Annotated in this window: 81 protein-coding genes, 1 tRNA gene, 3 pseudogenes and 1 other annotated feature (1 of these 86 cut by a window edge); of the genes and pseudogenes, 56 read left to right on the plus strand and 29 right to left on the minus strand. The window is 60.2% G+C overall.

Translation table 11 applies throughout. The features are described 5' to 3' along the window. On the minus strand, window positions 1–165 hold the 5' end (the start) of the coding sequence (locus MUU54_RS10295; protein WP_247243929.1) for a 23S rRNA (adenine(2030)-N(6))-methyltransferase RlmJ. 711 nt of this gene lie to the left of the window's left edge; 165 of the gene's 876 nt are visible here — the first part of the coding sequence; it begins with the start codon at window positions 163–165; its stop codon lies beyond the left edge, outside the window. 83 nt (window positions 166–248) lie between these two features. Between MUU54_RS10295 and MUU54_RS10300 the strand changes: the two genes are divergently transcribed. Both MUU54_RS10300 and MUU54_RS10305 read left to right on the plus strand, forming a co-directional pair. After that, entirely contained in the window at window positions 249–2,387 is a 2,139-nt protein-coding gene (locus MUU54_RS10300) for a molybdopterin-containing oxidoreductase family protein (protein ID WP_247243930.1), read from the plus strand. Next, complete coding sequence (locus MUU54_RS10305) at window positions 2,384–2,980, plus strand: NUDIX domain-containing protein (RefSeq protein WP_247243931.1); 597 nt, start codon at window positions 2,384–2,386, stop codon at window positions 2,978–2,980. The genes MUU54_RS10300 and MUU54_RS10305 overlap by 4 nt, the downstream gene beginning before the upstream one ends. A gap of 301 nt (window positions 2,981–3,281) precedes the next feature. Here MUU54_RS10305 and purN read toward each other — a convergent pair whose 3' ends face one another. Both purN and purM read right to left on the minus strand, forming a co-directional pair. Continuing rightward, a complete protein-coding gene (purN, locus tag MUU54_RS10310; protein WP_247243932.1) occupies window positions 3,282–3,947 on the minus strand; it encodes a phosphoribosylglycinamide formyltransferase in 666 nt (221 codons plus the stop codon). Window positions 3,948–3,958: 11 nt separating this feature from the next. Continuing rightward, on the minus strand, window positions 3,959–5,032 hold the full coding sequence (purM, locus tag MUU54_RS10315; RefSeq protein ID WP_247243933.1) for a phosphoribosylformylglycinamidine cyclo-ligase: 1,074 nt from the start codon (window positions 5,030–5,032) through the stop codon (window positions 3,959–3,961). Window positions 5,033–5,206: 174 nt separating this feature from the next. Here purM and MUU54_RS10320 point away from each other — a divergent pair, with 174 nt between their 5' ends. From MUU54_RS10320 to ppx, 4 genes are read left to right on the plus strand one after another with little or no spacing between them, the layout of a single operon-like run. Continuing rightward, window positions 5,207–6,346 carry an AI-2E family transporter gene (locus MUU54_RS10320; protein WP_247243934.1) on the plus strand — a complete coding sequence of 380 codons (1,140 nt, stop codon included), beginning with the start codon at window positions 5,207–5,209 and terminating at the stop codon, window positions 6,344–6,346. Then, window positions 6,343–7,050, plus strand: a complete 708-nt coding sequence (gene hdaA / locus MUU54_RS10325; protein ID WP_247243935.1) for a DnaA regulatory inactivator HdaA — start codon at window positions 6,343–6,345, stop codon at window positions 7,048–7,050. The genes MUU54_RS10320 and hdaA overlap by 4 nt, the downstream gene beginning before the upstream one ends. Before the next feature lie 59 nt (window positions 7,051–7,109). Further along, window positions 7,110–9,296, plus strand: coding sequence for an RNA degradosome polyphosphate kinase (locus MUU54_RS10330; protein WP_247243936.1), 2,187 nt, complete (start codon window positions 7,110–7,112; stop codon window positions 9,294–9,296). A 16-nt stretch (window positions 9,297–9,312) separates the two neighbouring features. After that, the gene (ppx, locus tag MUU54_RS10335; RefSeq protein ID WP_247243937.1) at window positions 9,313–10,833 is read left to right on the plus strand and encodes an exopolyphosphatase; all 1,521 of its coding nucleotides are present in this window, start codon (window positions 9,313–9,315) and stop codon (window positions 10,831–10,833) included. Between the two features lie 54 nt (window positions 10,834–10,887). On the opposite strand, the gene MUU54_RS10340 is transcribed toward ppx, so the two are convergent. The 3 genes and pseudogenes from MUU54_RS10340 to MUU54_RS10350 all read right to left on the minus strand — a co-directional run. After that, window positions 10,888–12,243, minus strand: a complete 1,356-nt coding sequence (locus MUU54_RS10340) for an esterase-like activity of phytase family protein (protein ID WP_247243938.1) — start codon at window positions 12,241–12,243, stop codon at window positions 10,888–10,890. A gap of 99 nt (window positions 12,244–12,342) precedes the next feature. Further along, window positions 12,343–12,729, minus strand: a complete 387-nt coding sequence (locus tag MUU54_RS10345; protein WP_247244018.1) for a helix-turn-helix transcriptional regulator — start codon at window positions 12,727–12,729, stop codon at window positions 12,343–12,345. A 51-nt stretch (window positions 12,730–12,780) separates the two neighbouring features. Further along, window positions 12,781–13,205, minus strand: a pseudogene (locus MUU54_RS10350) (AraC family ligand binding domain-containing protein); the annotation flags it as partial. A gap of 34 nt (window positions 13,206–13,239) precedes the next feature. Here MUU54_RS10350 and MUU54_RS10355 point away from each other — a divergent pair. Next, window positions 13,240–13,588: pseudogene (locus MUU54_RS10355) on the plus strand (DUF2000 family protein). A 61-nt stretch (window positions 13,589–13,649) separates the two neighbouring features. On the opposite strand, the gene rnd reads toward MUU54_RS10355, so the two are convergent. From rnd to MUU54_RS10375, 4 genes are all read right to left on the minus strand, one after another. Further along, window positions 13,650–14,798: a ribonuclease D gene (gene rnd / locus MUU54_RS10360; protein WP_247243939.1), complete on the minus strand. Its 1,149-nt coding sequence runs from the start codon at window positions 14,796–14,798 to the stop codon at window positions 13,650–13,652. A 77-nt stretch (window positions 14,799–14,875) separates the two neighbouring features. Beyond that, complete coding sequence (locus MUU54_RS10365; RefSeq protein ID WP_247243940.1) at window positions 14,876–16,114, minus strand: MFS transporter; 1,239 nt, start codon at window positions 16,112–16,114, stop codon at window positions 14,876–14,878. Between the two features lie 110 nt (window positions 16,115–16,224). Then, window positions 16,225–16,758, minus strand: coding sequence for an SH3 domain-containing protein (locus MUU54_RS10370; RefSeq protein WP_247243941.1), 534 nt, complete (start codon window positions 16,756–16,758; stop codon window positions 16,225–16,227). A gap of 394 nt (window positions 16,759–17,152) precedes the next feature. Further along, window positions 17,153–17,350 (minus strand): hypothetical protein, encoded by a 198-nt coding sequence (locus MUU54_RS10375; protein WP_247243942.1) that lies wholly within the window; start codon window positions 17,348–17,350, stop codon window positions 17,153–17,155. Window positions 17,351–17,635: 285 nt separating this feature from the next. Here MUU54_RS10375 and aspS point away from each other — a divergent pair, with 285 nt between their 5' ends. From aspS to MUU54_RS10390, 3 genes are all read left to right on the plus strand, one after another. Further along, window positions 17,636–19,426 (plus strand): aspartate--tRNA ligase, encoded by a 1,791-nt coding sequence (gene aspS, locus MUU54_RS10380; RefSeq protein WP_247243943.1) that lies wholly within the window; start codon window positions 17,636–17,638, stop codon window positions 19,424–19,426. A 125-nt stretch (window positions 19,427–19,551) separates the two neighbouring features. Then, window positions 19,552–19,878 carry a DUF1236 domain-containing protein gene (locus tag MUU54_RS10385; protein ID WP_247243944.1) on the plus strand — a complete coding sequence of 109 codons (327 nt, stop codon included), beginning with the start codon at window positions 19,552–19,554 and terminating at the stop codon, window positions 19,876–19,878. A 104-nt stretch (window positions 19,879–19,982) separates the two neighbouring features. Further along, window positions 19,983–20,040, plus strand: a sequence feature (sul1 is cis-regulatory element that is thought to sense ions involved in sulfur or methionine metabolism; They are found in Alphaproteobacteria). 71 nt (window positions 20,041–20,111) lie between these two features. Continuing rightward, a complete protein-coding gene (locus MUU54_RS10390) occupies window positions 20,112–21,596 on the plus strand; it encodes a SulP family inorganic anion transporter (RefSeq protein WP_247243945.1) in 1,485 nt (494 codons plus the stop codon). Window positions 21,597–21,642: 46 nt separating this feature from the next. Here MUU54_RS10390 and MUU54_RS10395 read toward each other — a convergent pair whose 3' ends face one another. The 6 genes from MUU54_RS10395 to MUU54_RS10420 form a co-directional block, all read right to left on the minus strand. Continuing rightward, window positions 21,643–22,854, minus strand: a complete 1,212-nt coding sequence (locus tag MUU54_RS10395) for an MFS transporter (RefSeq protein WP_247243946.1) — start codon at window positions 22,852–22,854, stop codon at window positions 21,643–21,645. A gap of 58 nt (window positions 22,855–22,912) precedes the next feature. Further along, the gene (locus MUU54_RS10400) at window positions 22,913–23,896 is read right to left on the minus strand and encodes an AraC family transcriptional regulator (protein ID WP_247243947.1); all 984 of its coding nucleotides are present in this window, start codon (window positions 23,894–23,896) and stop codon (window positions 22,913–22,915) included. Window positions 23,897–23,994: 98 nt separating this feature from the next. Then, window positions 23,995–24,579 carry a class I SAM-dependent methyltransferase gene (locus MUU54_RS10405; protein ID WP_247243948.1) on the minus strand — a complete coding sequence of 195 codons (585 nt, stop codon included), beginning with the start codon at window positions 24,577–24,579 and terminating at the stop codon, window positions 23,995–23,997. A gap of 87 nt (window positions 24,580–24,666) precedes the next feature. After that, complete coding sequence (locus tag MUU54_RS10410) at window positions 24,667–25,041, minus strand: VOC family protein (RefSeq protein ID WP_247243949.1); 375 nt, start codon at window positions 25,039–25,041, stop codon at window positions 24,667–24,669. 61 nt (window positions 25,042–25,102) lie between these two features. After that, on the minus strand, window positions 25,103–25,366 hold the full coding sequence (locus tag MUU54_RS10415; RefSeq protein ID WP_247243950.1) for a hypothetical protein: 264 nt from the start codon (window positions 25,364–25,366) through the stop codon (window positions 25,103–25,105). Window positions 25,367–25,460: 94 nt separating this feature from the next. Then, entirely contained in the window at window positions 25,461–26,654 is a 1,194-nt protein-coding gene (locus tag MUU54_RS10420; protein WP_247243951.1) for an aq_1923 C-terminal domain, read from the minus strand. Window positions 26,655–26,851: 197 nt separating this feature from the next. On the opposite strand from MUU54_RS10420, the gene parC reads away from it, so the two are divergent. Then, on the plus strand, window positions 26,852–29,110 hold the full coding sequence (gene parC, locus MUU54_RS10425; RefSeq protein ID WP_247243952.1) for a DNA topoisomerase IV subunit A: 2,259 nt from the start codon (window positions 26,852–26,854) through the stop codon (window positions 29,108–29,110). On the opposite strand, the gene MUU54_RS10430 is transcribed toward parC, so the two are convergent. From MUU54_RS10430 to hemB, 6 genes are all read right to left on the minus strand, one after another. Further along, window positions 29,111–29,497, minus strand: a complete 387-nt coding sequence (locus MUU54_RS10430; RefSeq protein WP_247243953.1) for a type II toxin-antitoxin system death-on-curing family toxin — start codon at window positions 29,495–29,497, stop codon at window positions 29,111–29,113. Then, complete coding sequence (locus MUU54_RS10435; RefSeq protein ID WP_247243954.1) at window positions 29,494–29,715, minus strand: AbrB/MazE/SpoVT family DNA-binding domain-containing protein; 222 nt, start codon at window positions 29,713–29,715, stop codon at window positions 29,494–29,496. The genes MUU54_RS10430 and MUU54_RS10435 overlap by 4 nt, the downstream gene beginning before the upstream one ends. Before the next feature lie 54 nt (window positions 29,716–29,769). After that, entirely contained in the window at window positions 29,770–30,639 is an 870-nt protein-coding gene (locus MUU54_RS10440; RefSeq protein WP_247243955.1) for a DMT family transporter, read from the minus strand. 14 nt (window positions 30,640–30,653) lie between these two features. Further along, window positions 30,654–31,415, minus strand: a complete 762-nt coding sequence (locus MUU54_RS10445) for an arginyltransferase (protein WP_247243956.1) — start codon at window positions 31,413–31,415, stop codon at window positions 30,654–30,656. Window positions 31,416–31,543: 128 nt separating this feature from the next. Beyond that, the gene (locus tag MUU54_RS10450) at window positions 31,544–32,002 is read right to left on the minus strand and encodes an RDD family protein (protein ID WP_247243957.1); all 459 of its coding nucleotides are present in this window, start codon (window positions 32,000–32,002) and stop codon (window positions 31,544–31,546) included. A gap of 68 nt (window positions 32,003–32,070) precedes the next feature. Continuing rightward, on the minus strand, window positions 32,071–33,084 hold the full coding sequence (gene hemB / locus MUU54_RS10455) for a porphobilinogen synthase (protein WP_247243958.1): 1,014 nt from the start codon (window positions 33,082–33,084) through the stop codon (window positions 32,071–32,073). A gap of 122 nt (window positions 33,085–33,206) precedes the next feature. Between hemB and MUU54_RS10460 the strand changes: the two genes are divergently transcribed. From MUU54_RS10460 to MUU54_RS10540, 17 genes and pseudogenes are all read left to right on the plus strand, one after another. Then, window positions 33,207–33,644: a DUF6163 family protein gene (locus MUU54_RS10460; RefSeq protein ID WP_247243959.1), complete on the plus strand. Its 438-nt coding sequence runs from the start codon at window positions 33,207–33,209 to the stop codon at window positions 33,642–33,644. 232 nt (window positions 33,645–33,876) lie between these two features. Further along, window positions 33,877–34,389 (plus strand): transcriptional regulator LdtR, encoded by a 513-nt coding sequence (ldtR, locus tag MUU54_RS10465; RefSeq protein ID WP_247243960.1) that lies wholly within the window; start codon window positions 33,877–33,879, stop codon window positions 34,387–34,389. A gap of 327 nt (window positions 34,390–34,716) precedes the next feature. Then, window positions 34,717–36,048, plus strand: coding sequence for a L,D-transpeptidase family protein (locus MUU54_RS10470; protein ID WP_247244019.1), 1,332 nt, complete (start codon window positions 34,717–34,719; stop codon window positions 36,046–36,048). A gap of 169 nt (window positions 36,049–36,217) precedes the next feature. Then, on the plus strand, window positions 36,218–37,507 hold the full coding sequence (gene glyA, locus MUU54_RS10475) for a serine hydroxymethyltransferase (RefSeq protein WP_247243961.1): 1,290 nt from the start codon (window positions 36,218–36,220) through the stop codon (window positions 37,505–37,507). A gap of 9 nt (window positions 37,508–37,516) precedes the next feature. Further along, window positions 37,517–37,996 carry a transcriptional regulator NrdR gene (nrdR, locus tag MUU54_RS10480; protein WP_247243962.1) on the plus strand — a complete coding sequence of 160 codons (480 nt, stop codon included), beginning with the start codon at window positions 37,517–37,519 and terminating at the stop codon, window positions 37,994–37,996. 2 nt (window positions 37,997–37,998) lie between these two features. Next, window positions 37,999–39,090, plus strand: coding sequence for a bifunctional diaminohydroxyphosphoribosylaminopyrimidine deaminase/5-amino-6-(5-phosphoribosylamino)uracil reductase RibD (gene ribD / locus MUU54_RS10485; protein ID WP_247243963.1), 1,092 nt, complete (start codon window positions 37,999–38,001; stop codon window positions 39,088–39,090). Then, the gene (locus MUU54_RS10490) at window positions 39,090–39,713 is read left to right on the plus strand and encodes a riboflavin synthase (protein WP_247243964.1); all 624 of its coding nucleotides are present in this window, start codon (window positions 39,090–39,092) and stop codon (window positions 39,711–39,713) included. Before ribD ends, MUU54_RS10490 begins: the two co-directional genes overlap by 1 nt. Before the next feature lie 54 nt (window positions 39,714–39,767). Further along, window positions 39,768–40,019: a type II toxin-antitoxin system Phd/YefM family antitoxin gene (locus tag MUU54_RS10495; protein ID WP_247243965.1), complete on the plus strand. Its 252-nt coding sequence runs from the start codon at window positions 39,768–39,770 to the stop codon at window positions 40,017–40,019. Then, on the plus strand, window positions 40,020–40,292 hold the full coding sequence (locus MUU54_RS10500; RefSeq protein WP_247243966.1) for a Txe/YoeB family addiction module toxin: 273 nt from the start codon (window positions 40,020–40,022) through the stop codon (window positions 40,290–40,292). It begins immediately after the preceding gene. 138 nt (window positions 40,293–40,430) lie between these two features. Then, window positions 40,431–40,898 carry a group III truncated hemoglobin gene (locus MUU54_RS10505; protein ID WP_247243967.1) on the plus strand — a complete coding sequence of 156 codons (468 nt, stop codon included), beginning with the start codon at window positions 40,431–40,433 and terminating at the stop codon, window positions 40,896–40,898. Window positions 40,899–41,044: 146 nt separating this feature from the next. Beyond that, window positions 41,045–41,197: pseudogene (locus MUU54_RS24580) on the plus strand (EamA family transporter); the annotation flags it as partial. A 25-nt stretch (window positions 41,198–41,222) separates the two neighbouring features. Continuing rightward, the gene (locus MUU54_RS10515) at window positions 41,223–41,798 is read left to right on the plus strand and encodes a DMT family transporter (protein ID WP_247243968.1); all 576 of its coding nucleotides are present in this window, start codon (window positions 41,223–41,225) and stop codon (window positions 41,796–41,798) included. A gap of 32 nt (window positions 41,799–41,830) precedes the next feature. After that, window positions 41,831–42,181, plus strand: a complete 351-nt coding sequence (locus MUU54_RS10520) for a DUF2200 domain-containing protein (RefSeq protein ID WP_247243969.1) — start codon at window positions 41,831–41,833, stop codon at window positions 42,179–42,181. Window positions 42,182–42,368: 187 nt separating this feature from the next. Further along, on the plus strand, window positions 42,369–42,824 hold the full coding sequence (gene ribH / locus MUU54_RS10525) for a 6,7-dimethyl-8-ribityllumazine synthase (RefSeq protein WP_247243970.1): 456 nt from the start codon (window positions 42,369–42,371) through the stop codon (window positions 42,822–42,824). Window positions 42,825–42,828: 4 nt separating this feature from the next. After that, the gene (gene nusB, locus MUU54_RS10530) at window positions 42,829–43,311 is read left to right on the plus strand and encodes a transcription antitermination factor NusB (protein WP_247243971.1); all 483 of its coding nucleotides are present in this window, start codon (window positions 42,829–42,831) and stop codon (window positions 43,309–43,311) included. Between the two features lie 36 nt (window positions 43,312–43,347). Then, complete coding sequence (locus MUU54_RS10535; RefSeq protein WP_247243972.1) at window positions 43,348–44,571, plus strand: MFS transporter; 1,224 nt, start codon at window positions 43,348–43,350, stop codon at window positions 44,569–44,571. An 819-nt stretch (window positions 44,572–45,390) separates the two neighbouring features. Continuing rightward, entirely contained in the window at window positions 45,391–47,529 is a 2,139-nt protein-coding gene (locus tag MUU54_RS10540) for a sodium-translocating pyrophosphatase (protein WP_247243973.1), read from the plus strand. Window positions 47,530–47,597: 68 nt separating this feature from the next. Here the strand turns inward: MUU54_RS10540 and MUU54_RS10545 are convergent, their stop codons facing one another. Further along, window positions 47,598–48,083 (minus strand): outer membrane protein assembly factor BamE, encoded by a 486-nt coding sequence (locus MUU54_RS10545; RefSeq protein WP_247243974.1) that lies wholly within the window; start codon window positions 48,081–48,083, stop codon window positions 47,598–47,600. A 235-nt stretch (window positions 48,084–48,318) separates the two neighbouring features. Here MUU54_RS10545 and MUU54_RS10550 point away from each other — a divergent pair, with 235 nt between their 5' ends. The 8 genes from MUU54_RS10550 (at window position 48,319) to MUU54_RS10585 (ending at window position 53,623) form a co-directional block, all read left to right on the plus strand. Next, window positions 48,319–48,867, plus strand: coding sequence for a ubiquinol-cytochrome C chaperone family protein (locus MUU54_RS10550; protein WP_247243975.1), 549 nt, complete (start codon window positions 48,319–48,321; stop codon window positions 48,865–48,867). Further along, window positions 48,864–49,433, plus strand: coding sequence for a YceD family protein (locus MUU54_RS10555; protein WP_247243976.1), 570 nt, complete (start codon window positions 48,864–48,866; stop codon window positions 49,431–49,433). The genes MUU54_RS10550 and MUU54_RS10555 overlap by 4 nt, the downstream gene beginning before the upstream one ends. An 82-nt stretch (window positions 49,434–49,515) precedes the next feature. Continuing rightward, entirely contained in the window at window positions 49,516–50,562 is a 1,047-nt protein-coding gene (gene plsX, locus MUU54_RS10560; protein ID WP_247243977.1) for a phosphate acyltransferase PlsX, read from the plus strand. A 15-nt stretch (window positions 50,563–50,577) separates the two neighbouring features. Continuing rightward, on the plus strand, window positions 50,578–51,549 hold the full coding sequence (locus tag MUU54_RS10565) for a beta-ketoacyl-ACP synthase III (protein WP_247243978.1): 972 nt from the start codon (window positions 50,578–50,580) through the stop codon (window positions 51,547–51,549). Window positions 51,550–51,683: 134 nt separating this feature from the next. After that, window positions 51,684–52,022, plus strand: a complete 339-nt coding sequence (locus tag MUU54_RS10570) for an integration host factor subunit alpha (protein WP_247243979.1) — start codon at window positions 51,684–51,686, stop codon at window positions 52,020–52,022. Window positions 52,023–52,178: 156 nt separating this feature from the next. Then, window positions 52,179–52,718, plus strand: coding sequence for a MerR family transcriptional regulator (locus tag MUU54_RS10575; protein ID WP_247243980.1), 540 nt, complete (start codon window positions 52,179–52,181; stop codon window positions 52,716–52,718). A gap of 116 nt (window positions 52,719–52,834) precedes the next feature. After that, window positions 52,835–53,248 (plus strand): BA14K family protein, encoded by a 414-nt coding sequence (locus MUU54_RS10580; protein WP_247243981.1) that lies wholly within the window; start codon window positions 52,835–52,837, stop codon window positions 53,246–53,248. 180 nt (window positions 53,249–53,428) lie between these two features. Further along, complete coding sequence (locus MUU54_RS10585; RefSeq protein ID WP_247243982.1) at window positions 53,429–53,623, plus strand: hypothetical protein; 195 nt, start codon at window positions 53,429–53,431, stop codon at window positions 53,621–53,623. Window positions 53,624–53,856: 233 nt separating this feature from the next. On the opposite strand, the gene MUU54_RS10590 is transcribed toward MUU54_RS10585, so the two are convergent. After that, complete coding sequence (locus tag MUU54_RS10590; protein WP_247243983.1) at window positions 53,857–55,530, minus strand: type IV secretory system conjugative DNA transfer family protein; 1,674 nt, start codon at window positions 55,528–55,530, stop codon at window positions 53,857–53,859. Between the two features lie 32 nt (window positions 55,531–55,562). On the opposite strand from MUU54_RS10590, the gene MUU54_RS10595 reads away from it, so the two are divergent. Then, window positions 55,563–55,931 carry a hypothetical protein gene (locus tag MUU54_RS10595; protein WP_247243984.1) on the plus strand — a complete coding sequence of 123 codons (369 nt, stop codon included), beginning with the start codon at window positions 55,563–55,565 and terminating at the stop codon, window positions 55,929–55,931. A gap of 363 nt (window positions 55,932–56,294) precedes the next feature. After that, window positions 56,295–59,678, plus strand: coding sequence for a Ti-type conjugative transfer relaxase TraA (gene traA, locus MUU54_RS10600; RefSeq protein ID WP_247243985.1), 3,384 nt, complete (start codon window positions 56,295–56,297; stop codon window positions 59,676–59,678). Between the two features lie 37 nt (window positions 59,679–59,715). Here traA and MUU54_RS10605 read toward each other — a convergent pair whose 3' ends face one another. Both MUU54_RS10605 and MUU54_RS10610 read right to left on the minus strand, forming a co-directional pair. Next, entirely contained in the window at window positions 59,716–61,035 is a 1,320-nt protein-coding gene (locus tag MUU54_RS10605; RefSeq protein ID WP_247243986.1) for an O-antigen ligase family protein, read from the minus strand. Then, window positions 61,019–61,753: a glycosyltransferase family 25 protein gene (locus MUU54_RS10610; RefSeq protein WP_247243987.1), complete on the minus strand. Its 735-nt coding sequence runs from the start codon at window positions 61,751–61,753 to the stop codon at window positions 61,019–61,021. The genes MUU54_RS10605 and MUU54_RS10610 overlap by 17 nt, the downstream gene beginning before the upstream one ends. 308 nt (window positions 61,754–62,061) lie before the next feature. Between MUU54_RS10610 and MUU54_RS10615 the strand changes: the two genes are divergently transcribed. The 13 genes from MUU54_RS10615 (at window position 62,062) to MUU54_RS10675 (ending at window position 74,950) form a co-directional block, all read left to right on the plus strand. After that, window positions 62,062–62,151 (plus strand) — tRNA-Ser (locus tag MUU54_RS10615). 287 nt (window positions 62,152–62,438) lie between these two features. Then, window positions 62,439–63,686, plus strand: coding sequence for an O-antigen translocase (locus MUU54_RS10620; protein ID WP_247243988.1), 1,248 nt, complete (start codon window positions 62,439–62,441; stop codon window positions 63,684–63,686). 13 nt (window positions 63,687–63,699) lie between these two features. Continuing rightward, entirely contained in the window at window positions 63,700–64,668 is a 969-nt protein-coding gene (locus MUU54_RS10625; protein WP_247243989.1) for a glycosyltransferase, read from the plus strand. A gap of 99 nt (window positions 64,669–64,767) precedes the next feature. After that, the gene (rfbA, locus tag MUU54_RS10630; RefSeq protein ID WP_247243990.1) at window positions 64,768–65,661 is read left to right on the plus strand and encodes a glucose-1-phosphate thymidylyltransferase RfbA; all 894 of its coding nucleotides are present in this window, start codon (window positions 64,768–64,770) and stop codon (window positions 65,659–65,661) included. A 32-nt stretch (window positions 65,662–65,693) separates the two neighbouring features. Next, entirely contained in the window at window positions 65,694–66,374 is a 681-nt protein-coding gene (locus tag MUU54_RS10635; RefSeq protein ID WP_247243991.1) for an acetyltransferase, read from the plus strand. Window positions 66,375–66,405: 31 nt separating this feature from the next. After that, window positions 66,406–67,395 carry a GNAT family N-acetyltransferase gene (locus MUU54_RS10640; RefSeq protein WP_247243992.1) on the plus strand — a complete coding sequence of 330 codons (990 nt, stop codon included), beginning with the start codon at window positions 66,406–66,408 and terminating at the stop codon, window positions 67,393–67,395. Between the two features lie 8 nt (window positions 67,396–67,403). Beyond that, window positions 67,404–67,826 carry a sugar 3,4-ketoisomerase gene (locus MUU54_RS10645; RefSeq protein WP_247243993.1) on the plus strand — a complete coding sequence of 141 codons (423 nt, stop codon included), beginning with the start codon at window positions 67,404–67,406 and terminating at the stop codon, window positions 67,824–67,826. Beyond that, on the plus strand, window positions 67,823–68,932 hold the full coding sequence (locus MUU54_RS10650; protein WP_247243994.1) for a DegT/DnrJ/EryC1/StrS family aminotransferase: 1,110 nt from the start codon (window positions 67,823–67,825) through the stop codon (window positions 68,930–68,932). The genes MUU54_RS10645 and MUU54_RS10650 overlap by 4 nt, the downstream gene beginning before the upstream one ends. 2 nt (window positions 68,933–68,934) lie before the next feature. Then, complete coding sequence (gene rfbB / locus MUU54_RS10655) at window positions 68,935–70,014, plus strand: dTDP-glucose 4,6-dehydratase (protein WP_247243995.1); 1,080 nt, start codon at window positions 68,935–68,937, stop codon at window positions 70,012–70,014. 420 nt (window positions 70,015–70,434) lie between these two features. Continuing rightward, complete coding sequence (locus MUU54_RS10660) at window positions 70,435–71,469, plus strand: polysaccharide biosynthesis protein (protein ID WP_247243996.1); 1,035 nt, start codon at window positions 70,435–70,437, stop codon at window positions 71,467–71,469. A 4-nt stretch (window positions 71,470–71,473) separates the two neighbouring features. Next, entirely contained in the window at window positions 71,474–72,586 is a 1,113-nt protein-coding gene (wbjC, locus tag MUU54_RS10665) for a UDP-2-acetamido-2,6-beta-L-arabino-hexul-4-ose reductase (RefSeq protein ID WP_247243997.1), read from the plus strand. After that, window positions 72,583–73,716 (plus strand): non-hydrolyzing UDP-N-acetylglucosamine 2-epimerase, encoded by a 1,134-nt coding sequence (gene wecB / locus MUU54_RS10670; RefSeq protein WP_247243998.1) that lies wholly within the window; start codon window positions 72,583–72,585, stop codon window positions 73,714–73,716. Before wbjC ends, wecB begins: the two co-directional genes overlap by 4 nt. A 7-nt stretch (window positions 73,717–73,723) precedes the next feature. Further along, entirely contained in the window at window positions 73,724–74,950 is a 1,227-nt protein-coding gene (locus tag MUU54_RS10675) for a glycosyltransferase family 4 protein (protein ID WP_247243999.1), read from the plus strand. A 497-nt stretch (window positions 74,951–75,447) separates the two neighbouring features. On the opposite strand, the gene MUU54_RS10680 is transcribed toward MUU54_RS10675, so the two are convergent. Together MUU54_RS10680 and MUU54_RS10685 are read right to left on the minus strand one after the other, a co-directional pair. After that, entirely contained in the window at window positions 75,448–76,008 is a 561-nt protein-coding gene (locus MUU54_RS10680; protein WP_247244000.1) for a sugar transferase, read from the minus strand. A gap of 1 nt (window position 76,009) precedes the next feature. Continuing rightward, complete coding sequence (locus tag MUU54_RS10685; protein ID WP_247244001.1) at window positions 76,010–77,968, minus strand: polysaccharide biosynthesis protein; 1,959 nt, start codon at window positions 77,966–77,968, stop codon at window positions 76,010–76,012. 229 nt (window positions 77,969–78,197) lie between these two features. Here MUU54_RS10685 and MUU54_RS10690 point away from each other — a divergent pair, with 229 nt between their 5' ends. From MUU54_RS10690 to MUU54_RS10700, 3 genes are all read left to right on the plus strand, one after another. After that, window positions 78,198–79,148 carry an NAD-dependent epimerase/dehydratase family protein gene (locus tag MUU54_RS10690; RefSeq protein ID WP_247244002.1) on the plus strand — a complete coding sequence of 317 codons (951 nt, stop codon included), beginning with the start codon at window positions 78,198–78,200 and terminating at the stop codon, window positions 79,146–79,148. A 187-nt stretch (window positions 79,149–79,335) separates the two neighbouring features. Continuing rightward, window positions 79,336–80,733 (plus strand): EpsG family protein, encoded by a 1,398-nt coding sequence (locus MUU54_RS10695; RefSeq protein WP_247244003.1) that lies wholly within the window; start codon window positions 79,336–79,338, stop codon window positions 80,731–80,733. A 58-nt stretch (window positions 80,734–80,791) separates the two neighbouring features. Beyond that, window positions 80,792–81,706: a glycoside hydrolase family protein gene (locus MUU54_RS10700; protein WP_247244004.1), complete on the plus strand. Its 915-nt coding sequence runs from the start codon at window positions 80,792–80,794 to the stop codon at window positions 81,704–81,706. Between the two features lies 1 nt (window position 81,707). On the opposite strand, the gene MUU54_RS10705 is transcribed toward MUU54_RS10700, so the two are convergent. Then, on the minus strand, window positions 81,708–81,875 hold the full coding sequence (locus MUU54_RS10705) for a hypothetical protein (protein WP_247244005.1): 168 nt from the start codon (window positions 81,873–81,875) through the stop codon (window positions 81,708–81,710). Between the two features lie 657 nt (window positions 81,876–82,532). On the opposite strand from MUU54_RS10705, the gene tnpA reads away from it, so the two are divergent. Further along, window positions 82,533–82,991, plus strand: coding sequence for an IS66-like element accessory protein TnpA (tnpA, locus tag MUU54_RS10710; protein ID WP_247244006.1), 459 nt, complete (start codon window positions 82,533–82,535; stop codon window positions 82,989–82,991). After that, window positions 82,972–83,325 carry an IS66 family insertion sequence element accessory protein TnpB gene (gene tnpB, locus MUU54_RS10715; RefSeq protein ID WP_247244007.1) on the plus strand — a complete coding sequence of 118 codons (354 nt, stop codon included), beginning with the start codon at window positions 82,972–82,974 and terminating at the stop codon, window positions 83,323–83,325. Before tnpA ends, tnpB begins: the two co-directional genes overlap by 20 nt. The last annotated feature ends 94 nt before the right edge of the window (window positions 83,326–83,419 follow it).

An 83,419-nucleotide genomic window follows, 5' to 3' on the forward strand; every position in this document is an offset into this window, starting at 1 on the left:
CTGCGCCTCCTCCAGCGAAAGATCATAAAGGCCAATCCCTGCATGCGTATCGAGCACCCGGAATGCCTTGTCCTTCTTCTGCATGTAGACGACGAGGCGTGCCAGCACCGCATGCTTCAGCACATCAGCAAAATTGCCTGCGTGGTAGATGTGGCGATAGTTCATGCGTGCTTCTGCCCCGGATGAATAAAATTGATGCGCTGCAAATCGCGCTTTTTGCCGCTTTGTCCTTCGCATATAGAAAAGCGATGAACCTTGCGACCCCGATCACGGCGAAAGCCGCTCCGAATGTCACTCGCGTCGGCCACACGGTCTGCCCGCACGACTGTCCATCTGCCTGTGCGCTCGACGTAGACCTCACTGCAGAGGGGCGGATCGGCCGCGTCCGCGGCTCCGCCGACAATACCTACACCGCCGGCGTCATTTGCGCCAAGGTCGCCCGCTATAGCGAGCGGATCTATCATCCGAAGCGCCTGTTGACGCCGAAGCGCAGGCTGGGCGCGAAGGGCGAGGGCGCCTGGCAGGAGATCGCCTGGGAGGACGCGCTCGACGAGATTGCGGAAGCATTCTTGCAGGCCGAGACGAGCCATGGCTCGGAGGCCGTCTGGCCCTATTTCTATGCCGGCACCATGGGTCAGGTGCAGCGCGATTCCATCGAGCGCCTGCGCCACGCGAAGAAATACTCGGGCTTCTTCGGCTCGATCTGCACCAACATGGCCTGGACCGGCTATGTGATGGGCACCGGTGCGCTTCGCGGGCCCGACCCGCGCGAAATGGCGAAATCGGATTGCGTCGTGATCTGGGGCACCAACGCGGTTGCGACCCAAGTCAATGTGATGACCCACGCGGTCAAGGCGCGCAAGGAACGCGGCGCCCCGATCGTCGTCATCGACATCTACGACAATCCGACGATGAAGCAGGCCGATATGGGTCTGATTCTGAAGCCCGGTACGGATGCGGCACTCGCCTGCGCCGTCATGCACATCGCCTTCCGCGACGGCTATGCCGACCGCGACTATATGGCGAAGTTCGCCGATGATCCCACCGGTCTAGAGGCGCATCTGCGGACGAGGACACCGGAATGGGCTTCCGCCATCACCGGCCTTTCGGTCGAGGAAATTGAAGCCTTCGCCCGTCTCGTTGGCACCACGAAGAAGACCTTCTTCCGCCTCGGCTACGGCTTTGCCCGCCAGCGCAACGGCACCGTGTCCATGCACGCGGCGCTGTCGATCGCGACGGTCCTTGGCTCCTGGCAGTACGAAGGCGGCGGTGCCTTCCACAACAACGGCGATATCTTCCGGCTGAACAAGGCGGAGCTGATGGGCACGGCCTATGCCGATCCCGACATCCGCATGCTGGACCAGTCGCAGATCGGCCGCGTTCTCACGGGCGATGTCGAGGCGCTGCGTCACCGTGGCCCGGTCACGGCGCTCCTGATCCAGAACACCAATCCGATGAACGTGGCGCCCGAGCAGCGCCTGGTGAAGCAGGGCTTTGCGCGCGACGACCTTTTCGTCGCCGTCCACGAGCAGTTCATGACGGATACGGCGGAGATGGCCGACATCGTCCTGCCGGCGACGATGTTCCTGGAGCATGACGATCTCTACCGCGCAGGCGGGCAGAACCACATTCTCCTCGGCCCCAAGCTCGTCGAGCCGCCGGAGACGGTGCGCACCAACCTCTTCGTGATCGAAGAGCTCGCCAAGCGCCTCGGCGTCGCGCACTATCCCGGATTCGGCCTTAACGAGCGCGAACACATCGACGCCATGCTCGCCGCCAGCGGCTGGCCCGGCTACGACACGCTTGCTCTGGAACGCTGGATCGATGCGCAGCCGGATTTTGAGACGGGACATTACCTCAAGGGCTTCGGCTACCCCGATGGGAAGTTCCGCTTCAGCCCCGACTGGGAGAGCGGCCCGTCGCCGAACCGCCCGCCGAAGAGCCTCGGCGCTATGGGCCCGGTCGTCCGGCTGCCGAAATATCCCGATTATGTCGAGGTGATCGAGGTGGCCGATGTTAACCATCCCTTCCGGCTTGCGACATCGCCATCGCGCAGCTTCCTCAATTCCACCTTCGCCGAAACGTCAAGTTCGGTGCAGAAGGAAGGCCGGCCGGAGGTGATGATCGAGCCTTCCGATGCGGCAGCCTTGGGCGTCCTTGACGGTGACATTGTCCGGGTCGGCAATTTTCGCGGCGAAATCCGCCTGCACGCGAAGATCGTGCCGGGCGCCAAACCTGGCGTTCTGATTGCCGAAGGCCTGTGGCCGAACAGGGCGCATCTGGACGGGGAGGGGATCAACGTCCTGACTGGCGCCGATGCCGTCGCGCCCTATGGTGGCGCCGCCTTCCATGACAACCGCGTCTGGCTGCGCAAGGATCAGGAATGACGAAACTGGAAGATGCACGAATCGAGATCGTCGAGGACAAGACGCTCTCGGACAACTGGTATCACCTGCGCAAGGTGACCTTCGACTACACCAGTTCCAAGGGTGAAACGAACCGGCTGTCGCGAGAGGTTTACGACCGCGGCAACGGCGCTACGATTCTTCTCTTTGACCCGCAGCGGCAGGTCGTCGTCCTCGTAAAGCAATTCCGCATGCCAGCGCATGTTAACGGCCATTCCGGCTGGATGATCGAGATGCCGGCCGGCCTCCTCGACGGCGACCACCCGGAGGAAGCAATCCGCCGCGAGGCAGTGGAGGAGACCGGCTACGAGGTACGCGATGTACGCTTCCTCTTCGAATGCTTCATGTCCCCGGGTGCAGTGACCGAGCGCATCCATTTCTTCTATGCGCCGATCGACGTCAGCCACAAGATCGAGGATGGCGGCGGGCTTGATGAGGAGCACGAGGACATCGAGGTCCTGGAGATCCCGCTCGACGAGGCGCTGACGATGATCGGCACCGGAGAGATCTGCGATGGCAAGACGATCATGCTCCTGCACTGGGCCGCGCTCAATAGAGACAAGCTGGCGGCCTAGCGCTTCGGCGGGCGAGCTATGTCCGCAGCGGTAGGCCCTTGGGTTTGGCCGCCTCTGCCAATCTTCGCTCAAGCGTTGCAAGCGGCACCTTGGGCCCCCATGCCAGCGCCAGATAGGCCGCGTCGTAAGCCGTCAGGCGGTGGCGTTCGATGAGCGGCAGGACGTCTTCCCCAACCTCTACCTTCGCCAGAAGCTCAGGTTAGAGTTGCATCTTCAATCTTTCGGTGATCGTCATGGATGTCGCGCTCAGGCAAACCTCGAAAGCAGGATAAGCCTTGGAGCATGAAGCTCAAAGAAGCGTCTAGAGCCCGCCGGAGAGCAGCATCTGCGCAGCCGTCCCATCGAAGGTGCCCGGTGTCGTAACAGCCCGTCCGCCCTCCATCCGCACCCCTCCTTCGGCCACCAGTTTCAGTGCGAGTGGATAGAGCTTGTGCTCCACGGTCAGGATCCGCGCAGCCAGAGCCTCCGCCGTATCTTCAGCCAGTACGGGAACAGCCGCCTGCGCGATGATCGGACCCTCATCCATGCCTTCGGTCACGAAATGCACGGTGCAGCCGGCAATCTTCATGCCCGCATCGATCGCTCGCTGGTGGGTGTGGAGACCCGGAAACAGCGGTAGCAGGGAAGGATGAATGTTGATGATGCGGGTCTCATGCGCGCGAATGAAGTCGCCTGAGAGTAGGCGCATATAGCCCGCCAGACAGATGATGTCCGGTTTTATCTCCGCGAGCGCCGTAAGGATCGCCGCCTCGTGCTCAGCCTTGTCCGCATAACCCTTCCGCTCGAAGACGCGGGTCGGAATGCCCATGGCCTCGGCTTTTGCCAGCCCGCCGGCGGACGCCTTGTCGGAGATCACGCAAGAAATCTCGGCCGGGTAGTCGGCTGCTTGGCAAGCCTTCGCCAGCGTCAGCATGTTGGAGCCGCCGCCGGAAATGAAGACGACAACGCGCTTGCGCGGCCTTTGCATGCCGGCTCGGCTCATAGGGCAAGCGTGCCTTTATAAATCGTGCCGGCGCCGCCGTCTTCACGCGCGACGACCCGACCGAGCGGAACCACGGCTTCGCCCTCGGATGCCAGAACGGCCGTCACTTGATCAACGTCGTCGGCCGCGACCACAGCAATCATGCCGATGCCGCAGTTGAAGGTGCGCAGCATTTCCTTCTCTTCCACGCCGCCGGTTTTCGCCAGCCAGGAGAAGACGGGGGGGACAGGGATGGAATCGAGATCGATCTCGGCACCGAGGTTCTTCGGAAGCACCCGCGGAATGTTCTCCGGAAAGCCGCCGCCGGTGATATGGGCAAGTGCCTTGATAGCACTGGTCTCGCGGATCGCCTTCAGAAGCGGCTTCACATAGATGCGCGTCGGGGTCAGCAGCGCTTCCCCCAGCGTCTTGCCTTCGGCGAACGGTGCGGCGTCCTCCCATCCAAGACGCGAGACAGAGACGATCTTGCGCACCAGCGAAAAGCCGTTGGAATGTACGCCGGAAGACGTCAAGCCGAGGATCGCGTCACCCTCGGCAAGATCGCCGACCGGCAGCAACTGCCCGCGTTCGGCCGCACCCACGGCAAACCCCGCAAGATCGTAGTCGCCGCCGGCATACATGCCCGGCATTTCTGCAGTTTCCCCGCCGATCAAAGCACAGCCTGCCTGGCGGCAACCTTTGGCAATGCCCTGCACGATCGATGCACCCTGGTCGGGGTCGAGCTTGCCCGTGGCGAAATAGTCGAGGAAGAAGAGCGGCTCCGCACCCTGCACGACGAGATCGTTGACGCACATCGCCACAAGATCGATGCCCACCGTGTCATGGCGATCCGCATCGATAGCAATCTTCAGCTTCGTGCCAACGCCGTCATTGGCCGCGACCAGCACCGGATCGGTGAAGCCTGCGGCGCGCAGATCGAACAGGCCGCCAAAGCCGCCGATCTCGCCGTCGGCGCCGGGCCGACGTGTCGAGCGGACGGCTGGCTTGATCTTCTCGACCATCAGGTTTCCAGCATCAATATCGACGCCAGCATCGCTATAGGTGAGGCCGTTCTTGCCCGTCTCGGTCATCGCCTGTCTCCGCTCATGAAGCTTGCTGGGCCATTGCACGGCCTGCCGCTTTATGCAAGCGCCACCAGGGGCTTTGCCACGGCTATCATGGTGTCAGGTCCCGCACTTGACTGCTCCGGCGGCCAAAGCCTATCGGTGAGGGGACACGGGGCCGCGGATTTCGGGGAAGCGGGCATGCCATATCACATCAGCGGTGCAAGGCTTCGCCGGCACATCCTCTTCTGGATGGCCGCTCTTGTCGTCTTCATCGTGTTTCTCTGGGCCTTCCGCTCCATCCTCCTGCCGTTCGTCGCGGGTATGGCGCTTGCCTACTTCCTCGATCCCGTCGCCGACTGGCTCGAGCGGCGCGGGTTGAGCCGCATGATGGCGACTGTCGTCATTCTCGTCTGTTTTGTCCTTGTCTTCGCACTGTCGCTGATGATCGTCATCCCGATCATCGTCGGTCAGCTGAATGACTTCGCACTGGCGCTGCCGGCCTATATCAGTCAGCTGCAGGAACTGATCGCGAGCCCGCAGGCCTTCCTGCCGGACTGGCTGAGTGCACAGATCGAGACGGTGAAGCAGAATTTCTCCGACGTCATGTCGGAAGGGGCGGGCTTCATCGGCGGCCTCATCCGGCAGATCTGGGCCTCGGGCAAGACGCTCCTTGACGTGGTTTCCCTACTCGTGGTCACTCCGGTCGTCGCGTTTTACATCCTGCTCGACTGGGACAAGATGGTCGCCAAGGTCGATAGCTGGATCCCGCGCGACCAGACGGTCGTGGTGCGCAGCCTGGCGCGCGAGATGGACATGGTGATTGCCGGCTTTGTCCGCGGCCAGGGCTCCATCTGCCTCATCCTCGGGATTTTCTACGCCATCGGCCTTTCACTGATAGGCCTGAACTTCGGCCTGCTGATCGGTTTCGTCGCGGGCATGATCAGCTTTATTCCCTATGTCGGCTCCTTCGTCGGGCTGGTACTTTCGGTCGGTGTCGCCGTCGTTCAGTTTTGGCCGGACTACACGTGGATCATCGCCACCGCCGCCGTCTTTTTCGCCGGCCAATTTATCGAGGGCAACATCCTGCAGCCGAAGCTGATGGGTTCGCGCATCGGCCTTCACCCCGTCTGGTTGATGTTCGCGCTCTTTGCCTTCGGCGCGATGTTCGGCTTCGTCGGCCTGCTGATCGCGGTTCCCGCCGCCGCCGTCGTCGGCGTGCTTGTTCGCTTCGCCCTGTCACGTTATCTTGAGAGCGACCTCTATTATGGTCGCGCGGCGGCACTCCCCTGGCAGGAGGCGCGGCCCCCAACGCTGGAGCATTCCCGAGACAGCGAATGAACGACACCACAGAGCGCGATCGACGGCGCCACGAGCAGCTGCCGCTGGCTTTCCCCTATTCCAGCGCCAGCGGGCGCGACGATCTTCTGGTTTCCGCACGGCTTGACGCCGCCGTGAGCGTCATCGATCAATGGCCCCAGTGGCCGGCGCCTGTCGTCATCCTCGCCGGCCCCGTCGGTTCGGGAAAGTCGCATCTTGCGGCAATCTGGCGAGAGCGCAGCCAAGCAACGAGCATTTGCCCGAAGACCGGTTCCAGTGCCGCGGCACTTGCCGCCGAGGGGCCTGTCCTTTTCGAGGATGCCGATCGCCGGGGCTTTGACGAGACCGAACTCTTCCATGTCATCAACAGCGTGCGCGAAAACGGCCACACGCTCCTGATGACCGCCCGCCTTTGGCCGATGTCCTGGCCGGTGACGCTCCCCGATCTGCGGTCGCGCCTGAAGGCCGCCACCGTCGTCGAGATCGGTGAGCCGGACGAGGATCTACTCGGCCAGGTGATCATCAAGCTCTTCGCCGACCGCCAGCTTTACATAGATGACAAGCTGGTCGGCTATATCGTTCAGCGCATGGAGCGTTCTTTGGCTGCGGCGCAGACCATCGTCGAGCGCCTCGACCGGCTGGCGCTTGCACGCGGAACGGGGATTACGCGCAATCTGGCTGCGGAAGTGTTGAACGAAGTCGGCAATGCCGAAGACGGCGGTTGACTGTCATAGTTCCGTCGCCAATCTGTAATACTTGCCGGAGAGCAATTGGGGGCTGATCAATGGATGTGACGAGCGGGACCGGACAGGACAAGGTGGAAGCACCTTCCTTCGACGAACTGATGGCAAGCCCGGACCGGTTCATTAACCGCGAGTTCTCTTGGCTGCAGTTCAACCGCCGCGTTCTGGAAGAGACGCTCAACACGGCCCACCCTCTGTTGGAGCGCGTCCGCTTCCTGTCAATTTCGGCCGCCAACCTCGATGAGTTCTTCATGGTGCGCGTCGCCGGGCTGGAAGGCCAGGTGCGCCAGAGCATTGCCGTGCGAAGCCCCGACGGGAAGACGCCGGCCGAACAGCTTGACAGCATCCTTCAGGAGATCGACAATCTGCAGATGGAGCAGCAGGCCTCGCTGGCCGTGCTGCAGCAATATTTGGCGCAGGAAGATATCCTGATCGTGCGCCCGGCAGCGCTGTCGCAGGAAGATCGCGCCTGGCTCGCCAACGCCTTCGAGGAGGATCTTTTCCCGATCCTCACGCCGCTGTCGATTGACCCGGCGCACCCATTCCCCTTCATCCCGAATCTGGGCTTCTCGATCGCCCTGCAGCTCCACAGCCTGCATGGTCGCGATCCGATGACAGGTCTGCTTCGCCTGCCGCCAACACTCGATCGTTTCATCCGCCTTCCCGACGATGGCCCGACGACCCGCTACATCACACTTGAGGATGTCGTTGGTATGTTCACCAACCGCCTCTTCCCCGGTTACGAGGTGAAGGGTGCCGGCACCTTCCGCCTCATCCGCGACAGCGATATCGAGGTCGAGGAAGAGGCCGAAGATTTGGTCCGCTTCTTTGAAACCGCCCTGAAGCGCCGCCGCCGCGGCAAGGTCATCCGCATCGAGACCGATTCCGAAATGCCGTCGGAACTGCGCCACTTCGTGGTGCAGGAACTGGGCGTGCCGGATAATCGCGTCGCGGTTCTCCCAGGTCTGCTGGCGCTCAATACGCTGTCGGAGATTGCAAAAGCGCCACGCGACGACCTTCGGTTCGAGCCTTATAATGCGCGATTTCCCGAGCGCGTTCGCGATCACGCCGGAGACTGCTTCGGCGCGATCCGCGAAAAGGACATGGTGGTCCACCATCCGTACGAGAGCTTCGACGTGGTGGTCCAGTTCCTCCTTCAGGCGGCGCGTGATCCGGATGTTCTGGCGATAAAGCAGACGCTCTACCGCACTTCCAATGACAGTCCGATCGTCCGCGCCCTGATCGATGCCGCCGAGATGGGCAAATCCGTCACCGCGCTCGTCGAGCTCAAGGCCCGTTTCGACGAGGAGGCCAACATCCGCTGGGCCCGCGACCTCGAGCGCGCCGGCGTACAGGTCGTCTTCGGCTTCATCGAACTCAAGACTCACGCCAAGATGTCGATGGTGGTGCGCCGGGAAGAGGGCAGGCTTCGCACCTATTGCCACCTCGGCACAGGCAACTATCACCCCGTTACGGCAAAAATCTACACCGACCTTTCCTTCTTCACCTGCAACCCGAAGATCGCCCACGACATGGCGAATGTCTTCAACTTCATCACCGGCTATGGCGAGCCCGAAGACAGCATGAAGCTCGCTGTCTCGCCTTACACGCTGCGGCCGCGCATCCTGCGTCACATCGAGGAAGAGATTGTGCACGCCCGCGAGGGGCGTCCGGCCGCGATCTGGATGAAGATGAACTCGCTGGTCGATCCCGAGATCATCGATGCGCTCTACCGGGCAAGCCAGGCCGGCGTGGAGATCGATCTGGTTGTCCGAGGCATCTGCTGCTTGCGGCCACAGGTGAGGGGGCTGTCGGAGAATATCCGCGTCCGGTCCATCGTCGGCCGTTTTCTTGAGCACAGCCGGATCTTCTGCTTTGGCAACGGCTACGGTCTGCCCTCGGAACACGCGCTCGTCTACATCGGCTCTGCCGACATGATGCCACGCAATCTCGACCGGCGCGTCGAGACGCTGGTGCCGCTTTTAAACCCGACTGTGCATGAGCAAGTCCTGTCGCAGATCATGCTCGGCAACTTGATTGACAATCAGCAGAGCTACGAGATATTGCCCGACGGTACGTCCAGGCGCATCGAAGTGCGTCCGGGTGAGGAACCTTTCAACGCGCAGCAGTATTTCATGACCAATCCGAGCCTTTCCGGTCGTGGTGAAGCTCTGAAATCAAGTGCTCCAAAGCTGATTGCTGGCCTGATGGCCGGGCGCAGGAAATAAGCCAGAAAAGGCATGCATGGTTCGATCTGAAGCCCAAGGGCGGTTGCCGGGGATCGCCCCTGTCTCCGTCGTCGACATCGGTTCCAACTCTGTCCGTCTCGTTATCTATGAAGGGCTGTCACGCGCTCCCGCGATGCTTTTCAACGAGAAGGTTCTTTGCGGGCTCGGCAAGGGCTTGGCATCCACCGGCCGAATGGATTCGGCAGCGGTCGAGCGAGCGCTGAGCGCATTGCGGCGCTTCCGGGCGCTTTCCAACCAGGCGCGCGCCACCGATATCTTCGTTCTCGCTACCGCCGCCGCACGCGAAGCCTCCAACGGCTCCCGCTTCATCCGCGATGCCGAGGAGATCATCGGTCGAAAGGTGCAGGTGCTCACCGGCGAGGAAGAAGCGCTTTATTCCGCCTATGGCGTCATCAGCGGCTTCCATGAGCCGGATGGCATCGCCGGAGATCTCGGTGGGGGCTCCCTCGAGCTCATCGATATTAAGGGTGAGAAGATCGGCCGCGGCATCACCCTGCCTCTCGGCGGCCTGCGCCTGTCGGAAACCTCGGGCCAATCGCTGGAGAAAGCGCGCGCGCTGGCGATCGACCACGTCGCAAAGGCCAAGTTCCTAAAGAATGGCGAAGGGCGCACCTTTTATGCCGTGGGTGGCACGTGGCGAAACATAGCCAAGCTGCACATGGAGATGACCGACTATCCGCTGCACATGATGCAGGGATACAAGGTCGGCGCCGACGAGCTTTCGGCATTCCTGGATACGATCATCGAAGGCAAAGAGCCCAAGCATCCCGCCTGGCAGGCTGTGTCCAAGAACCGCCGTGCGCTGCTTCCGTTCGGCGCCGTGGCGATGCAGGAGGTGCTGCGTGCGATGAAGCCGTCGCACATCGCCTTCTCCGCACAAGGCGTGCGCGAAGGCTACCTTTATTCGCTTCTGTCCGACGAGGAGAAGGCGTCCGACCCGCTGCTGGTGGCAGCCGATCAGCTCGCTATCCTGCGCGCTCGCTCGCCCGAACATGCCCGCGAACTCGCGGCCTGGACCGGTCGGATGGTGCCGCTCTTCGGCATCGAGGAGAGCGAGGAAGAAAGCCGCTACCGCCAGGCCGCCTGCCTGTTGGCCGACATCAGCTGGCGCGCCCATCCCGATTACCGCGGCCCCCAGGCGCTCAATCTGATTGCCCACTCGTCGCTGGTCGGCATCACGCATCCTGGTCGCGCTTACCTCGCGCTGGCCAATTACCACCGCTTCGAAGGGCTACAGGACGACGGCGCCTCAAGCAGCTTCGCCTCCATCACGACGCCGCGTTACGTCGATCTGGCAAAGCTTCTCGGCGGCATGCTGCGCGTCCTCTACCTGTTTTCTGCTTCCATGCCGGGCATCGTCAACAGCCTGGCCTTCCGTCCCGCAAGCGATCCCGATCTCGACCTGGAATTCGTCGTGCCGCACGAGCATGCGGATTTCGCCGGTGAGCGCCTCGACGGCCGCCTCCAGCAGCTCGCCAAGCTGACCGGCAAGCGTCTGGGCTTCAGGTTTGAATAGCGCACCTCTCCCCGCGAGCGGGGAGAGGCAAGATCCAGAAGATCGGCGGACGCCTCACTTGGCTGCGAGAAAATCTCCCACTTCCAGCAGCACGAACTCGTTATCGTCGGCCTTGTCCAGCGCACGGCCGGCAGAGAAGGGGAGGTTGTTGTCGTTGCCGACGACGATATGCGTCGTGTCGATGACGTCGACATCCTCGATTGTCACGAACGGCATGTCGTAGAAGCCTTCGCCGCCGCCCTGGCGCGCGACACCCTTCGGATCCTTGATCTGCATGAGGTCGATGTAGCCGATCTTACGCACGGCCTTGTCGACGTTCTCGTCGCTCATCTCGATCTTGTAGATGCGCTTGTGCTTGGCGGGCGTGGCAAAGCAGGCTGGTTCCGGCTTCTTCGGGTCGGCGCAGGCGCGATCTGCCGTACCGGCGCCATTGTCGCGCTCGATTACCAGCGCCGTCGTATCGTCGATCATGTTGAAGTCGCCGATCGCTTCGCCGCCTTCCGACAGCGGATAAAGCCAGGAGCGGCCGGTCCAGGCCTTGGAGGCCGTGTCGAACTCGACGATGCGCAGCGCCGTCATGCCGTCGGCGGTTTCAACCGTCCCGTCATCCTTGTAGAGTGGGCCTTCGAGCAGGCCGTAGAGCTTGGAGCCGTCCGCCGACATCGCCAGACCCTCGTAGCCACCGGAGCGCTTCAGGTTGAAGCTTGGCATCTCGGCCGTCGGGTTGGCCGGCAGGACGAGTGTAGGATTGTCCGGCGACTTCACCTCCGTCTCACCCACCTTGGTGGCTATCACGTCTGTCAGTTTGCCATCCTTGGTGAACTTCAGGAGGTAGGGCCCGAATTCCTCGCCCACCCAAAAACCATCCGCCACTGGCTGGATCGATTCCACGTCAAAATCGGCGCCAGTCAGATAGCGGTTGTCGCTGCCTTCAAGCACGATCGGGAAGGGAGCCTTCTTGTCCGGGTCCGAGAGGAAGACGGTGTTGATCCGCTCGACGGTGCCGCTTTCCCAGTCGAAACGGATGTTGTGCAGCATCAGCGCCGCATCGCTGGAGTTGATCTTGGAACCGAAGCCGTTATCCGACAGGCTCCAGAAGGTGCCGTCCGGCATAGTCTTAATGCCGGAAAAACCCTGTATCGGCTGGCCGTCGAAAGGGAGCGAGAGGCCGGTGGTCCGTACGCCGTCTTTGCCGGGAACGGTCCCCATGCCCTCGGCCCGCTTGCGGTCAGCGGTGGTGAACTTGCCGGAGGTCTTCAAGTGTTCCGGCGCGTCTTCCGGTGCCGCAATGATGATGTTTGCCGGCAGGATGGCGTGGGAAACGAGCGTGGCGGGAAAGGCTTTTTCTTCCGCCAGACCCTGGCTTGCCGAAAGGGCAACGAGTGCGACGGATGCGAGCAGTGTTCTCATCGTGAGAGCCCCAAAAAGGTTGAACACGCTTTCCCTAGGACGCATGCATGACGGGTGCTTGATGGCTGGTTGACGCTTTGATGAAGGTTGCTGTGATCGTCAGGCGACGCGGCTGAGCGCCATCCAGTGCCCGGGCGTCATCCCGTAGGTCTTCTTGAAGTGGCGGGTGAAATGCGCCTGGTCCGAGAAGCCGGAAGCGGCCGCGGACTCCGCAAGGCTCGCGCCACCGGCCATCTCGCGCCGTGCCCGGTCGAGCCGTCGCATCACGAGATAACGGTGCGGGCTCGTGCCCAGCAGGCGGCGGAACTGTCGCGCCAGTTCGTACCGGTTGAGCCCTGCCACATCCTCCAGATCCGCTGAGGACACGTCATCCGTGGCATGCGCATCGAGATAGTCCTTCGAGCGTGCGACAGCCCGCTGTGCCAGCACGCCAACCGGCGTGGTGGAAAGCGCCCCATGCCGCTGCAGCCCGGCGGCGATCCGCATCAGCGCGTCGTCCAGAAGGAGATCCTGCGGCGCCTGCGCCAGATCCTCTAGCAGCTCCGCCAGCGCCTGCCGCAACGACGGATCGCTCACCACGGGGTCGGCCACGAAGGGCAGGGACTTCCCCTCGCGCCCGCACGCGGCACCGATCAGATCCGGCGGCAAATAAAGCATCCGGTAGACGAGCCGGTCCGCCGTCCCGGCGGCGCCGTCATGCACTTCGTCCGATACCGGAAGGCCTGCACGCCCGAAACGGTGATCCCCAGCGCATAGGTATCGTGCCGGTGCGGCGAGAAGCCGTTGCCGTGGAAGCGCGCCGCGATCCGCTCGATGCCGCGCCAGGGCGCTGACAGCTCGATCCGGTCGTCCTGCGGTTTGCACGAACATGCAAGACCACCTGCCGCTCCGGTTGCTAGGCGCTTGCCCTCCTCGATACCGCAAATGGAGTTTTCCCGCATGTTCGACACCAAGATCGCCATCGTTTTACGCAACGACCTTGCCCAGTAGCAGGCGCTGAACGTGACCGCCTTCCTGACAAGCGGCCTCGTCGCCCAATATCCGGAGGTGATCGGCGAAGCTTACCGGGATGCAGCCGGCCATGTCTACAACAGCCTGACGATCCAGCCGATGGTGATCCTGAGTGCGGACCAGGACGTCTTGCGCATCATCTTGCCGCGCGCTCGAGCGCGACATCACCACCTCGCTCTACATCGAGGAAATGTTCGCCACCGGCCACGACGCCGCCAACCGCGAGGTCTTCGCACAGTTCTCGCCGGAAGACGCCAAAGTGGTCGGTATCGCGCTGCGCGCCGACAAGAAGCTCGTTGACAAGATCACCAAGGGGGCGAAGCTCCACGGCTGAAGGTGAGGGCGTTGCAGGCCTGACTAAGGATGGTCGCGCGAGGTCCGCCGCCTAGAGATTTTTAGGAAAGCTCCACCGCCTCGACCTTCTTGTCGACGAAGCGAAGGGCCACGCCGCCGGAGATGAGCTTCAGCGCGGTGTCGCCGAAGAGTTCGCGCCGCCAGCCGGAAAGCGCGGCGACCTCGGCCGTTTCGCCTTCCGCCGCAATCTTTTCCAGGTCGTCTGTGTTGGCGATCACCTTTGCGGCGACGCCCTCCTTGTCGGAGATCAGCCGCAGCAGCACCTTCAGGAGCTCGACGGCGGCACCTGTGCCTTCCGGCGAGCGCACGTGCTTCGGCGCATGCGGCATCTCCGACTTCGGCAGGGCAAGGGCTGCATTGACAGCCTCGATCACTGCGGTGCCGGAGGCCGAGCGCTCCCAGCCCTTGGGGATGGTCCGCAGGCGGGAAAGCGCTTCGGCATCCTTCGGCTGCTGCTGGGCGATCTCGTAGATTCCGTCGTCCTTCAGCACCCGCGAGCGCGGCACGTTTCGGCTGCGCGCTTCCCGCTCGCGCCAGGCGGCGACGTACTTCAGGATGGCGAGCTCGCTCGGCTTGCGCAGCCGCGCCTTCAGCCGCAGCCAGGCATCGTCCGGGTGGATGTCGTAGGTGTTGGCCGATTCTAGGATCGCCATCTCCTCCGTCAGCCAGCCGGCTCGGCCTTCCCGCTCCAGCTGCGCCTTGAGGAACTGGTAAACGTCGCGCAGATGCGTCACGTCGGCCAGCGCATAGTCGAGCTGCTTGTCGGAAAGCGGCCGCCGGCTCCAGTCGGTGAAGCGCGAGGACTTGTCGATCTGGGTGCCCGTTACCCGCTGCACCAGCTGGTCGTAGGAGACACTGTCGCCGAAGCCACAGACCATGGCGGCCACCTGCGTGTCGAAGATCGGGTGCGGCACGAGATTGCCAAGGTGATGGATGATCTCGATGTCCTGGCGCGCCGCATGGAAGACCTTAACCACCTTCGTGTCGGCCATCAACTCAAAGAAGGGCGCAAGATCCAGACCCTTGGCGAGCGGGTCGACCAGCACTTCCATCGTCGGGCTCGCCATCTGGATCAGGCAGAGCTGCGGCCAGAACGTCGTTTCTCTCAGAAACTCTGTATCGATGGTGATGAAGTCGGATTGGGCAAGCGCCCGGCAGGCGTCCTTAAGGGCGGCAGTGGTTTCGATCATCAGTCCGTCGCGTCAATTCGTCAAAAGATCGGCCTTCCTTCTCCTTCCGCTCGCATATGTCAATACAACCGGGCCGATCAGCGCCGATCTTCCTTACCCGAGGGCGCGGCAAGCTTGTTGAAATAGGCGGAAGTGCGAAGCAGTGCACGGAAGCGACGCGGACGCTCTTCCGGCGGCACCGGCGGACGGGTCGCCATCCGCCGCAGCGTGTAGATGGCAAATCCGGCAAAGACGAAGGATGTGTAGACGAAGAAGACGTCCGCCCCGATGAACTGCAGCATCAAGGCCGCGAGCAACGGCCCAACGGTTGCGCCCATGGACCAGTAGAACAGCAGGCCGGCAGACATCAGCGCATGCTCGCCATCCCGCGCGTGATCGTTGCCGTGCGCCGAACAGAGCGAATAGAGCGGCATCGAGAAGGCGCCGAACAGGAAGACGCCGATGATATTGGCCATCTCGCTCGTTCCGGCGCCGAAGGAAAGATAGGCGCCCGTGATGATGGAGCCGATCGTCGTCCAGAGGATCACCTTTCGACGGTCCAGCCGGTCGGAATAGATGCCGAGCGGATATTGCAGCACCACACCGCCGATGATGCCGGCGCTCATGAACGTCGCGATCGAGGTGATGCTCATGCCGATTGCTTCGCCGTAGATCGGCCCGATGTTGCGGAAGGCCGCCATGGCAAGGCCTACGCATGTGACGCCGACGACCGCCAGCGGCGAAATCCGCCACACCGCCAGAAGGTCAAAGCGGATCGCATCGGGCGGGGAGGGGCTGGAGCGGTCGGCAAGCGAGATCGGCACGAGAGACAGCGTCATGGCGATCGCGATCATGCTGAAGATCACGCTCCCCTCGATCCCGGCAACCGGAATGACGTACTGCGCCGCCGTCACCGACCCGAGGTCGACCAGGCGGTAGATCGACAGCGTCCGCGCGCGGTTGGCGTTCGTGACCTTGGCGTTGATCCAGCTTTCGACGGTTGCAAACAGGCTGGCGACCGCGATCCCGATCAGGAAGCGCATCAGGAGCCAGAAGAGCGGGTCGATGATCAGCGACATGGATAGAGAACAGGATGCAGCGATCGCCGCCATGGCGGAGAAGGTCCGGATGTGCCCGATCTGGCGCAGCAGCCTGGTGACATAGATGCAGCCGATGGCGAAGCCGACGCTGTAGCCGGCGCCGATCATGCCGATCAGGGCAGGGGAAAAGCCTTCATGCGATCCCCGAAGGGCAATGAACGTACCTTGCAGTCCGTTGCCGCCGATCAGGATGCCGGCAGTGGCAAGCAGGGGAATGAGCGGACGGATATGGCTCATGCGGAACTTCCGGAGGGCTGCGACTCGCAGACGCTCGCGCAGGACCGCGCAATCATAAGCCAGTAGCGCCGCCGCTGTCTTGCCAAAATCAGCGAAGGGTAGTGGTCACGTTACTGGCCGCTGACGAACCGCCGGTCGACCCATCCTTCCCAGCCCTCGACCCGGACCTTCTGCCAGCCGTCGGTGGCATAGGGCAGAAAGGCGATGTCGCACTGGTTAGGGGGGAGGGTAGTCACCACCTGCGACTGCGGCGAAGGCCAGCGCCGAAGGTTCAGCCGGTCATTCGAAGAGACGCCGGTAACGCAATAAAGCGATGGCGAAACCATGGAAATATACCGGCTGTGAACCCATCCGGTGTCGTGCCGTGCTTCCACCGGGCACCAGTCGCCATGACACGCGCCGGTCACGATCACGCCGCAGTCATTGTGCCGCAGCCTGCTGGCGATGCTCGCTTTGGCGCTCGGCTGTCGCCGCACGTTCAAAACATCGTCTGCCCTGATGTTCACGACGCAATGCTCCTCGCCCGAAACGACCTGGGCGTCGGCGGTACCGGAAGTCGGGAAAGCCGCAGGCGCGAGCGCGCTCAGCGCAATATGGAAGAGAAGGAAGAAGGGTTTAGAAGCTCGCTGCGGTAAGGTAGGCATGGTTGCTCCGATCCGCATCGGCGTGCTTTGCAAGCAGGGGAGCGCCGGCGAGGAAGATCGCAAGAGCGAGTATGAATACTGGGCCCTGAAGCGGCATCGGCAGATCCTCCATCGGTTAACGGGATCTAAAGTAGGTCGCTCAAATTAACCGCATCTGAATAGGGATGGTTAACGGGCTGCAGATCGACTCTTTTCGAACACAATCCATTGCTAATGGATCATCTGTCGGCATTGCTGATGAGCGCTGAAATGAATTCTCCGCTCGCAATCGCCGCCGTCGATTTTCGACTTTTGACCACGGATGTACTGGCGGGGGTAAGAAAACGACGATGAGGAAGGTCGGAGCGATGTCGCCCCGGCCTTTTTTGTTGGCCTAAAGCCGGGTTCCCGCGCGTCACTGCGACTGCTGCTGCACCGGCGATGGTGACGGGTCTGCCGGCTGGGCCGGAAGCGTTTCTTCGGTGTTGGTCCGGTCCGGCGGGGTGGTGGGAGCCGTGTCCGTCCCGCGCGTGATCCAGTAGGCCAGAGCCAACCCGATGATGATGACGACGATCGCGCCAATGATGGGCATCGATTTGCTTTTCTGAGACATTGTCTACCTCGCTGCGAATGACCGACTGAAACGGCCCGTCGCTGGACAGGTTCCCCGGTGCCGTCCATGTCTGGCGGTACGACAACGGAGGGAGGGCGGAGCAACGGAATGCGAGCGGAGCCTTCCGCGCCCGCCGATCGTGCGACATCACCTGGGCACGAAAGCCGGTTGCGCCTTGACAAAACAGGCCCGTCATGCGCTTTTCGCGCCGATTTTCTTGTCAGCTGACCGGCAGTGCTTCGCATGCCGCTTTTCTCAGCTTCGCACCAGTCCGGGATACCGATAATGCACCGTTACCGCAGCCACACCTGTGCCGCCCTCAGGAAGTCCGATGTCGGCTCCACCGTTCGTCTCTCCGGTTGGGTGCATCGCGTGCGCGACCATGGCGGCGTGCTGTTCATCGACCTGCGCGACCACTACGGCATCACCCAGGTTGTGGCCGATCCCGATAGCCCGGCCTTCAAGACGGCTGAAATGGTCCGCGGCGAATGGGTGATCCGCGTCGATGGCCTCGTCAAGGCTCGCACCGAGGACACCGTCAACAAGAACATGCCGACGGGTGAGGTGGAGCTCTACGCTCAGGAGATCGAAGTCCTCTCTGCCGCCAAGGAACTGCCGCTGCCGGTCTTCGGCGAGCCCGACTATCCAGAAGACGTGCGTCTGAAGTACCGCTTCCTCGACCTTCGCCGCGAAACGCTGCACCGGAACATCGTCAAGCGTACCCAGATCATCTCCGCCATGCGCACCGGCATGGGCGAGGCAGGCTTTGCCGAATATTCGACCCCGATTCTGACGGCCTCCTCGCCGGAAGGTGCCCGTGACTTCCTGGTGCCCTCGCGCATTCATCAGGGCAAGTTCTTCGCCCTGCCGCAGGCGCCGCAGCAGTACAAGCAGCTCCTGATGGTGGCAGGCTTCGACCGCTACTTTCAGATCGCGCCGTGCTTCCGCGATGAAGATCCGCGCGCCGACCGTCTGCCCGGCGAGTTCTACCAGCTCGACGTGGAAATGAGCTTCGTCACCCAGGAAGACGTCTGGGAGACGATGGAGCCGATGATGACCCGCGTCTTTGAGCAGTTCGCCGACGGTAAGCCGGTCACCAAGGAATGGCCGCGCATCCCCTACGATGTCGCAATCCGCAAATACGGCTCCGACAAGCCGGACCTGCGCAACCCGATCGTCATGGAGGCCGTCACCGACCATTTCGCCGGCTCCGGCTTCAAGGTCTTCGCCAACATGATCGCCTCCAACCCGAATGTCGAGGTCTGGGCTATCCCGGCCAAGACCGGTGGATCGCGCGCCTTCTGCGACCGCATGAACGCTTGGGCGCAGTCGACCGGCCAGCCCGGCCTCGGCTACATCTTCTGGCGCAAGGAAGGCGAGAAGCTGGAGGGCGCCGGGCCGCTTGCCAAGAACATCGGCGAGGAGCGCACCGAAGCCATCCGAACCCAACTCGGCCTCGATGAGGGTGACGCCTGCTTCTTCGTCGCCGGCGAACCGTCGAAGTTCTACAAGTTCGCAGGCGAAGCCCGCACCAAGGCCGGTGAGGAGCTGAACCTCGTCGACCGCGACCGCTTCGAGCTCTGCTGGATCGTCGACTTCCCATTCTACGAATGGAACGAGGAAGAAAAGAAGGTCGACTTCTCGCACAACCCCTTCTCGATGCCGCAGGGTGGCATGGATGCGCTGAACGGCGAAGATCCGCTAACGATCAAGGCCTTCCAGTACGACGCCGTCTGCAACGGTTTCGAGATCGCGTCCGGCTCCATCCGTAACCAGTCGCCAGAAACCATGGTCAAGGCCTTCGAGATTGCCGGCCTGTCGCGCGCCGACGTCGAAGAGCGCTTCGGTGGCATGTACCGCGCCTTCCAGTACGGTGCGCCTCCCCATGGCGGCTGCGCCTTCGGCGTCGACCGCATCATCATGCTGCTCGTCGGTGCCAAGAACCTGCGCGAAGTAACGCTCTTCCCGATGAACCAGCAGGCCCAGGATCTGCTGATGGGTGCGCCTTCGGAAGCAAGCCCGACGCAGCTGCGCGAGCTGGCGCTTCGGGTTATCCCGCCGCAGAAGAAGGACTGATCCTTCTCGGACTTAATAGACGGCGGCCTTTGGGTCGCCGTCTTCGCTTCGGCCGTTCTCGAGCGACTTCGGAACCTTCTTCTTGCTTCCGGATTGTCTGCCCGCAGATGAACAGGAGAAAGAACATGCGCATCCAGCTGCTCGCCGCATCCGCGGCATTCGTGATGATGTCCGGCGCTGCCTTGGCGCAAAGCACGATTATCGTGCAGGAGCAGCCTCCGGTCGTAACGGGATCCACGCTTGTCGTGCCGGGCGAAGTCCGCACCTATGTCATGGAGCAGACCGTGCCGTCCGTCACCTATCAGGGCGACGTCGTCGTCGGCACTGCACTGCCAAACACCGTCGAAATCCACACCGTCGACGGCTATAACGACTATGCCTATACAGTCGTCAACCAGCGCCGCGTGCTGATCGACCCGCAGACCCGCACCGTCATCCAGGTGCTCGACTAAGCTTTCACAGAAAGCCCGGTTCAGCCAACCGGGCCTTCTTCTTGGGCAACATGACAACCGTCAAGTTGCACTGCAGCACTCCTGCCGCTATAGAGCCTCCATCACAAGGACTCGGGTGAGACTCCCGGGTGGCTCTTCCGGCCGCCGATCCGCCGGACAACGCAAAGCATCATCTTCACCAAGGCCAGATTTTCTCTCCGGTCGATGCTTCACTTTGCGATATTTGCTCCAAGATGAATGGTTTTACCCACTACAAACGCGAATGGTTCTCCAATATCCGCGGCGACGTCCTTTCCGGTATCGTCGTGGCACTTGCCCTCATTCCAGAAGCGATTGGCTTTTCGGTCATCGCCGGCGTTGATCCGAAGGTCGGACTTTTTGCCTCCTTCGCGATTGCCTGCGTCTCCGCTTTCGTCGGCGGTCGTCCCGGCATGATTTCGGCCGCCACGGCAGCGACCGCCGTGCTGATGGTCACGCTGGTGCGTGACCACGGCCTTCAATATCTCTTCGCCGCAACCCTCCTGATGGGGCTCCTGCAGATCCTCGCCGGCTTTGCCAAGCTTGGCCGGGTCATGCGCTTTGTCTCCAAGTCGGTGATGACTGGCTTCGTCAATGCGTTGGCGATCCTGATCTTCATGGCGCAGTTGCCGGAGCTCATCAATGTGCCGGTCGAGACATACTGGATGATTGCTGCCGGACTTGCGATCATCTATCTCCTACCGCAGGTAACGACAGCCATCCCGTCGCCGCTGGTCGCGATCACCGTGCTGACGCTCATCTACCTCTATTCAGGGATGGAAATCCGCACTGTCGGCGATCTCGGCGAGCTGCCCTCGACGCTGCCGGTCTTCGCCTTGCCTGACCTGCCGCTTACCTGGGAAACCCTGCAGATCATCTTCCCCTATTCGATTGCACTCGCCGCCGTGGGCCTCCTGGAGTCGCTGCTGACGGCGAAGATTGTCGACGACATGACCGATACCAACAGCAACAAGAGTCAGGAATGCATCGGCCAGGGCGTCAGCAACATTGCCTCCGGCCTGATCGGCGGTATGGGCGGTTGCGCCATGATCGGCCAGTCTGTGATCAACGTCTCTTCGGGCGGCCGCGGTCGTCTCTCGACCTTTGTCGCCGGGGCTTTCCTGCTGTTCCTGATCCTGGTGCTGGATGATATCGTCCGCATCATTCCGATGGCGGCACTCGTAGCGGTGATGATCATGGTCTCGATTAACACCTTCTCATGGCGCTCGATCACGGATCTGCGCCGCAATCCGCTGCCGTCCTCGATCGTCATGCTGGCGACCGTCGTCACCGTCGTTGCCACCCACGATTTGGCAAAGGGTGTGCTGGTCGGCGTGCTGCTATCCGGCGTCTTCTTCGCCGGCAAGGTCTCGCGCCTCTTCCACGTCCGCTCCGAGGCAAGCGCTGACGGGACGGCTCGCACCTATCACGTCGATGGCGAGATCTTCTTTGCCTCCACCGAAAGCTTCATCAAGGCCTTCGATTTCGGCGAGCCGTTGAAGCGGGTGACGATCGACGTCAGCGAAGCCCATCTCTGGGACATCTCCGCCGTCGGCGCCATCGACGACGTGGTGCTGAAGTTCCGTCGTCACGGAGTGGAGGTCGACCTGCGCGGCCTTAACGAGGCAAGCGCCAGCATGGTCGACCGCTTCGGCCTGCACGACAAGGAGCACGCGCCGAAGGCAGTGGCGGGGCATTAAGCGAAACAGCCGGGGAGGGTAGTGCTCTCCGGCTGCCCCAAACATATCAATCGCGCGGCTGCAACACCGCAAGTAACAGTGTGGAGAGGGCAAGCAGGACGGTCAGGCTGAGCGGCCCCGTCGGCCCGAGCGTATCCACGACATACCCGCCGATCACGGCGCCGATCGTAATCGCCACCTGGAACGACACGACCATCAGGCTGCCTGCCGTTTCCAGCGCGTCGGGAGCCCCCCGCGACAGATTAGTTGGAAGCACGACCGGCGCCATTCCGAAGGCAAAGCCCCAAAGCGTGGCAAAGCCGAAGGCGATGACGACCTGTGCACCCCAGAGAACCAGGGCGAGTGCTGAAATCGCCATCAGTGCAGCCGTCACTCCAAGTGCCACCCGGATATTGGCATCCGCCATACGTCCGCCAGCGACATTGCCGACCACTGCCGCGATGCCAAAGCCGAGGAGCGTCAGGGCGATCAAACCGGTCGACAGATGCGTGACCTGTTCGAGGAACGGACGCACATAGACCGAGCCGGCAAAATGTCCCGTCATCAGCATCAGGATCGCAAGCATTCCCAGCTGTACACGGCGCCTTCGCACCAGCTGCCAGACGCCGCCAAGGCTGTTGCTTGTCGTTGCGCGCAAGGTCGGCAGGAAGAGCGCCTGCAGCAGCATAGCAAGAGCGGCAAGGCCCGCGGTCGCCGCCATGGCGCTGCGCCAACCCAACCAGTCGCTGATCAGCGCGCCCATCGAGGGTGCGGCGATGGTGGCGAGCGAAACACCGAGCGTTACAATCGCCATGCCTCGGCCTGTCGCACTGGCGCCCACCAGTCTCGCCACCACGGCAACCGACAGCGCCCAAAAGGCGCTGAGCGCGATGCCGAGGCCGGCCCGCCCGAGCAGCAGCAGCCAAAACTCGGTGGCAAAGGCCGCAAGCACGTTCGAGGCTATCGCCAGCGCGCTCAAGGAGACGAGGACCGTCTTGCGGTTCAACCGGCCGATCAGGACGTTGCTTAGCAGGGCCGTGACGGCGCCGACCGATGCGGTGGCGGTGACGACCTGTCCGGCCGTTCCCTCGCTGACGCCGAGATCGCGGGCCAATGGCGTCAACAGGCCGGCCGGCAGGAACTCGGCGGATACCAGGGCAAAACTAGTCGCCGCCATCGAAATAACCGCAAGCCAGGTGGTCATGCTCCAGGCGGCCGGTGGCGCGGCATCGAAGTCTAGCGCTGCTTCTTCAAGTTCTGAGGTGGTGGTATCGGTCATCTGAATGCCTCCAGGGTTTGAAGCATTCATAGTTCAACCGGGACGGACTATCAGCATCCTATAGTCCGATGTTCTTGCCTATTCGTCCGGATTTTGTGCGGCGCAGTATGCCGGGCGACACTTGCGTGATGCGCTTGAATGCACGTGAAAATGATGCTTCGGACTCGTATCCGAGGCGGGAGGCGACCTCGGCCACCGAAAGCCCGTTCTGCGCCAGCAGGTCGCGGGCAAGCTGCATGCGCAGGCGGGCAAGATAGCGCGCCGCACCTTCGCCCAAAATGGTGCTGAAGCGCTCGGCAAAGATCGACCGGGACTGGCCGGCAATGCCTGCAAGGGTTTCCAGCGTCCAGTTGCGGCCGGGGTGGCGATGCATGGCAACCAGTGCGCGGCCGATATGAGGGTCGCGGATGGCGGCAAGCCAGCCGGTGGTCGACGCACCGCTACAATTGGCCCAGCAGCGGATGAGCCGGGCAATCAAAAGATCGGCCATACGCGAGAGAACGGTTGCGCCCCCCATCTGCGGCTGTGCAGCCTCCGCCGTCATGGCAGCGAGCAGGGGGGCGATCAGCGGGTCGCTGCTAGCAACATCGCATCCCTTGATGATGGGCGGCATCAGGTCGATCAGGGGGTTCAGGGCGGACGCGCCGAGCACCATGGTGCCGCAGAGCAGCGTGCTGGTTTCGCCCTCGCCAGCCTGCACCACGTCGCAGACATTGCTCCCCAGATCGGTGACCCGGCAGCTCTTGAGCGTTCTGTCCATCACATCGGGTGCGCTTGCCATCCGATGGGCAATCCCCTGCGGCAACAGCACAAGATCCCCCTCGTGCAGTTCCTCCCAGCCTTGCGCTTCTGTATGGATCCAGCACGCTCCCTGGCTGACGAAGTGAAACCGGAGCAGCTTTTCGTCCGCATAAGTCACGCCCCAGGGGTGGCGAAGGTCGCACCGGTCATATTTAACCCCGCTCAAACGAAAATCCTGCAGGATCTCACTGAGCGAATCCAGCGGCATATGCGGTGGCGAGGTGGACGAACGGTCAATCATGCGGCAAGCATATTGATAATTCGTCCTAATGCAAGGCGATGCGCCCGCGTCTGCGGCTCCTGGCCGGCCAAACAGCCCGCAGTTTTGCACCCGCAGGGTCAACGAATCGCGGTCACCGCCAACCAACGGGTTTCCTTCCCGTCATAGGCGCCTCCAAGCCAAGCCTCGGTCTCGATGCTCGCCCACGGCGCGGCCTCGCTCCACAGGTCGAGCAATCTCTGTTCGGAGAGGTAGCTATAGTGGCGGCCGAGTGCATCGGTGCCTTCGCAAGCCCCGGCTTTGAAGTTCGCCCATGCAACGCCACAGTGACGTAGTGCACGATGAACCCTCTGGATGACACGAGGCAGATCAGATCTGGGAACATGTGTTAGCGAAGCGCAGGCGTAGACACCGTCATAGGCTTCTTTGGCGTCGAGTTGGTCGAATAGCATTGTTCTCACCGTTCGGCCCAGCCTTTCAGAGGCTATTGCCGCGAGCGCGGATGAACCATCGGTCGCATCGAGATCAAAGGCCGCCTGGATCATCGCCGCTGCATCGACGCCGGCGCCGGTCCCGAGCTCCAGCACCTTGCCGCCCGGCGGGCAGTGCCTAAGAAAGGAGAACAGTCGAGGGTTGCCAGCCCCCTCATTGGCAGCATAGGCAGCGGCATTCCGATTATAGAAGCCAAGCGTCTCGTTGCTCATGAGGTAATGGCGCTCGCCGAGTGGTTATTCAAAGCTCAAGGCCGGAAACGGCCATCCGCATAAGTGGGAGCGTCACCCGCTTCTTGGTCACCTCGTCGGCTGAGACCGCACGGTCAACTTGTTTCCGTCCGGATCGCGAAGATAGGCGACAAAGGCACCGTTTGGGCGTTCCGACGGCGGGGTTTCGATCGAAGTGCCGCCATACGCGACGCCGGCGTCATGCCAGGCGCGAACGTGGTCGGGGCTTGCGGCGGCAATGCCGATAGTCCCGCCATTGGCCGCGGTCGCTGGGTTACCGTCGATCGGCTTGGTGATCATCAGGCGCCCGCCCTCGTGAATATAGATCAGCCTGCCTCTGGCATCCGTCTCGCCGGGCGTGCCTCCAAGCGCCTTGAACATCGCACCATAGAAGGCTCTCGCCTTCTCCAGGTCGTTGCTGCCAATCATGATGTGAGTGAACATGTGGGTCTCCTGGCTCGCCTCCCATGGGCTGCTCTGGTTGCACCTCATCTAGCCGCATTCCCTAATGCACCGATTCCTCGTCCTCCTCGCCGAAAAACGACCGTATTCCGTCGCGCTCCGTGGTCGCGAGGAACTCCTCCCAGGCATCCTTGTCCGTTTCGAACGTATCCTCCCAAGTCGTCACGTCGTCCTCCTGGGAAATCACCTCGAGCGTCCAACCGTCCTCGCTGCCGGCCGGCCGGTGGATGTCGACAAGCACGGTGATGCCGTCGTCTTCGAACTCGCCCGAGAAATCGGAATGTTCCAGTTTAGGCTCCTTTGCCATTGCGGCATGCTCCTTCGTGCGGACGCTGCCGCCAATGTTTCTGGAAGATCTCCGGCGGCTGACGCCTGAGATGTGGTCTGGCCCTCGCCGCCGGTTACTCGGCCTGGTTCGCCTCGACCGTCACGCCCAGCACGTCCGGCAGCGTGTTGGGAGCGCCCATCGCCGCCCCCATGATCATCGGGAAGGGGACCGGATCGGCAGGCTGAGCGCTGATGGTAAAGCTGCCGGGATTGTCGAGATAGGCGTTGACCGCCTCGCTCACCATCGTCTGCAGCTTCGGCACGTTGTATTGCGCCAGGACGAGCGGCGTCATGCCCTTCAGCATCTGCGCCATTGTCTCGCCGGAAACGCCTTGTTCCTTGCCCGCGTAGTCGAGCGCCCGGTTGGTGATGCCGGCGTCCTCGAAGCGGATCTCGGCATTGTTGAAGGTCAGCCGCTGCATCAGGCCCAGCATCGCAAGCCCGGCGGCGTCCTTGCTCTTCTGATCGCCCTGCTGAGCCTGCGCCTCGCCAAGTTCGTTGACGGCATGCACGAAATCCATCGTGTAGCCGGAGAAGCTGAAGGCCATGGAAAGAGTGCCGACATCAGTGAAAGCGAGCGTATAATCTTCGATGTCCACGACACCCTGTCCGGCCTGCCAGTTGCCGGAAATTCTCATGCTGCCGTCAAGCGAGGTAAGGCCAAGCGCCTGTACGGCATCGCGCGATTTGGCATCCTCGATGGCGGAAAGATCCGCCTTGATCCCCTCCACCTCGACTTCAAACCCGACTGAGGAGTTGTCCTCGGCCACATCTGTCGTCGAGCGCGATGAGGCGAGGGAAAAAACGGTCTTGCCATCGACGGAGACGGTCGTCGGGCCTGCCGAAGCCTCTTCGTAGACAAGCACAGAGTCCAGCGTGTCGCCTGTGACATCCGCCGGAATGCTGACATTGCTCATGGTGATGTCGGAGACGGAGACCGTCGTCTTGTCCTCCGTCGCGTTGATGTCGGGGAAGTTCACGGTCTCGATGAAGTAGCCGCCGTCGCTCTCTTCCTGCACGCCTTCCAGCGTCACGTCGCCAAGCGGCGTGGCTTCCTGCTCCGCCACTGGCTTATAGGTCGCGCCCTTGAGTGTAACGGTTGTGCCGCTGACGTCTACAGACTGGGCATTGACCGGACTGCCGGCCATTCCCATCGCGGCATTGATCTTGGCCAGAAGATCGCCGCCATCGAGCGAGAAGGCCGGCCCCGCCATCAGCAGCAGCCCAGTTCCGGCCATCAGAATCCGCATCTTCGCTGCGTGGGACATCGTCATCCTCCATCTCGGCCTTCCGGCCATTGTTTCGTTCCTGCCAGTTATAGGAGGCGGCGGACAAACGTCCACCACCTAGTTGGATGCCAGGGAGGGGACAGGCGCTTTATGAACGGGGGCCCTGCGACCTTTCATCCACAGGCACTTGGCCTGCGAATCTTGCCGGAATTCAGGCTTTCCGCTAGTCAAGATCCATGGGACAAAATCTGACACCGCCGTCCGACGGCGAAGGCGGCGACCACATCCTTCCGGTCGATCTGAAGGCGGCGCTCGAAGAGCGCTATCTTGCCTATGCGCTGTCGACCATCATGCACCGCGCGCTTCCTGACGTCCGCGACGGGCTAAAGCCCGTCCATCGCCGCATCGTGCATGCGATGAGCGAGATGGGCATCCGGCCGAACTCCGCCTTCAAGAAATGCGCGCGTATCGTTGGCGATGTCATCGGTAAGTTCCACCCGCACGGCGACCAGTCGGTCTATGATGCGCTGGTGCGCCTCGCGCAGGATTTCTCGCAGCGCTACCCGATCGTCGACGGCCAGGGCAATTTCGGCAATATTGATGGCGATAGCGCTGCCGCCTACCGCTACACCGAAGCGCGCATGACCGACGTCGCAGCGCTTCTGCTCGAAGGGATCGAGCAGGACGCCGTCGACTTCCGTCCAACCTACAACGAGGAAGACGAAGAACCGGTCGTCCTGCCGGCGGCCTTCCCGAACCTGCTTGCCAATGGCGCCTCCGGCATTGCGGTCGGTATGGCAACCTCGATCCCGCCGCACAACGCCCATGAGCTTTGCGATGCGGCACTTCATCTGATCAAGCATCCGGACGCGACCGTCGAGAAACTTGTCGAATTCGTGCCTGGTCCGGACATGCCGACCGGCGGCATCATCATCGACAGCCGCGAATCCATCATCGAGTCCTACAAGACCGGCCGTGGTGGCTTTCGCGTGCGGGCAAAGTGGGAGACGGAAGATCTCGGCCGCGGCGGCTACCAGATCGTCGTCACCGAAATTCCCTACCAGGTGCAGAAGTCGCGGCTGATCGAAAAGATCGCCGAGCTCTTGATCGCCCGCAAGCTGCCGCTCCTGGAAGACGTCCGTGACGAATCCGCCGAGGATGTCCGCATCGTGCTCGTGCCGAAGAGCCGCACGGTCGACGCGACGCTCTTGATGGAATCGCTTTTCCGCCTGACGGATCTGGAAAACCGCTTCCCGCTCAACATGAACGTCCTGTCCATGGGCAAGGTGCCCAAGGTCATGGCGATCAACGAGATCCTGCTGGAGTGGCTTGACCACCGCAAGACCGTCCTGATCCGGCGCTCGAAGTTTCGTCTGGCGGCGATCGAGCGGCGGCTGGAAATCCTCGGCGGTCTGCTGATCGCCTACCTCAACCTCGACGAGGTAATCCGCATCATTCGTGAGGAGGACGAGCCGAAGCCGGTAATGGTCGCCAAATGGGATCTGACCGACATTCAGGCGGAAGCCATCCTCAACATGCGCCTGCGCAACCTGCGTAAGCTGGAGGAGTTCGAGATCCGCAAGGAGTTCGACGAGCTTACCCAGGAGAAAGCGGACATCGAAGCGCTGCTCGCCTCCGATGACAAGCTATGGCGGGTGGTTGAAGTCGAGATCCAGGACGTCAAGAAGAAGTTCGCCAAGGCAACCGAACTCGGCCGCCGCCGCACTCAGTTCGCCGAAGCGCCGGAAGCCGACGTCGAGGCGATCCAGCAGGCGATGATCGAGAAGGAGCCGGTCACCGTCGTTATCTCGCAGAAGGGCTGGATCCGTGCGCTGAAGGGCCATATCGCGGACACCGCCTCGCTCACCTTCAAGGAAGGCGACGCGCTAAAGCTCGCCTTCCCGGCGCAGACGACAGACAAGCTGCTGCTCGTCACCACCGGCGGCAAGGTCTATACGCTCGGCGCCGACAAGCTGCCGGGCGGCCGCGGCCATGGCGAGCCGGTCCGCATCATGGTCGACATGGAAAATGACCAGGACATCCTGACCGCCTTCGTGCACGACCCGTCGCGCAAGCTGATCCTCGCCTCAACCGCCGGCAACGGCTTCGTGGTGGCCGAAAGCGAGATGGTCGCTAACACCCGCAAGGGCAAGCAGATCATGAATGTTGGTATGCCGGACGAGGCAAAGCTCGTGGTGCCGGTCTCAGGCGATCACGTTGCGGTGGTCGGCCAAAACCGCAAGCTGCTCGTCTTCCCGCTCGTCCAACTGCCGGAGATGACCCGCGGCAAGGGTGTCCGCCTGCAGCGCTACAAGGATGGCGGCATTTCAGACGTGAAGTGCTTTGCGATCGACCAGGGTCTCACCTGGGAAGACAGCGCCGGCCGCCTGTTCACCAAGACCAATGACGAATTGGTGGAGTGGCTCGGCGACCGCGCCTCCGCCGGCCGCCTGGTACCCAAGGGCTTCCCCCGCAGCGGCAAATTTGCGGGGTGATCAGGGATAGGGGATGGTGTGGTCGCGCAGAAAGCGCGTCGCACCTTCCTCGTCGATCTCGCCTGCAGCGACGGCGAGGACAAAAGCAACTACTTCCGCCTGCGTTGCTTCGATCAGGTAGCCGTTGATGAGCAGGAATGTGAAGGCGGCGAGGTAGGCGGTGCGTTTGCTGCCGTCTGCAAAGGCATGATTGCGCGCAGAGCCATAGAGGTAGGCTGCGGCCAAGCGAAAGAGATCGTCTTCGCCGCTGTTCTTGTGAAGCGGGCGTGCCAATGCCGCCTCAAGCGCATTTTCATCGCGGACGCCGGGCAGACCACCGTGCTCTGCCAACTGCTCGCGGTGGATGATCTCGATTGCTGGCCGTGACAGCCATTTGAAAGTCGTCACTTGGCCAGCTCTCGCAGGGCAACCTTGTATTTCTGCATGCCCATGCGGGCAGCCTTTAGTTGCTCGGTGAGGTCGGCTTGCTCGGGCACAAGTGAGATGCTGCCGCCCTCCTCTCGGATTTCGAGTGTGTCTCCCGCCTTCAGGCCCAGGCGGTCGAGCACATTCTTCGGGATGATGATGCCCTCGGAGTTGCCGATCTTACGAATAGTGGCATTCATGATTTTATCCTCGTGTTATAACGGCGTTATAACACGAGGCCGCTCGGCAGGCAATCAAGCCTTGGCGAGCAACGGCGACCTTCGCCGCATCTGCCATACCGAATGCGCCACCAGCGCCAGCAGGAGGGTTACCCCACCGACAAGCGTCTGCGTCGTCGGCACCTCCGTGAAGATCATCCAGACCCAGATCGGCGCAAGAATCGTCTCGAGTAGGTAGAACATGCCGACTTCCGGGCCGCTGAGATAGCGTGGGCCGGTGGCAAGGCACCAGAAGGCGAGGGGGATCATCACCGCGCCGTCGAAGATGATCCAGCCGGGAGCGGCGACGTGGAAGCCGTCGTTTGCGACAAGGGCGAGGCCGATCACGGCCGGCAGGATCGTCGCCACCAGGGGAACGAAGCCCATGTCGCGCCGCGTCTTGCGGGCAATGGTGATGGCGCCGGCAAGCAGCGCCGAAGTCAGCGCCGCCAGAAGGTCGCCAAGAAGTCCGCCCACCTCCAGCCCACCGGAAATGATCAGCGCGACCCCTGCCACCATGACTGCCATGGTCACGACCGTCGAGACGGACGGCACTTCCTTCAGCACCAGCCACCCCAGCAAGGCCGCAAACATCGGCGTGAACGCGGCGATGAAGACGACATTGGCCGTTGCCGTATTGAACACGGCGCCAAGGAAGGTCATGGTGGAAAGCCCGTAGCAGAAGCCGGCAAGCACACCGGCACGGCCAGGGACCAGCACCGGCGGCCGCTTCCTAACTGCCCTCAGTACTGCCCAAAGCAGTAGCGCCGCCACAAGCGTGAAGATGCTGCGCAGTGCGATGACCGACCAGAGCTCGCCCTGGCCAAGCTTCACCAGCGGCACGTCGAAGGAAAGCGCAAGCCCGCCGATCGCGGTGAGCACGAGGCCCTTCTTGTGATCATTCATGTCGAGGACCGGCTCTAGCTTTCTGCCGCCGGATCGAAGCGTTCCCAGCCGCGCGCGGTCAGGTGCTCCTGGGGCTGGAAGCGCGTCTTGTAGCCCATCTTCGCCGATCCCTTCACCCAATAGCCTAGATAGACATGCGGTAGGCCAAGCGCACGGGTGCGGCTGATATGATCGAGGATCATGAAGGTGCCGAGCGAACGCTTCGTCAGTTCCGTCTCAAAGAAGGAATAGACCATGGAGAGCCCGTCGCTCATCATGTCGGTCAGCGCCACCGCCAGCAGTTCGCCCTTCGGCTTATCGCCGATCCCGTCGCCAGGCTCCCGTCGCCGGTATTCGATAATGCGGGTATTGACGTGGCTGTCCTCCACCATAATCGCATAGTCCAGCGCCGACATGTCCGACATGCCGCCCTGCTGATGGCGGTCATCAAGATAGCGCCGGAAGAGCGAGAATTGCTCCGTCGAGGGCTGCGCCGGATGGATCGTCGAGACGATGTCGCCGTTGGTGGCAAGCACGCGGCGCATCGAGCGCGTCGGTTCGAACGCGTCGGCGAGGATGCGCACCGAGATGCAGGCGCGGCAGGTCTCGCAGGCCGGACGGTAGGCGATATTTTGAGATCGACGGAAGCCACCCTGGGTGAGCAGATCGTTCATCTCTGCCGCCCGCGGACCGACGAGATGCGTGAAGACCTTTCGCTCCAATTGGCCAGGCAGATAGGGGCACGTTGCCGGGGCCGTCAGGTAGAACTGCGGGGAGGGGTTCGTCTGTGTGTTCATCGCGGCGCGACAGGTCCCGTCTTGGCTTCGTGCTGATGCCATAACAGCCATACCATGGCGCAGATTGGCAAAAGGTCAACAGGCCGGATGACGGATCACCGGCCTGTACTTAGTGCTTTTGCAGCCGGCTAGTCGGCGCGCACCACGACCGTGCCGAGCAGCATGTCATGCACCAGGCGCGAGCGTTCGGTAAACAGGCCGATCAGCAGGATCAGCGGCGTCAGGAACGAGTTGATGATCCAAAACAAGACCGTGTGAACCATGGCCGTCAGGAAATCCATCCGCCGCCCGTCGAGCCGCACCATCGTGATCCCCAAGGCCCGCATGCCAGGCGTCGCCTGGTTTGCGCCGCCGAGTGTCATGCCGAAATAAAGTAGCGCCACAATAACGAAGAGCGCCGGGTAGAGAAAGAAGCCCAGCCCCAGCGTGATGATCCCGAGGAAGAAAACGACCACCGCAGCGGGGATACACAACAGCAGCACGATCGCGTAATCGATCACAAAGGCGAACGCCCGCCGCGAAAGCACGCCGCTATAGGCCCGCCAGTCGTCGGGTGCGGAATAGGTCGGGTTTGGATCGATCGCCATGTCAGCCGTCTCCAGTTGGTCCGCTCAGATATGGGAGGTCGCGTCACTTGGTGCAAGCGCGTGTTCAGCTAGCTCCTCGCCAGCTTCCGGGCCACCTCCACCGCAAAATAGCTGAGGATCCCGTCGCAACCGGCGCGCTTGAAGCAGAGCAGCGTCTCCATCATGATCCGATCGCCATCGATCCAGCCGTTCATCGCCGCCGCCTTGATCTGCGTGTATTCGCCCGACACCTGATAGGCGAAGGTCGGCAGGCCGAAGGCTTCCTTGATGCGCCAGCAGATGTCGAGATAGGCAATCCCCGGCTTCACCATCAGCATGTCCGCGCCTTCCTCGACATCGAGTTCCGCGTCGCGCAGCGCTTCTGTGCCGTTGGCAGGGTTGATATAGTAGCTGTTCTTGTTGCCCTTCAGCAAACTGCCGGTGTTGATCGCTTCCCGATAGGGGCCGTAGAAGCCGGAAGAAAACTTCGTCGCATAGGACATGATACCGACGTCCTGGTGCCCCGCGGCATCCAGTCCGCGTCGTATGGCGCCCACCCGGCCGTCCATCATTTCGGAAGGCGCAATGATATCGGCGCCAGCATCCGCCTGCATCACGGCTGCCCTGACCACCTGGTCTACAGTCTCATCATTGACGATCGTACCACTGCGCAGGATGCCGTCATGGCCATGACTGGTGAAGGGGTCGAGCGCCACGTCGGTGATCAGCCCGATCTCTGGCACGGCCTTCTTTGCCGCACGGGTAAACTGGTTGATCAGGTTGTCGCGCGCGAGGATTTCGGAGCCGGTCTCGTCGCGCTTCTCCATCTCAACGTCCGGGAAGGGGGCAATCGCGGGGATGCCGAGATCGGCCGCCTCGCGCACGGCCTCGACTGCCTTGTCGACGCTCATCCGGTTGACGCCCGGCATGGCCGCAATCGGGTCAACGATGCCGGAGCCGGGGACGAGGAAGATCGGCCAGATCAGGTCGTCCGCCGTCAGCCGGTTTTCCTGCACCATGCGTCTGGTCCAGTCGGCCTTGCGGTTGCGCCGCATGCGGCGATGGCCGGTGATCTCGTCGACGAGATGAGTCTTGTCGCTCATGGGGTCCCTCGCTTCCTGTCCTTTAAGATTGGCGCTGCATAGCATTTCAGCCGGTGATTGCGAATGGTCACTTCGCCGCGTCCGGCCTAGCCCCATGTGAGCGCACTGGCTATCATGGCGCAATGGAGCCCGATTCACCGACGTTGCCAAAGCGCACCCTGACCCAGATCCTCTTCGTCCTCTTCCTGCGGCTGGTGGCTGTCGCCTGCCTGTGGTTCGGGCTGCAATACTGGGGCATGCTGGTCGGCTACTCGCTGGAAGGTAGGGGACGCTTCGATCTCCTGTCGGTGCCGTGGCAGGTGGCTGCACCCTCGCTTGCCGTACTTTTCCCCGTCGCCTCGCTCGGCCTTTGGCTTGCCGTTTCCTGGGGACCGGTGCTCTGGGTGATTGCCGTCGCCATCCAGTTTCTCATGTATGCGCTATGGTCGGGTGTCTTCGGCACCAACAGCGTCATCCTCGTTTTTCACGGCCTCGTGGCACTGCTTTATGGGCTTTTCCGACTGGCTTTGTGGCTTGAGGAGCGTCGTAGGGCCGATCAGGTAACCGTTGATTTACCGTAACGGGAAAGCTTTGGCGGCCGCGATTTGAATGAATTTTTTCCGTAAGTGTTTGATTTTGCTTGGCGGAAAAACCCGGCTTGCCGGCCGGCCTCGGATCGGCCGCAATTGCAAAAATGCAGGTAAGCACCTGTTAAACATATGTTTTAAGTCGAATTTTATGGGCATTCGATAGTCTCACTCACAAGGCGGGAAGAAAACAAAAACCGCCAAGCAAAACAGTGAGGCAGACATCATGAACACGAAACTGAAGCCGCAGGCAGCGGTCACAGCAGACCCGCGTGAAGAAACCATCCGCTCACTCTACATGGAGTCTCTCCACCTGGTCGAGCGTCTCCATCGCCGCCTTCTCGACGTCATCAAGGACGAGTTCGACCGTCGGGGTCGTGACGACATCAATGCCGTCCAGGCGCTGCTGCTCTTTAACATCGGCAATTCCGAACTCTCCGCCGGCGAACTGCGCTCGCGCGGTTACTACCTCGGCTCGAACGTCTCCTATAACGTCAAGAAGCTGGTAGATCTGGGCTTCATCAACCATCAGCGCTCCCGCATCGACCGCCGCTCGGTCCGCATTAGCCTGACGGAAGAAGGCCAGGAGATCGCCGAAACCGTCGCAAAGCTCTACGAGCGCCATATCGGCTCGATCGAAAAGGTCGGCGGCATTGGCGAGGGCGAGTTCGCCCAGATGAACAAGCTCCTCCAGCGCCTCGACCGCTTCTGGAACGACTCGATCGCCTACCGTCTCTAATCCACGAGAGGCCAGCAGGCAGCCACATCTCCAGTCGCTACCAAAACCGGATGCGTCCCTGCGCGTCCGGTTTTCGCGTTGCCGAAAAGGCACATCCGGCCCTTCACGTCCTGCTCTCGACGATGTCAACGCCCTGCAGGTCTCTGCCGCCGTTCCGAGACACGAATTGGCCATATTGCCGTGGGATCGCCAGCCATGGTTGCTGGGATGCGGCATTGGATTCGGGACCGAATTCGAAATCCGTCGCCGGCAGTGCGCAGGTGCGCCTTTGTTAACCACATCTCGCTAAGCATCGAGAATGCTGCACGGGAACAGATGGGTAGAATGATGTCGAAGAAAATCGGATCGGAAAATCTCTCTCGCCGCATGCTCTTGCGCTCGGCCGCTTCCGTCGGCGCTGCTGCGCTTGCAACGCCCGCTCTTGCTCAGTCGGCGATCGAGAGCCTGATTGCTGCACCGCGTCGCGGTGCCTGGGATGACCAGTTCGATGCCAAGGGCAGCTCCCGCACGGTGGCATCCGTCGCCACCAACAATCCGGTGCTTGGCCCGCATGCACCCATCAACATTCAGCAGGCGATGATCAACTACCAGATGATCGTCGCAAACGGCGGCTGGCCGCAGGTCAATCCGGCGCAGACGCTGCGGATCGGCGTGGTCGATCCTTCCGTCCAGCAGCTGCGCCAGCGACTGATGATCTCCGGCGATCTACCTCAGTCTGCCGGCATGTCCGCCTCCTTCGATTCCTACGTGGACGGCGCCGTCAAGCGTTTCCAGGCACGTCACGGCCTGCCGGCGGATGGCGTATTGGGCGAGTTCAGCATCAAGGCAATGAACGTTTCGGCCCAGACGCGCCTGCAGCAGTTGGAAACCAATCTTGTTCGCCTGCAGTCGATGTCGGGCGATCTTGGCCGTCGCTATGTGATGGTCAACATCCCGGCCGCCTACATCGAAGCCGTTGAGAACGGCCGCATCGCGCTGCGCAACACTGCAATCGTCGGCAAGATCGACCGGCCGACCCATGCCATCAACTCAAAGATCTACGAGGTCATCCTCAACCCTTACTGGACCGCGCCGCGCTCGATCGTCGAGAAGGACATCGTGCCGCTGATGCGCAAGGACCCGACCTATCTGTCGCGCAACAACATCCGCCTGTTCGACGGCAACGGCAACGAGGTGGCGCCGGAGACGGTGGACTGGAATGCGGAAAAGGCGCCTAACCTGATGTTCCGTCAGGACCCGGGCAAGATCAACGCGATGTCCTCGACGAAGATCAACTTCCACAACCCCCACAACGAGTACATGCACGACACGCCCCAGCAGGGCCTGTTCAACAAGCTGATGCGCTTTGAATCCTCCGGCTGCGTGCGCGTGCAGAACGTACGTGATTTGACCAGCTGGCTCTTGAAGGAGACCCCCGGTTGGGATCGCCAGAACATGGAGCGGGTGATCGCCAGCCGTGTTTCCACGCCGATCAAGCTTGCCGAGGAAGTGCCGGTCTATATCGTCTACATCAGCGCCTGGTCGGCCGAGGATGGGATTGTGCAGTTCCGTGACGACATCTACCAGCTGGACGGCGCCACCGAGCTGGCGCTGCAGACAACGACCGGCATTGAACAGTCCGCTGGCCCGATCAGCGAGCAGGACTTCCTGCCGCAGTAATCCGCGATCGCTCTCCGACCCTCTCAGAAGCCGCGGCGTCCTGCTGCGGCTTTTTCGTCTGCGGCGGCCGGTCAGCGGCCTGCAAATGTCGCTCGCCGTATTGCCGAAAACGGGACCACCCGCTAAGACGCGGGGCATATGCATCCTGATCTCCTGAGGAGCCCCGCCAATGTCGAATACCGACGCCTTCTTCTCCCGCCCGCTTGCCGAATCCGATCCGGAAATCTTCGGCGCGATCGAGAAGGAACTCGGCCGCCAGCGCCACGAGATCGAGCTGATTGCCTCTGAAAACATCGTCTCGCGCGCTGTGCTCGAAGCCCAGGGCTCGATCATGACGAACAAGTATGCCGAAGGCTATCCGGGCAAGCGCTATTACGGCGGCTGCCAGTTCGTGGACATCGCCGAAGAACTCGCGATCGAACGCGCCAAGAAGCTCTTCGGTGTCAACTTCGCAAACGTTCAGCCGAATTCGGGCTCGCAGATGAACCAGGCGGTGTTCCTCGCGCTCCTGCAGCCGGGCGACACCTTCATGGGCCTCGACCTGAACTCGGGTGGCCACCTGACCCATGGTTCGCCAGTCAACATGTCCGGAAAGTGGTTCAACGTCGTCTCCTACGGTGTGCGCGAGGACGACCACCAGCTCGACATGGATGAAGTTGCCCGCAAGGCCGAAGAGCACAAGCCGAAGCTGATCATTGCTGGCGGCACCGCCTATTCGCGCATCTGGGACTGGAAGCGCTTCCGCGAGATCGCCGACTCCGTCGGCGCGTACCTGATGGTCGACATGGCGCATATCGCCGGCCTCGTCGCCGGTGGCGTCCATCCGTCGCCGTTCCCGCATTGCCATGTCGCCACCACCACGACGCACAAGTCGCTCCGCGGCCCGCGCGGCGGCATGATCCTGACAAACGACGAGGATCTGGCGAAGAAGTTCAACTCCGCCGTCTTCCCTGGTCTGCAGGGCGGCCCGCTGATGCATGTCATTGCCGCCAAGGCGGTCGCCTTCGGCGAGGCGCTGAAGCCGGAGTTTAAGGATTACGCGGCCCAGATCGTCAAGAACGCCAAGACGCTTTCCGACACCCTGGTCAAGGGGGGGGTCGACATCGTTTCCGGCGGCACCGACAACCACTTGATGCTGGTCGACCTGCGCAAGAAGAACGCGACCGGCAAGCGCGCGGAAGCAGCTCTCGGCCGCGCCTATGTCACCTGCAACAAGAACGGCATTCCCTTCGATCCGGAAAAGCCCTTCGTCACTTCCGGCATCCGTCTCGGCACCCCGGCCGGCACCACGCGCGGCTTCAAGGAAGACGAGTTCACCGAGATCGGCAACCTGATCGTCGAGGTTCTCGACGGCCTGAAGGCCGCCAATTCCGACGAAGGCAATGCCGCCGTGGAAGCCGCCGTGCGTGACAAGGTCGTCAAGCTTACCGACCGTTTCCCGATGTACCCGTATCTGTAAGGACGAGGCATGCGCTGCCCTTATTGCAGTTCGGAAGACACGCAGGTTAAGGATTCGCGCCCGGCGGAGGACAACACCTCCATCCGCCGGCGGCGCATCTGCCCCGAATGCGGTGGCCGCTTCACGACCTTCGAGCGGGTGCAGCTGCGCGAGCTGATGGTTACCAAGAAGACCGGTCGAAAGGTACCTTTCGACCGCAATAAGCTGGTGCGTTCCTTTCAGATCGCGCTGCGTAAGCGCCCAGTCGACAACGACCGCATCGAGCGCGCCGTCTCCGGCATCGTGCGCCGGTTGGAAAGCTCCGGCGAGGCCGAGATTTCCTCGGAAGCGATCGGCCTGCAGGTGCTTGAGTCCTTAAAGACGCTCGATGACGTCGCCTTTGTCCGCTACGCCTCGGTTTATCGGGACTTCTCCCATGCCGAAGACTTTGAGAAGGTCATCGAGGAAATCAACGCAAAAATCGCCCGCGACACCGGGCTTGAGCCGTAGCCGTGGCCGTCAGCCACGAAGACCTGCGCTACATGGCAGCCGCCATGCGGCTGTCGCGCTGGCATACCGGTCTTACCGCCACCAATCCATCGGTCGCAGCCCTCGTGGTAAGAGATGGCGCGATCGTCGGTCGCGCCGTCACCGCCCCTGGCGGTCGCCCGCATGCCGAGACCCAGGCCCTCACTGAAGCCGGCGAGAGGGCGAGGGGAGCGACCCTTTACGTCACGCTGGAACCCTGTTCCCACCACGGCAAGACGCCCCCTTGCGCCGATGCGATCGTGAAAGCCGGCATTGCCCGCGTGGTTGTTTCCCTGACCGACCCAGACCCGCGCGTCTCCGGTCGCGGCCTTGCGAACCTTCGCGAGGCCGGCGTTGCCGTGGAAAGCGGCGTTATGGAGGAGGAGGGTCGCCGGGTGCTCTCCGCCTATCTCATGCGCCAGACGAGGGGTCGCCCGCAAGTGATCCTGAAGCTTGCCGTTTCCGCCGACGGCATGATCGGCAGGAGAGGCGATGGTCAGGTCTCCATCACCGGCCCCGCCGCCCGCGCGCAGGTGCATGTCCTGCGTGCCGAAACTGACGCTATCCTAATTGGCATCGGCACGGCGCTGGCCGACGATCCAGAACTCACCTGCCGCACGCCGGGGCTGCAAGCCCGCTCGCCGCTTCGCATCGTCCTCGACCGACGCCTGGAGCTGCCGCCGACGTCGAAGCTCGTCCGCACCGCCCGCGAGGTGCCGGTGCTGCTTACCTCGCTCGGCAGCGCGGCAGATGGCAGTGGCCGCCCCGCCCGCCGCGCGGCCCTAACGGATGCCGGCGTAGAGGTCATGGTAACCGAATCGCTTGATATGCTCCTCAATGCGCTCGCCGCCCGCGGCGTCTCCTCGCTTCTGGTCGAAGGCGGCGCGGCGGTGGCGACAAGCTTCCTGGCATCCGGCCTCGTCCATCGCATCCTTCTCTTCGAGGGCGCCGTGACGGTGGGTGCAGACGGCATTGCATCGCCGCTCACCCGTGCCGATATTCCGGCAGGTTTTCGCCTCCTGCGCGAAGCGGCGTTCGGCCCCGACCGGCTCACCGAATATGAAAGGTCCTTCTGATGTTCACCGGCATCGTCACCGATATTGGCATCGTTTCCGCCGTCACGCCGATGGACGAGGGCGTGCGGCTCAGGGTTGCCACCAGCTACGACCCGGCCACCATCGATATCGGCGCCTCCATCGCACATTCCGGCGTTTGCCTGACTGTGACGGCCCTTTCCGACGAAACCTCGAATGCCAGGTGGTTTGAGGTCGAGGCGTGGGAAGAGGCGCTGCGCCTCACCACCATCGCCGCATGGCGCGAAGGCACCCGCATCAATCTGGAGCGCGCTCTTAAGATCGGCGACGAGCTCGGCGGACACATTGTCTCCGGCCATGTGGACGGCAAAGCGGAAATCCTATCTGTCGAGCCGGAAGGCGAGGCGGTGCGAATCCGCTTGCGCGCGCCCGAAAGCCTCGCCCGCTTCGTCGCGCCCAAGGGCTCGGTTGCGCTTGACGGCACCTCTCTCACCGTCAATGCCGTCGACGGCGCCGATTTTGACATCCTTTTGATCCGCCACACACTCGCTGTCACCACCTGGGGCGACCGCAAGCCCGGCGATTTTGTAAACCTCGAGGTTGACACCATGGCCCGCTACGCCGCGCGTCTGGCGGAGTTTCCGGTGAAGGGACAAGTGCCTTGACACGCGGGAGGGTGCTGTACATATTTCTGTACATTGATCCGAGGATAGATCGCCATGCCCACCGTCCGCTTCACGGAGTTCCGGCAGAACTTCGCCACCCATTTCGATGCTGTTCTCGAATCTCGTGCACCACTCCTGGTGACTCGACAGGGGAAGGAGTCGGTCGTGGTCATCGCTGAAAATGAATTTGAAAGTATGCAGGAGACGCTTCATCTCCTCTCGACGCCTGCCAACGCGGATCGTCTGCGGGAGAGCATTGATCAAATACCGCAAGGTCAGGTGATGGAGCGGGATCCGACGCTCTGAATGAAGCTCGTCTGGACGAATCATGCCTGGGACGACTACCTGTTCTGGCAGCGGACCGACATTCGAATGGTCGAGAGGGTCAACGAACTTATACGCGATGCCAAGCGTTCTCCCTTTTCCGGCCTTGGTAAGCCCGAGCCGTTGAAAGGGGACCTTGCTGGCTTCTGGTCGAGGCGCATCTCGGGCGCTCACCGCTTCGTCTATAAGATCGCCGGTCCGGGCCTTGATCAGCGGCTGGAAATCGTTCAGTGCCGGTTCCACTACCGGAAGTAGTCGTTAGCGTAACGCTACTCCGCCGTCAGAATGCGGCCAGTCGAGCCCCAGCCGGGGCGCCTCGTCGCAAGTGCAGCCTCTGCCCTTCGCAATCGGGTTGCGATCTCTTATCTAAGGCACAACCGACAGGACGTGCACATGCATCCCGATCTCACCGCCCGCGCCGCCCATTCCACCGAGATCCGCGCGCGAGCCGCAGCCGAGATGAAGGCGATCGGCATCGATGAGGCCTTCATCGCAAGGCTGGTGGAAACCTTCTACGGCCGCGTTCGCGCACACCCCGAACTCGGACCCGTCTTCGAGACCCGCCTTGCCGGCCGCTGGGATGCGCACATGGAAAAGATGGTCGCCTTCTGGTCCTCCGTCGCCTTCCGCACCGGTGCCTATGGCGGCAAGCCCGTCCAGGCGCATCTTGGCGTCGCCAACATGACGCCCGACCTCTTCCCGCAATGGTTGGCGCTCTTTGCCGAAACACTCGACGCCGTTGCGCCGAGCCCTGCGGCAAAAACCTGGTTCATGACCACCGCCAACCGCATCGCCAGAAGCCTGGCGCTGTCGCTGTTTTACAACCCGGCGCTGGATGATCCGGCAGGGGCTGGGCGATAGCTTCCGCCCGGCCCTAGCACTCGAAGGTCAGGGGCGTTTCGTGCCGCGTCCCTTAATCCGAACCGCCACCCCTCATTGGAACCGCTCGTCGATATGCTTTATTCGCTCGGAGATGACGTTGTCTATCACCACATGCGACAGCAGCATTGGCCCTACAACCGACAATTCTTCCACTTGCTTCGGTCTTTGCGCTGGAATTCACCATGCCGGTCTGGGTGGCCTTGCTCGCCTTCCTGTTCCTCAAGGAAAAGCTGACGACGCCGCGCATCCTCGCCACCATCGGTGGCTTTGTCGGAGTGCTGGTGATCGTCCGTCCCGGTCGGCATGGTCGACCCCGCCGCCGGCCTGGTGCTGATCGCCGCTGCCGGCTACGGCCTTGCGCTGATCCTCGTGAAGCAGCTGACACGGGAGGTCTCGCCAGGCGCAATCGTCGTCTGGATGATCCTCATCCAGCTGCCACTCGGCTTCCTCGTCTCGCTCACCGACTGGCGTCCCGTCAGCTTCACCGATGTCCCCTGGATGCTGTCCGCCGGTATCGGTGCGCTCGCCGCTCATTACTGTCAGGCACAGACGCTGAAGCGCCTCGGCGCATCGGCCGTCATTCCTATCGATTTCATGCGCGTGCCCATGGCTGCCGTGGTGGGCTACTACGCCCATGGAGAGGCCATTGACCCGTGGTCTTCCTTGGCGGCGGCATCATCCTGTTTTCCAATTACCGCGCAGTCATGTCAGAGCGTCGTGCACTGCCAGGGTGAAAAGCAGAGCCTTGCGGCGCTTGGGGCAAAGATTGCACACTCACCATCAAGGCAGGCGACCAATCTGCCCCGTTTCAATCTGCCTGACCCTGTGCAAAATGGTCTCTGCCAGCTGCGGCGTATCCGTCGCCGGCGAGAGATCTGACGATCAAGACTATGATCGTATTCGGGAGCAGGATGAGCGGACACAGGATCTACGGCGTCAGCGTCGCAAGCGTCTATCCCCTTTACGTCGCGAAGGCGGAGCGGAAGGGGCGAACCGGGAGCGAGGTAGATCAGATCATCTGCTGGTTGACCGGCCATGATCGCGAGAGCCTCAAGGCGGAACTGGAGGCGGGGACGTCGTTTGAGGATTTCTTCGCCAGGGCGCCGGCGATGAACCCGGCGCGCAGCCTGGTCAAGGGCGTCGTCTGCGGCGTTCGCGTGGAGGATATTGAAGAACCGACGATGCGCGAAATCCGCTATCTGGACAAACTGGTCGACGAATTGGCCAAGGGCAAGCCGATGGAGAAGATCCTGCGCCGTTAGTGGTTCGTCCTTCCAATTGGATGACTGAGCGCAAGAAGCACCGGTCGGTGATATCACGGAGAAGCGCAGCGCGGTCCGGGAAACAGCCATGCGGGAAAAGTGCTTGCCTTCCCCGCAGCAGCGTGGTTTGTCCCGCGCCATCCCGCATTCAATGCCGACGCAGCCCCTTTGCCCGAAGGAATTCTTGATGTCCGACACGTCCAAGCCCCATCTCCTGATCGTCGAGGCACGCTTTTACGATGACATGGCCGATGCGCTCCTCGACGGGGCAACGGCCGCGCTGACGGAGGCGGGCGCGACATGGGACGTGGTGACGGTGCCGGGTGCACTCGAAATTCCGCCTGCGATTGCCATGGCGCTCGATGCGTCGGAAAATGGCGGCGCCGACTATGACGGTTTCGTCGCGCTTGGCATGGTGATCCGCGGCGAGACTTACCACTTCGACATCGTTGCAAACGAATCCTCGCGCGCCCTGATGGACCTTGCCGTCTCGGAATCGCTTGCGATCGGCAACGGCATCATGACGGTGGAAAACGAGCCGCAGGCCTGGGCGCGTGTGCGTCGCACCGAAAAGGACAAGGGCGGCTTTGCCGCGCGTGCGGCGCTGACGATGATCGCGCTGCGCGAAAAGCTGAATGGTTGATCCGATGACAGATGCAGACAAACCGGCGGTGAAACCCGCCAACCAGCGCGGTGCGGCCCGTCTCGCCGCCGTGCAGGCGCTCTACCAGATGGATGTCGGCGGTGCCGGCGTGCTGGAAGTGGTCGCCGAATACGAAGCCCATCGCCTGGGCCAGGAGCTCGACGGCGACACCTACCTGAAGGCGGACGCCTCCTGGTTCCGCTCGATCGTCTCGGGCGTAGTGCGCGACCAGGTGAAGATCGATCCCGTGGTGCGCGGTGCCCTGCAGAACGACTGGCCGTTGTCGCGACTCGATTCCACGCTCCGCGCCATCTTGCGCGCCGGCACCTTCGAGATCCTCGAGCGCAAGGACGTGCCGATCCCGGTGATCGTCACCGAATATGTCGAGATCGCTCAGGCCTTCTTCGAGGGCGAGGAGCCGAAGATCGTCAACGCGGTACTCGACCGGATCGCCAAGCAGGTCCGCAGCCAGAACGCCGGCAAGTAGCGAGTCAGAAGAGACAGCCAAGGAAGGATGGGGACGATGGAAGGCAGCGTGGAAGGGCTTCAGGGGCAGGTCCAGGCCGCCCGTCGCAACGTGTTCCTCCTGTCGGCCGTCCAAGCGCTTTTGGGCTCCGCCCCGCCGCTCACCTTTGCGCTGGGGGGGCTCGCGACCTACCAGATGCTGGGCGACGACAAGTCGCTTGCCACCGCGCCTTTGACGGGCTTCAACATCGGCGTGGCGCTCGGCGCCGTTGCGGTGGCAATTGCCGCCCGCTTCGTCGGCCGCAGGGCAGGCTTCATGCTGGGTGCGCTGACCGGCGCTACCGGCGCAGCCCTTGCCGCAGGCGCCCTCTTTCGCCAGGATTTCTGGCTTTTTGCGCTTGGCCTGCTCTTGATCGGCATTTCCGGCGGCTTCACCCAAAAGATCCGCTTTGCCGCAGCCGATGCCTCGCCGAGCTTCTATAAGCCGCGTGCGATCTCCTGGATTCTTGCCGCCGGCATCGTCTCCGCCATTCTTGGGCCGCAGCTTGCCATCTGGGCGAAGGACCTCTTCTTCCCCGTCACGTTCGCCGGCGCCTTCGCTGCGCTGATCCCGATCAACCTGGCAGCCATCGCCATCCTTGTGATGCTGAAGCTGCCGGAGGCGGGGGCAAAGGCTGCCGGTGATGCACCGGTCCGGCCGCTTCGTGAGATCGTGCTGACCCAGCGTTTCATGACCGGCATGGTCTGTGGCATCGGCTCCTATGCGCTGATGACCTTCATGATGACGGGCGCGCCGCTTGCCATGGTGATCGGCTGCGGCTTCTCAACAGAGCTTGCGACCCTCGGTATCCAGTGGCACGTGCTGGCCATGTTCGCGCCGAGCTTCTTCACCGGCATGCTGATCACCCGCTTCGGCACTGAAAAGGTCGTCGCTGCCGGTCTAGTGATTCTCATGGGCTGTGCCGTCGTCGCCCATGCCGGCATTGAGCTGTGGAACTTCTGGGGTGCGCTGGTGCTGCTCGGCATCGGCTGGAACTTCGGCTTTATCGGCTCCACCGCCATTGTCGCCTCCAGCTACCGCCCACATGAGGCCGACAAGGTGCAGGGCTTCCACGACATCATCCTCTTCGGCACAGTCGCACTCTCCTCCTTCTCCTCCGGAAAGGTATTTACCGCCTGGGGCTGGGAAGCGATGAACCTCGTTATCTGGCCGGTGACGATCCTCTGCCTCGTCCTCATCCTCCTCCTGATGCGAAAGGGCAGGGCGGCGAAGGCTGCCTGACGGTAGGTGACGAATGTTCGAATATGGAGGTTCTCCGGCTCACCCCCAATCCTATTCATAACGGTAGGCATCGGCGTCTCGACTAAGCCGACCGATCCTTGGAAACAGGGAAATGGTAACCACGGCTCCCTTCGGCGCACAACAGCGCTTTCTGCCCGGAGCATCGCATCCTTGGTTGATGCTCCAGTGCCGCGACCGGTCGATGGGCGGGATCTGCATCTGATATCGGCGAAATGAGCTACTCGGATCGCCACCAAGTAAAGGATTGGCACCTCGATCCAGGACTGTCTTGCAAGCTATCCGGCTCCGATGTCTTCACACGGACATCCTGATACTCGATCGAATGGCGGCGGAATCGCCGCATGCGTCCGGCACTGCTCGGTCTCGACCTTCATGACGATCTTTTTGAGCTCAAAGAATCCACCACGTAGTGCATGACAAAAATGGGCACAAGAATGATGCGAGACAACGTCATCGCAAACCTTGATCCTCTCACGATCATTGTGCCTGCGTTCATCAATGCAGTCATTCAGTTGGAGGACGACGATGCGCGATTACAACGATCACGACGGCAGTGTCAGTTTACCCCGCAAAACTGAACGGTAGCACTCCAAGTCCGTAGCATCCCGCGCTAATTCCTCCATCGAGACCTGGTGGCAGTTGCTACCTGTTTTGCCCAGTTTCTGGCTCTTGACGCCGGCTCCTCCTGGCGGGCAATCTCGCTCGCGCATGGCAGCCCTTGATTTCCTTGGGAGGGGAGGCGGCTGTCGCGCCATGCCGGGGACTGTTCCAGCCGGCGAAAGGGAGAGGAAGAAGCGAATGACCGTAATTCTCGGTGTGATCGTGTGCGGCCTTCTGTCTGTTGCCTATGCCATATGGGCAACGCGAAGCGTTCTGGCCGCTGATCAGGGCAATGCCCGAATGCAGGAAATCGCAGGCTATATCCGGGAAGGGGCGCAGGCCTATCTTTCCCGGCAATACTTAACCATCGCCATCGTCGGCGCGGTGGTGACTGTCTTCACCTGGCTGCTCCTTTCTGGAACGGCCGCCATCGGCTTCGTCATCGGCGCAGTGCTTTCCGGTGCGGCCGGCTTCATCGGCATGCATGTCTCGGTGCGCGCCAATGTCCGCACCGCGCAAGCGGCTTCGCAAAGCCTCTCGGCCGGCCTTGACATCGCGTTCAAGTCCGGTGCCATCACCGGCATGCTGGTCGCTGGCCTCGCCCTTCTCGGCGTCTCGATCTACTTCTGGATCCTCACCGCTGGCCTCGGCCACGAGACCGGATCGCGCGAGGTGATCGATGCGCTGGTGGCGCTTGGCTTCGGCGCCTCGCTCATCTCGATCTTCGCCCGCCTCGGCGGCGGCATCTTCACTAAGGGCGCCGATGTCGGCGGCGATCTCGTCGGCAAGGTGGAGGCCGGCATTCCAGAAGATGACCCACGCAACCCGGCAACGATCGCGGACAACGTCGGCGACAATGTCGGCGACTGCGCCGGCATGGCAGCCGACCTTTTCGAGACCTATGCCGTCTCCGTCGTCGCCACCATGGTGCTCGGCGCGATCTTCTTTGCTGGCGCACCGGTGCTGGACAGCGTGATGATCTATCCGCTCGCCATCTGCGCCGCCTGCATCGTCACCTCGATCATCGGCACCTTCTTCGTCAAGCTCGGCACCAACGGCTCGATCATGGGCGCGCTGTACAAGGGCCTGATCGTCACCGGAGGCCTCTCGATCATTGGCCTTGCCGCCGCAACCGCCGTCACCGTCGGCTGGGGCACGATCGGCACCGTCGCCGGCATGGAGATCACCGGGTTCAACCTCTTCATCTGCGGCATTTTGGGCCTTGTGGTCACGGCCCTGATCGTCGTCATTACCGAATACTACACCGGCACCAACAAGCGGCCGGTCAACTCCATTGCCCAGGCCTCCGTCACCGGCCACGGCACCAATGTCATCCAGGGGCTCGCCATCTCGCTAGAGTCGACCGCACTGCCGGCAATTGTGATCGTTGCCGGCATCATCGCGACCTTCCAGCTCGCCGGCCTCTTCGGCACGGCGATTGCCGTCACCACCATGCTCGGGCTTGCCGGCATGATCGTGGCGCTCGACGCCTTCGGCCCGGTCACTGATAATGCCGGCGGTATTGCGGAAATGTCGGGCCTGCCGTCAGACGTTCGCAAGTCGACCGACGCGCTTGACGCGGTCGGCAACACTACCAAGGCTGTCACCAAGGGCTATGCCATTGGCTCCGCTGGCCTTGGCGCACTTGTACTCTTTGCGGCTTACTCCAACGATCTCGCCTATTTCGCCGCAAATGGAGAGCGCTACCCCTACTTCGCGGGAATCGGCGACATCTCGTTTAGCCTCTCCAACCCTTATGTCGTCGCTGGCCTGATCTTCGGCGGCCTCATCCCCTATCTCTTCGGGGGCATCGCGATGACCTCGGTCGGCCGTGCCGCGGGATCGATCGTCGAGGAGGTGCGCAAGCAGTTCCGCGACAATCCCGGCATCATGCAGGGCACGGTGAAGCCCGATTACGGCCGGGCCGTCGACATCCTGACCAAGGCGGCAATTCGTGAGATGATCGTGCCCTCGCTGCTTCCGGTGCTCGCACCAATCGTGGTCTATTTCGGTGTCCTGTTGATCTCGGGCTCCAAGGCCTCCGCCTTTGCCGCACTCGGCGCTTCGCTGCTCGGCGTCATCGTCAACGGTCTCTTCGTGGCAATCTCCATGACCTCGGGCGGCGGCGCCTGGGACAATGCCAAGAAGAGCTTCGAGGACGGCTTCGTCGACAAGGATGGCACACGCCATGTGAAGGGTTCGGATGCCCACAAGGCTTCCGTCACTGGAGACACGGTCGGCGATCCTTACAAGGATACCGCTGGTCCTGCAGTCAACCCGGCGATCAAGATCACCAACATCGTCGCCCTGCTGCTCTTGGCGGTGCTCGCCGGATAAGAAGCACTTCGCTTAAACAGAAAGGCCCGCGAGCAGAACTCGCGGGCCTTCCTGTAGATATGCCGCCGTTATTGGCCCAGATTCTGGAAGATACTGCGCGCCGCATTTGCGTTGCCCGCACTGCCGGCACCGGAGAGCAGCTGCTGCAGGAAGGTCAGATCACGGCCGCCGGTCGGCGTGGTGCGCGAGATGGTGTCGAACACCTTGCCGTCCTGCAGCGTGTAGTTCGCTTTGCGCTCCACCACACCGTCCTCGTCGAAATAGACCGCAAGCACCGTCTGCTCAACGAGCCGCGGCTTCATGAAGGCGGCGGCGCGCTCGCGCTTCTGGGAGATGTAGTAGAAGACTTCCGAATCGAAGGTGGCAGTGGTCGAGGGGGTGCCCATGGTCAAAAGCACCTGCTCGCGGCTGGAGCCGACCGGGATGAGCGCCAGCGACTCCTCGTCCAGGACGTAGCCGTTGTACATGGTCTGGCCGATATCCAGCGAGTTGCAGCCGGTAAGTGCTGTAGATGCGATGATGGCCGCAACTGCGGCTGTGCTCAAGAACTTCATTTCAGACCTTAACACTGCCTCTTCAGGCTCCCGAAACCTCTAGATTGCGGCCTTCGCCGTTACCCTGCTGTCCACATCATTGTGGCTATTCCGGGGAAGGCATGACGCCTTCCGCCTCCACCGATGACGCGACTGTCGAGCAGCCCCTGCGGTAACGTCGTTGCAATTCGTGCCTGCTTCGGTAAACCAGCTTGCGCCTCCATGCAACACGTGGCGGCTAACTGTGAGAATTCTTATGATCTTCGGTCTGTTCAGGAAGAAAAGGCGCAACCAGCCGATCGTCAACCGCCAATACGCGTCTTTGACATCGGCCGCCCGCAATCCCGTCTTCTATAGTGATCTTGGCGTTCCCGACACCGTCATGGGGCGCTTCGAGATGCTGTCCATCGTCATGATCCTGTTTTTCCGCCGCACTGCCCGTTCCGGCGTCAGCGGCCAGGAGCTTGCCCAGGAGATCGTCGACGCATTCTTCCAGGACATCGACCACTCGATCCGTGAACTCGGCATCGGTGACCAGGGCGTACCGAAGCGGATGAAGAAACTGGCGGGAATGTTCTACGGCCGGCTGGAAAGCTATGCGGCGGCACTCGATGCCAAGGATCGCGACGGCCTCGCTCAGGCGCTCGCCCGCAACATCCTGCCGGATGCGCAACCTTTCACCCCGATGCATGGTTTGGCCGACTGGATGTTATCCGCCGAGACAGCCCTTGCGACGGTTGAGGAGGACGACATCGCGCGCGGTGCCGTGGCCATTCCCGTGTCGGACAAAGGAGGTAGTTTATGAAGCCTGTCCAGACAAAGGCCGAAAAGCCTCCGTTCTCCTACCCCGTCAAGGTGGGCAATATCTCGGCCAATGCGGTCACCGTTCATGTCGAGGCCGACCCTACCGAACTGAAGGGACTGGCCGAGCTCTGGAAGGTGCTGGCCGTTCATTCGTTGAAGTCGGAGATGCAACTATCCCGGTGGAAGAAGGATGGCGTGCGCATTAAGGGGCGCGTGGAGGCTGAGATCGAGCAGGCCTGCGTCGTGACACTCGAGCCGGTCACTTCGAAGATCGACGAGACGTTCGAGCAGGTTTTTGTGCCCGAAGGCTCGAAGCTTGCCCGCATCGTCTTGAGCGACACGGCCGAGATGGTGCTCGATCCGGAAGGGCCGGATGCGCCGGAAACCTTCGAGGGGGACACGATTGATGCCGGTGAAGTCGTCGCCGAAGCGGTTGCGCTCGCCATCGATCCTTATCCGCGCAAGGAGGGCATCGGCCTTGAGGATCACCTTGAGAGCGATCCGTCACAGGAGGCGGCCCGGCCTTCCCCTTTCGCGGCTTTGAAGGACTGGAAAAAGAAAGACTAGGATGGAAATCCCCGGCATTGGGTTGTAAGCACCGCCGGAACCACTATTTTCGCCCCGCGGCGAGCAAAAGGATCAGTGACGCGTGATCACAATCTCTCTCGATGTCATGGGCGGTGATTTCGGTCCTGAAGTCGTCATCCCCGGTGCGGCGAAGGCACTGGAGCGGCATCCGGATGTCAGCTTCGTTCTATTCGGACTGAAGGCCGAGTGTGAGCCTTACCTCAACAAGTTCCCCAAGCTGGGGGAGCGCTCGGTTTTCCACGACTGCGAGCTTGCGGTCTCGATGGACGAGAAGCCGAGTGCTGCCCTGCGCCGCGGCCGCTACGTGTCGACGATGTGGCGGGCGATCGAAGCGGTCAAGGTGGGCGAAGCAGATGTGGCGGTCTCTGCCGGCAATACGGGTGCGCTGATGGCGATGGCCAAGTTCTGTCTGCGCACGATGGCCCATGTCGAGCGGCCGGCAATCGCCGGCATCTGGCCGACACTCAAAGGTGAAAGCATCGTGCTCGATATCGGAGCGACGATCGGTGCCGACGCGCAGCAGTTGATGGATTTCGCGCTGATGGGTGGCGCCATGGCGCGCGCATTGTTTGAAGTCGATCGTCCGACCGTCGGTCTTCTTAATGTTGGCGTCGAAGAGGTGAAGGGGCAGGAAGAGGTCAAGGAAGCCGGGCGGCTGATCCGCGAGGCAAACCTCTCCACCATCGCGTATCACGGCTTTGTCGAGGGGGACGATATCGGCAAGGGAACGGTGGACGTCGTGGTGACCGAAGGCTTTACCGGCAATATTGCGCTGAAGGCCGCCGAAGGCACCGCGCGCCAGATCTCCCAGCTTCTTCGCGAAGCCATGTCGCGCACACTGGTCGCCAAGATCGGCTACCTCTTTGCCAAGGGCGCCTTTGACCGGCTGCGCGAGAAGATGGATCCGCGCAAGGTCAATGGCGGCGTCTTCCTGGGTTTGAACGGGATCGTCATCAAGAGCCATGGCGGCACAGATGCGGAAGGCTTTGCGGCGGCCATCGATGTCGGCTACGACATGGCGCGCAATCGCCTAAACGAGAAGATCGTCGAAGATCTCAATACTTATCACGCCCGACGTCAGCCTCCGGCTGGCCCTGAGGCGGCCTGACAGGATGTAAAAAGCATGATCCGTTCAGTGGTTCGCGGATACGGGGCAGCCCTGCCCAAGCGCGTCGTGCCCAATCGCGAGCTCGAGGGCATTGTCGAGACGTCCGACGAATGGATCGTCCAGCGCACCGGCATCCGCCAACGCTACATTGCAGGCGAAGGAGAGACGACCGCATCGCTAGGTGAGGCGGCTGCCCGCCAGGCGCTTGATCGCGCCGGTCTGACGCCTGACGATATTGACTTCATCCTGGTCGCGACCTCGACGCCGGACAACACCTTCCCGGCAACCGCAGTCAACATCCAGAAACGGCTGGGGATGACGCACGGATTTGCCTTCGATCTACAAGCGGTCTGCTCCGGCTTCGTCTACGCCATGGCGACCGCCGACATGTATATTCGCGGTGGCATGGCCAAACGCGTGCTTGTGATCGGTGCCGAGACCTTCTCGCGCATCCTCGACTGGAAGGACCGCACAACCTGCGTGCTATTCGGTGATGGTGCGGGTGCTCTGGTCCTGGAGGCAGCCGAAGGCGAGGGGACGGTGGCCGACCGCGGTGTGCTTACCGCCCATTTGCGCTCCGACGGCTCGCACAAGGAAAAGCTTTATGTCGACGGCGGACCCTCGACCACCGGCACCGTTGGGCATCTGCGCATGGAAGGCCGTGAGGTCTTCAAGCACGCAGTGGGCATGATCACCGACGTCATCGAAGCGGCATTCGAATCGACCGGCACCACGGCAGACGATCTCGACTGGCTGGTGCCGCACCAGGCCAATCGGCGGATCATTGAAGGCTCGGCGAAGAAGCTTAGTATCCCGAACGAAAAGGTCGTCGTTACGGTGGACCTGCATGGCAATACCTCTGCGGCATCGATTCCGCTTGCGCTTTCGGTTGCGCTCGACGATGGACGTATCAAGCAGGGTGACCTCGTGATGCTCGAGGCCATGGGTGGCGGCTTCACATGGGGTGCGCTGCTGGTGCGCTGGTAGGCCCGCTTCGACCAGGGTTGCATCATTGTAGCACAAGCCGCGAAGCTCCTGTTTTTACAGTAGAGCTTGACCCTGCGGCTTAACCAAAATACTCTCCGTGAGCTTACAGAACGACGAAGAACTGGGCGGGGATCATGGCCGGAAAAACAGTGACACGGGCAGATCTGGCGGAATCGGTCTTCCGCAAGGTGGGTCTTTCGCGAACTGAATCGGCCGAGCTGGTTGAGACCATCATCGACGAGATCTGCAACGCTATCGTGCGCGGCGAAACCGTAAAGCTATCCTCCTTCGCCACCTTCCAGGTCCGCTCCAAGAACGAGCGCATTGGCCGCAACCCGAAGACGGGCGAGGAAGTGCCGATCTCGCCGCGCCGCGTGATGACCTTCAAGGCCTCCAACGTTCTGAAGCAGCGGATCCTGCGTGCCCACAATCAGCGCAAGCTGAAGCAGAAGCCGGCAGCCCCTGCCGCTTAACGATTTTTCTGTTCGCGGTCTTTCGACTATACTTGAACTGCAGCCGGTAGCCCGCTGGAATAAGGGAGCGATTCGTCCCTTGTGATGCGGATGCCGCCGCGGATTGACTGCTGCACCATGAGCTCGCCTGCCGGAGCTCTGCCATTGGAGATCGAGTTGGACAAAGGCCCGGACGCTTTCCGCACCATCAGTGAGGTCGCCGAGGATCTCGATCTTCCTCAGCATGTGCTGCGGTTTTGGGAAACGCGTTTTCCGCAGATCAAGCCGATGAAGCGCGGCGGCGGCCGCCGCTACTATCGCCCCGAAGACGTCGACCTCCTGAAGGGGATCCGCCACCTGCTCTACGATCACGGCTATACGATCAAGGGCGTTCAAAAGCTCCTCAAGACGAACGGCAACAAGTTCGTTGCAGCGATCGCCTCCGGCGATCTGGCGACGATGGATGCCATCGTCGCGGCAAGCAGCGACAAGCCTGCCGAACCGAAGATCGGCGGGACGGCCGAGGAGGATCAGGTCGTCGGCCGGCCGAAGGCAAAGCCGAGTGGCCGCTTCTTCGGCTTTGGCGGCAATTCCGACGAGGACATGGCGGAAGTGTCAATTGGCAAGAGCAGTATCGGTAAGGAGGATCGCGCCCTGTTGCAGGAGGCGCTCTTCGATCTCCTGGAGTGCAAGCGACTGCTCGACCAGGTGCGTTGAGCCTCGGCAAGCTGCTTAACGGGAACGCGTTTTATTTTAGCGCATTCACCTCAGGTTCAGGGGCAATCCCTGACCATCTGTCTTGGAAGAGACAGAAAAAAGAGGTGAGGAAACCCATGAAAAAGCTCGCAGTCGTTCTGATTTCCTTGGCTACTGCCGTCACCGGCGTTGCCCCCGCACATGCTTTCCCGTCCGTGTCGGTGCCGAAGATCGAGGCACAGCAGGTTGAGCAGGTCGGCCATCGTGGCCACCGCTGGCGCGGACACCGTCACTGGCGCGGCCATGATCGCTACTATGGTCACCGTCGCCACTACCGTCGTCACCGCGGAAATGCTGGCGCCATCATTGGCGGTCTGGCGGCCGGTGCCATCATCGGTGGCGCACTCGCCGCACAGCAGCCCCGCTATCATGGCGGAGGCAATGCCCATGTGCGCTGGTGCTATGATCGCTATCGGTCCTACCGCGCCTCCGACAACACGTTCCAGCCCTATCACGGCCCGCGCCGCGCCTGCCGGTCGCCTTACTACTGATGAAAGACAGGAGGTCGGCTTGCCGACCTCCTTCTCTATGTCGAACTCGTAGGGTTGCTGACCTCCTGAGGCTTCAGCCGACATCCCATCGTTGTAAAAAAATCGTATACTCATCCGTGCTAAGAGAGGAACGGGACGCGAGCCGCAACGTTCTTGCCAGTGCAAGACGGAGGGTATGACATGATCTGGATCTCGAAAAAACTCGCCACGGCTCCAGAAGGCGGGCCTGCAACCGGCACCTATGCCGACGGACTTTTCCCGGCGCTGGCTGTACGAGAGCTCACAAATTCTCAAGGCCGGACCTTCCGTCATTCCTACGGCGAGGATTATGCGCTGGCGCGCAAACGTGAACTGCCCCAGGTTGAGCTGCGTTAGCGGCGACTATCAGATCGAGCCAAGGCTGATCGAGGCGCGGTCCAGGCTGCGGGCTTTGCCCGCCGCTCGCTGGAACGCTTGGGATAGCAAGGAAGTCGAAATACCCAGCGTCTCCTTCACGAGGTGAGGCAAGATGGCTCGCTGCGCGTGGTGAGCATCACCATCCTGCAGCCACGGATCGAGAAGAGTAAACGGTTACAGCCGGAAAAGATGATTGCGGCCGGTGCCCCCCATCATGTCGGAGGGTGGTAGAGGCTACGGAATTCCTTGTCGCGGAAGTACGCAAGCTTGCGGGCGAGAATTGGGCGCGTGCCGGCCAGAAACAGCAGTTGGTATTCCTGGGAAAGGTTTCGCACCTCGTCCGGCGTCAAAAGTGGCCTTCCGGTATGCTGCTGACTGAATGAGATCGAGGACCGATCGGCATCGACCGCCCGTCCCATGTTCTGAAACGTCACGGTTTCCTGTCCAAGCAGATCGGAAACCAGTTTCGCGCTCTCATTCTCGTTGACGCCGAAGACCTGCAGAACGCCGGCATTTGATAGGAACGTGCCGGCGCGCTTGCCATAGCTCGCCTGCAGCTGGTGGATGTCCTGAAGGATCGGCCAGAGCTGAACGCCATAGCCCGCCATCAGACCCATGGCACGTTCGACGGGCGCTAAAAAGCCAAGGGCTGCAAATTCATCGAGCAGATAAAGCACCGGCTGATCCGGCTTTTCGGCAGTCCGTGCCATGTCGATCAGGCTTTGGGTCACCAGCAGGCGCAGCCAGCGGGAATAGGTCGATAGACGATCGGGCGGCAGAACCAGAAAGACCGTCGCATGGCTGCGCTTCAAATCACAGAAGGAGAAGTCTGAACGACTCAAAACCTCCGTCATGCGCTGACTGTCGAGGAAATGCGTGTGCCGTTGGGCTGCCGAGAGAACGCCGGCGGCCTCCCGGTCCGCTTTGCCGAGATGGCGGTTGGCGGCACGCGCGATCAGACCATTGGCGTGCTCACTTTGCTGCATGTGGGAAAGCAATTTGTCAAAGCGCTCCGGCGCCAGAGTAAGATACTCCCGCAAGGTCGAGAGCGTCCGGCGCTGTGGTGGCTCGTCGACCACGATCGTCAGCAAAAGCCCGGCAATCAACGCCTTGGCCTCTTCATTCCAATGTGCTTCCCCGACGGCACCTGGATCATCGGCGACCAGGGCATCGGCAAGCGTACTCACGTCCTCGGCAAGATCGAGGCTGTCGAGGTTCAACTGGTCCAGGGGATTGAAGGCAGCCGTGATCATCCCTGTGACGGCAAAGGGATCGAGCACATGCACCGGCCCGAAGCTTTGTCTGGCCCGCGCCGTTATCTTTGCATTCTCTCCCTTTGGATCGATGCAGATCACTGAGCGATCTGCGTCAAGCAGGTTCGGAATAATGGTTCCGACGCCCTTGCCGGTGCGTGTCGGCGCCATGGTCAAAAGGTGGGCGGGACCGTTGTAGCGCAGAAGCCGCTTTGATTGCCGGTCACGGCCGATCAGAAGGCCGGTCTCGCTGCGAGCAAGGGGCGCGATCTCCCGTTTCAAGGCAAAGCGTGCCGTGCCATGGGCGTCACTGTCCATATCACCAAAGTGAAGGATCAAAGGTGTCGTCAACATGCGAAACATCAGCGCCACCAAGAACAGGAAAACCGTGTTGCCGACGAGGAATTTCGCCAACCAGTTGTCGGCAAGGCCTGTGACCGTCAGCATGTAGTCGCTCAGCAGTCCCAAAGAAAATACAACGATCGTAAGCGCCACGACGGCTTTGAACACGGACTTGCCGGCACGAAACGGCGTCAGAACGGCAGATGAGATGGCCCAGACAGGATCGTGAGCTGCCATGCGGAGCATGTTCTTAAACGCTCTCGCGGCGAGGGGGAGTTGCAGGAGGATCATCGTTGATCCTCCTCATGTCCTGCGTTTTCTGATTGTTCCAGCAGATCCGGAAAGAGACCATCGCCGCCATTTTGCGCCAAAAAGGCTGGCAGGTCGCGCCGGAACCAGTCGCGCAAGCGCTCCAGCTGCTTGCGGTCTCCGCTAGTCTCGACGTGATGGAGGATAAAGGCGCCAAGGAGGATTTTGCGCCTGATGTCGCGCGCTTGTTCCCGCTTTCTCAGCCGCGCCTCTTGAGACTGAAGGCGAGCCTCCAGCTGACTGATCCGTTGCGCAATCCTCTTTCTGTCCACCGAAATGCCCTCCGTCTTTGGCTTGTCGATGCACAATGGAGACCGCATTTGTCAGGAACGTCTACTGGCATTTGTGTCAGTACTTTCGTCCTTTCCAGCGTTGGATGGTAGTACGCTCGTGCCCGAGAGGACGACGCGAGGCCAACCCAGCGGTTGCTGCAGGCGTTCCCGCATTCTGTTCAAGCTGTTCAGGAGGTGTGAAAATGGCGATCTACATGTGCCAGATTAAACCGATAGGCAGACGCAGTGGGCAGAACGCTGTTGCCGCCGCTGCCTATCGAAATGCTGTCGGTCTTTGGCTTCTCGATGCACAATGGAGACCGAATTTGTAGCGAAAATTCACTACCATTTCTGTGAGTCCCCTCCAGCGTCGGCTGGGGGTATGCTCTGCTCTAGAGGAAGGAACGAGCATGAACGCAGAGGCTGCTGCCAGCTCTCGTTCGTTTCCGCTGAGCTGTTCAGGAGGACCTGAAGTTGGCGATCTGCATGTGCAACATAACGGCGATCGGCAGAAGCAGCGGGGGTAACGCGGTTGCGGCTGCTGCCTACCGAAGCGCAACCAAGCTCTTCAATGAGCGGGATGGCCTCACCTATGACTTTTCAAGGAAGAAGGGCGTTGAGTTTACCGAGATACTGCTGCCCGAGGGCGTCGAAGCACAATGGGCACTCGATCGGGCGCTTCTATGGAACGCGGCCGAGCGCTACGAGAAACGCAGAAACTCACGCGTTGCAATCGAAGTTTTGGTCGCGCTGCCCCACGAGCTGATGCGTGAGGAATGGGTCTCATTGGCGCATGACTTTTCCCAGTATCTTGCAAACCGCTACCTTGTCGCAGTTGACATGGCTGTCCACCGTCCCGCCCAGGAAACCGACCACCGAAATCTTCACGCGCACCTTTTGATGACGACACGCACGGTAGGCCCGGACGGGCTCGGCGAGAAGATTGCACTGGGCCGCCGGAACAGATGGCTGAAGGATAACGGATGGCCGGACACCCGTGAGGAGCTTCGGCTTCTCAGGCAGACGTGGGCGTATCACACCAATCGCTATCTGGCGCGGGCTGGTCTTGAGGTCCGCATTGATCATCGCTCTTACGCTCAACTCGGGATTGAGATCGAGCCGACCCAGCACATGGGCCGCAGCGCAACCCAGATGACGAGGCAAGGACTGTCCCCATCACGAGTGCGGATCGAACGGAAGTCTGCTGAGCGCAACGCCGATCTGATCCGCAAGCAACCCGAGCAGATCCTACGTCTGGTCACTCAGGAGAAGAGCGTGTTCGATCGCTACGACGTGGCACGAGCGCTGCATCGTTATATCGATGATGCTGAAGCCTTCAAGGATACGTTCGCAGCAGCCATGGCATCGCCGGCTCTGGTGACACTGTGCCCCGAGCGAAACGGGGAGACGGCGCGGTACTCGACGAGGGAAATGATCGGGATCGAGCAAACCATGATCGCCGGTGCTGCCCGCATGGCAGAGGCGGCCAAATATCGGGTGGAGCGACGTCACTTTGAGCAAGCCTTGATCGCTCAGGACGACATCATCAAGCGAGTGTCTGACGCGCCCGCTAAGGAGGGAGAAAGCGCTGATCTTGCGAGCGCAGGCCAGTCAGATGGCCTGCCGCCGGCAAACGGACGAGAGAGAGCGCGTCCCGGGTTGAGCAAAGAGCAGCGCGCGGCAGTCGATCACATCACCGGACCAGAGCAGATTGCGGCTGTGGTCGGCTTCGCCGGAGCCGGCAAGTCCACCATGCTGGCTGCAGCACGTGATGCATGGCAGCGACAGGGGTATCGGGTTCATGGCGCAGCGCTTGCCGGCATGGCGGCGGAGGGTCTTCAGTTGGCCTCCGGAATTGCATCAAGGACGCTCGCCTCATGGGAATATGCCTGGCAGGACGGAAAGCGTCTGCTTGGCAAAGGGGACGTACTCGTCGTCGATGAGGCCGGCATGCTTTCAAGCCGGCAGCTGGCGCGTCTGATCACAAAAGCTGAGGCCCGCGGGGCAAAACTCGTTCTTGTCGGCGACCATGAACAACTCCAGGCAATCGGCGCGGGATCGCCATTCCGTGCGGTCGTTGAGCGGGTAGGGGCAGTCGAGCTTTCGGAGATCCGCCGGCAAACCCAAACCTGGCAGCGCGAAGCCTCTATCGCTCTTGCGACGCGTCGCACGGGGGAGGGGCTTGCAGCCTATGCCGATCGAGGGGGTGTGCGGTTTTCAAGTACGGCAGATGAAGCACGAGCAAATCTCGTTCGCGACTATCTGGCCGATTGCGAAGCGCACCCGACAGCATCCCGTCTTGCGCTCGCCCATCGCCGCGTCGACGTCCATGCCCTAAACAACGCCATTCGCAGATCGCTTCAGGAGCGGGGGTGGCTAGGAGCAAAAGCGCCAGAAAACGGCAACGGAGATGGAAAGGAAGACAGCCACGGAGAGCGGCTCGATCCGAACAACGCTGAAATCCTCTACCAGACCAACAATGGCAAGCGACCCTTCACCCCTGGTGACCGGATCGTCTTTCTCCAGAACGACCGCGACCTTGGCGTGAAGAACGGAATGCTGGGCACTGTGCAGGCTGTCGAGCCGGATGCCTTGACGGTGAAGCTCGACCAGTCAGGACGAAAAGGGGCGCGCCCTGTATCGATCCCAGTGGGAGCCTACCAGGCTTTCGACCACGGCTATGCGACGACCATTCACAAGTCCCAGGGCGCGACCGTCGACCGTTCCTTGGTCCTGGGCTCTCCGACGATGGATCGGCATCTCACTTATGTGGCGATGAGCCGACACCGGATGGACGGCAAGCTTTATGTTGGACAGGATGACTTCAAGGACATGAAGGCGCTTGCCGCCAGCATGAGCCGATCCGGCGCAAAGGAGACGACCCTCGACTACGTCAGCACTTTTGCTGAGCGGCGGGGCCTTGCAGAAAGGCTCGACCGGGATGACCTGGTCAGACATCATCACCTTTGCGCCCGCGGTGAAGGTGCCGGCGAAACGGCGATGGGGACTTCGATATCAACGCACATGCGATCCCCCGCTGATCATGCCATCGTCTCTTCCGCGGAGGCGAGGGGTGGGCAAAGCGGTGCTGGGGCAGCCGAAAAAGTTGAGCCTCTCCTACCGGCGCTCAAGAAATATGATCGTAGCGTCGAGGAGGTAGGCCGCGAGCGGGCGTCGAAAGACCTTCAACGGGAGTTGGAGGCGGTGCTGTCATTTGGGCGCCGCGTCTATGCTGATCCCGCAACGGTTGTGCGAAGCTTTGCCGCTGCAATTTTGAATACGAACGATGGGCAGAAGCTTGCCGAGGCGGTTGCTCGGCGGCCGGAGCAGTTCGGCGAACTGCGGGGCAAGGCTGGGCTTCTGGGGGAAAACGAGGAGCGCAAGGCAGCGCGCCACGATGCGGTTGCGCTCAGCAGACTGTTGGCATCGGCGGCTAAGACGTGGACACGTCGGCTTGACGAGGAGCGTCGATCCGAAGCCTGGAAGCGGGAGAAGTGCGATGTGGTTGTGGTCCCGGGGCTGACAAAGCAGAGCGAAGCGATCTTGAGGGAGTTCGATCAAATACCGCAGGCGGAAAAGCCAAAATTCCTTGAAAAGCTGCAGGCGGGAGCAGACGGCAAGCAGGCACTGAAAGAAGCAGAAGCGATCACCCGCGCGCTTGAGACGAGGTTTGGCAAGACGAATTTGAACAAGGTTGACACGGAGGAGCTTGGTCTCGGTCGCCTTTCTGCGGCGCAACTAGCGCGGATCACCGATGTGGCGCGCGTGGCAGAACGAGCACATGCGGCTGAACTCTCCCGTCAATATACCGCAAAGCGGAGCCGGAAAAGGTCGCTGGGTTTGAGCCTCGGAATGTGATTGTCCCATGCGAAGGTCACACGACCAGCGGCTGCATCTATACGCTTTCGTCGCTTCGGCGTTGCTTGTTGAGCAAAGTGACGGCGAAGACGGTAGCACCGGCGAGGATGAAATAGCTTTCGCCCAGTGCCAGCCGGTTGTTTGAGTTGGTCAGGATGGTGCAGAAGAAGAAGAAGCTGAGCGTGTAGACATAGACCCTTACGCTTTGTGCAACTTCGCCGCGGCGGGTTGCCTCGTTGAAGCGACGAACTCCCGCCACGATAAATAGCCCCAGGAAGATCAGACCCATGAGGCCGTGTCGCACAAGGATTTCAAGATAGCCGTTGTGCAGGAGCGTATGCCCGACATCGGTGTAGGTTGTGCGCCGCCATTCAAGTAGCCACCGGTTGCCCCATCCGAAGAAAGGGCGTTCTCCGATGAGCTCAAGCGCGTTCACCCAGAGCATGAGGCGTTGACGCATCGCTTCAGGCGTGGTGGCCGCTTCGATCGCTGCCCGCATGGCGCCTGTCAGTCCATCTTTACTGAACACGGCGCGCAGGAGTGCAGTTGCGGCGTCCATCGTCGGGCCGGCAACGGCCAGGATGTAAGGAAGAGCGATCGCGATGCTGGCAGCAAAGAAGATCGCGATTGCCACGGAGGCATAGAGGCGCCACCTTCCACTCAGGTGGAAGACTGCCGCGAGCGGCCACAAGGCGACCGTCAAGGCGAGGGCAAGCCACACGCCCTTGGATTGGGCGAAAAGAAGGCCAAGCAGGCTGAAAATCGCGGTCGCGATCCCCAGTATCAGGGACGACCATTTTGCTCGAGTGGCAAGCCTTCCCGTCTCGGCAGCATGAAGAAGCCAGGCCACGCTGGAAATGAAGAGCATGGCACTGCCGACGCCTGCATGGATCGGATTGTGATGGAAGAGGGGAGCTGCGCGCTGGCCTTCCATGGCGGTGCTCGCATCCAATGTGGCAAGGAGAGCAACCAGGGCGCATGCTATCAGAATGGTGGCCGCCTTGAAAAGATATGGCCGGCTGACGATGAGTGCGACTCCGATGAGGGGGAACAGAGCCGGAAAAGCATAAAGCCACTCTGATGCTCCTTTCTCGTCGAAGAGGACGATGCCAGCGATGAACCGCAGGAGTACGTAAGCGGTCCATGCATAGCAAAGCAGTGCAAGCCAGTCGCGAGACGCCCAACTTACGTCCGGAAGGTGACGTACCAGCACGAAGATTGCCAAGCCAATCGTGACATAGCGATAGACATCGCTTTCAACGATCATCGCCGAGGCCATCAACACCCACAGGATCGGGAACATGAAACCTTGTGCTCTCACCGCATGAGCGGAGGCGCGATCAGCTGAGGAAGGCATATCGGATCCTCTGAGCGCTCTCCAGCATGCGGCAACCATGCGTCCTGAGCCGTCTCCACCAGGGAAACTTGGTTTGTCTATACTCCGCTCGACTGGCAATCGTAGATGTGCCGCGGTCCAGCGTCACCAGATCCTCTCGGGTCGTGTAGGTTTGCACGCCAGTTGCCCATCCGCGCTCAAGGGCTACATCCCAGGGATATTCCATTGTCTGCAGGCTCTGGATGAGCTTTGAGGCTCCATCGCGCGTGACCGCATAGCATGCAGCAGAACCCTGGGGCCCGTGCGCTGCGCGTCCGATCTCATCTCCGAGCGAGGACGTGGTGAGTCGCCTGAACCAGACGATCCTGTGATTGCAGAGCTTGATCAGATCTGCCTCGGGCAGAACTGAGAAGGCCGCCTCCACACGAGCAGGAAGCTCTGCCGTCAGCCGAACGTCATCTTCGGCAATCACCCCCAAACGTTCTCCCGATTGGACGAAGGCTGAGAGCGCGGCCAGATGACTTCGATAGCAGCCGTATTCTCCGGGGAGAATCGTGCGGCCATTGTTTCGGCGGAAGGCGGCTGCATCGCAATTTGCTCGGTCAGCGGGAGACACTTGAGATCCGTCCACTCCCGGGACCCGCACGACGGTAAGGTCAAAGTCGCGGGCTTGTTTCGATAGCGCAGTCCAGCGATCTTTAGAGCGGTCCAGGTTGATGGCGAAGATCGCGACTGTCATGATTTGAAGTTGTGCCTACTAGGCTCCCCAAGGGTGCAGCGTATTACATAAAGCCATAGGCCAAGGGCTGCCGCTATCATTATAGATGGATCATCTGCAAGCCATGAGTTCGGCTAGAGCAAAATGGAGCGGGGATAATCAAGCAACCACAGGAATAGGGCGGAGATGGAGCAGGCGTCGGGGCGCGCTAAGGCATGTGGAACAGCCAAGTCAAGGCGTAGGCAGCGCAGCCTTGCGATTACCCCTTGCCACTATCGAATTTCGCCGCTAAAGACGGCCCGCGCTTCAAACGCGCCGACCAGCGAAGCGGAGAGGTGGCTGAGTGGTCGAAAGCACCGCACTCGAAATGCGGCATACGGGCAACCGTATCGTGGGTTCGAATCCCACCCTCTCCGCCACTATCCTTCGGTTCCGTTCTGGACACATAGGTTGCATTTTATTCCTGAGGCACAGTGTATCGCACCTTATTTGAAACAGAAAGATGTCATAGGTTTATGTCCATATCTTATCGGCTATGCCGGTGAAATCGAAGCGCGCTCCAATGCGCAGTGTCGATTGACACGTCTGGCGTCTGCATGTTCTACACGGGCATGATAAAGGCCGAGACTTTCAAGGGCGACGAAGCTGTTTTCCTCGCTCCGTCGCTACGGCTCCTACTCAACAATTGGTGTGGCGCCTGCCAATCATGACACTGCTACGAACTTCGACACTCTCCGGTTTGGAGACAATTCTGCGTCTCTCGACTGGCTTGTTGGTGGTTAAGTACCTGTCCGTAGTAGAGGGGCCAGAGGCCGTCGCGCTCTTCGGGCAGTTCCAGAACTTTGTGGCGGCGGTGGGTATCGCGGGTGGCGCGGCGTTGGTTACCGGCCTAGTCGCGCTCCTTGCGGAGAACGCGGGCTCGGAGGAGCGTTCGGCAACTGTCTGCCGGCATGCCTTTGGGGTCGCAACGGTGTCGAGCGCTACTTTCGCGATCCTCATCCTAATATTTGCACGGGATGTTGCCCAGTTCGTTCTCGGTGACACCGGCTTTGCTTGGCTCATGCAAATTCTGGCGATCATCCTGCTTCCGATCTCTGCCTACCAGTTGTCATCTGCGATATTGAATGGACGGCAGCAAATCGCGGCGTTTGTGTTGAATCGAGCGGCTTACAGCATGATACTGCTCGTGGTCGCAATTGTGCTCGTTGCAATCCAAGGGGTCGGCGGGGGACTGTTAGGGCTCGCAGTTGCTCCCGCCCTTGCTTGTCTCGTAGGCCTCACTCTACTGGCTCGTCAGCCCGGGTTCAGCTTTCGCTGGTGTGTTCCTGTCGTAGACCGAAATGGGATCCGCGAATTTCTCCCATACTGGCTGATGAGCATCATGACTGCGGCGCTGACACCGCTCGTACTAGTAATTGCCCGAACGTACATCGGGAAACACATAGGTTGGGTCGAAGCGGGGTGGTGGGAAGCGGCTTTGCGCGTCTCTGACATCTGCTTGGTGATAGTCACCACCGCGCTTGCAACTTACTACGTCCCGCGCCTCGCCTCTGCACGTGATTTGCAGGATGAGCGTAGGATCATGATGACCCTCATCTCCTTTGCAGTGCTCGTGAGCGGCGGTGCGGCGCTCTTCATCTTTGTCATGCGATATCCGCTCATCGCAACGCTGTTTTCACCCGAATTTTATCCGGCAGCAGAACTATTTGGCGTTCAGCTTATAACCAGCATAATCAAAGTGGCGACTTGGGTAGTTGCGTACCACATGATTGTTCGCAAACGGATGGCATGGATTATCGGGGGCGAGGTGTTGTTTAGTGGGCTTTTTCTTTTCTTGGTTGCCGAAATGACTAATGCGTTCGGAATAATCGGGGCTGTATATGCAGGCTTGGTGAACATTATCTTGTATGTTCTCTACTGTTCACTGTACGTCTGGAGGAATGTTCTTGGTTGACGGAGCTCTAGCATTGGGCGAAGCGATGCCGTTGAAAAAAAGGGACCGCTCCAATCCGCGCGTTAGTGTATTGGTGCCTGCCTTCAATGCCGAAGCTTTTCTGGCGGAGTGCCTGGACTCGATACTGGGGCAGGACGTTGAAGGGCTTCAGATTGTGGTTAGTGATGATGCCTCGACTGACCGAACAGCAGACATCTTGCGATCCTACGAGGCTGGCCATCCTACCATAGTTCACGCTTTGTATCAGCAGAAAAACCTGGGGATCGCGAGGAATTGTAACGAGATCCTGAGGTCGTGCGAAGGACAATATATTGCACTGTTTGCGGGCGATGATGTTATGCTTCCGGGAAAGCTGTCCACCCAGATGGCCTACATGGACGCTCATCCTGACGTGGTTATGACGTATCACGCCTGCGAGCTGTTTCAAAGTGAGACCGGACAGACGATCGCGGTCACTAACACGCATGAGCGGCTTGATACCAATTCCGCAGGCGACATCATCACAAAGCTCGGAGTGGCGGCGCCAATGAGCATTATGCTGCGCAGAAGCGCGTTGCCAGAAAATGGGTTTGACGTATCGTTCCCGCATGCTTGCGACTGGCTCTTGCAGATCAGCGTGGCAGCGAAGGGGAGTGTCGCCAAGCTACCTGGAATTCTGTGCCGTTATCGGAAGTACGGAGTCAATAACGGAAAGGACCTTTCGCAGTACGTCCACGAGTTCGGGGAGGTTTTGAAAAAGGTTCGTAGTGACTTTCATGATCGACCGGACATCGTAGAGGCGTGCGACCGTGGTCTTGCCCGTTTCCTGATAGGTGATGCATTTCGAGCACCTAGTCCGGCACTCGCTCGCGAAAGGATACGCGCGGCGATCAGTCTTTGTCCGAGGCCGGCCTACCATATCGCTTACATCTCCACCTTTGTTCCTGGTTTACTACAACTTGCGTACCGGAATCGAGAGCGCCTGAAGGCGCGGTTGGGATAGCGCTAGGGCGGCTGATGGGCCTGTAGCACCTCGCCCAAATTCTTCGATGATCAACAGGGGTAACATGCGGCGACTAAATGCCTTCTAAGGATGGAGACGATGGCGACAACTAAAGGTATCATTCTTGCTGGGGGGAGTGGGACACGTCTTCGTCCCCTTACCGTTGCAAGCAATAAGCAGCTTCTGCCGGTATTCGACAAGCCACTCGTTTACTACCCGTTTTCGGTGCTGATGCTGGCGGGGATCCGCGAGGTCCTGGTTATTTCTTCTCCTGACTTCATTGACCAGTACCGGCGACTTTTCGGGGACGGTTCGCATTTGGGGATGCAGGTCTGCTACGAAACACAGGACTCCCCGAACGGGCTCGCTGAGTCATTCATAATCGGCGCGGATTTCATTGCTGAGGATCCCGTTGCCCTAGTTCTAGGTGATAACCTCTTATATGGTCAGGGCTTGCCATTAATGTTGCGCGACGCTGGCGCGCGTGATCGTGGAGCCACCGTGTTCGCCTATCGCGTCCCTAATCCAGAAGCGTTCGGAGTGGTTGAGCTTGATCAGGCGGGCAAGCCAGTTTCCATCGTTGAGAAGCCGAAACATGCCCGCTCCAATCTCGCCGTCACCGGTCTCTATTTCTACGATAGCGATGTTGTGCAGATGGCAAGGGGGTTGAAGCCTTCGTCCCGTGGTGAACTGGAAATAACTGACATTAACCAAATGTACCTAGAGCGGGGCAACCTGCATGTCGAGTATCTAGGGCGCGGCATTGCGTGGCTGGACACCGGTACTTTTGATGCCTTGCTCGACGCGGGCAATTTCATTGCCACGCTCGAACGTCGGCAAGGCCTGAAGGTTGCATGTTTGGAAGAAATTGCTTGGAGACAAGGTTGGATTTCTACGGAAACTCTGCTCGCAAATGCCAAGCTTAACGGCAAAAGCGACTATGGAGCCTATGTAGCCTCGCTGCCGTCAGTCGCTGTACCGGGGATGCAGTAGGTGGACAGGCCAATCGGATAAGGAGCTTGACGGTGGAAAAAAATCGTAAACTGGTTATCGTTGGCAGTGGCGAGTTCGGGCGGATAGCCTTTGAATACTTCACGTACGATAGCAACTATGAAGTTGTCGCCTTCAGCGTTGAGCGCGACTTTTTGCAGGACACCGTCATCGAAGGGTGCCCGGTGGTGCCTTTGGACGAACTGGCGCAGCGATTCGATCCAAAGGAGCACGACGTCTACGTCGCAGTTACCTATACTCAACTAAACCGGGTCCGCACACGTCTATTCAAATCCGTCAAGGGGTTGGGATACCGGTGTGCATCATATGTCAGCTCGCGTGCCTTCGTGTGGCGGAATGTCGAGCTTGGTGAGAACGTGTTCATTTTTGAGAACAACGTCGTGCAGCCTTTCTGCAAGATCGAGGACAACGTGGTCCTGTGGAGTGGAAACCACATCGGTCATCGATCTGTAGTTGAGGCAAATTGCTATCTTTCCTCTCATATTGTGGTGTCTGGATACTGCGAAATCGGAAGCAGTTCTTTCGTAGGAGTGAATGCTACATTTGCTGACAATGTGGCCATTGGGCCTGACTGCCTGATCGGGATGGCGTCTACCGTCAACCGCAACCTCGAAGGCGGAAAAGTCTGGACCGGTTCGCCGGTCGAGGCGAGCCGTATTCCGTCGCTGCGCTATTTCAAGGTCAAGGAGGTCTAATCTTGAGGCGGTATAACAAAAGGAATTCAGCGTGATCGTCGCAAGACGCTTTACCCCCGATGATGCGAGCCAATGGAACAGGTTCGTGCAGCAGTCGCGCAACGGCACTTTCCTTTTTGAGCGTGGGTATATGGACTATCACGCAGATCGCTTCATCGATCACTCCTTGATGTTTGAGGATGAAGACGGGGCAGTAGTCGCTCTTCTTCCCGCAAGCCGGAGCGGCGTCTCACTCGTGACACATGGCGGTCTGACTTATGGCGGGTTCGTGACGGATATGCGCATGGGTGCTGCTCGAATGCTGGAAGTCTTTGATGCTCTCTTCAGCCACTGTCGAGACGAGAAAATCGATATGCTGCGTTACAAGGCGATGCCGCGGATCTACCACCGCCAACCTGCTGAAGAGGATCTTTACGCACTGTTCCGGGCCGGTGCCTTGCGAGTGCGGGTGGACGCCTCGGCGACCATCGCCTTACACGCTCCTCTTGCTTGGAGCAAAGGACGGAAACACAGCCTTGGGAAAGCACGGAAGAGTGGTCTTGACGTCTTCGAAAGTGAGGATGTTGTACAGTTTCACAACATCCTTCAGGCGAGACTTGATCAGCGATATGACGCTCGCCCCACGCATTCGGCCGAGGAGTTGACGCTGCTTCGTTCCCGTTTTCCCGGTCAAATTCGTCTGTTTGGCTCATTCAGAGATAACCGGATGCTGGCCGGGGTGATTACCTATGACTGTGGTCAGACTATCCACGCGCAATACATGGCAAGTAGCGAAGAAGGGCGCGATACTGGAGCTCTTGACCTCATAGTTCACGAGCTTACAACAAGCATTTTCTCTGATCGGACGTGGTTTGACTTCGGCATCTCGACGGAGGATCAGGGTCGAAAGCTCAACGAGGGATTGGCCCGCCAAAAGGAGATGTTCGGCGCACGCACGACCGTATATGAGACGTATGAGGTCGACACTACGGTGTCCTCCATCGCTAAAGCTGGATCTAGCGATCTGGCACCGAGCAACTAGGTGCTGAAATGTCTGCTGAACGTCCCAAAGAACGACTGATCCTTCTACCCACAATCAGCGATAGCAGGGGCATACTTGGTTTCGCGCAAGAAGGGGATCATGTTCCTTTCGCTATCAAGCGGATGTATTATATGTACAGCATCCCGACGGGCGCCACCCGCGGTGCGCACGCACATAGAGCTTGCCAACGTCTGCTTATCGCCTTGAACGGCAGCGTCAAAGTAACGATCGATGACGGACATCGGCGCGATCTTATCAAGCTAACTTCGCCGAGCGCAGGCCTACACATACCCGCTGGGCTTTGGATCGATTTGGATGATTTTTCAGAGGGCACGATACTTGCCGCTCTGGCGTCTCATCCGTATGAAGAGAGCGATTACCTTCGTGACTACGAAGCGTTTTTAGCCTACGCAAATGAGAACTTCCAGTGAACATTCCCTTTTACGACTTGGGCGCGGCTCAGCGGACTGCTTTTGCAGATATACAGGTTGCGCTTCAGCGTGTTGCCACTTCAGGCTGGTACATCCTCGGACCAGAGCTTGAAAATTTCGAACGCGAGTTCGCAAATTATTGCGGCTCCGCACATTGCGTCGGCGTATCAAACGGGCTCGATGCACTTCATCTCATCCTCCGCGCATACGGTATTGGTAACGGTGATGAGGTTATAGTGCCGAGCAATACCTATATAGCAACCTGGCTTGCGGTAACACAGGCGGGTGCGACGCCTGTTCCCGTCGAGCCAGATGAAGCAACACATTGCATTGATCCCGCCCGCACCGAGGCTGCGGTGACATCTCGAACGAAAGCAATCATTGCCGTTCATCTGTACGGGCACACCGTAGACATGGCTCCCATTCGCAATTTGGTCGAGCGGTACAGTATAAGGCTAATTGAGGATGCTGCGCAGGCACATGGAGCCCGCTATAGGAACCAGCCTGCTGGTACGTTAGGTGATGCGGCGGCATTCAGCTTCTTTCCCACAAAGAATCTGGGTGCTCTTGGTGACGCTGGGGGCATCACCACGAACGATCCGGCTCTAGCCGAGGAACTGCGTTTGCTCCGTAATTACGGATCCCGCCGCAAGTACTACAATGACAAGCAAGGCTATAACGCTCGGCTTGATGAGATTCAGGCCGCTGTGCTGTCTGCCAAACTGCCGCATCTGGATCGGTGGAACGAGGAGCGGCAGACGTTCGCCGACATCTATCTGGAGCATTTGGCAGGTATTGACAGCCTCATCCTTCCCAAGATCGCACCAGATGTTAAACATGTTTGGCACCAGTTCGTGGTTCGCTCAGCACATCGCGATGACCTCCAGCGAGCATTGGCGGATGCTGGTATCGGCACCATGATCCACTATCCAGTGCCACCGCATCGCTCTCGGGCGTATAGCGGGGCCGATTGGCCTGCTCTTCCGCTAGCGGACAAATTGGCTTCAGAAATCCTGAGTCTGCCAATAGGCAATGACCAGACGCCGGAAACAATACGCGTCGTCGCGGATGCTATTAAAGGCTATTTCGGGCGGAGGGGCAGGTAGCTATGATCGTTTTGGTTACAGGTGGCGCCGGCTTCATCGGTTCCGCCTTGATACGTCACATATTGCGGACCACTGATTGGCGAGTGGTAAATGTTGACTGCCTTACCTACGCAGCGAATCTTGCTGCCTTGGAACGACTTGCAGATGATCCCCGGTATGCACTGGAGGTCGTAGACATCCGTGATGCGGAGGCAGTTCGGGAGCTTTTCGCCCGCCACAGCCCCGACGGCGTCATTCATCTTGCTGCAGAAACTCATGTGGATCGCTCAATCGACTCCCCAGATGATTTCCTTACGACAAATATAATGGGGACATACCAGCTTCTTCGGGCAGGACATGCCCATTGGCGGGCACTGCCTGAGGCTCAAAGACTTGCCTTCCGTTTTCATCATGTCTCAACTGACGAGGTTTTCGGCCAGTTGAGAGACGGCGATCCGTCGTTCAATGAGGAGACGCCATACCAGCCCAACTCACCTTACTCGGCATCAAAAGCGAGCTCCGACCACTTGGTCCGTGCCTGGCATCATACTTACGGCTTGCCCACGCTCGTGACGAACTGCTCCAACAACTATGGCCCCTGGCAGTTTCCTGAGAAGCTAATCCCCCTTACAATCGCCAAGGCTGTGCTTGGTCAATCCATTCCCGTCTACGGCAATGGCTCGAATGTTCGAGACTGGCTTCATGTTGACGACCATGCGCGTGCACTTTGGGCAGCTTTTCGGAATGGAAAGCCGGGCGAGACCTACGCAATCGGAGGCAATTCCGAGCGTCGCAATATCGATGTCGTACGAACCATCTGTCGCATTCTTGACGAGGAGAAAGGCGGAGAGGCTCATGAGAGGCTAATCACTTTTGTGAGTGATCGACCGGGCCACGATTTTAGATACGCGATTAACGGGTCGAAGATTGAGCGAGAAGTTGGGTGGGTGCCGGCTCGTACACTTGAAGAAGGACTGCGTGATACGGTTCGGTGGTATCTGCGCAACCAGGACTGGTGGGCGGAGGTGCTCGCGAGCAGATATGACGGTAGGCGGTTAGGGTTTTCCTCCGGTGAGGCCGAGGCTGCGTCTGGATCGCGATGACTGGTTTCGAAATTTACCATTGTTCCGGTCTCGAAAGGGAGGCCGATCTTGGTGGAGGCGTAGCCAAGCCGTCGTGGTCTGACGTGGCTCAGAGGATCATGGAAACCGCCTTCCAACGCGTGGTGAAGATCCTCACCTCTGACAGACCGTGACGTCGGTTATCTGTCTTGGCAAGGTCCGTCCTTAACGCGAGCCTGTTGAGAGTGACCAATTCGAATCAGTTAGCTATTACGAATGCCTTTCTAGGCGGCAACGCTATACCTTGCCCTAGGGAGATCAGCTGCGTCCTATTCAGGGGCAACTCAGACAGCGAATCTCGGCGTCGAAACAGGACCCATTTTTTGGTTCGGTAACAACCGTGAGAGACTTGCTACCAAGAAGGTGACCGGGCTACTAGGCACTACGAAGAAAGGTTACCCCATGTTCGCAAAAAAAGTACTGCTAATTACCGGTGGGACAGGATCGTTCGGTCGCGCTACGGTGCGCCGTTTCCTTGACACCGACATCGCAGAGATTCGTGTGTTCAGCCGTGACGAGAAAAAGCAGGATGACATGCGCAAGCATTTCGACAACCCTAAGTTGAGCTTTTATCTTGGCGATGTGCGCGATCGCCACAGCGTGGAGCGGGCAATGCGGGGCGCTGATTATTGCTTCCATGCGGCTGCGCTGAAGCAGGTGCCTTCTTGCGAGTTCCACCCGATGGAAGCAGTGCGTACCAACGTTCTGGGTACAGAGAACGTGCTGGAGGCTGCGATCTTGTCGGGTCTGAAGCGTGTCGTATGCCTTTCGACAGACAAAGCTGTCTATCCTATCAACGCGATGGGCATCTCGAAGGCGCTGATGGAGAAGGTAATGGTGGCGGCGTCACGGAACCTCGACGCCACGCAGACTACGATATGCGGCACGCGATACGGCAACGTAATGGCATCGCGCGGCTCGGTGATCCCGCTCTTCATCGATCAACTCAGGGCAGGGCAGCCGATTACGCTGACCGACCCGGCGATGACGCGTTTCATGATGACACTTGAGGATGCCGTCGAGCTCGTGCTGTACGCTTTTGAAAACGGAAACAACGGCGACATCTTTGTGCAGAAAGCGCCAGCAGCGACTGTTGAGGTGTTGGCGCAGGCTGTAAAGCAGGTCTTTGGCAAAGAAGAGCATCCAGTGATAGAAATCGGCACCCGCCATGGTGAAAAGCTCTTCGAGGCTTTGCTGAGCCGCGAGGAACTGGCGACTGCGATAGACGAAGGCGGTTACTTCCGCGTTCCGGCCGATGGACGCGACCTCAACTACTCAAAGTTTGTCGAGCAGGGGGAAAAGCGCCTCAACCGTACTGAGGACTATAACTCGCACAACACGGAGCGGCTGGATGTGGAAGGCATGAAGGCGCTCCTGATGAAGGTCAAATATGTCCGCCGCGCTGCAAGCGGCGAGGACCTTGGTCCGGAGGACTAAGAAGGTGCGGATCGCGATCACTGGCGCTGAAGGCTTCATCGGGCGTAACCTAGACGTCCGGCTGGGCGAGGCGGGCTACACAGACATCGCGCGGATCGTGCGAGGCACGTCACGAGAGGAACTTCCGAGCCGCCTCGCCGATGTAAACATCGTCTTTCACCTGGCGGGTGTGAACCGGCCGGCCGATCCGGCGGAGTTTACGACCGGAAACGCCGATTTCACCGCGGAATTGTGCGACGTGCTGGCCGGCATGGCGAACCCACCCCGGATCGTGGTCTCGTCCTCGACGCAGGCCGCTCTTGACAATCCCTACGGGCAGAGCAAGCGCCGCGCCGAGGAGATCGTCGAGGCCTACGGCGCCAGGACAGGCGCGAGCATCCACATCTTCCGGCTGACCAACGTCTTCGGCAAGTGGTCGCGCCCTAATTACAACTCGGCGGTTGCAACCTTCTGCCACAACATCGCGCATGGCCTATCGATCACCATCGATGACCCGGCGGCACCGCTTCGCCTTGTCTATGTTGACGACGTCATTGAGGCATTCCTTGCGCTCGCGCGCGACGGGGCTGCGCCCGGCGGATTTGTCGAAGCTGCGCCCGTCTACGAGACGACCGTCGGCGCGGTTGCCAACATGATTCGGTCGTTCGCCGCTAGCCGCGACGACCTGACGACGCCACCCGTTGGCACCGGCCTCGCCCGCGCACTGCACGCGACCTATCTGAGCTTCCTGGCACCTGTCGCCTTCACCTACACGGTACCGGTTCACACCGACCCGCGTGGCAGCTTCGTAGAGATGCTAAAGACGCGCGACAGCGGGCAGTTCTCCTATTTCACCGCCCATCCTGGAATCACACGCGGCGAGCACTATCACCACTCGAAGACGGAAAAGTTCCTTGTCATCAAGGGAACGGCGAGCTTCGGCTTTCGCCAGATTGTCACCGGAGACACCTTCGAGCTCGTCACGCGCGGCGGCGACGCGACAATTGTCGAGACGATACCTGGCTGGGCGCACAACGTGACCAATATTGGCGACGACGAATTGATCGTTATGTTGTGGGCGAACGAGATCTTCGATCGCTCCCGACCCGATACCATAGCAGCGAAGGTGAAGCCGTGAAGAAACTCAAGGTTATGACTGTCGTTGGGACGCGGCCCGAAATCATCCGGCTTTCGCGCGTGATGGCAAGGCTGGACGAGCACTGCGAGCACGTGATCGTCCATACCGGCCAGAACTACGACTACGAGCTCAACCAAGTGTTCTTCGACGATCTCGGCGTCAAAAAGCCGGATCATTTTCTCAATGCGGCGTCCGCCGGCCCCTCGGAGACAATCGGCAATATCATCGGCGCTGTAGACAAGGTGCTCGCTAACGAAAAGCCAGAGGCGATGCTGGTGCTAGGTGACACCAATTCATGTCTATCGGTGATCCCGGCGAAGCGCCGTAAGGTACCCGTGTTCCACATGGAGGCAGGAAACCGATGCTTCGATCAGCGCGTGCCCGAGGAGATTAACCGCCGGATCGTTGACCACACGGCTGATATCAATCTGACCTACAGTACGATCGCGCGCGAGTATCTGCTACGCGAGGGGCTGCCGCCAGACTTGGTCATAAAGACCGGCAGCCCGATGTTTGAGGTGCTGCATCACTATGCAGGGCAAATCGACGCCTCAGACGTACTCGTTCGGTTAGGCCTGGAAGAAGGGGATTATTTCGTGGTGAGCGCCCATCGCGAGGAAAACATTGACACCGAGCGAAATTTTGCTCGGCTCGTCGGCGTCCTCAATAGCGTGGCCGAGGATTACGGGCTGCCTGTGATTGTCTCGACTCACCCGCGCACCATGAAGCGCGTAGAGGCTACAGCATCGAAGTTCCACGACCTCGTGCGCCTTATGAAGCCGCTTGGGTTCCACGATTACGTGCGGCTCCAGAAGTCGGCACGTGCGGTGCTTTCAGACAGCGGCACGATCAGCGAAGAGGCGTCGATCCTTAACTTTCCTGCACTCAACCTGCGCGAGGCGCATGAGCGGCCGGAAGGTATGGAAGAGGCGGCCGTCATGATGGTGGGCCTGTCGCAAGACCGCATTCGTCAAGGCCTTTGCATCCTTGAGTCGCAGACCCGCGGTGACGAGCGCAGTCTCCGTCTCGTCGACGATTATTCCATGCCGAATGTCTCTGATAAGGTAGTGCGTATTATTCACAGCTACACCGATTACGTGAACCGCGTCGTTTGGCGCCGCTACGATTGAGACCGGCTTGCGTATCCTCATCCTGACGCAATATTTCTGGCCAGAGAATTTTCGGATCAATGATCTTGCATCCGACCTTATTGCACGCGGCCATCAAGTAACTATTCTTACAGGGCTTCCGAACTACCCGTCGGGCAAACTGTTCGACGAATATCGCGCCAATCCCGATGAGTTCTCGCGTTTCGAGGGGGCGGAGGTGGTACGGATCCCTATGCTACCGCGTGGCTCCGGGAGCCTGAGGCTGATGACCAACTATGCAAGCTTCGTTATCTCAGGACTAACGATTGGCGCCTGGAAACTGCGCGGCCGCAAGTTTGATTTGATCTTTGTCTTCATGATCTCCCCAATCACTGCGGTCCTTCCAGCGATCCTCCAGCGCCGGTTAAAGAGGGCGCCGCTGTTCGTGTGGATCCTCGATCTTTGGCCGGAGACGCTGGAGGCGGTCGGGGTGGTGAAGTCACCGCGTCTGCTGGCGCTCGTTGGCCGGCTGGTTAGCTACATTTATCGCCGGACGGACCACATCCTCGTACAGTCGCGCTCCTTCATCGACAATGTACGCACATATGCCGGTAAGGGTGCGGCCGTAAGCTACTTTCCGGGTTGGGCGGAGCCGATTTTTGAGCAGGGGACGCAGGGAGTTGGCAAGGCGCCAGAGGTCATGCGGTACTCTGACAGCTTCAACGTGGTCTTCGCTGGAAATGTCGGTGAAGCGCAGGATTTTCCCGCGATTCTGGATGCCGCGGAAGCCCTTCACCCGGACGCGAAGATACGAATCCTCATCGTTGGCGATGGACGGATGACTCCATGGGTCGAAGATCAGATCGAACGGCGGAGGCTTTCCGACCGAGTCATCCTCCTAGGCCGATTTCCACTTGAGCGCATGCCGTCTTTTTTCACCGCTGCGGACGCGCTCCTGGTATCGCTCAAGCGCGATAAGATATTCGCGATGACAATCCCGGGAAAGGTGCAGAGCTACCTTGCGGCCGGGGTGCCTCTGCTTGGTATGTTAGACGGTGAGGGCGCGCGCGTAATTGAGGAGGCCGGTGCCGGTTTGGTCAATCCTTCCGGCGACGGTGCCGCGCTTGCTCGCAACATTGAGACTCTAGCCACGATGGCTCCAACTGAGCGCGTAGCCATGGGTGCCAAAGCCAAGGCTTACGGTCAGGCCGAGTTTGATCGCGCGACATTGCTAACAGAGCTCGAGGCGAAGATGTGTGACTTTGCGATGAAGTGAAGTTAATCTCCATTAACCGCTGAACACGTTCTGTAGTCCGGCAGGTGCCGCCGCCTAGCGAGGTTTTGAAGAACCGACCGTTTCGCAGCAAGATCGCGATAACAGCTAACTTAGGTAGCTCGATAGACGCCTGCCTTTGCCCAACCTCCTCGGTGACTTTCATCAGGAGGAAAACCGTCAATCGCTCGACATAGCTGAATGAACGTCGCCACAAGGGGATCTCGCCTGGATGAATGTCATGCCGGCGAGTACATTGCCAATGCGAGCACCGGGTTCATCGTCCAATACTCAGCTTCGCCTCGTCCAACCAGCGCTATCTACGCTCGATACGGGGATAACCTCCATTCCTGCCATGAAACCTCTGTACCAATGCTGGTTCAAATTTCAGAACATCGCCCGATTTGCTGGCTCAGCGAAAACCGCTTACCAGTCGCTCACAACAAGATGCGCATCCGAGCGGGCTCGACAGTCCTGTACAGCAGGCCACAAGAGGCGGCTCAAGACTGGCGTACTCTGTCGCCGCTCCCGGCGCGCTGGAACACCGTCCGATAAATCAGATAAAGATCTCCCAAGAATGACCGATCAGCAAGATACTCGGCATCCTTCTCGGCTAGGCGCACAGCATCTGACATATCAATGTCGTTGACTTGAGCCAGCCCCGTAATTCCCGGCAACAGAGTCAATACACCGCGCTGCCTGCGCTCATCAATTAGTTCCAACTGTGTTGGGAGACATGGTCGCGGACCAACAAAGCTCATCTCACCGCGAACAATATTCCATAGTTGAGGAAGCTCATCCAATTTGCTCCGACGCAATATGGCGCCGAGCTTCGTGATGTGTGCACCGCTCGCGTGATGAGTCGGCACATTCGGCGCGTTCAAGGTCATAGTGCGCAACTTGTAGCAGCGGAACGGCCGCCCATCCAGGCCGACGCGATCCTGCGCAAATATCGCGGCGCCCTCCGACTCCCGCCGAATGAGGATTGCAAGGATTGCAATCACGGGCGTTGCAAAAATGAGACCGATGAATGCGGCCGAGAGATCAAATGCCTTCTTCATGTTAGATTGCACGTACTTCTATGTCGCGAGGTGCCTGCACTTTGAAATCGGGATTCGCAGTGCTGTCCTTATATTCAGGAACAATATGGCGAAGCAGTTCCAGTGCGCGCTTTTCATCTTCGGCAAGCACCGCGGCTTCGATGCCATCCAACGTCCGCATCAGGAAAGCGCTGTCCACCATCCTCGGGTTAGCGACCACGTATCCGTCCTTCGTCGCCGCGTCCTGTACTTCGCTCGGATCGAACAGCTCCTCATAGAGCTTTTCACCAGGGCGCAGCCCGGAAAACACAATGTCAATATCTGTATTGGGTTTGAAGCCGGCTAGCTGGATCATCCGCTCGGCCAGATCAACTATTCTAACGGGATCGCCCATGTCGAGGACCGTAATCTTTCCCCGCTCCGATTGTGCGTTGAGGCCATGAGCCGTGGCGTGCAAGACAAGTCGCACGGCCTCTGGAATCGTCATGAAGTAGCGTACTATGTTCGGATGTGTGACTGTAACCGGCCCTCCCGCCGCGATCTGCTCCTGAAAGCGTGGAACAACCGATCCGTTTGAGCCGAGGACGTTTCCGAACCGGACAGTTTTAAAGCGAGTTGTGTGCGACAAGGACAAGTCCATAGTCTGGCAGTACGCCTCTGCCGCCCGCTTAGTAGCACCCATAACGTTGGTCGGGTTCACCGCCTTGTCAGTTGAGATCATTATGAAGGTAGAAACATTGTGCTCAATCGCGGCGTCCACAACGTTACGCGTTCCGAGCACGTTAGTTTTTATCCCCTCGATCGGGTTTTCCTGGACAAGAGGCACATGCTTTAATGCAGCCGCGTGGAAAACAACGTCAGGCCTGCAAGTTGAGAAAAGCTCGCGCAACCGTGCCTTGTCGCGTACGCTGACCAGCCGCGTGACGATGTCGAGCTCCGGGTAGGTTTCCCTGATCTCCTTGTCAAGCATATAGGTGTTATGTTCCGAGTTGTCGGTTAGCACGAGTTGACGCGGCCGGAACTGCGCTATCTGACGCACAAGTTCCGATCCGATTGAACCTCCGGCGCCGGTCGCCAGCACGCAGCGCCCAGTGATCAAAGTGGCAACGCTGTTTATGTCGGTCCTGACCTCGGCTCGGCCCAGAAGATCACGCAGCTCGATCGGCTTCGGATCCATTAGTGTCGCGCTGGTCAGAGCCGCGGTGTCAGTAAGGTCCGGAATACGCGTCACCTGCAACCCTGCAGCCGTTGCCCGTTGTACGATGTCGCTCAGTCGCTGCCGACTTGGAGAGTTCTCCGCGACCACCAATTCGGTCAAGGGAATGCCGCGTTTTTCGAAGCGCGTTATCACTTCAGTCAAGCCACCAAAGCTACCTACCACCTTAACGCCCTGGACGGACTCCTTGCGCGATGATTCTGCAGAATCGAGTATTCCTGCCACGTAAAATCTTGACTGGCGCGAACGCCGCCATGCTCTGATGAAGCTCTCGGCCGTACCAGTGAGGCCTAGAATGAGCACGTTGCGGGCACCTTCTTCTGGACGGCGGCCGCCGAGCGGATGGAGCCAGTGACCTTCAACCGCCAGCCGGTAGACAATACGGGGCGTCACCAGCCCGACCACGAGCAGAAGGCCACTCAACACGATGACGCTCCGTGGGATGTCCGTGCCGCGCGAGACTAGAAAGGCGCCTACAGTGTAACTGACAACGGTCGCCGCAGCTGTTTTGACGAGGTTGAGGACGTCAGGTAGTGACACGTAGCGCCAGGTTCCGCGATGAACTTCGAATGTGAAAAGAGCAACCGCACACAACACGGTGAACGCAGCTGCTTTCTCCCCCAAGGCCGGCACGAAGTGAAGCGCAGTCGTGTCATAGACTATCGCGTACGCGCCGTAGAAGGCAGCCCATGCCACGGCAAGATCCAGCAGCACACTAACCGATCTCCACGCCACCAGTTTCCAACGTCTGTTAAACTTCAGCATTCTGCATTTATTCCTTAAGCACGGCTCAAAGGGCTGCGGCACGGCAATACAACGTGCGGTGATGTGAGGCAACTCCAGCCCATCAGATTAGGCGATCTCGCGTTCGCCCTCCAACATTTTATCCACCCCGAGACCGTCTCTAGTCAGCATATCTCGTGAGTAAGCTTCTTTCAGTCGGCCGGCAGATCAGCTAGGGTCGCTGCGGCTAACACTCAATGCTGGGTAAAAGATGGCAAGAGTTCTACTGACAGGTTCGACCGGTTTTATCGGGCAAAGGGTCGCTGGCACTCTGCGGTCGGCCGGCTTCTCAATCACTCGAGCGATACGACATTTCGACCGCGATGAAAAAGCGATCGGAGTGGGGGCAATAGGCGCTGAGACTGACTGGCGCCGAGCGCTCGATGGATGCGATGCAGTCGTTCATCTCGCCGCGCGGACACCCGCAGCGGGAGTATCCACCGATGAGTTCACCGCGGTCAATGATCTCGGAACGGCGCGCCTTGCCGAACAGGCGCGCGAAGCAGGTGCGAAGAAGTTTATCCTGATGTCCAGTATCTTCGCGGTGACTGGGAACTCAAATGAGCATGTTGTTAACGATTTCTCGCCAAGATCAACATCTCTTCCCTATGGTCGCTCGAAGCTCGCTGCTGAAGCCCATGTTGAGGCGTTCGCCAGCGACGGAAGGACTGGCGTTTCGCTTCGGCCACCGCTGGTATATGGTGCAACTGCCAAAGGCAATTGGAACCTCTTACAGAAGCTTGCCGCAACGGGGCTACCCTTGCCCTTTGGCCTAGTTAGCAATCGGCGGTCGATGATTTCGGTCGACAACTTAGCGGAAGCCGTTCTTGTCGCCTTGCTGCGGGCTTCTCCGGAGTGTTCCGGAGCTTACGCGGTCGCCGACAAAGAGAGTCTCAGTCTTTCGCAAATTATCCGGTATCTGCGCGAGGGGATGGGCAAGCCGGCGCGCCTTGTACCTGTTCCTACGAGCTTCCTGGCTGGGCCGCTAAATTTGACCAAGCGAGGGGTGATCGCGCAAAGTCTCTTTGGGACTCTGGAGGTAGACGCTACCAGATTTTTCCAGACGTTTGGCTGGTTTCCGACTGAAAGCGCATGTAATGCAGTTGTCCGCTCGGGTAGGGAATTTGCCAACCACCAACGCGCAAGTTCAATTCACACCTGAGTGCTGTTAGGCCATCCCCCTATGGGGGCAGCGTGATCGGCAAACGAGAGAGACTGTTGCATTCCTTTTCGCTTTCGAAGGGTCACGCCTAATTTCACACTGATAACTTCTTTGCGTGAGCCTGCAGATTGTCTTTTCTGTCTAGGTCATATAGGGAGCCGCTACCGAAACAAGATGAGGTGGCAGGATGACGCCATACGGTCTGGTGTTCGTCGCGCTTGCGCTATTGGCTCTCCTGCCAACGCAAACTGCGGACAAAAAATGGGCTGGTGACTTCGCCGCTCTAATCCTGATACTCTTCGCAGGGCTTCGCTTCGAAACCGGTTACGACTGGATACACTACGAGCAGTTCTTCTATGCAACGCCGACCGTCATCCAGGTGATCTTGGGTGGCGCCTCCGTTCCGGACTACTCGGACCCTTTGTATCTGCTGTTGAACATGGCCGTTAAAAGTGTGGGTGGCGGGGTTGGTGTTCTCTTTATAGTGATCGCGTTCGTCTCGATCGGCATTATGCATGTTGCTATTTCGCGCTTCTGCAGAAACATGGCATTGGTTTGGCTAGTCTACTTCGGCGTTGTCTTTTTAACGGCCCAAATGACCACGCTGCGTCAGGCTCTCTCATGCTCCTTCTTGATCGCAGCACTCGTGCTGATGATTGAGTCCCGTAAATGGCTGTCGATCGGGTCCTTCGTTGCGGCTGCTGGTTTCCACGTAACGGCTATTGCTTCGTGGCCGCTCGCTGCCCTTGCAAAGTACCGTCTGAGCGCGATGGTCGCAGGGATCATTGTTGGGGCCGGGATGTTACTTGCTGCCGCCTCTGTCAATATCATCCCGATGCTCGGTGGGCTGGCTGAGTACGCTCCAGATTTTCTGGCTTATCGGATAGCGTTCTATTCTTCGCTTGCCCCGGCCCCCATAACAAAGGGAAGTGCGGCATTGATAGTGCTGCATCTCGCCATTCTCGTAAGCCTATACTTTCTTCCATCGAAGGTGGGACGCGATGATCCTTACATAAAGGCCGCTATTTGGCTCACCGTGGCAGTTCTCGCCTCTCATCTCTTTCTATGGAGCTTCCCCAACATTTGGAACCGCGTGATGATGTTGTCTCTCCCGTGGCAGATCGCGGCGTTTTGGCGGGCTTGGGAGGCGTCCGAAGTTCGGAGGAACTTCAAACTTGCGCCAGCGTTTGGATTGGCAGTCTTCTCATCTGCCGCGCTATTCTATTCTCTAACCAAGCCGCAGGCCGCTCCATTCGTGCCATACCAGGCACTGCCTATTGTAATGATTACTGGCTCTTGCGGTGACGGGCACGAGCGTTTGATGAAGGCTCAGGCAGAGTATAATCAGTATCTGACGCCGCAGACTGACATCCCCGCCGAGATAGTCTCGGCTGAAACCGCTCGAATAAACTCCGTCGTTGATGCAGCAGCACTCGATATCGAAAAAAAAAGAGAAGGAGCCTCGGTTGTCGTTGAGGCCGTTAGGGCAGCAGTGATAACGCCGACTGAAATCTACGATACGAAGGCAGCACAGCAGACGGAAGAGCAGATCTCTGCCGACTGCTTGCCCCCCGGTGCATCATGAAGCGTGCGAAGCGAGCCAGATTTAGTAACGCACACTTCTTTGCAACGAGGGCAACAGGATGCTTCACTGGAATAAGATCGGCCACGTGTTCGCGCAGAACGGGTCATTGCAATGGGCCACTGACTCTGCGCTGACACCCACACCTATCGTAGTTCGCGACGAGGAAATTAGGGTATACGCTGGATTTCGGGACAGCGAAGGCATCAGCCGGATCGGCTACGTCGACGTTGCCGCGGACGATCCTCGAAATGTACTGCGGGTATCACAAACGCCGGTTCTTGATCGGGGCCGCGATGGCTGCTTTGACGATAACGGCGTGATCATGGGTGACGTGGTGAAGACCGGCGATAGGCTGCGGATGTACTACGTCGGCTTTCAACAGGTTAAGCGCGCCAAGTTCCTTGCCTTCTCAGGTGTGGCTGAAAGCATCGACGGAGGGGAGACATTTCAGCGCCTCTCCGAGGCTCCAGTAATGGACCGCGTGGGCGGCGGAACGACCATTCGAGCTATTCACACCGCTATGCAAATCGATGGCGCTTGGCGCGTATGGTACGCTGTCGGTGATCGCTGGGAGATGATCGGCGGTGTTCCCTTCCCGCAGTACAACATCTGGACGACGACCTCACCGGACGGCATCCAATTTACTGAGCCGGGGACTCTTTGTGTTGACAATGAAGGGGCCGAATATCGAATAGGACGCCCGTCTGTTTACCGTCATGGCGACGGCTACATGATGTTCTATACCAAGGGGACGAAGTCAGGCTCCGATTATTTCCCAGGGGTGGCCTTTTCTGCTGATGGCGTCCGTTGGGAGCGCTGTGACCACGAACTAGGTCTGGAACTTTCTCCGGGCGGCTTCGACAGCATGCACCTGTGTTACCCGAGGCTCGTGGAAGCGAATGGGCGCACCCTCTGCTTCTACAACGGAAACAACATGGGCAAGGAAGGTTTCGGCGTGGCCGAGTTACTATAGGCTATCCAGAATGAAATCTATCCGCCTGAATGGCTTTGAGCTCTGGCGTGATGTCGTCGCCGGGACGGATTCCGCTGAGCAGTTCGTCCGCCTTGTCCCTTGCCGCCTCGTCGGTCATCCCTGCTTCTTTCAAAGCCTGAGCAATCCGTTCTGCGAAGGCAGATGCCATTTTTGTGATCCTGTTCATGGAGTTGGCTGAAGGCCCAGCCTACCGACGGGACTGCCGAATGCAACGCCTATCTCGCACTGCCGGCAACCGATGGCCGAAGACTGATGAACCGAACGCCAAGCGCCGCGCTCCTATAGCCGCCGCCCCAACGCTCTCCACAATCTGGACCTCTCAAATCGCCCCGCGCTGCCGGTCCAGTGTCCTGAGGTTCAATTGGGGAACGGTGCCATCGGGTGAGACAGGGAGAGCGCTTCGGCCTGAACGAGAAGTCTAAACTTGTGGACGCGCCTACCGGTTCAGCCTCTCGGTTACGATCAGTCCGGCGTTGAGCGGATGGACGTAGGTGCCGAGGAAGACGCTCGGGCTCTTCCATCCTCCCGCATCCCTCGCCGACTTCAGGTCTAGCCAGCGCGAGGGTATTGTTTGCGAACGCGTGCCTGCCGCAGGTGTGGCTTGATTTGTAGGTGATGCCAGCGCGAAGGCAGACCGCCTTGATCCGCTCGTTGACAGAGTGGCAGCTCGTGTAGAGGAAGGCCCGCTCCTGCGGATCCCGACCTTTCTGCATTCGGTAGAGGGTAAGCGCTAATTTCGGCGCACCTTTTTTGGTGGCGACCCCTGCCGCATGAAGTGTCCACTTAAGATAGGTGGACACCAATTATGAGTGACGAAGAGCAGAAACTGCGTGTGCGGCTTGTTGGGCGTGATGGCCGACGCCGCTACGAGCCAGAATCAAAGGCGCGGCTTGTTGCGGCCTGCTTTGAGCCTGGCGTTTCTATATCAGGCCTGGCGCTTGCCCATGGGGTCAACGCCAACGTTCTGCGCAAATGGGTCAAGGATGCCAAGGAATCTGGTTTGCGGACGGCATCATCACGATCGGCGTTTATCCCGGTCCTAGCAGCAGATTGTAGCCGGCGTGATAGGCCCCACTCGCTGGATATGGAGGCCGCACGAGGTGAAGGCCGAACGGCATCACTGGAGAGGACGGCGGGACTGTCGGGTTCTTCCAAGATCAGGGCGTTATTGCCGAACGGCGTGAAGCTTTCGCTGGAGTATGGGGATGTGGATGCGTTGACGGCGATCATCGGAGCACTTGGCCATGTTCAGACTGGGTGCTGATCTCAAGGTCTACCTGCATCGCGAGCCAATCGACTTTCGCGCCGGCATCAACAGCCTTGCGGTCCTGGTGCAGGAGACGATGGAGCTCGACCCGTTTGCGCCTGCGGTCTTTGCCTTTTGCAATCGCCGTCGCGACCGGATGAAGTTGTTGTTCTTCGATCGCTCCGGCTTTGTCATGGTCCTGAAGCGGTTGACCGAGGACAGGTTCCGATGGCCACGACGGGAAACGGCGGTTGTGGCGCTTTCGACCGAGCAGTTACATTGGATACTCGACGGCATCGATATCGACGCGATGGTCCGCCATCCGGTTCGGCAATACCAGATCGCCGGCTGAGAGCTTTCGACGTCTGCAGTTGACGGGGCAGTACGGTTCAGATTCAAGAATCGGATGAACCGGCCCGGCGATCCCACTGTTGAGGAGTTGATGG

Origin of the sequence: Pseudorhizobium tarimense (genome assembly GCF_022968135.1) — a bacterium.
GTDB lineage: Bacteria > Pseudomonadota > Alphaproteobacteria > Rhizobiales > Rhizobiaceae > Neorhizobium > Neorhizobium tarimense.

Excerpts from the sequence above, each read along its gene's own strand:
- MUU54_RS10300 (WP_247243930.1), top strand. The coding sequence starts at position 249 with ATGAACCTTGCGACCCCGATCACGGCGAAAGCCGCTCCGAATGTCACT.
- MUU54_RS10305 (WP_247243931.1), top strand. The coding sequence starts at position 2,384 with ATGACGAAACTGGAAGATGCACGAATCGAGATCGTCGAGGACAAGACG.
- purN (WP_247243932.1), bottom strand. The coding sequence starts at position 3,947 with ATGCAAAGGCCGCGCAAGCGCGTTGTCGTCTTCATTTCCGGCGGCGGC.
- purM (WP_247243933.1), bottom strand. The coding sequence starts at position 5,032 with ATGACCGAGACGGGCAAGAACGGCCTCACCTATAGCGATGCTGGCGTC.
- MUU54_RS10320 (WP_247243934.1), top strand. The coding sequence starts at position 5,207 with ATGCCATATCACATCAGCGGTGCAAGGCTTCGCCGGCACATCCTCTTC.
- hdaA (WP_247243935.1), top strand. The coding sequence starts at position 6,343 with ATGAACGACACCACAGAGCGCGATCGACGGCGCCACGAGCAGCTGCCG.
- MUU54_RS10330 (WP_247243936.1), top strand. The coding sequence starts at position 7,110 with ATGGATGTGACGAGCGGGACCGGACAGGACAAGGTGGAAGCACCTTCC.
- ppx (WP_247243937.1), top strand. The coding sequence starts at position 9,313 with ATGGTTCGATCTGAAGCCCAAGGGCGGTTGCCGGGGATCGCCCCTGTC.
- MUU54_RS10340 (WP_247243938.1), bottom strand. The coding sequence starts at position 12,243 with ATGAGAACACTGCTCGCATCCGTCGCACTCGTTGCCCTTTCGGCAAGC.
- MUU54_RS10345 (WP_247244018.1), bottom strand. The coding sequence starts at position 12,729 with ATGCGGATCGCCGCCGGGCTGCAGCGGCATGGGGCGCTTTCCACCACG.
- rnd (WP_247243939.1), bottom strand. The coding sequence starts at position 14,798 with ATGATCGAAACCACTGCCGCCCTTAAGGACGCCTGCCGGGCGCTTGCC.
- MUU54_RS10365 (WP_247243940.1), bottom strand. The coding sequence starts at position 16,114 with ATGAGCCATATCCGTCCGCTCATTCCCCTGCTTGCCACTGCCGGCATC.
- MUU54_RS10370 (WP_247243941.1), bottom strand. The coding sequence starts at position 16,758 with ATGCCTACCTTACCGCAGCGAGCTTCTAAACCCTTCTTCCTTCTCTTC.
- MUU54_RS10375 (WP_247243942.1), bottom strand. The coding sequence starts at position 17,350 with ATGTCTCAGAAAAGCAAATCGATGCCCATCATTGGCGCGATCGTCGTC.
- aspS (WP_247243943.1), top strand. The coding sequence starts at position 17,636 with ATGCACCGTTACCGCAGCCACACCTGTGCCGCCCTCAGGAAGTCCGAT.
- MUU54_RS10385 (WP_247243944.1), top strand. The coding sequence starts at position 19,552 with ATGCGCATCCAGCTGCTCGCCGCATCCGCGGCATTCGTGATGATGTCC.
- MUU54_RS10390 (WP_247243945.1), top strand. The coding sequence starts at position 20,112 with ATGAATGGTTTTACCCACTACAAACGCGAATGGTTCTCCAATATCCGC.
- MUU54_RS10395 (WP_247243946.1), bottom strand. The coding sequence starts at position 22,854 with ATGACCGATACCACCACCTCAGAACTTGAAGAAGCAGCGCTAGACTTC.
- MUU54_RS10400 (WP_247243947.1), bottom strand. The coding sequence starts at position 23,896 with ATGATTGACCGTTCGTCCACCTCGCCACCGCATATGCCGCTGGATTCG.
- MUU54_RS10405 (WP_247243948.1), bottom strand. The coding sequence starts at position 24,579 with ATGAGCAACGAGACGCTTGGCTTCTATAATCGGAATGCCGCTGCCTAT.
- MUU54_RS10410 (WP_247243949.1), bottom strand. The coding sequence starts at position 25,041 with ATGTTCACTCACATCATGATTGGCAGCAACGACCTGGAGAAGGCGAGA.
- MUU54_RS10415 (WP_247243950.1), bottom strand. The coding sequence starts at position 25,366 with ATGGCAAAGGAGCCTAAACTGGAACATTCCGATTTCTCGGGCGAGTTC.
- MUU54_RS10420 (WP_247243951.1), bottom strand. The coding sequence starts at position 26,654 with ATGTCCCACGCAGCGAAGATGCGGATTCTGATGGCCGGAACTGGGCTG.
- parC (WP_247243952.1), top strand. The coding sequence starts at position 26,852 with ATGGGACAAAATCTGACACCGCCGTCCGACGGCGAAGGCGGCGACCAC.
- MUU54_RS10435 (WP_247243954.1), bottom strand. The coding sequence starts at position 29,715 with ATGAATGCCACTATTCGTAAGATCGGCAACTCCGAGGGCATCATCATC.
- MUU54_RS10440 (WP_247243955.1), bottom strand. The coding sequence starts at position 30,639 with ATGAATGATCACAAGAAGGGCCTCGTGCTCACCGCGATCGGCGGGCTT.
- MUU54_RS10445 (WP_247243956.1), bottom strand. The coding sequence starts at position 31,415 with ATGAACACACAGACGAACCCCTCCCCGCAGTTCTACCTGACGGCCCCG.
- MUU54_RS10450 (WP_247243957.1), bottom strand. The coding sequence starts at position 32,002 with ATGGCGATCGATCCAAACCCGACCTATTCCGCACCCGACGACTGGCGG.
- hemB (WP_247243958.1), bottom strand. The coding sequence starts at position 33,084 with ATGAGCGACAAGACTCATCTCGTCGACGAGATCACCGGCCATCGCCGC.
- MUU54_RS10460 (WP_247243959.1), top strand. The coding sequence starts at position 33,207 with ATGGAGCCCGATTCACCGACGTTGCCAAAGCGCACCCTGACCCAGATC.
- ldtR (WP_247243960.1), top strand. The coding sequence starts at position 33,877 with ATGAACACGAAACTGAAGCCGCAGGCAGCGGTCACAGCAGACCCGCGT.
- MUU54_RS10470 (WP_247244019.1), top strand. The coding sequence starts at position 34,717 with ATGTCGAAGAAAATCGGATCGGAAAATCTCTCTCGCCGCATGCTCTTG.
- glyA (WP_247243961.1), top strand. The coding sequence starts at position 36,218 with ATGTCGAATACCGACGCCTTCTTCTCCCGCCCGCTTGCCGAATCCGAT.
- nrdR (WP_247243962.1), top strand. The coding sequence starts at position 37,517 with ATGCGCTGCCCTTATTGCAGTTCGGAAGACACGCAGGTTAAGGATTCG.
- MUU54_RS10490 (WP_247243964.1), top strand. The coding sequence starts at position 39,090 with ATGTTCACCGGCATCGTCACCGATATTGGCATCGTTTCCGCCGTCACG.
- MUU54_RS10495 (WP_247243965.1), top strand. The coding sequence starts at position 39,768 with ATGCCCACCGTCCGCTTCACGGAGTTCCGGCAGAACTTCGCCACCCAT.
- MUU54_RS10500 (WP_247243966.1), top strand. The coding sequence starts at position 40,020 with ATGAAGCTCGTCTGGACGAATCATGCCTGGGACGACTACCTGTTCTGG.
- MUU54_RS10505 (WP_247243967.1), top strand. The coding sequence starts at position 40,431 with ATGCATCCCGATCTCACCGCCCGCGCCGCCCATTCCACCGAGATCCGC.
- MUU54_RS10515 (WP_247243968.1), top strand. The coding sequence starts at position 41,223 with ATGGTCGACCCCGCCGCCGGCCTGGTGCTGATCGCCGCTGCCGGCTAC.
- MUU54_RS10520 (WP_247243969.1), top strand. The coding sequence starts at position 41,831 with ATGAGCGGACACAGGATCTACGGCGTCAGCGTCGCAAGCGTCTATCCC.
- ribH (WP_247243970.1), top strand. The coding sequence starts at position 42,369 with ATGTCCGACACGTCCAAGCCCCATCTCCTGATCGTCGAGGCACGCTTT.
- nusB (WP_247243971.1), top strand. The coding sequence starts at position 42,829 with ATGACAGATGCAGACAAACCGGCGGTGAAACCCGCCAACCAGCGCGGT.
- MUU54_RS10535 (WP_247243972.1), top strand. The coding sequence starts at position 43,348 with ATGGAAGGCAGCGTGGAAGGGCTTCAGGGGCAGGTCCAGGCCGCCCGT.
- MUU54_RS10540 (WP_247243973.1), top strand. The coding sequence starts at position 45,391 with ATGACCGTAATTCTCGGTGTGATCGTGTGCGGCCTTCTGTCTGTTGCC.
- MUU54_RS10545 (WP_247243974.1), bottom strand. The coding sequence starts at position 48,083 with ATGAAGTTCTTGAGCACAGCCGCAGTTGCGGCCATCATCGCATCTACA.
- MUU54_RS10550 (WP_247243975.1), top strand. The coding sequence starts at position 48,319 with ATGATCTTCGGTCTGTTCAGGAAGAAAAGGCGCAACCAGCCGATCGTC.
- MUU54_RS10555 (WP_247243976.1), top strand. The coding sequence starts at position 48,864 with ATGAAGCCTGTCCAGACAAAGGCCGAAAAGCCTCCGTTCTCCTACCCC.
- MUU54_RS10565 (WP_247243978.1), top strand. The coding sequence starts at position 50,578 with ATGATCCGTTCAGTGGTTCGCGGATACGGGGCAGCCCTGCCCAAGCGC.
- MUU54_RS10570 (WP_247243979.1), top strand. The coding sequence starts at position 51,684 with ATGGCCGGAAAAACAGTGACACGGGCAGATCTGGCGGAATCGGTCTTC.
- MUU54_RS10580 (WP_247243981.1), top strand. The coding sequence starts at position 52,835 with ATGAAAAAGCTCGCAGTCGTTCTGATTTCCTTGGCTACTGCCGTCACC.
- MUU54_RS10585 (WP_247243982.1), top strand. The coding sequence starts at position 53,429 with ATGATCTGGATCTCGAAAAAACTCGCCACGGCTCCAGAAGGCGGGCCT.
- MUU54_RS10590 (WP_247243983.1), bottom strand. The coding sequence starts at position 55,530 with ATGATCCTCCTGCAACTCCCCCTCGCCGCGAGAGCGTTTAAGAACATG.
- MUU54_RS10605 (WP_247243986.1), bottom strand. The coding sequence starts at position 61,035 with ATGCCTTCCTCAGCTGATCGCGCCTCCGCTCATGCGGTGAGAGCACAA.
- MUU54_RS10610 (WP_247243987.1), bottom strand. The coding sequence starts at position 61,753 with ATGACAGTCGCGATCTTCGCCATCAACCTGGACCGCTCTAAAGATCGC.
- MUU54_RS10620 (WP_247243988.1), top strand. The coding sequence starts at position 62,439 with ATGACACTGCTACGAACTTCGACACTCTCCGGTTTGGAGACAATTCTG.
- rfbA (WP_247243990.1), top strand. The coding sequence starts at position 64,768 with ATGGCGACAACTAAAGGTATCATTCTTGCTGGGGGGAGTGGGACACGT.
- MUU54_RS10645 (WP_247243993.1), top strand. The coding sequence starts at position 67,404 with ATGTCTGCTGAACGTCCCAAAGAACGACTGATCCTTCTACCCACAATC.
- rfbB (WP_247243995.1), top strand. The coding sequence starts at position 68,935 with ATGATCGTTTTGGTTACAGGTGGCGCCGGCTTCATCGGTTCCGCCTTG.
- MUU54_RS10660 (WP_247243996.1), top strand. The coding sequence starts at position 70,435 with ATGTTCGCAAAAAAAGTACTGCTAATTACCGGTGGGACAGGATCGTTC.
- MUU54_RS10680 (WP_247244000.1), bottom strand. The coding sequence starts at position 76,008 with ATGAAGAAGGCATTTGATCTCTCGGCCGCATTCATCGGTCTCATTTTT.
- MUU54_RS10685 (WP_247244001.1), bottom strand. The coding sequence starts at position 77,968 with ATGCTGAAGTTTAACAGACGTTGGAAACTGGTGGCGTGGAGATCGGTT.
- MUU54_RS10690 (WP_247244002.1), top strand. The coding sequence starts at position 78,198 with ATGGCAAGAGTTCTACTGACAGGTTCGACCGGTTTTATCGGGCAAAGG.
- MUU54_RS10695 (WP_247244003.1), top strand. The coding sequence starts at position 79,336 with ATGACGCCATACGGTCTGGTGTTCGTCGCGCTTGCGCTATTGGCTCTC.
- MUU54_RS10700 (WP_247244004.1), top strand. The coding sequence starts at position 80,792 with ATGCTTCACTGGAATAAGATCGGCCACGTGTTCGCGCAGAACGGGTCA.
- MUU54_RS10705 (WP_247244005.1), bottom strand. The coding sequence starts at position 81,875 with ATGGCATCTGCCTTCGCAGAACGGATTGCTCAGGCTTTGAAAGAAGCA.
- tnpA (WP_247244006.1), top strand. The coding sequence starts at position 82,533 with ATGAGTGACGAAGAGCAGAAACTGCGTGTGCGGCTTGTTGGGCGTGAT.
- tnpB (WP_247244007.1), top strand. The coding sequence starts at position 82,972 with ATGTTCAGACTGGGTGCTGATCTCAAGGTCTACCTGCATCGCGAGCCA.